This is a genomic window from Micromonospora radicis, from assembly GCF_003583405.1.
Lineage (GTDB): Bacteria > Actinomycetota > Actinomycetes > Mycobacteriales > Micromonosporaceae > Micromonospora > Micromonospora radicis.
The window spans coordinates 57,046-150,376 of sequence record NZ_QXEC01000016.1 but is presented as its reverse complement, the minus strand read 5'-3'; the positions used below and the strand labels follow the sequence as shown (position 1 = coordinate 150,376).

The window sequence follows — 93,331 nt, the reverse complement described above, 5'->3', positions numbered from 1 at the left end:
CTTAGCTTGAGCCGGCCGTGCGCCGCTCTCACCCGGTCGAGCACCAGCTCCGGTGTCACCTCCATCACCGTCTCCCTACGATCCCACTCGCTGTGCGGGACGCGTTCATCCTGGCCAAATTGCCGTAGCGAATTCGCCTCCGGGCGCTCAGGCACGGGCATGGCCGAGTTCCTCGATGCACTCGTCGATTGACTAGCCAGAGCCGGTGGTGCGCTGGGCATCGTCACCAGCTGGCTGGGGCTGATGCTTGGAGGCTTCGTCCGCGCTCGCCGCGCGAGCAACGGCCGTCGGCGCCTGTGAGTTCCGATAGGCAAAACGGGGGTAGGGCAGACCGAACCACTCCGCGAACGGTGGACATTCGTCGACTGCCGTGCCCACCTCTGGGGCCGGTTCCGGGGCGTGCCAAGGCGCTGCGGTTCGCCCATCAGGCTCTAACCCATAGCGGCGCAATTGGTCCGCCTCGGTTCCTGTCAAGCTGAGTTGTAGATCGACGAGGTCGTCACCTGCAAGGCACGCGTCGCGAAGCGCCCGTTCGGCCTCCGTCCGGCGTCCGTCCATGTCGAGTACATCGGCCAGCGTCGACAACACTTCTGTCGTTGGTTGCGCCACGCCGCGCAGTAGTTGTTCCGCCTCAGCAGTGCGCCCGGTTTCGGCGAGCATGCCGGCCAGTACGACGAGTGCGTGCAGGTCGTCGGCGGCTGTCTGACGAAGGAGCGCTTCGGCCTGCTCGGGCTGCCCGGCTTGCTGCAGGACGTGCGCGAGTCGAACCGGCGCCTGGGGTTTGCCAGCGGCGGTCAACCGCCCAAGCACCTCGTTCGCCTCGTCGTGGTGCCCGAGGTGCATGAGTTCGTCGGCAACATCGAGAAGGACTTTCTGGTCGTCGGTGGCCGCCCGCTGTCGTAGGACATCCGCCGCATCCTCGGTCTTGCCCAAGCGGTCCAGCAGGTTAGGCAGCAGCAGATTGGCGTGCTCGTCGCCGGCGTTGGCGGCCTGCCGCAGCCAGCTTTCGCCTTCTTCGAAGAGCTCGGGGTCATCGTCGAGTTCGATGCCGTCTTCGATGAGCAGTCCGGCGAGCCGCTGCATGGCCCAGGCATGGCCCTCCTCGGCCGCGTGTCGCAACAATTCGTCGACTCCGCACCACTGGTCGGCCTCGATCAGTAGTTCGATGCAGTGCTGGAGGGCATCCGCGGGGATCCTCTCAACAATGGTCGAACGTAGTGTCTGACTCTCCTCTGCGCGGCCGACTTCATCCATGAGGCCGGCGAGCAGGATCGCGGCGATCGGGCTGCCCTTGGCGGTCTGCTGGTGCAGCAGGGGTTCTAGATCGCCTTGCTGGTCTTGGTCGTACAGCACGTTTGCCAGTACGACGAGCGCGGTGGGATTGCCTTGTTCTGCTCGTCCCGTCAACAAGCTGCGGGCCTCGTCGCTGCGTCCGCTGTCTGTGAGTAGGCACACGAGCCGAACAAGAGCATCGAGATCGTTAGGGTTTTCGACGAGCTGTCGCAGGTGCCGCTCGGCGTCGGCGGGGTCTTCGTGCACCTCCCGGCCCGAGGTCGCGTCCCACTCGTAGCGCTGTCCGAGCGATTGAATGGCGCCCTTATGGCCGAGGGCGGCGGCGCGCCTTACCCAGGGGTCGCTCTCGTCGTGCCGGCCGAGCCGGCTGAGGAGCACGCCGATGGCCATGGCCGCGCCGGGTAAGCCCTGATTGGCCGGCGACGCGCAGAGCGTGACCGCGTCGCGGTAGAGGTGGCGATCCTCGGCCTCCCTGGCCAGGCGTAGCTGATCCTCAAGCGGACCTGGATCCGCAAGCAGGACGGCCCACAACTGTGGAGGCAGCGGATACATATGTTGCTCAGGACGCAGGTGCTGAAGGAGATAGTCGGCGAGCACGTAGCCGTCGGGCTCGCCGAGATCGGGCTGAGACCGCACCGGGGTCAGCGGAGCGATAACGCCTTTGACCGTCCGGGTGACGTAGGTGATGGCCGCGGCGAACCAGGGCGCCGTGCGGGCTCGTTGCTGTTCGTCGAGATAACCGGCCGCGGCGCGTTCGAGCATGGCCGCCGACAGCGGGGCGGCGCGACCGGCGGCGCGGGCATCGGCTGCGGCGAGCATGAGCGCTCGGGCGTACGGATCGGCATCCCGGTAAGCGGCGATGAGGTCCGGGCCGGCTGCCAGTGCTTGGGTGATCCGGTTCGAGGATCCGGCGGTCGCGATGGCGTCGCGGAGGCGTGAATCGGAGCGCGACCGGGCCAGTTCGACATCGGCGGGTAAGAATGTCGGCGGTACGTCGATGCGGACGGCTCGGGCCAGCAGTGTTCGAACTTCATGGTGCGGATCGGCGTCGCCCGGGTTCGGCTGCCCGGTGAAGCGTTGCCAGTACTGCGGCCACAGGGTGCCGATCACGACCACAGGCGCGTTCGATCGCAGTATCTCCATCAGAGCGACGGCCGCCGCCTCGCCGTGCGGGGAGCTGAAATATCGCTGCGCCTCGTCGAGCCAGATGACTGAGGGTGGACTCGCTGGCCGATCCCGCAAGGCGAGCGCGGTAGTGGGGAACTCCAGCGCCCAGTCCGGCAGGCACGTCAGGACCGCCTCGTATGCGGTGCGCGTCTTCCCGGTCGACGAGCCACCGACGAGGACGACGATCACCCCGTTAATGGGCATGGGGTGCAGCAGGCGGCGAAGGTGTGCGTCATGGCTTCGACCGACGTAGTCCGGCAGCGTCGTCGCGACCTGCTCCGCCGAGCTGATCGAGCGGTGCACGCCCAGGTCGAAGGGCTCCCAGTCGACTACCTGGCGCTTCGGCGCTCCGGCCGCGCTCCGCCGCTCACGCAGGGCTTCGCTCCGCTGCTCGCGCAGGGCCTCGTTGAAATCATTTATGGTGTCCATGGCCTGAGCCAGGACATCACCGGGCGTGAGGAATTCCGCGAAACGTCGGCTGATCTCGGGATAGGCGTCCAGGTAGGCGGACAACTGATTGGCGTCCCACAAGGCCCAGCCCTTGAGGCCGAGGCGCTGCCCGTATGCGCTGAGTAGGTCGTTGACGCGGTCGATGCCGCCGCGCCCCGCGACGCTGGAAAGGCGGACGTTCGTGGCAACGATCAAGTACTGCGGGATCCGGCCGTCGGTGACGCGCCGGCGTCGTGGATCAAGCCACTGGTCCAGTTCGCTCGTGAGGGTCTGGCACAACCATTGAGCATCGGCGACACCGCCAGCGGTCCGGCGGCACTTCGCCTGGAGGACGCCGTAGCCGTTCCAACCAGGCCGAAGCGACACCTCGCCGTCGAAGGTGGCCTCGCGGCCACCGTCCGGTCCCGCGCCGAAAGCCTGGATCGCCGGGCCCAGCACCCGCACCGCGAGCGCCCTACATAACTCCTCGAATCGCCGCTCGTCGAGCCTGCTCAGTTCGTATGCCACAAGACCATGATGAACCTGAACTCTGGCGCGCTACGTCCCTGGTGGACAGTGAACAGGTCCGAGGCGGTAACACAAAAGGCGGCTCCAGTAGACGACCGCCTCTGACACCAGTGGTCCACACGCCTGCGGCTTCCCGTTCGGCCGCCCTCGACGGCCCCGGGGAACCTCCGGCCGTTCGGTAGTTGGCTCCATGTCGGACCCTGCTGGTTCACTGGCCGCAATGACCGACGAAAGAGGCGTGGAGTGACCAATCAGCCGGACAGACCCTCGTGGCGGCACTCGAGCCTGGTGCGGGTCGCGGCGTGGATCCCTGACATCGACGAGAACCTGGAGCGGTGGGAGGAACTTGAGCAGATTGCGGTGCAGTGGATCGAGGAGCAGGCTGCCGCCGACGGGGTGACCCCGGTGGTGTTCTACAACGCGGCGAAGGCGCACGGGGGCCCTGGCCCGGTCCACCGGCTGGCGAGCCGCTACCGGTTCAGCTACCCGCTCGACCGAAACCGGCCTCGTGGCGCTGTAGTGGCGTTCCACCCGGACGCCCGGTCGCTGCGCCAGGCGACTGACCTGGCGCGCGGATCGGCGCTGGTGGTCCTGGAGAGTGCGATGACCCCGCTGGCCGGATGGGCTGCCGGGACCCGGGCAGTGGACTTGTCCGGGGTGTATCCGCAGGTGCCGGCGCTGGATCCCGAGGCGCAGAAGGCCCTCGACCGGGCCGTGTTCTTCGGCGGGCACAACAACTGGACCGGAAGTCACGAGCGTGAGCACGCCCGCAAGGCATTGGACGCCGTGCTGCGCGGCGGGCTGATCGACGTCGACACTGCCGTGGGGTATGCCCTGGCGCACGCCGGGGTTTCGGAGGTGGGCGCGAAGAACCTCCGCGGCAGCCTGGAACGCAAGAGGCGGTAGTTCCACCCCGGGGAGACCGAGCAGATGAATGGTACCGAGCCGGCTTCACGTGCCGAGGCCGACGCGCAGCTGCGTGACGGGGCCGAGCGCCTCGTCCGGGCCCAGCTGATGACCCGGGAGGATCAGGACTTCGCGCGCAGCCAGAAGAGCATGATCGGCCAGACGATGCGGGAGTACGGCGGCCGTTTCCTGTTCGAGCTGATCCAGAACGGGTACGACGCGCAGCCGCCGGACGCCGGCAGCGGGCGCATCGCGGTGGTGCTGGCGCGCGGCGAGGGCACACACGGCACTCTCTACGTCGCCAACACTGGGCGCGGGTTCACCGCCAGCAACGCCCGGCGGATCCGCTCACTCGGGCTGAGCGACAAGCCGATCGGCGAGGGCATCGGCAACAAGGGGGTCGGCTTCAAGAGCGTGCTTCAGATATGCGCGACTCCGGAGGTCTACAGCACGCTGGACAGCGGAGATCCGGGGTTTTGCTTCCGGTTTGCTACCGAGGACGACGTGCCAGGGCTGGTCGGCGCAGATCCGGTGCTCACTCGGCAGATCATCGACGAGGTTTCGCTCTACAGCATCACGTTGCCGGCCGAGGGAACACCCGCTCGGGTGGCGGCGCTCTGGGCCGACGGCTATGCCACCGTGGTGCGGCTGCCGCTCGACGAGGGCGCCGTCGATGCGGTGGCCGAGCGCCTCGACGAGCTCGAAGCGTCAGAGGTGCCGCTCATGCTGTTCCTGAAGCGGCTGGAACGGGTCACTGTCCGGAGAGAGGACGGTTCCGCCAGCGAAGAGCGGGTGCTGACCCGGCTACGCAGCAGCGCGCCGGTGGCGGCCGATGACTTCGCCTGCGACCTTGTGACGCTGGACGAGGACGGCACTTATCTGGTGCTGTCTCGGCGGGTCGATCCGGCCGCCTACCGGCGTGCGGTGCAGGAGGCGATCGACCGGCGTCAGCTCGACCTCAGGTATGCCGAGTCGACGGCGGCGGTCGAAGTCTCGGTCGCGGTGCCGTACGGGGCTGCGGACGCGCACTTCGGCCGGTGTTACACCTTCCTGCCGATGGGTCGTAAGGCGCCGTCGCCGTTCGCGGGGCACCTCAACGCGCCGTTCTTCACCGACCTGTCCCGCACGGACATCGACGAGGCGAACCCGCTGAACCGGCTGCTGCTCACCTCGGCGGCGGGACTCTGCCTCGACGCGGCCGAGGCGCTCACCGGCTGGCCGGACGACGCCGCCCCTGCAACTGTGCTCGATCTTTTGTGCTGGGACGACGACCGTCTGGGGCTGCTCACCTCTCGCGCGGAGGAGCAGGGCCGACCGCTGGGTGAACGCCCGCTGTTGCCCGCGCAGGCGGCCGGCCGCTGGCTCACACCAGCTGCGGCATGGCGCTGGCCCGTACCCGACACAGGCATGCTGACCGCAGCGTTTGCGACAGCAGCCAGCGGCGCCGAGTTCCTGCGGGAATTGCCGATGCGCCGGCAGGCGCGGCTGAGGAGCCTGCTGTCGCGGCTCGGACTTGACGTGACGCCGGAGCCGGAGCGTCTGGCCGGCTGGGTCGAGCAGATGATGGCGGTGATGCAGCGCGACCGCCGCCCGATCAGCGACTGGGACCGGGCCTACGCGGACGTCGCGCGTCTCTTCGAGAAGGCGCCCGAGGCGTTGCGGGCGCGGCGCATTCTGCTGACCGACTCGGATGAGCTCGCGCCGTGTGCCGGCCGGCGGGCCGGCGAGACATCCGCGAGCCGGGAGGCCGCGCCGTTCTTCCCGCCGACGACCCAGCGGATCGCCGACGAGGACGACGTCGACCCCGGCGCCGACCTGTCGCTGCCGGCAAGCCTGTCCAGCCGGCTGTTCTATTTGCACGGCGATCTGACCTGGCACGTCAACCGGCAACAGACCCCGGCGCGCAAGTTCCTGCAGGACAACCGGCTTGTGCGCGGCTTCGAGACGCGGGGCATCCTCGAACACATCCGTGCCGTGCTCGCCGACAGCCGCGCGCAGCGGGTCGCCCGGGACGCGCTGACGTTCGTCTTCAACCTGAGCCGCAGCGGTGCCCGCATCAAGACCGACTTGGCAGCTTTGGGCCTGCGACTGCCGACCGCGAACGGCGTTTGGATGACCGCCGGGGACTGTCTGTTCTCGTCCGACTGGCCGGGTACCACCGGCAAGGAGTTGTCCGCGATCGCGGCCACTCCAGAGGACCGGTCGGCCGAGCTGTACGCGCTCGCAGGCCGGTTGCTGGCACCTCCGGCGCAGGTCATGCGAGCCGGCGACCATGTTGCCGACTGGGTTGCCTTCCTGCGGCGCATCGGCGTTGGCGAGGTGGTGCCGCTCAAGTCTGTATCCGACGGTCGCGGGATCTACGGCAGCAACCTGACCCGCGATCGGCTTTCGGCCGTGCCCGGGCTGCCCGATCCGGTCCGCAACCAGTGGGCGAAGGTCCTGCCGACGACGTCCGCTGCGTGGTATCCGTCCACCCCCTACGTGGTGAAAAGCCCGCTCTGGTGGATGCCGGGACAAGCCGACTGGGAACGGCTGACCGACCGGGTGCGCTCGCACCTGGCACGGCAGATCCTGCGCGGGCTCAAGGGCGCCTGGTCGGCCGACGCCTTTGCGACCGTCTGGGAACGCGACCGGCCCGGCGACAAAAACCCGCAACGGCGATGCACGCCGCTCGGCGCGTTCCTGCGTACGGTGGCCTGGTTGCCGACGCAACGACCCGGCCAGAGCGGCGGGGCTTTCGCGACGCCGGCCGAGTGCTGGACGTTTCCGGTTCGCAGTGACGACGTGCCGCCGCGGTTCGCGACGCTGCTCGCAAAGCCGATGCGGGATCTGCTCGACGACGACCCGGTGGCGCTGCGGCGGCTGACCGAGCTGGGTCTGGGCGTGTGGGGCCGGGACGCCGATGCCCCGCGTTTGGTGCGCCACCTGGGCGCGCTCTTTCACGCCGGCGCGGTTACCGAGATGCACGCGGCACAGTTCCATAACACGTACCGGGCGGCGTGGGCGGCCTGCACCGCCCGCGGCACCGAGGTGGAGCCGTTCCCGCCGGACACCCGGGGCTACCTCGTTGTCGACGTCGGCGGCTCGTCGACAGCCCTGCCGCTCGAGCCGGCCAGTGGCGACCAGGAGCCGCCCGACGTGGTAGTCGCGTCGCGGGACGACGAGCAGAGCCTGCTCCGACTGATGGCCGACTTCGGGTGGCGGGTCCTCGAAGTAGACGCGCATCCCGAGACGGTCACCGCCATCTTGCGTCGCCGCCTCGGCGAGGGGGTTTCACGTGCCAGCGGCGTCACGCCGGTCGTGCTGCTGGACGGACACGAGTTCGGCCCGCCAGCCGTCGCCAGCGCCCGACCGATCGTCGGCATCCTGCCGTGGCTGCCGCTGTTCGTGGCGACGCTGCTCGAACACCAACGCAACCAGTTCAGCCGCCTCGGCCAGCGGGCGTTCGACGACACGCTCGACGCGTTGCGGCGGGTGCGGGTCGCCTTCGCTGGCACGGTCGAGGTACGTCTCGGCGAGGAAACCCGGCGGCTTCCGGACCGGCTGCACGGGGTGCTGCCGATGCCGCACGCCGCGCATCCTTCCCTGATCGTCGAGGGCGCGGAGACGGAGCTGGACTGGGACATGCTGGAGGCGATGGCGGAGCCGCTGGCATACCTCATCGGCCGGCGGGACTACGCCCGCACCTTCCGGTGGGCCGCAGAGCGGACCCGGCGGGTCGGCGTCCCCGTCGCCCAGCTCGCCGACGACGACGTGGCCGAGATATGCGACGTCACGGCCGAGGACGTCCGGACGATGGCGCGGCGAATCCAGTCTTCCCTGCGACCCTTACTACATAGGCTCTATCCCGTCGTCGCGCATTACCTGGACGCCGAGTCGGCTGCGCCGTTCGACCCCGACTCACCGGCGGTGGAAAGCGAGCAGGAGGCCCGAGACCTGCTTACTGCGCTGGCCTACCGACTCGACCACGAGCCGGATGAGCTGTTTGCCGCCGCGCTCGACGCTCCGACGCTCGCGGCGCTCCAGCAGCAGCTGAAGATACCGGTACGCGAACTCAACGCCACCCTGTCCGGCATGGGCGGGCGCTATCCGCTCATCGACTACGGCGCGCAGCACTCCGAGGACTTCGCCGACTACGTACGCCACCATCGCGACTCCCTGCTTGACCGGCTGCGCTGGCACCGGTGGGACCGCTTCGCGGCCGGCGACCCCCAGCCGGACTGGCCCCAACTCCGGCGGGTTGAGCTGCTCGCCCCGGACCCGGAGTGGGGCACCACCGTCGACGTCCTCTCGACCGATCTCATGGCGGCGCGCGTCGAGGAGGAACTCACGGCGCGGCTGGGCGAACAGCCGCCGGAAAGCGGCCCCCCTCTGCCGCGCCGCAGCGACTGCGCCAAGGCCAACGCCGAGTTGGTCGACACCGCCGCCGGCAGGCTGGCCAAGCTCGTGCGCGCCTGGCTCGAACGGCACAGCCGCCCGGTCCCCGCGCCGTGGACAGACGAGGCGTCGGCAGGCCCGGCGCTGCGCGCAACGCTCGACTCGGCCGGCGCGCTCGACTTCGCCATGCTGACGCTTCCGGACGTGCTCCGCTGGCTGCAAACGCTCGGCGTCTGGCCGACGGACATGCCCGCGACCGATGACCTTGACGCGCTTGGTCTCACCCCCGACGATCTCGACCGCCAGAAAGCCGAGGAGCGGCAGCAACGCGCCGAACGGGAACGGCAGCGGCGGACCGTGAACATCGACGACAAACCATTCGACCTGGACGACGGCTTCACCTCGCTGCGCGCGGCTCTCGACAATTCGCTGGACCGAACACCCGCGTTCCTGGCCACTCCACGCAGGTTCACCGGCCTCAAGGAAACCGACGCCCGGTCCGGCCCCGGCGGCCGGATCGCGGGTGGCGGCTTCGGCGGCGGTGGGTTCGCGTCCGAGCTGTCAAGCCTGCAAAAGCTGGGGGTGGGTTTCGCTGGCGAGTGGTTCGCTTATCGATGGCTGGAGCGGCAGTACGGTGCCGACTTCAGCCCGGAATGCTGGGTGTCGGGATACCGTGAGCGGGTCTACCCCGGCACCGGTGACGACAGCCTGGGCTGGGACTTTGAAGTCCCCGGCCGGCGCGGCACCTGGTACTACGAGGTCAAGACCACCCTCGCCGAGGGCGGTCGACTCGAGCTGGGCGAGACTCAGGTCATCGCGGCGCAGGAGAACGCCCGGAACCGGCGGTGGCGGCTCCTAGTGATCACCAACGTCATGGATGAGAACCGCCAAATCCGTATGCTCCCGAACCCGTTCGACCCGGCGAGCCGCGGCCGGTATCGCTTCGTCGGCCAGGGTCTGCGTCTGGAGTACCGCTGGTTGTGACCGCCGGTACGGCAGCGGTGGTCACCAAGCTGGAGTGGCGAAATAGACGTTACAGGGTTCGTAGGTCGGCTTGCGGGCCACGCCAACGCCCGCTTATCCAGATCGGAGGGCGGCCACCGTCGCTGCCCGCTCAACGCGGGGACAACATCGCGGTCCATGCCGCGCGGGGGTGTTTACCACCAGCGGCGTCTGACCTTGATCTCGCGTACGGGTATCTCGGAGGGGTGTAGGGGGCGTTCGACGACGGGGCGCATCGTGTGGGGTGTGATGCGGTCGCGTTCGTGTTCCTCGGCGAAGCGGGCGGCCTGTTCGTGTTCGCCGAGGTTGTCAAGGGCCTTGATGAGGTCGGTTATCAGGATGTCGAGGCGGTGGGTTTCGGCTTCGGCGGCGAGGAACCGTTCGTGGTGGGTGACTGCTCGGTGGCCGCACCACTGGCGTAGTAGTTCGTGACGGGGTCGGTCGTGGCGGCGGTACCAGTCGTACTCCCATTCCGGTGTCGTCGACCGGCTGTCGCGGCCGACGCGGTGCTCATCGCCGAACTTGCATTTGCGGCGGGACTGGGCTTCCTGCTCGATGACAAGGTCGAGGACCTGGGTCGGATGGGCATGGCACGCGGCCTCGACCAGGTGGAGGGTGCCGGCCGGTGACAGGATGGTCCGGCCGTCGTGGTCGAACCATTCAGCCGAGGCGAGGATGTCGTCGACCGGGCCGTCGATGATCTCGCTCAGCCGGGCCCTGTCGTGGATGTCGGTGGCGCATGACACCGGGGACCAGAGCAGTTCGGCTACGTCTTCGCTGATCAGGAGGCCGAAGATCTCCTCGATGCAGGCTTCCTCTGTGTGATCGAGGCTCAGGTCGTCGATGCGTTGCCAGTTCGCCATCAGCGCATCGAAGGTCCCGACCTCGTTCCACGGCACCCGCAGCCGCGATCCGGGGACCTTCTCCACGCGTTCGTCGGTGTCGTCGAGGAATCTGATCTCGAGGCGGGCGCTGGTCTTCTTCGGCTCGACGGCCAGGATGCGGACGCGTTCGGACGGTGCGTGGTCCGACTGTCGGTACGCCCATTCGGCGCCGACGGTGAAGCGGGAGGGGTCGATTCTCATCCAGCTGTCCTTCGGGTGAGCGTCGCTTGTTGCGTGGTACCGGGTCGTGCTGGCGGTTCGCGCCGCGATGGCGGCAGGTCCCGCCGCGGGCTCGTGCGCATCCGGCCGGAGTGTGGTGGCGGTTGAGGGGTGGACGCACGTCAGGCGCCGTGGTCGAGCAGCCCGTGGTGCCACGATTCAGCCTGTCGGTGAATGCCGGCGTGGGCCTGCCGGTTGTGATCAGGGCGGTGCTCCTTGCGTGGCCCGTGGGGGCTCCAGTCACCGAGGAACGGGCGCAGGTCGTCGGGTCCGGGTTCGGGGTTGTAGTTGATGTCAGCTAGCACGCGGGGATTGCGGGTGGGGTCGATCCGGTCGGCGGCGGCCCTGCCCCACGCGACCCAGCTGGCGAGGTACCCACCGGCGCGGGTCCGCCCCTCGGCCGCTTGTTCAAGGGCGGTGCAGAACGCGCGGATGCCGGCTGCGGTGGTCCACGCCTGGTAGGCGTTGCGGAAGGTTTCCGCGCGGATCTTGTCCGCGGCCTGGACGCGGGCGTCGGCCATCGCGGCGTGCCATTGGGCGAGGGTGGCCTCCTCCTGCCGTCTGCGCTCGGCCGCGGCTTCCTCCTGCCGCCGCCGGTGCTCGGCCGTGGCCTTCTCCCGCGCGGCTTCGGCTGCCTGCCGTTGCTGTTCGTCGGCGGTGACGCCAGCCTCGAACCCTTGGATGATCTGCGCGACGCGCTGTTCCAGACGTACGCGTGGGGTGTCGGTCCAGGTGTCCCGGTTGTCGTGGCCGGCCCGGGTGATCTCCAAGCGGAGCCTGCCGGAGTCGACGACGTCGAAATTCGGGGGTTTCATCCACGGCCGCAGGCGCAGCATCTTCAGTTCCTCGGCGGTGGGTTCGTGCGGGACCTGGTCGCGTTCCTCGGTCAGGGTGACTGTGCGTCGGACCTGCCCGGACTGGAGGAACATCCGCGGGTGTTTCGCCTTGGTGTTGACCCCGAGCCGGTGCCCACGTCGGGCCGCCTCACCGGCGAGTTGCCGGATCAGCAGCAACGCCCGGGGCAGCACGTCCGGGCTGACGGCGAGGTTGGTCGGATCGGCTTCGAGGGCGCTGAACGCCAGATGCGCGTCGGTGGTGACACGTCGGGTGTTGAGCCGGATCCGGTTCCAGTCGGTCTCGTCCGGGCCGGCGTCGGTGTACAGGCGGATGACGATGTCGCCGGCGTCACGGCCAGTGTGGCGCAGATGGTGACCCGCTGGCACAAGTCCCTGCTGCTTGAACGCGTGAATGATCCGCCGGTACCGGGCACGCGTTCCACTGTCGGGACTCTCGATACGGACCATGCCGCCCTCGTGCTGTAGGCGGTCGAGCAGTACGCGAGCCGATCGCAGCAGGTCCGCCGACGAAGCGCCGCCGGCGATGCCGCCGGGTGCCGGCGCCTCGTCGGACCGCGGGAGGGAAGCACGGTGGTCGGGATGATCGGGATGGTGACCATGCTCAAGGTAGAAGCGACCGGCATCGGTCGAGCACGCCCTCCACACCCCTGCCTTGCGTGTCACCGTCACCAAGTTCCGGTCCTGCAGCGCACGCGCCGACCGGCGGTACACAACGCCGTCCGGGCCGCTGAGGTCATCACCGCCGTTGATCCGGCGAAGCAGGTCGAGCTGCCGCTCATTGAGCGAATCCCATCGCTGCACCACCCGACAGTAAGGGGCACCGCGTACTCGATGGAGCTGGACACGGCCATATATAAGCAGCACGGTCCGAAGAACGAACCGAACTGTCGGCTCCGCCTGAAACTGACCCGTGGTTTCGGAACCCCCCGAACGAAGGGGCCAAGGTTGAACCCGCCTTCACACCGAACAAGATCGGGGTGCCTGCGAACTACGAGCCTGTAGGCGGGTGGCCCCTCGACTCTTTTGGCCGGGAGAAGCGGGCGGGCTCGTCGTGCGCGATCAGGCTGTGCGGTGTGATGAGCGGGGCGACGCTGGTTGCGAGTGCGGCGCCGACTTCTGCCGTGGAGGTGGTCAAGCCTTCGTGAAAGTGCGCCACGGCACGGCCCGCCCCTGCTACGAGGTCGGCGAGTTGGATCGACGGATGATTCGATGAGTCACCCCGTGCCAGCCCTCGTGGCCTGACGCCAGTCCAGAGGTATCGGAAGTCTGGGTGACCCGCCGTCATGGCCTTCCACAAGATGTCGATGCGGTCGTCGGTCAGAACCTTGTGGGCGTCCATGAGTAGGCTGGCCGGCCCGATTTGCCGTGACCACTCGTTGAGCACGGCGGGCATCGTCGGGATCAACGGTTCCATGGCCAGAAGGAAGTCCGGTTCAAGCATCGTCTTCTGCAGTTCATCAGCCTGGGCGCGGCACCGTAGCAGCATGCCCAGGATGTCCGTGATCGCTCGGCGATGCGATCGGCGTTCGGCGGCATCGAGTACCCGGAACAACTCGGCTACCTCGACCAACGCCTGTCCTCGGTTGCGGATGCCGGCGAAGCGGACGAACATTCTGATCACTTCGTCGAACATGGGGGCCCCAAGCGCCCGCGGGCCCTCTTCGATCAGCTTCTGTGCATACCGCCGAGCCTGGTCGTCCGCGTGCAGGTCCACCCCGTTCTCGTGCGCATACTCCTCAAGCAGCAGGTCAATGATCTTGGCTGTGACGAAGAACCGCTTGTCGATCATGAAGATGCTCGCCCTGCTGGCAAGCATGCCGCCGGGTCGCAGCGCTCCGGCGAGCACCTCAAGTCGTCGCTGGTTACGGACCCGGGCGAAGTGGCCGAACTTGAGCTCAGCGGCCTGCTCGATCCCGGCGTCGCGGCGTAGCAGGGCCAGCACCGTGTCGGCGTCGCCGTCGTCGATGGCGACCGAACCGATGGTCATGTACGGCTCGGTGGGCTGAAAAAGGGCCTCGCCATCCCAGCCAGACTCGTCTGCGGCGATCCACCGGCCGTCCGACCCGCCGTCCGTCGTTGGAGCGCTGCGGGAGTACTTGACGTAGTCAGCATCAGAGAGGCAACCTCGCGTGCCAGGGACGGAGACCGTATGGACGGAAGGGCTGCCATCGGGGCCGGTCGCATCTGCCGCGCCGGGCGGAACTGCCACGCAGGCCATTCTCGGGCTTCGGCGCATCATTGAACATCCCCAAACGCGGAGCAACCCGGCCGAGGAGCAGCAGTCAAGCGGGGAACATCCGCCGGCCAGCACTGCTAGTGCGTCCCGGCCTGGCGACACTCATACAGGCCAACGCCGTCGATAGGGCTGGCGGTACACGTCCTCCTCGCAGTGGCAGCCTGGCGTCTTGCCTCGCGTACTGGACCACCACTCGTGCGGCCGGCGAGGATCGTGGTGCGTATGACCTCGCCGGGCATCGGCGCGCCGGAGCAACCGGGGCCGCTGCGAGACGTCACGATACGAGCCGGAATCCGCTCTGGAGCCTGCCCGAGTAGACAAGCTTCGCCTCTCGGCCGGGTTAGCTGCAGGGCGCTGGCCCGTCAGCGTCGGCTGGCCCGGACTTGTTTGCCAACCCCTGTTGTGTTGTAGCGGAATCGGGCCATCTCGATGCTGACTGCGAACCGGCTGGCGATCTCGTCGGGGCCCATTCCTTTCGCAGCGGCCCGAATCAGGAGGGGGCGCGGGAGCAGCAATGTTCCGCCCAAGGCAGTTGCTTGCTCCTCTTCGTCCGGGCGGCAGGTCCGGAACGGGACCCCGTCGAACTCACTGACTTCGGACAAATCATGTTCGAGCAGGATGTGAGACATTTCGTGTGCGAGGTCGCTGACGATGCGCGCTGGGGGCCGTAGTGGGTTCGTGACGATGAACGGACGTCCCTTGATCTCGAAGGTGACGGCGGAGAACGCGAATGCTTGGAGGCGCTCGAGTTCCTCGAGTCTCGCGACGTCCACAAGGGCGGCGGCGCTGACGATCTTCATCTCAAGGTGCTCAGCAACAGCCGCCATGTCGAGCGGGTCGGTGGGGGTAAGGCCGAGTTGGGCTCGCAGCTCGAGCGCGCGCCGCTCGGCGGCGGCCTTGAATCCGCGGGGCAGTGTCACAGTTCCCCTGCCTCCACCTGTCGTTCAAGTTCATCGCGCATGTCGGTCAGGAGGGACGCCAGGCGGTGCGGTACTCCTGGTCTCATTACCGATGCTGCACGCAGATGGCAGGCGATTGCCGTTCGTGGTTGTGGCAGGTCCCGGGCGAGTGTGTTGTACATGTCAGTGAGCACGGACGTGAGCGTCGATGCCGCTTCGGGCGTCAGCCGCGGGTCGGTCCGGAGGTGAGTGACGGCCTCGTCGAGGGGTGTCATCCGTCGCTCGGTCACCGGGTTGAAAAACCTCGCCGCTGGCACCCGTAGCCATGAACAGAGACGTGTGAACGTCGCGAGGTCAGGGTGCGCACCAGCTTCAACCCGCGAGAACGTGCTGAAGCTCACACCAGCATCGACGGCTGCCTGCCGAATGGACAGCGTCCCGCGGCGTTCCCGCAGCATCCGCCCGAACTCGGCGAGGTCGAGCCGCTCAGTTTCCTGGAGCGGCGGCTCGGCCATCATCGCGTCCTCAAGGTTTGCATACCCCAACTTTAGTGCGGCATTGCCGCTTCCCTGCAACAACCTCTGCTAGGGTGCCACCGAAGTGGTACTGAAGCTTTGATGATGCACGTGGAGGGGTAGTGGCCATCCAGATCACCGCGGTCCGGCTCGAGGGTGGGTCGGACCACGAACACATCACCCACCTGTGGTGGTTGTCCGACTCCACGAACCAGGAGGACAGCAGCACGCGCGAGCAGCTCGTCTCGTGGATCGAGAACCAGGGCGGCAAGGCGTACACCGACGACGGCCGGGGCAACCGCGCGCACGTGGCCGTGGTGACCCCGTCGCGCGGGGCGAAGTACCTGCGCACGCACGCCGACGGCGTCTGGACTAACAACCTCCTGTCCCTCCCTCGCCGCTGACCGTCCGGGCGGTCGCTCGACACCGAACGACACAAGTGCCGTGACGAGCGAGCCGGCCGGCCGGCAGAACCACATCGAAAAACAGACATCAAGGAGCACAGCGATGACAGCGCCATCCACGCACGCCTCAGCGGAACAGGCCAAGCCTGCGAAGACCATCACCTTCAAGGTCGATGACGAACCGGTCACGACCGCCGAGAAGGACCTGACGCCGAACCAGATCCTCAGCCTGGCCGGGGTCGACCCGGCCTCGGCGTACCTCGTCGAGGTCAAGGGACGGCACCAGGAGTCGTACGAGGGGCGCGGCGACACCCCGATCCGGGTACACGCGGGGGACACGTTCGTATCGGTGTCGACCGGCCCGACTCCGACCTCATGACCACGGTGCAGCAGCCGACGGTGGGCGCGGCGGGCTTCCTCGCCGCGCTCGCCGCCACCGGACACGACGATGTAACCCAACAGGGTGAGCTGGCCGTCTTTACCTACCGCGTCGAAGTAGGCAGACACGCTGGGGAGGAGATCAAGCTGGCACTCGCCATCCCACCCGACTGGCCGGTGTCACCGCCGCCGGGTCCTCACGTCAGCCCGCGGCTGGGGCACCCAGACGGCGCGGTTCACGCATCCCCCCTCGGGGCTGAGTGGGAGTACTGGAGCCGCCCAGCCCAGAACTGGGTGACCGACCGGAGCATGCGCGCCTACCTAAGGCACCTGCGCACGCTCTTCGCCCGGTCGTGACCAGCGGCCCGAGTTCGGCCCGACGGCGCCTGTCGGTGGCCATGACCACCACCGTCGCGACCCGGCTTGCCGAACACCTCAGCCGCTCCGACGGCCAAGAGGACCTGTGCTTCTTGACTTGGCGCCCGAGCACCGGTGCAACCCGCACCAGCGCCGTCATCGGGGAGGTGATCTGGCCCGAGCGCGGCGAGCGTCTCCTCCACGGCAACGTCTCGTTCACCTCGGGCTACTTCCTGCGGGCAGCCGCGCACGCCGCCGAGACCGGCGCCGGGCTGGCACTCGTGCACAGTCACCCGAAGGGCCGTGGTTGGCAGGACCTCAGCGATGACGACCACGCCGCCGAGTCGGGCCACGCGGCCCAAGCAGTCGCCCTCACCGGTCTGCCATTGCTCGGCCTGACCTACGCCGTGGGCGACCAAACCTATAGCGCCCGCATGTGGCACCGAGTCGCCGCCCGCCGCTACACGCCCCAGTGGGCGGAGAATGTCCGATGCGTCGGCGATCGCATCACAGTCTCGTGGAACAACTCCCTGCGTCCAATCCCCGACCTCCGAGAGCAGCTCACCCGCACCGTCTCCGCGTGGGGACCCGACCTGCAGGCCAGCCTCACCCGGCTGCACGTCGGCATCATCGGTGCGGGCAGCGTGGGCGCCCTCGTCGCCGAAACCCTCGCCCGCACCGGCGTCGAGCGCATCACCCTGCTGGACTTTGACGCCGTCGAGGCAGTCAACCTCGACCGACTCCTACACGCGACCACGCGCGACGTCGAGCTCGCTCGGTCCAAGGTCGAGACCCTCGCCCGGGCGCTACGCCGGTCAGGCACCGCCGGCAACCCGGACATCACCGCACTGGAACTGTCTGTCGTGGAACCCGACGGACTGGCACACGCGCTGGACTGTGACGTGCTGTTCAGCTGCGTCGACCGGCCCTGGCCACGAGCCGTACTCAACCTCGCCGCCTACGCCCACCTCATACCAGTCGTCGACGGCGGCATCCTCATCCGCAGCGACGGCCAGAGGATGCGCGGGGCCGAATGGCGCGCACACATGGCAGCGCCTGGCCGCGCCTGCCTTGAATGCCTGGGACAATACGATCCGGCCGATGTCTCCCTCGAACGCACCGGCCAACTCGACAACCCGTCCTACATTGCCGGCCTCAACCGCGACCATCCGCTACGCCACAACGAAAACGTCTTTGCCTTCTCCATGGCCGCCGCCGCCAACGAGGCACTTCAACTGCTCACCGCAGTCATTGCTCCCAACGGCATCGGTGACGTGGGCGCCCACCTGCATCACTTCGCTACCGGGACCCTCGACCGCGATGAAGCAGACTGCAACCCGGGGTGCCTCTACAGCGGTGCACTCCTCGGAAGCGCTGATAGTCACGGACTCGTCGTCACCGGCCGGCACTCGATCGCCGAGGCATCCCGGCTCGCTCGCCGACGGGCGGGGCGACGGCTCTCAAGGCGGATTGCACGTCGCATCGACGACATGCTGTGGAGCAGCGTCTAATCGCACGCCGAACGGGCCTGCCAGCCTCATAGTCGACGGAAAGTTAGCACCGCCTCAAACGACGGCGGGGGTAGTGCCACCATCCCCTACCCTTCGCTGTCCCGAACCCGCCTGTCCGGCAACTGCGCAACTACAGCCAAGGGCGGAGCAAGCGATGACTTTGCAACTCACTCTTCCTCGGCGAACGGGTCTCTGCCGAGGGCCCTCACCATGACCGCACGAAGATCAACTTTCGCATCGGTCGCGCCCGCTCGCTCTCGTTCTTCAGCGGCGGCCAACATCTCCCTGGCTACCGCGCGCGCCTGCGCAATGTCCCCAACGAACGGGGTAGACGAGCCGTCTGGGCGGTTAAGCACCATAGACACCAGCCCCGCCTCGCGGTTGGCTGACAACTGAAGGCTCCCGAGTCCGAGATCGTTCCTCGCGGTCGCCACTTTCATTACGAGCCGATTGGGCACGCCGATGACCGGCTTGAATCCGTAGTGTTGATAGAAGTCAACTGCCGATTCGATAGCGTCGACGACAATAAGGCGGCCGCCAAATCCGTCAGCAGCGCGTACGATTTTCTCCAGGGCATCCAGCAGGAGTTCACCACCAAGCTTCTGTCCATGCAGCGCCCTGTGCAGGGCTAGCTTGCACAGAAGGTAGCCAGGAACGTCACCCGACCCGCCAGCTTGCTTCTTGGTCAACTCGCCCCGGACGACCACGGTAGGGGTGATCGCGTAGTAGGCCATCACGGCGTTCGCATTAGAAGCTGTCCATACGTACGTCCTGGCAGTGCCGCTAGCCGCAGCACTGCGGGCGTGCCCAATGAGCCAGGTGTTGAGGGATTCGACGCCACAGTCGAATCCCTCAACTTCATGCTCTGACTCTAGAGGCCCGGACAGCCATTCGGTCATTTGCGGCGAAACCTCCGCGGCTTAGAGGCCAGTTCAGCAAGCTTGGTCGGCTGATCCGGCTTGTCCAAGGCGGCCATCATCTCATCGAACTGCTCCGCTGACATGATGGTGCGATCCGCCCGCGCTAGCACTCGGTCCGCTTCAGTACGAGCGGCCTTCAGGACGAACGACGAGACAGACTCGTCACATGTTCGGGCCGCGCGGGTGAGCAGGTCGCTCGTTTCAAGGTCGGTCCGCATCTCGATGCGCTCGGTCTTGGGTGCCATCTCTCATCACCTCTGACAACAGCGTACGGCAGTTGTACGGAAGTTTCCAGGCGGATGCCTCCGGTTGCCTCGTTGCGTCCGCCACTCGTGGTTCCCTGACAGGCCCATCGTCATCTCAGGTCAGCAGCCTCCAAGCTGCGCAGGCGCCCCTGCCTTCTTCGCCCCCTCTGACACTCCTTGCGCGGAGCGTACGGTCGCCTTGATATAGGTGTGGTTTGGCTGGAAGCGCGTCGCCTGGGGGATTGCCTGTCTTCGCCCCCTGCGCCCCACCCGGTGCGGTTAGGCGCGGCAGCGCAATGATCGTCACTCTAAGTGCGCCGGGGCTGGGCGCTGCTCTCTTGGCTGTGATCCCCCGGAGCGCCGCATGCACGCCACTGGTCTGCGCTGCTGGAGCGCAAAAGACGATCACGGCAGCTTCCCAGTCGTCGTCGACGCGGACGCTCGCCCACCAGCTTGTCTGGCCGGCGAGTCACACGTCGGCTCGCCGCTAACCTCATCGTCCAGGCCCACCGAACGATCGCCCTGCCCACACTCAGCTACCCCGGCAGCGCCGAAGGTCGGTCGGCGATGAATGGGCCGGAGGCCAACTTTCCCCCGCCCTGGAATTCCTGACGGAAGCATGAGTGATCAACTCGATCCGCCGAGGCATCGATCAGCCCGGCCCCAGCTCCGAAGATCCTGCCTTGGGTTACCGGCATGTAGCCCGGTCAGACTGAGGGCGGTGGCGATGACGACGGCGGCGAGGCGAACCTGCGATACCACCGGCGGTGACGCTGGCCGACACCGTAGATCGGGGGCAACCACCAGCAAAAGGATGAACAAGCCGACACGTTGGGCCGCCAGGAGAATGTGTGTTCTGGGGCCGTAGATTGGGCACGTGGTCACTGGCTCCCGAGCAGGTGTTGGCGCTCGCCCCGCAGAAGTAAAGGCGCCCGTGCGCTGCTCGCACCTACGTCTGGACCCCCGTGGGTACCCGATCATCGCGGTCATTCCGCAGGAACCGGGCGAGGAGGACTACGGGGCCTTGTCCGAGCAGCGCAAGCTTGTTCTTGCCGCCTACGACCTGTGCGCGGTGTGCGCCATGCCGTTTCGCGACGAGTTGCGCTGGCAAGTCACGTTCGACGACCAGTTGCAACACATGGGCGAGACCCCCACGTTCAACGAGGCGCCGGAACACGAGGTGTGCGCGCTCTACGCCGCGCAGGTGTGCCCGTTCGTCTCGTCGCCCCACGCCCGGCTGGGCGACGCACAGCGCAAGGGTCAGCGACGCGCCGAAACGCTCGTGCTGGCCGGCTTCGACAGCACCGCCGCCGTGTACGGCCACGACAGCGAACTTCAGGTTGGCAAGAGCATCCTGATGTTCGACATGGCCGGGCTGCGTCGCACGCACCGCCTCACCGGTGCCGACGACGCCCGCCAGGTGTACGAGGCCGCCCTCCTCGACGAGGTCCCTATCCAGCTCGACGACGCCGAGCAGCGCATCGTTGACCTCCTCTGCGCGCCAACGCCGGAGGAGGGCGAGGACCCAGGCGCGGTCATGGCCGGCGCCACATGGTTCATCGGCGCGGCGTTCTGCCCACGGATCCGCCAAGTGCAGGCGATGAATAAGTTCGCCGAGGCCAAGGACGACCTCTACTTCCAACTCGCGGCGAACTTCCTCTTCGAGCCCGACAAGATGGCCGAGTGGGAAGACGCGAGCGACCCCTCTACCGCAGCAGCTGTGTCGTGGTTCCGTACCCGCGAAAGCCTGCCCACCGTCCTGCAGCAGTGGCGAGTCGCTGGCGCACGCCGAGTCCGCGACAGCAGAGGCCGCCGCCCCCGCCTCTCGGACGCGGCCATTGTTTCTCAGCGCGACGAGGCTGCCATCCGTCGACGCCAGGAAGCCGAGTCAGCCCTACGGAAGGGGCGCCGCAAGAAGCGATAAGCTTGCACACGCAGGATCCACAACGCTCCAGCTGATCTTCAGCAAGCGATCACAGCAGGGCCGCACAGCGACCGGCACGCAATGGCAGGAAACGAGGAAGCGCAGGTCATCACGCTGGGGCCACAGGCGGAGCGTCGGGTTAGGAAACCGATGCTCTATCCCCTGAGCTACGAGGGCGCGAGGGCCCAGTCTAGCGACCTGCGGGTTGCCCCGGGGTGGCAGGGAGTGGCCCAAGTTCACCTGGGTTGTCCCGGCTGGCCAGGACGGCGGATGACCACCGCCGATCACACGCTCCGCGCCTGCGGGCCGATGAGTTCGCATCGCCGGTCATGGGCGTCGTCGTAGGTAATTTTGCCTGCGCCCTGCGCTTCGGAGGTGGCCAAGAGCGTGTGAGCCCTGCTGCACACAGCGGTCGTTGGCCGCACTCCGGCAACGGTCGCCGGGCGGCAAAACCGCGCGTCAGGTGTCGAGGCCTGCGAGGTTGAGGCGTTCGAGCAGGCTGGGCTTGCGGGCGTGCACCGCCCGTAGCTCGGCCAGCCGGTGTCGGAACGATGAGCTGTCTCCGTCGCGTTCGCCGAGGTCGCGCAGGTCGACGAGGAGTTGAACTGCGCTGTCGTACTCGCGGGGTTTCTTTGTGGCGATGAGTTCGTCGACCCGCTGCCAGGCGGCGGGTTGGTCGACTGCGAGGGTGTCGAGGTGCCGTTGCCGGGCGGCTACGGCGGAGCGTTCCCGGCGGACCCGGTCGCTTTCGCGCTGCTCGGCGTCCCGTCGTTCCCGTTCGGCGCGCAGGTCCGCGGCGATGGCGAGTAGTTGCCCGGCAGTACGGACGGCCGTCGGGGTGAACGCGTCGGTGGGATGCGCGACGCGGTAGCGGCGCAGCAGTCGGTTGCGCAGGTGGCTGTCGCCGCCGGTGATCAGGTCGGTCAGGATGGCGTCCTTGTGCCGGGCGTGTAGCTCGACGACCCACTTCCGTAGTTGTGCGGCGGTCGGTTCGCCGGAGGCGGCCGGCGCCGACCCGGCCGCTGCCGCCGCGATCAGGTCGGGGTCGATGCGTAGGAACTCGGCGACGGCGGTGAGGGGCGCGTCGAGGGTTCCCATGCCGGCGGGGACGGGTGGTTCGCGCTCGTCGTCGGCGATCTCCTCGGACTGTGCGCAGCGGAGCCAGGCCAGGTAGAGCAGGCGCAGGTCTCCGGCGGCGAGGCGGGCCCGGACCGGGATGATCGAGGTGAGCAGGCCGTGGCCGTCGAGGTCCCACGCGTCGGTGCCGTCCTCGTCCTCGTCGTGGAGGTCGATGATGACGTGCGTGCCGGTGGTCCACGCGGATGCGCTGTCGCCCTGGCAGTACTGGGCGACGGTGGCGGGGTCGAGCACGTGTTTCGGTAGCCGAAGCATGAGCTGGCGGGTGCCCCAGTTCGCCAGGTACAGGTGCGCGTCGAAGTACCGTTCCATCAGCGTACGCGGGTCGCCCTTGAAGTCGCCCCACTCGTAGGTGTTCACGAAGCTGGTGGCGGTGATGTCGGCCCGGGTGGACAGCGACCGCAGCTCGGCCCGCTCCCGGCCGCTGAGGGGCCGGTCGACGGCGGTGAATTCGTAGTACTGGTACTCACTCACGAGGGCCTACCTTCCGGCCCAGTGCCGGTAGGCGTCGATCCACGCGGCGCCGTCGGGCGCGGGGGAGGGTAGCGGCAGGTCGAGTAGGTCGATCCTCTGCCGGTGGCGACCTCGGGCGCAGACCGCGACGATGGCGTCCGCGGTCACGTCGACCTTGCGCACGGTGACCTCGACGCCGAGGACGGTGGTGGTGAACGGCACCGCCAGATGCTCCTCGATCATGGTGAACAGGCCGGCGAGCTGTTCGTCGTCGCCGTACGCGTCGATGGTGGCTTTCTCGATCATCGCCTCCAGCGGGGCGCTGCCCTTCGATGCCATCGACGGAGGATAGCGGACCGGCGTCAGGGTGTTCGGAGTCCGATGCGCGAGGATGGTCGGCATGGGTTCGGTGGCCGAGTTCGTCGATCTTCGGCGGGAGGTGGAGCGGTTACGGGCGGAGAACGCCCGACTGGCCCGTCTGCTGGAGCTGCGTGGCCAGGACACGACTGCGGCGCCGGAGCAGTTGTCCGCGCCGGTTGAGCCGCCAGGGCTGGTCACCATGGCTTCGCCCACACAGGACAAGCTGGCGTTGTTCGCCGACCGGTTCCGGGCCCGGGCCGACGTGTACGCCGTGCGGTGGGAGAACGCCCGTACCGGCGCTGGCGGGTGGATGCCTGCGGTCGCCGGTGGCTGGCGTAAGGGTATGGACCGGCGGGGTGCCGCCTACCTGCCCCGCACGACGGAGGTCGTCGCGGCGCATCTGGTCGGCGAGTTGTTCATGGGACTGTACCCGCTGATGCCCGGCAACACCTGCCACTTTGTCGTGGCCGACTTCGACGGGCCGACGGCGATGCTCGACGCCCTCGCGTACGTGAAGGCGGCACGGGCCAGCGCGGTGCCGGCCGCGTTGGAGATCTCCCAGTCAGGTCGAGGCGCCCACGTGTGGGTCTTCTTCACCGGCGCTGTTGCCGCGGCCACCGCGCGGGCCGTCGGCACCGTTCTGCTGCGTGAGGCGATGGTGCTGCGCGGGTCGATGGACCTGCGGTCGTACGACCGGTTGTTCCCCAACCAGGACGTGCTGCCCGAGGGTGGCTTCGGCAACCTCATCGCCGCACCGCTACAGGGCCGCCGCCGCAAGGACGGGCTGACCAATTTTCTCGACCTCGGCACGCTCGAACCGTACGCCGACCAGTGGGCGTTCTTGTCGACGCTGGACCGGCTCAGTCCCCGCGATGCCGAACACGTCGCCCGGCAGGCCAAGCAAGCCGTCACCGGTGCCGACGTCGCCACGATGAGCCGGTCCCCCGCGACCCAGGTCCATCCTCCGCTCCCTCCGGTGGTCCACGCGGAGGTAGGTGCCGGGCTGAGCATCGACGCCACCCAGCTCACCCCCGCCGCGTTGGCGACGTTCAAGCACGCTGCCGCCATGGCCAACCCGAAGTTCTACGAGCTGCAGCGGCTACGCAAGTCCACCTGGGACACCCCACGCTTCATCCAGGGCTACGACCTCACCCTCGACGATCGCCTGGTGCTCCCGCGGGGCCTGCGGCACACCATCGCCGCCATCGTCGAGCGCGCCGGATCGCGGCTGGTCGTCACGGACGCACGGAACTCCGGGACCGAGATCGACACCCCGTTCACCGCCGAACTCACCAGCAGGCAGGCCGACGCGGTCGGCGCGCTTCTCGCCCACGACGACGGGATCCTGGTCGCCCCACCCGGCTCCGGCAAGACCGTCATGGCCTGCGCCGTGATCGCCGAACGCAACACCTCCACCCTCGTCCTCGTCGACCGCAAAGCCCTCGCCGACCAGTGGCGCACCCGCATCCAACAGTTCCTCGACATCAAGCCCGGGCAACTCGGTGGCGGCCGACGCAAGCTCACCGGCACCGTGGACATCGCGCTGCTGCCCTCCCTCGCGCGGCGCGACGACGTCGCCACCCTGACCCAGGGGTACGGGCACGTCATCGTCGACGAATGCCACCACCTCGGCGCCGCAGCCTACGAGCACTCGGTGAAACGGATCGCCGCGCAGTTCTGGCTCGGCCTCACCGCCACCCCCACCCGACGCGACGGCCTCGGCCAACTCGTCACCTGGCAACTCGGACCCGTCCGCCACACCCTCACCGACGAGGAACAAGGCACCCTCGCAGCCGCGATGCACGCCGACGCCGGACCTCGTCGAGCGCTGTTCATCCACGAGACCACATTCCAGCCCGGCGACATCGACCTGGACGCGCCCGGCGCGCTCGCCGAGGTGCACCGGCGACTGGCCCTCGACGAGCCCCGCAACACCCAGATCGCCGCCGATGTCGCCGTTGCCCTGACCCGCGGTCGAAACTGTCTCGTGCTGACCCGACGGGTCGCCCAGGTCGGGGCACTCACAGCTCTGCTCGCCGCACGCGGACATCAGGCGCTCGTGCTCCAGGGCGCGATGAGCACACGCGAAAGGCGGACCATCGTTGACCGGCTCGACGGCGCCAAGGCCGGCGACGGCCTGCTCGTCATCGGCACCACACCGTTCATCGGCGAAGGCTTCGACGCCCCAGCTCTGGACACCCTCTTCCTCGCCGGCCCGATCTCGTACGACGGCCTACTCGTCCAATGCGCCGGCCGCGTCATCCGCGCCGCGCCCGGCAAGGACCTCGCCGAAGTCCACGACTACCACGACCCGGCCACTCCCATCCTCGTCGCCTCACTCCCACGCCGCATGCCCGGATACCGGGCACTCGGCTTCACCAGAACATGAGTGCATCCCATCGCGATCACCACGACTGGTCCCGCCCGGTATGGGGTGTGACCAGACGAGCAACCAACCTCAGCCAGCGCAGGACGTCACCCCAGCCGCCGGCGGACTACCGGCCCTACGGCGACCGGCGGCCCTACGTGGTGGCCGAAACCCTTGCCGAACTGCACGGCCCGACCGGAGGCACGGTGATGCTTCCGCGTCATCTCGACTGGTCCGGGCACGCCGAGTACGACCTTGACCGGCCCGCACGGCTGGCCAGCATGTACAAGGTGGTACTCACCGAAGCCAGCACCGTCGAGGACCTGAACAAAAGGCTCGACGCCGACCTCCTCCGACGGCTCTGGCCCACCCTCTGGCTGCCATCCCAGCTCCGCCAGCGCTGGGAGAGCAAATTTCCCGAAATCACCATCACCCGCAACAACGTGACATAGCGGTAGACCCGCGCAAGAACGCCCCAGAGATTCCGCAAATCGAACACCGAGGTCGCCGCGATTCGAACGCGGTTTCGCCGCAAATCGAATGCGAAGGTTCTCGCAGATCGAAACCGTGCTGGCTATCATGACGTCGTGCCGACACCGCATCTGATTCCCCGTCGGGCCGCCGCGCAGGTCGACGCCGCGTTGGCCGACACCCGCGTCGTGCTGATCAGCGGGGCACGCCAGGCAGGCAAGAGCACGCTGGTCCGCATCGTCGCCGGCGATCGTCTCGCCGAGCGCCGTGATCTCGACCGGGCGCAGGACCGGGCGGCGGCGATCGCCGACCCGGTCGGCTTCGTGGACTCCTCCGAGCTCCTGGTCGTCGACGAGATCCAGCGCGCCCCGGAGCTCCTACTGGCCATCAAGGCAGCCGTCGACGAGGACCCGCGCCCTGGCCGGTACCTGCTCACCGGCTCGTCCCGCCTCTTCGGCATGGTTGCCGCCCCGGACGCCCTGCCCGGCCGGATGGAAACCGTCGAACTCTGGCCGCTGTCTCAAGGCGAGCTCGACAAAGCGCCGGACGGATTCGTCGATGCCATCTTCGCGCTCGGCCCGGACCTGCGACACGAGTCGGACGTGACCCGCGCCGACTACGCAGCCAGAATCGTGCGCGGCGGCCTACCCGAGGCCACCACCCGCACCGACCAGCGCCGCCGCCAACGTTTCCTCGACGCCTACGTCCAAGCGCTCATCGACCGCGACGTCCGGCAACTGTCCGACATCCAGCACAAGGGCGAACTCCGCAAACTGGTACGCCTACTCGCGGCCAGATCCGCGACCATCATCGCCGCCAACTCCCTCGAATCCGCACTCGGACTGAGCCGGCCGACGATCGCCCGCTACCTCCAAGCCCTGGAGGAGATCTTCCTGATCAAGCGGATCCCCGGCTGGTCCCGCAACCTGGGCACCCGCGCCACCGCCGCACCGAAACTGATCTTCGTCGACTCGGGTATCGCCGCCAACGAGACCGCGACCGACGCCCGGGCGCTGCTCCGGCCAGGCGCACCATTCGGCCCATTACTCGAATCATTCGTCCTGTCCGAACTCTCCCGCCAGCTCACCTGGTCCGAGCAGCCCGTCGAACTGTCCCACTACCGCGACCAGAGCAGGTACGAAGTCGACGCGGTGCTCGAGAACAGAACCGGCCAGGTGGTCGGGATCGAAGTCAAAGCAGCCACCACCGTCGGACCCGACGACTTCCGCGGGCTACGCCGACTCGCCGACCGCCTCGGCGACGACTTCATCACCGGCATCGTCCTCTACACCGGCACCTCCACGCTGCCGTTCGGCGACAGACTCCGCGCCCTGCCAGTCAGTGCCTTATGGCAGATTCCCGCCCCGCCAGTAGACTGACCTCGCCCCCTTCGCAGATCGCTCCCAGTTGGTGAGGGCCCACCAATGACCGAACGACCTGGTCTGCTGATCTTCAGCAAGCGAGCACAGCAATCCGCCACTGCGGCCCGGCGGACAAAAGGGGAAGCGAGAAGGCCGCAGGCAAAAACGCCTGCATCGGCAGATAGAGCGTCGTCTTAGGAAACCGATGCTCTATCCCCTGAGCTACGAGGGCGCGAGTGGTCAGTGTAACGACCTGCGGGTCGACCCGCGTTGGCAGGGAGTGACCCACGTTGACCTGCGTTGACCCAGCCAGCCGCCCCGACCGACGACCACACGCCGACCACACCAGACAGGCGTAGCCACCATGATCGTTGACCCCGATTGACCCGAAGTAGCACGGATTGGCACGCGGTTACCTCCGCTGGAGAGTCTCCATCAGCGGTCAACCGGATCTACAGACGAACGAAGCAGCGGGTGACATCTCCTACCGTCAGCCAACGTTCTCGGCGAAACCTGTGCGGCCATGCCCACCGCTTCCTGGGCGGTAGCTTTCTACCGGCCTGCGGGCTCGTCGCGTTCACCGGTGCATGGGACTGGGCGGGAAGCGGTTGGCACATCGTTCGTCAGCCACATTCTCGGCGGACCACACCGAGCCATCACCGCTCCCCACCGGCCTACCTGCGCACCTACACGTGTGCTCGTCAGATGCCCGGTTGAGTTCGCGCGAACTGTTCGCAGATAACAACACTCCATCAAACCCCGGGCTTGACACATTCATTGTTGAATGACCCGATTCAGTCCGGGTTCGGGATGCCCACCTGACGGGTATGTTGGGCGACCTGCAAGGACCCCCAAATCAGCAGGAGAACAATTCCGACTCCGGCGGCTAAGCCCTTCTCTGCGAGATTGTAGATCAGGTTGTATTCCCAGGGAACGAGGCCAGGAGTACTGAAGGCAGCAACCAGGCTCATGGCAACCATCGAAGCGACCATAGTGGTCGTGACGGCATGGACGACAAGCATGGCGGAGAGTACGAGAAGCCAAGTGGAGAAGTATGAGTTCCGATCAACCGCCTGACTTAGGGTGAACGATGTCGCCCAAGGGACGATAGTTGCGGCACCAACTATGGCGAGCAACCAGAGGCACTGGGCCACGAGCAACACGCGCGAACGAACGGCCTCCAGTTCGGGGACGCGGCTCGCAGTGCTGTTCGCCAAGGCTGCCGCCGGCAGCAGCATGAAGACAACCGCGACGGTGTCCAGCGAAGAACTGCCCGGGGGGGCGAAGTACAGGCCTAGTGCGGACATGCTGAACCGAGACACCCCGCCGATGAGCGCCCAGACGGCGACGTATGCCAACACAGCCCGCAGCGTGACCCCGCGGGCTCCGGCAAAGGCACGCGTAAGCAAGAGGGGGGTTCGGAGTTCTATCGACGTTCTCACGCGGGTGGAAGCGCTCGGCACTTCGAGACCCTGTCCTGGTTCATCTTGATCCACATGGCTTGGTCCGTCGTTGAAAGGCTGGAGAAATGATCTAATGCCGCAGCCGTGACAGGGTCCCCCGCCGTCACGGAGCGGACGTCCAACTCTCCTGGGTAGTTGCTGCCATCGAGCGGCATGTTCTTGGTGGTTAGCCACCAGCCGTACAGTGTCACTGCCATACGTATCTGGTCCGTCATTCCGGTCTCGCCGCTCGCCGCGGCCTCCTGTTGACATGGCTTCAGGAACATGGCAGCACCAAAAGCCGCGTCGAGGGCAGCCGGATCGATCTGGTGCGCGGGAGAGGTGTTATGCTTAATGATCGGTACGAAGAGCACCTGGCTGGCCGGCGATTCAGCGCTCTGCTGCAGCTGGGATTGCCAATTTGGGTCCTCGTGGGGAACCACAGTGGTCGCGGCGAGGTCCATTCCCGGAATAGCGGCTGCACCTGTCCTGATCCTGCGGACGTACTCGTCGGCGACGTGCTCGTGGGCTCGATCGACACAGATGGTGGGCCTGCCGGAAAAACAAATTGCCCTATACTCAGCCGCATCTTCGAGACGGACGCCCGCAGTGAGTAGAACAGCAGATAGGCCGAAGCTTGCGACCAGTACGGCGATGAACGCGACACGGCCAGCAAGCATGGCACAGCAGAGCAATGAAACACCCACAGCTGCCCAGAACACCGCCCGGCCGAGCAGCAACTCCGCGGGCATGCGTAGATAAGTGCGATCTACTTGATCAGACAGCGATATATCGGAAAAAAGGATACTTCCACCATAAGCATCGCCGTAAACGAGAAGCATGTAGAGAACGTAAGGGACGACAGCCGCTGAGATTGGCGCGATCCGTGCCGGAATCACACGGCCGACAGCGCTGCCAAGGCCGATCGCCAGGAGCACGGAGGCAGCAGTGGTCGCCACCTCAAGCAGGTTGAGATGGCCGTGTGTTGCTTGTGGCCTGGTGGTTGACACCATATATGCGAGCACTACGGTGTACCCGCTCAGGCTGCCGAGTGCGACAGCAAGCAACGAGGCCCGGTAAACCCGAAAGCGGGATCGCGACGACGTTTGAATGAGGTCTTCATAGTGGTGTCGCCGGGCGGAGGCCACGAGCCAGGCAGCCGCTGCGGACACGATGCAGCAGCCCCACACCGTCGTCCAGTTCAGAGCTGCGCTGGTGCTGGCCCAGTGTCCGGCCCATCGCTCCGACTTGCCTGCCACAACGATGATGCCCTGTAGTGCGGTGAAGGCGGCAACTGCAGTTCCGAGGAGAAGGTCCGCCGAGTTCGACCTGCCAGGAGCAACACTCCTCATGATTCCTGACCGATCAGCGCCTGAAAACCAGCGCGCAATGCGCCGAGGCCGACCTCACCGTCGGCTTGTCGCACCAATTCTGCCGGAGTTCCCGTCCAGCGAACCGCACCTTGATCGATGACTACAAGGTGCTCCGCCAATGCATCGACGTCTTCAAGCAGATGCGTCGCCACCACTACGACCTTTTCCTGGCGGACGTGCCGTACGAGCTCATGGAAGTTGTCGCGTTGCTCCGGGTCTAACCCGGCGGTGGGTTCATCCAAGATCAGTAGTTCTGGGTCGGCCACCATCGCCGCCGCCAGGCCGGCCCGTCGCAACTGGCCACCAGAAAGGGACTTAAGCGGCTCGCGAGATCGCTCGGTGAGGTCAACCAACTCGAGCACTACGCGGCTGCGCTCCGCAACGCGGCTGGACGGCACCTCCTTGAGCCAGGCCGCATACGCGATGAACTCATCCACCCTCATCCGAGGTGGAAAACCGAACGTCTGGGGAAGCCAGCCAACCCGACGCAGCACCCGCCGGGTCGACCCAGAGCCCCACTGGAACGGCTCGCCATCCAGGCGTACCTCGCCCGAGTCAGGCCGATTTGCACCAGCTAGAACGCGCATGAGCGTGGTCTTGCCAGCACCGTTTCTTCCAAGGAAAAGGTTCGCGCCGTAAGCCAGATCGAGGGACACATCAGCGAGAACCACCTTCCTCCCATAGCTGAACTTAATGTTCTTCACTTCCAGCACATCAACCCCGGAGCTAACTAAATCACTATGGCGAAAATCTTGCCGAAGGACCCGGCGGTTCAATTCTGTCGACACACCAGCCAATGGCAACGTTATCATATATCTCAGATTGCTATCTGACCTCTGCGCGCCGGCCGCGAAGTTTAATGCCACAAAACACGGACATCGGCGGCGCGGAAACTCGGCAACTTACTGCAGCCCTAAGCTAAGCTCATCACCAAGCCTCGCGCCACCGATCTACTCGACGGTGCCCTCAAGCCTCAAATCAGGGCCTAATCGTGGCAGACCACGAGCCACAGACATCGGGAAGATTGTTTACGTCTTTACATACCCGAGCCTTGACGCCCTCGAAGCTGCACGGCCACCCGCCGGTGATGGCGGAGATCGTTCCACCCCTGCTCGAACGCCTCAAACAACGCGTTCGTCGCCGGCCACCAGCCTGCGGTGAGCAGGTGTCCCTGCCCTTGCCGCCAGTTGAGTCCGAAGGCGAAGACCAGCCAGATGGCGGCCAGGCCCAGCAGCATCGGCCGGATCAGCGACCGCGAGGGCCAGGCACGCACCGACAGCTCCGCGTACTGGGCGGTCCACCAGGTCACGCACACGGACAGGAACATCAGCAGCAGGCCCGCCGGCTGCGCGGGCAGCAACCACCCGCTGCCCGCCGTTCGCGGCGTCAGCAGTTCACCGACGACCAGGCCGATCCCCAGCCACAGCCCGGGTACCAGCCCGGAGGAGACGGGCTGAGCGATGGTCACGGCGTACGCAACGGCCCGCCGGATGAGGACACCGGCGACCGTCACGATCAGGCCGGCGACGATCGCCGCCGGAGCGCTGCGTCCGGTGCTGGTCTCGGCCACCCCGGGCAGCTCGGCGGCGGCCAACATCGCCGTCGCACCGGTCAGGAAAAACGGGAGCCCGGGCAGGCTGAACAGTTGACGCGGGTCGGTCGCCGACTCCGATCGCTGCTGCCAGGTCGGATGGGTGTGCAGCAGCCGGGCGGACCGCCGCCAGCTGTTCCCGGGTCAGCGGCGGCAGTTTCCGGACCGTCAACTGCCCTCGGATCCACAGATCACCCCACGTCAGCACGGCCGGCGTCGGCCGATGCGTCGCCCGACGATGTCGACGCAGGCCAGGATCCGGTGCCCCGTCGACTCGTCGTGGCAGCCGACATGGGCCTTCACCGCCGGGCCCCGCCGGTCAGGTCGTCCTCGCACCGGATACCCCACTGGGGTATATGGTGGCAGGGGACGGGGAGAGGGACGGGGGGTGATGGAGGCCGGTATGGACCGTCATGGGGAGCCGGGAGCGGCGGCAGGCGAGCGACCCGACTCCGAACCCGGCCGGCGGCGGGAGCACGCCAGGCACACCGACATCGACCACCGGCAGCACGGGGAACGCGCACCGCACAGCGAACACGCACCGCACGGGGGGCACGACAAGCATGCGGGGCACGATCCGGAGGTGTTCCGGCGCAAGTTCTGGCTGAGCCTGATCCTGACCGTACCCATCGTGGTCACCAGTCACATGGTGATGGCCTGGTTCGGCTACCGGCTGGACTTCCCGGGGATCGACCTGGTGGGGCCGGTACTCGGCACGGTGGTCTTCGGGTACGGCGGGTGGCCGTTCCTCCAGGGCGCGGTACGCGAGGTCGCCGACCGCGCTCCCGGCATGATGTTGCTGATCGCGATGGCGATCACGGTGGCCTACCTGGCGTCGCTGGCCACCGCGTTCGGCGCGTTCGACCTGGACTTCTGGTGGGAACTCGCCGCCCTGGTGACCATCATGCTGCTCGGCCACTGGCAGGAGATGAAGGCGATCGGCCAGGCCCGTGGGGCCCTGTCGGCGCTGGCGGCGCTGTTGCCCGACGACGCGGAACGGTTGGCTGCCGACGGCCGACCGGAGCGGGTCTCCGTGGCGGAGTTGGCCGTCGGTGACACGGTCCTGGTACGCCCGGGTGGGCGGGTGCCGGCGGACGGGCAGATCGTCGACGGCCAGGCCGAGTTGGACGAGTCGATGATCACGGGCGAGTCGAGGCCGGTGCCGCGTACGACCGGCGACCGGGTAGTGGCCGGCACGGTGGCCACCGATGCGGCGCTGCGGGTCCGGATCGACGCGGTCGGCGACGACACCGCGCTGGCCGGGATCCAGCGCCTGGTGGCACAGGCGCAGCGGTCCAGCGGTCGGGCGCAGGTGCTGGCCGACCGGTTCGCCGCCGGGCTGTTCTACATCGCCACCGCCACCGCCGTGGTCACGCTCGTGGTGTGGACGGTGCTCGGCAACCTCGGCGAGGCGGTGGTCCGGACCGTGACGGTGTTGGTCATCGCCTGCCCGCACGCCCTCGGTCTCGCCATCCCACTGGTGATCGCGCTGTCCACGGCGGTGGCCGCCAAGGGCGGCATCCTGGTCAAGGACCGGCTGGCGCTGGAGCGGATGCGCACCGTCGACACGGTGCTGTTCGACAAGACGGGGACACTGACCCGGGGCGAACACGTCGTGACCGACGTCGCCGCAGCCTCGCCTGACGGGGCCGGGTCGACGGCGCCCGACCTTGGCGGCGAGGGCACGGGCAGTGTGGGCGGCCCGACGGTGGCCGCCAGCGCGGTGCTGGCCGTCGCGGCGGCGGTGGAGGCCGACAGCGAGCATCCGCTGGCCCGGGCGATCGTGGCCGCCGCCGAACGGGGGGACCGGCGGACTGCGACGGGGTTCCAGTCGTTGACCGGCCGTGGCGTCCGGGCCGAGGTCGACGGGGTCAGCTACGCCGTGGGTGGTCCGGCGCTGCTGCGCCAGTTCGACGTCACCGTTCCCGACGATCTCGCGCGACGGCAGGACGACTGGACCCGTCGGGGCGCCGCAGTGCTGCACCTGCTGCGGTTGCACGGCGACCGGGGCGAGGTGGTCGGAGCGCTCGCGCTGGAGGACGAGGTACGGCCGGAGGCCCGGCAGGCCATCGCCGAACTGCGCCGGCAGGGCATCCGCAAGATCGTGATGATCACCGGTGACGCCCGTCCGGTCGCCGAGGCGGTCGCCGCGGACCTGGGCTTCCGGCCGGGTGAGGACGAGGTGTTCGCGGAGGTGCTGCCGGCGGACAAGGACGACACGGTGGCGCAGCTGCAACGCCGGGGACTACGAGTGGCGATGGTGGGCGACGGGGTCAACGACGCCCCGGCGTTGGCCCGCGCGAACGTCGGCATCGCCATCGGTGCCGGCACCGACGTGGCGATCGAATCTGCCGGGGTGGTGCTCGCCTCATCCGATCCGCGGGGCGTGACCGGGGTGATCCGGCTGTCCCGGGCGGCGTACCGGAAGATGCTGCAGAACCTGGCCTGGGCGGCGGGCTACAACGTGGTCGCGCTGCCGCTGGCGGCCGGGGTGCTGGCCTGGGCCGGGGTGACGCTGAGCCCGGCGGTCGGCGCAGTGCTGATGTCGGCCTCGACGATCGTGGTGGCGCTCAACGCGCAGCTGCTGCGCCGGGTCCGGCTGCGGCCGTGACACCCGCCGATCGCCGGGCAGCGAGCTGCCGGAACGTGTCCGTGCCGGTCGGCGCCGGGCAGCGAGCTACCGGAACGTGTCCGTGCCGGCCGGCGCCGGGCAGCGAGCTACCGGAACGTGTCCGTGCCGGCCGGCGCCGGGCAGCGAGCTGCCGGAACGTGTTCGTGCCGGTCCGCGGGCGGCGTCCGGACGATGGTCCGGTATCAGCCGGGTGCGGCCGGGTAGGCGCGGGTCTCGGCGGCCTTGACCGCCGCCCACACCGGCTGGCCGGGGGCCAGTCTCAGCTGGGTGGCGGCGGCCGGGGTGACGTCGGCGGCCACCTCGATCGGGCCGACGAGTTGGATCCGCAGGTTGTCGCCGTGCTGCTGGATGCCGGTGATGGTGGCCGGCCAGGTGTTGCGCGGGCTGCCGTCGGGGCGGCGCGGGTGCAGCGCGACGGCCGACGGCGGGAAGGCCACGAAGACCTCCCCCTCGTGGTGGTCGCCGGTGGTCAGCTCGAACCCGTCGCCGAGCCGGACCCGGTGCCCGTCGGCGTACCCCCGGTAGAGGTTGAGCCCGACCAGCCGGGCGACGTAGTCGGTGCGGGGTCGGGCGGTGATGGTGGCGGCGTCGCCCTCCTGGACCACCCGGCCGTGTTCGATGACGACCAGCCGGTCGGCGAGCACCAGGGCGTCGAGCGGGTCGTGGGTGACCAGCAGGGCGGCCCCGGCGTGGGCGGCGAGGTGCCGCTGGAGTTGGGCACGGGTGTCGAGGCGGGTGCGGGCGTCCAGGGCGGCCAGTGGTTCGTCGAGCAGCAGCAGGGCCGGTTCGACGGCCAGGGCACGGGCGAGGGCGACCCGCTGGGCCTGCCCGCCGGAGAGCTCCCGGGGCTTGCGGCGGGCGTGTTCGGCCAGCCCCATCCGGGTCAGCCAGTCGGCGGCCAGGTCTCGGGCCTGACGCCGGTCGAGGCCGTGCCGGCGGGGGCCGAAGGCGACGTTGTCGAGGGCGCTGAGATGCGGGAAGAGCAGGTAGTCCTGGAACACCACGCCGATCGGGCGGCGCTCGGGCGGGGTCCAGGTGCGGCGGACGGGGTGGTCGAGATCGCGGCCGGCCAGGGTGAGGTGCCCGGCGGAGAGTGGCAGCAGCCCGGCGAGGGTACGCAGGGCGGTGGTCTTGCCGGCTCCGTTGGGCCCGAGCAGCGCGACGACCTCACCGGGGGCGATGGTCAACGGCAGGTCGAGCCGGAAGCTGTCCCGGTCCACCACCAGGTGGGCGTCGAGCAGGCGCGGACCGGCAGCCGGTACGGACTGCCCGAGGGATGCGGGTCGCCCGGTGGTCATGGTGCGCTGGCCCAGCGGTCGCGGAGGCCAGCCAGGATCACGACGGAGACGGTGAGCAGGATGAGACTGAGCACGATCGCGGCTTCCAGGTCGGTTTCCAGGGCGAGGTAGACGGCCACCGGCATGGTCTGGGTCCGGCCGGGATAGTTGCCGGCGAAGGTGATGGTGGCGCCGAACTCGCCGAGGGCGCGGGCCCAACCGAGCACCGCCCCGGCGGCGATGCCGGGTGCCACCAGGGGCAGTGTGACGTGGGTGAAGGTGGTCCACCGGCCGGCACCGAGGGTGGCGGCAGCCTCCTCGTAGCGGGTGTCGGCACCGCGCAGTGCCCCCTCCACCGCGATGATCAGGAACGGCATGGCGACGAACGCCTGGGCCAGCACGACGGCGGTGGTGGTGAACGGCACGGTGACGCCGAACGTGCTGTCGAGCCAGGAGCCGACCAGCCCCCGGCGCCCGAAGACCAGCAGCAGGGCCAATCCGCCGACCACCGGTGGCAGCACCAGCGGGACCGTGACCAGGGCACGGACCAGCTGCCGGCCGGGGAACTGGACGCGGGCCAGCAGCCAGGCCAGGGGTACGCCGAGCAGCAGGCAGAGCAGGGTGGCGAGGGTGGCGGTCTGCACCGACAGCCGCAACGCGGTGAGTACGCCGGGCTCGGTGAGCCGCTGCGGCAGGGTCGCCCAGGGGGTACGGACGAGCAGCCCGGCCAGCGGCAGCACCAGGAAGAGCAGGCCGAGTATGGCCGGGACCAGCAACGCGACCGGTGTCCGGCCGGTCCGTCTGGTGCCGCGCGGCGCGACGGTCGGGGTCGGCCGCGCTCGCGCGGTGCCGCCGGCCACGGGCTACGGCACCTGGAAGCCGGCCGCGGTGAGCACGGCGCGGCCGGTGTCGGAGTTGACGTGGTCGACGAAGGCGCGGGCGGCGGCTGGGTGGTCGGCGTCCTTCAGTACCACGATCGGGTAGTCGTTGACCGCGCCGGTCGATTCGGGGAACTCGATGCCGTCCACGTCGTCGGCGGCGGCCCGGACGTCGGTGCGGTAGACCAGCGCGGCATCCACCTCGCCGAGCCGCACCTTGTTCAGCGCCGCCCGCACGTCCTGCTCCAGGGTGACCGGAGTGAGGGCGACACCGGCGGCGTCCAGAGCCTTGCGCGCCGCCGCCCCGCAGGGCACCTGCTCCGCGCAGACGGCGACCTTCGCGTCGGGCTTGGTGAGGTCGCTCAGCGCGGTCACCCCGTCCGGGTTGCCCCTGGGCACGGCGATGACGAGTTGGTTGCGGGCGAAGGTGACCGGCTCGCCGTCGCTGTTGCCGGCGTCCACGACGGTGGCCATGTTCGCCGGTGCGGCGGCGGCGAACACGTCGGCGGGTGCCCCCTGGTTGATCTGGGCCGCCAGGGCGGAACTACCCGCGAAGTTGAATGTCACCCGCACCCCCTGGGCGGCCTCGAAGTCCTGGCCGAGGCGGGTGAACGACTCCCGCAGCGAGGCGGCGGCGAACACGGTCAGCTCGCCGCCGTTCCCGGCGCCGGTGGCCGCCGGGTCGGCCCGGTCGTCGGCGCAGCCCGTCACGACCAGCAGGGCGAGCGCGGTCAGCGCGGTACGCAGCCGGGTTCTCGTCACGGGGTGGCCCTCCCTCGACTTCCGGCGGTCACGGCGGGGCGTTCCACCACGACCGTGGTCGACTTGATCACCGCTACCGCTACCGTTCCGACTTCCAGGCCGAGCTGGTCGACCGCCTCCCGGCTCATCAGCGACACCAGCCGGAACGGGCCGGCCTGGATGTCCACCTGAGCCATCACGGCGTCCTTGACCACGGCGGTCACGATGCCGCGCAGCCGGTTGCGGGCCGAGGACTCCTCCGCCCGGCCGTCCGGGTCGGCCGCCTGCGCCCGGACGAAGGCAGCGAGGTCGACGCCGTCGATCAACCGGTGTCCCTGCTCGTCACGGGTCGCGGCGAGCCGGCCGCCGTCCACCCAGCGCCGCATCGTGTCCACGCTGACGCCGAGCAACTCGGCGGCCTCGCCCATCCGGAACATCGCCACAGCGACCATCGTAGATCGCCGCGGCCGCGAGGGGAACACGGTCAGGAGAACCGCATCTGCGGTCGATGAAACCTTCTGATGACCGCATCTGCCGATTCCGACGGCAGGCCGGGCACGGGTGACGGGAGTTACCGGGGTCGGCGGAACTCACGGATGGGTGCGGGCGACCAATCTGGTGATGTCGAACGTCGAGAGGAAACCCATGTCCAGCAGTTCACCCCGCCGGCTCGTGCGCCCGGCCGTCCTGATCACCGGGGTTCTCCTCGCCGGCCTGGTCAGCGGCTGCGGTTCTACCGACGACGGCTCGACCGCCGCGCCCACCCCGTCGGTCACCGCCACCCCGTCGACCCCGACCGGGGTCGAGGACGGCGTGCTGACCGTCCAGGACCCGTGGGTCAAGGCGGCCGACGAGGGGATGACCGGGGCGTTCGCCACGCTGGTGAACAACACCGACGCCGACGTCACCATCACCGCCGTCACCTCGGCCGTCTCCCCGATGGAACTGCACGAGATGGCCATGCAGGACGGGAAGATGGTCATGCGGGCCAAGGAGGGCGGCGTGGTGATCAAGGCCCGCGGCGAGCACCGGCTGGAGCCCGGCGGCGACCACCTGATGCTGATGAACCTCGCCCAGCCGGTACGCGCCGGTGACGAGCTGAGCTTCACCCTCACCTTCGCCGACGGCCGTACCCAGACGTTCACCGCCGTGGCCAAGCCGTTCACCGGCGCCCAGGAGAGCTACGCCCCGGGGCACGGCGAGCCGATGCCCGGCATGTCGACCAGCCCGAGCCCGGCGTCGTGACCTCGTCCGACCGGCCGGTCAGCCGGCGCCGGCTGCTCACCGGCGGCGCGCTGGCCGCCGGCGGCACGGTGGTCGGCGCCGCCGCCGTCGCCGCCAGCACCCGCGACGCCGCCCGGCCGGCGCCCGCGCCGGAGCAGGTGCCGGTGGCCGCGACCGTCGGCGCGGCGACCGAGCCGTTCCACGGCGTACGCCAGTCCGGGATCGTCACCGAGCCGCAGGCGCACGCGGCGTTCGTCGCGTTCACCCTGCGCCCGGGTACCGACCGGGCCGCGCTCGGCCGGATGCTGCGCCTGCTCTCCGACGACGCCGCCCGGCTTACCCAGGGCCGCCCCGCGCTGGCCGACACCGAACCGGAACTGGGTCTGCTGCCGGCCCGGCTGACCGTCACCTTCGGCTTCGGCCCTGGTCTGTTCACCGCCGCCGGCCTCGACGAACGCCGCCCGCCGTCGGTGGCCGAGCTGCCCGCGTTCCCGATCGACCGGCTGCAACCTCGATGGTCCGGCGGGGATCTGCTGGTGCAGATCTGCGCCGACGACCCGATCACGGTCGCCCACACCCAGCGGGTCCTGGTCAAGGACAGTCGTCCGTTCGCCACCGTCCGCTGGGTGCAGCAGGGCTTCCGGCGGGCCGCCGGTGCCGAACCGGGCCGGACCCAGCGCAACCTCTTCGGCCAGCTCGACGGCACCGCCAACCCGAAGCCGGGCGCACCGGTGGAGACCGCGGTGTGGATCCCGGACGGGCCGGACTGGCTCCGCCACGGCAGCACCCTGGTGGTCCGGCGGATCAGCATGGACCTGGAGACCTGGGATCTGCTCGGTCGCACCGACCGCGAGTTCAGCGTCGGACGACGGCTGGACAGCGGCGCCCCGCTGACCGGCACCGCGGAGCACGACGAGCCCGACTTCGCCGCCCTCGGCCCCGACGGGTTGACCGTGATCCCGGACTTCTCCCACCTCACCCGGGCCCACGTCAGCGACGACCGGTTCCGGATCCTGCGCCGCCCCTACAACTACGACGGGGTGCCGGCCGCCGACGGTACCGCCGACAGTGGGCTGATCTTCGCCGCCTACCAGGCGGACGTCGAGAAACAGTTCCTGCCCATCCAGCGGCGCCTCGCCGAACGGGACCTGCTCAACGAGTGGACCACCCCGATCGGCTCCGCCGTCTTCGCCATCCCGCCCGGCTGCCCCGAAGACGGCTGGGTCGGCCAGCAGTTGCTCGACTGAGGAGGAGAATCGACCTCATGCGTACCCGACTTCGACACCTGTCCGCCCTCGGCCTGGTCACCGCCCTGCTGGCCGCCACGGCCCTGCTCGTCGGGCCGGTCTCCCCCGCGTACGCGCACAACGTGCTGCGCAAGGCCACCCCCGCCCAGGACGCCGAGCTGACCAAGGCACCCACCAAGGTGACCCTGGACTTCCTGCAGAAGCTGAACCCCAACTTCACCACCGTCACCGTCAGCGACGCCGCCAAGGAGCCGGTGGCCACCAGCGAGCCGGAGGTGGACGGCACCAAGGCCAGCGTCACCGTCGACTCGACGCTGCCGAACGGCGTGTACACGGTCGCGTACCGGGTGGTCTCCCAGGACGGGCACCCGGTGCAGGGGTCGTACGAGTTCACCGTCGCCGACCCGACCGCCACCGCCGAACCCAGCCCGAGCCCGAGTCCGGAGGCGAGCGAGCCGGCGCAGAGCCCGTCGCCGACCGCCGAGCAGACCTCCACGGCGGCGACCGCGAGTCCCGCCGCGAGCGGCTCGTCCGGTGGCGGCGGTGGCATGGTCGCGCTGCTGGTCGGCGCCGTGGTGCTGGCCGCCCTGGTGGTCGGCGCGGTGGTGGTCCTGCTGCGGCGACGCCAGGCCGGCGGCAACGCCGCATCGTGACCGACGGCGGGGGCCGGTGCCGACCGTGCGGCGCGCCCGGTCGGCGCCGGCCCCCGCCGTGCCCCAGCCGGTGCCGGCCGCGCGCCAGGCCCGGGCTCAGCGCAGCAGGACCGGCCCGGCGTCGATCCGGATCCGGAACAGGGCGTACGGCTTACGACGCAGGTCCTTGCCGCCGTGGTACCCGGCCTGCCGGTGCAGCTGGTTGGCGGTGACGTAGAGGTACCCGTCGACCGCCACCGACATGGTGTCGGGCCAGAGCAGCCGGGGGTCGTGGGCCACCGTCTCGTACCCGCCGTCCGGGTGGCGCCGTAGCACCGCGTTCTGTTCGTACGCGGTGAGGTAGATCCGGCCCGCGTCGTCGCTCTCCAGCCCGTCGGACCCGCTGCCCTTGTCGCCCTCGTGGACCACCGTCGCGGCCACCTCGTCGTCACCGACCGACAGGTCGACCAGGGCGTCGGTGGCGACGCTGTACCACTGGCGGGAGGCCAGTGCGCAGTAGTACAGCCGGGCGCCGTCGGCGGAGATGGCGATGCCGTCGGAGCCGACCGTCACCGGCCGCGGCGCCGCGTCGGGCAGGTGTTGCCGGAACGGCCTCCCCTCCACCAGCGGCCGGAAGGTGGACAGCGGCTCCGCCTTGGTGGACGGGTGGTCGTGCAGCCGGCGCCAGGACGCTCCGGTGGCCAGGTCGATCACCACGATCCCGTTCGGTCCGGCGACCGCCGAGTCGGTCACGTACGCGATCCCGGCCTCCCCGCGTCGCAGGTCGAACCGCACGTCGTTGAGGTACGTGGTGGGCAGCGCCACGTCCGGCGGAAAGGTGATCACCTGCGCCACCGTGTCGGTGGCCAGGTCGATTCGGACGAGTTTGGGGCCACCGGGGCTGGTCGGCTGGAAGCTCGGGCTGCCGGTGTCGAGTGCCCAGAGCCGGTCGGCCGGATCGACCACCACGCTCTGCACCGAGACGAACGCCTCCGGGTCGTCGTCGCTGCCCTGCTGGTTCCACCGCTCGTCCGGGAACGGCACCTCCCGGCCGTCCCGCAGCTCCGCGACGGTGGCCGGCACCTCGTCGCCCCACCGGGGATAGTTGACGAAGATCCGGCCGGTGTGCGAGACGCTCACCCCGGTCGGCATCGATCCGGTGAACGCGTGGACGAGTTCCAGCTCGCCGACGGGCTCGTCCGACACCGGTTCACTCATGCGCGACTCCTGCCTCTCGGGTGCGGGTTGCCGTTCCCGAGCGGCAGCGGGACAAACACCACGGTTTGGCCCCCCGCCGCCGCTCGGGACCGCCCACCCGGTGCGCGCCGTATGCGGCAGGTGACGGCGCTATCCTCGGCACCGGTGAGGAGGTGACCGTGCGGCCCGACCGCCCGCCCGTCGATCCGGACGTCGATCTCCACGTTCCGCGTCAGCGCGCCGAGCTGCGTACCGGCACCGCCAGCCTGCTCGCCGCGGTCGCCGCCGGTGGAGTCGTCGGCGGGCTGGCCCGGCACGGGCTCACCGCGGCCTGGCCGTCCCCGCCCCGGGGCTTCCCGTGGGCCACCTTCGTCGTGAACGTCTCCGGTTGCCTGTTGATCGGCGTACTGATGGTGCTGGTCACCGAGGTGTGGACGGCGCACCGGCTGGTCCGCCCCTTCCTCGGTACCGGCGTGCTCGGCGGCTACACCACGTTCTCCACGTACGCCGTCCAGGTGCAGCAGGCGGTCGACGCCGGTGCGGTCCGGACCGGCCTGCTCTACCTCGCCGGCACCCTGGTCGCGGCGCTGGCCGCGGTCGGGGCCGGGATGGCGGTGACCCGGTGGCTCACCGCCGGTCGCCGGTCACCGGTCGGCGGCAGCGGATGACCCTGCTGCTGGTCGCGCTCGGTGCCGCCGTCGGCGCGCCACTGCGTTACCTGGTCGACCGGGCCGTGCAGAACCGCCACGAAGGCGACTTGCCGTGGGGCACGCTGGTGGTCAACGTCACCGGCTGCCTGCTGCTCGGCTTCCTGGTCGGCGGTGCCGCCGAGGGGGCGCTGTCGGGTTCGCTGGTCGCCCTGCTCGGCACCGGCCTGTGCGGCGCGCTGACCACCTACTCGACCTTCGGCTACGAGACCGTCCGCCTCTTCACCACCGGCCTGCGGCTCGGTGCCCTGCTCAACGTGACGGCCAGCGTCGCCGCCGGGCTGGGCGCCGGGTACGCCGGGGTGGCGGTGGCACAGGCACTCTGGGGCTGAGGGCCGGAGTAGCCGGGCCGCCCACCGGGTAGTAGTGGATCTTCGGAACGGCCGACGTCCCCGGGAGGTGATCGGATGACCGCGGCGTTGCAGCAGCTCGTCGAGCGCAACGACCTCGACCTGATCCGCCGGTGGTTGGACGACCAACCGGCGCACGAGATCGCCGACGCGCTGGCCCGGCTCGACGGGGTGACCGCCGGAGTGCCGTTCCGGCTGCTCGACAAGGACCGCGCCCTCGCCGTCTTCGAGGAGCTGGACCCGATCGACCAGCAGAGCATGCTGGTGGGGCTGCGCGACCAGGCGTTCCACGAGCTGGTCGAGGAGCTGGACCCGGACGATCGGGCCCGGATGATCACCGAGGCGCCGGCCAAGGTGGCCCGGCGCGTGCTGGCCGGGTTGTCGCCGCACGAACGGCAGATGACCGCCGAACTGCTGGGCTACCCGCCGGGATCGGTGGGGCAGATCATGACGCCGGAGGTGGTCGCGCTACCCCGGCAGGTCACCGCCGCACAGGCCCTCGATCTGGTCCGGCGTGAGGGCGCCGACGCCGAGACGGTGTACGTGCTGCCGGTGGTCGACGCCGGCCGCTGCCTGGTCGGCGTGGTGGAACTGCGGGATCTGGTGCTGAGTCGCGCCGAGGCGCCACTGGCCGAACTGGTCGACACCGGCGTACCCCGGGTTCGGGCGACCGACCCGGCGGAGGACGCCGCCCGGCTGATGCGGGAGACCAACACCCTCGCGCTGCCCGTCGTCGACAGCGAGGACCGCCTCGTGGGTCTGCTCACCATCGACGACGCCGTGGAGATCATCGAGGCGGCGGACACCGAGGACGTGGCCCGCCAGGCCGGCACCGCGCCGTGGCCGGGTCACTACATGGCCGTCAGCGTCTGGCGACTGGCCCGCTCCCGCGCCCCCTGGCTGCTGCTGCTCATCGTCGCCTCGGTGCTCACCGTGAACGTGCTGCAGGTCTTCGAGGCCACCCTGACGCAGGTGACCGCGCTGGCGCTGTTCATCCCGTTGCTGGTGGGCACCGGCGGCAACGCCGGTGCGCAGGCCACCACCTCGGCCGTCCGCGCCCTCGCGCTCGGCGAACTGCGCGGCTCGGACCTGCCGGCGGTGATCTGGCGGGAGTCCCGGGTCGGCCTGCTGCTCGGCGGGCTGCTGGCGCTGGTCGGCCTGGTCGTCGGCGCGGTGGTGGTCGGCGGCCAGGTCGCCCTGGTCGTCGGGGTGTCCCTGGTGATGATCTGCGCCTGGGCCGCCACCGTCGGCGCCACCATGCCCCTGCTGGCGAAGCGGCTACGCATCGACCCGGCCGTGGTGTCGGCGCCGATGGTGACCACCCTGGTCGACGCCACCGGGCTGATCATCTACTTCGCCGTCGCGCACGTGGTGCTGTCCCTCTGATCCGAGCCGATCACCCCGCCGGCACCCGGTCATCGGCCCGCCGCGGCCCGGCGGACCAGCCGGCGGGCCTCGTCACCGGGCACCCCGGTGGCGCGCAGCATGTCGTTGGCGATGGTCCGCAGCTGGGACACCACGATGGTGCCGGAGAAGCCGATCTGCTGCCGGCACGCCTCACCCGCCTCCCGGACGGCCCGCAGCACCCGTTCCCGGGCCCGCTGCGGATCCCGCATCGCCAGGAACTCCTGGTGCAGCAGGCGCACCCCCTGGCCGAAGTGTTCGACCGCGGCGGGCAGGTCGGCGGGGACCGGCTCGTGGTCGCGCAGCGCGGTGGCGGCCCGCCGGACCAGCGTACGGCTGTTGCGGAAGGCCCGGTCCAGGTGCACCGCCCCGGCCCGGTACGCGGCCAGCGCCCGGCGCCGACGCCAGCGCAGCGGCGAGAACCGGACCACCTCCTCGGCCGCGGTCACCACCTCCCGGATCTGCCGCAGCTCGGACTCGGAGTCGCGCATGTCGGCGAGTACCTGCTCCACCTGACGGGCGTCACCACGGGCCAGTCCCTCCGCCGCCGAGGTCATCTGCCGGGCGAACGTGTCCAACGCCGGACCGGCGACCCGGCGCACGCTACGGGTCGGGTTCATCGGGGCGAGCAGCAGCACCACCACCAGGCCGGTCACGCCGCCGACCAGGGCGTTGACCGTCCGGGGCAGGTTGATGTCCGGGGTGTTCGGGGTGAGGGTGGCGATCAGCACCGCCGTACCGCCGGCCTGGCTCACCAACGCACCGGTGCCGCGTACGGCCACCGCCACCAGCAGCGCCCCGAACACGATCACGAACGTCTGCCAGGGGCCGGTGCCGATCGTCTCCACCAGCAGGTCGGCGACCAGGATGCCGAGCACCACCCCGATGACCAGCTCGACGGTACGGTGCGCGCGGCGACCGATCGCCGCGGCGATCACACCGACGGCGGCGGCCGGGGCGAAGGTCGGCTCCGGGTTGCCGAGCACCTGGTTGGCGAGCAGCCAGGCCAGCGTGGCGGCCAGCCCGCCCTGCACGGCCAGCAGCAGGTACTGCTGCAATCGGCGGTAGGTGCGCCAACCGGCGTTGCGGGCGTGGCCGCGCAGCCTGTCCACCGAGATCCGCATGGCGCGGGGTACCCGGTGGGTCGGGTGCTACTCGGCGGGGTAGGCCATCGCACCGGCGAGCGCCACCATGCCCGGCCGCCGGGTGTCCTGGCGCAGGAACTGCACCACCACCGGCACCGGGGAGCGCAGCACGCAGCCGTACGGGCGGTCGAGGCGGACCGCCTCCGGGTCGATCAGGTCGTTGACCCGTACGTGCCGGATCCGTCGGGCACCGACCACGAGGCGGTACGGCCCGACCGGGTCGCTGTCCTCGTAGTAGAAGTCCACCGTCAGGTCGGCCGCGGCGTCCGTGGCGTTGAGCACGCACAGCTGGTCGAAGCTGGTGTACTCCGGTTCCGGGCTGGCCGCGCCGAACGGGATGCGCCCGCCCGGCACCACCCACACCCGTGCCCCCAACTGCGTCATCACGCCTCCCCCAACAGCCGGGCCAGGTCGGGGGTGAGGAACACCCCGTCCGGGTCGAGGCGACGCCGGGCGGCCTGGAAGTCGTCCCAGCGGGGCAGCAGCGGCCGCAGTTCGCGGGCCGTCAACCAGTGCTTCTTGCCCCAGTGCGGCCGGCCGCCGTAGTGCCGGAAGACCGACTCCATGTCGCGGAAGTACTCCTCGTACGGCAGGGAGGTGTTCTGCAGGCAGGCGATGGTGGTGGTGGGCCGGCCGTACGCGTTGCTCAGCCAGATGTCGTCCCCGGCGATGGTACGGACCAGCACCCGCCAGCCCACCGTACGGCGGTGCCGGTTCAGGATCCGTCGCCGCACCTCGGCGAAGCAGGCCGGGAACGCCTCCGAGGGAAGCATGTACTCGATCTCCTCGAAGCGCAGTTCCCGGTTCTGCGGGATGGTCCGGTGGGTCGGCCCGACCTCGATCTCCCGAAGCTCACCCGACGGGCTGGACTCCAGCATCTGCCGGGTCGCCCACATCTGGCCCTGCTGCTCCGCGTCCGCCCGGTTCATGGTCCGGACCTGGGTCAGGTCGCTGCGCGGATACCAGTAGAAGTCCATGTTGCGGTTGTTGTGCTGCAGCTCGGCCAGGTGGTCCAGGGTCCAGTCGACCGGCGCGCACCAGGAGCGGCGGCGTAGCTCGTAGCGGGGCTGCACGTCGAGGGTGAGCTGGGTGACCACCCCCAGTACGCCGAGCGAGAGCCGGGCGGCGGGCAGCAGTTCGGCGTTGCGCTCGGCCGAGATCTCCAGCGTCTCGCCGGTGCCGGTGACCAGCCGTACCCCGGCCACCTGCGTGGACAGGTTGCCGAAGCCGAGGCCGGTGCCGTGCGTACCGGTCGCGGTGGCCCCGGCGATCGACTGGTAGTCGACGTCGCCGAGGTTGTCCATCGCCAGGCCGGCGTCGTAGAGCCCCTCACCGAGCGCCTTGAGTCGGGTACCGCCCCAGACGGTGGCCAGCTCACCGGCCCGGTCGATCACTCCGGCCATCCGGTCCAGGCTGACCAGCGTGTCGTCGGTACGTACCAGCGGGCTCGACGAGTGCCCGGAACCGACCGGGCGCAGGGTGCCGCCGGACTCGCGGGCCCGCAGGATCAACTGCCGCACCTCGTCCTCGTCGGCGGGCTCGGCGAACCCGGCCGGGGTGAAGGAGACGCTGCCGGACCAGTTCACGAACGGACGGGACATCCGGCCCCCTCCTCTCCCCGACACGCGAGGCCGGCGCTTACCCCCGGTCCGACCGGGTACACGTTTCTCGACCGGTTGTGCGGGTACCTGTCCGATCTGGCGGTAGGCGCAAGGATCGCCCGGCCGGACCGCCACCAGCGCAGCCGACGACGGGAGACCCACGGTGCCGGCGTACGGCTTCCACGCCTCGCACGAACAGTTCCGCCCGAGTGAACTGCTGCGGTTGGCGGTGGCGGCGGAGCAGGCCGGCTTCGACCGAGCCATGTGCTCGGACCACTTCGCCCCGTTCGGCCCCGAGCAGGGCGAGTCGGGTTTCGCCTGGTCCTGGTTGGGCGCCGCGCTGGCCCGTACCGATCTGCCGTTCGGGGTGGTGAACGCGCCCGGACAGCGGTACCACCCGGCGCTCGTCGCGCAGGCCGCCGCGACCCTGGCGGAGATGTTCCCCGGCCGATTCTGGCTGGCCGTGGGGAGCGGGCAGGCGCTCAACGAACACGTCACCGGGGAACGCTGGCCGAGCAAACCGGAGCGCAACACCCGGCTCCGCGAATGCGTCGAGGTGATCCGGGCGCTCTTCGCCGGTGAGTGCGTCAGCCACCGTGGGCTGGTCACCGTCGACCGGGCCGTGCTGTGGACCCGCCCGGTCGAGCCACCACCGGTGTACGCGGCAGCCGTCACCCCGGCCACCGCAGGCTGGGCGGCCTCCTGGGCCGACGGCCTGATCACCGTCAACCAGCCCGTGCCGAAGGTCCGGGAGGTGATCGAGGCGTACCGGGGCGCGGGCGGCGGTGGCCCGGTGCTGTTGCAGGTACACGTGTCCTGGGCAGCCGACGAACCGGCCGCGCTGCGGCAGGCACACGAGCAGTGGCGTACCGCGATCCTGGGCAGCGACGCCGGTTGGGATCTCGCCCTGCCGGACGACCTGGCCGTGGCCACCGCCCACGTACGCCCCGAGGACATGCGCGAACACGTCCTGATCTCCAGCGATCCGGGCCGGCACGCCCAGTGGCTGCACGAGTACGCCGAACTGGGCGTGGACGAGTGCTACCTGCACCAGGTCGGCCGGGACCAGGACGCCTTCCTCGACACCTTCAGTACCCACGTCCTACCGGAGCTGCGATGAACTATCCCCCGATCGACTCGTACGCCTTCCTCTCCGACACCCACACGGCCGCGCTGGTCGCCGACGACGGCGCGGTCGAGTGGTTCTGCGTGCCGCACTTCGCCGGCGACGCGGTCTTCGCCCGCCTGCTGGATCGTCGCGTCGGCGGGTTCCTCGAACTGTCCGTCGCGGGTGGTGGCCGACCGGCCCGCCGGTACCTGCCGGACACCCTGGTCCTGGAGAGCCGGTGGGTGACCCCGGGCGGCACGGCGGTCGTCCACGACTTCCTGGCGGTGGCGCCCGGCGACGAGGCCCAGCCGTTGCGCGCGGACAAGATCCTGGTCCGCCGGGTGACGGTCGAACAGGGCACGATCCGGCTGTCCGCCCGGGTGGTGCCCCGGGTCGGGTACGGCGCCCGGGAGGTCGCCTGGGAGCAGGCGGGCGGGCGGTGGCGGGCCACCGGCACCGACCTGTGGATCGGCTCCGACCTGCCCGGTGAGATGACCGGCGCACAGCTGCGCTTCGAGGCCGAGCTGGCCGCCGGTACGACGGTGGCACTGCTGGTCGGCTACGACGACGACGCCGACGCCGTCGACCCGGACGAGTTGCTGGCGCGTACCTGCCGGACCTGGCAGGAGTGGTCGGCGCGCAGCGACTACACCGGCTTCGGCGCCGACGCTGTCCGGCACAGCGCGCTGGTGCTGCGCGGGCTCGCCTTCGACGAGACCGGCGCGTTGATCGCCGCGCCCACCACCAGCCTGCCGGAGGAGATCGGCGGGGTCCGCAACTGGGACTACCGGTACGCCTGGCACCGCGACGCGGCGCTGCTGCTGCTCGCCCTGTTCCGGCTCGGTCACGCCGAGGAGGGCCGGCGGTACCTGCACTTCCTGCTCTCCGTCTGCACCGGTGACCTGCTCACCCCACTTGTCGACATCCTCGGCGGCACCGCCGACGAGGAGGAGCTGGACCACCTGGAGGGGTACGCCGGTTCCCGGCCGGTACGGATCGGCAACGAGGCCGCCGAACAGGTGCAGTTCGACACGTACGGGCACGTGCTGGACGCCGCGCTGGTGTACCAGGAACTCACCGGCGACCTGACCGACGACCAGTGGGCGTTGCTGCGCAAGCACGTGGACGTGATGGCCGACCGGTGGCACGAGCCGGACCACGGCATCTGGGAGATCCGCGGACCACGCCAGCACTATGTCAACGCGAAGGTGATGACCTGGGTCTGTCTGGACCGGGGGGTCCGGCTGGCGGAGCTGCTCGACGACCGGACGGCCGAGGTCGAGCGGTGGCGCACGGCCCGCGACGCGGTGCACGCCGAGGTCCTGGAACGCGGCTTCGACCCGCAGGTCGGCAGCTTCGTGATGACGTACGGGTCGACCGAGCTGGACGCCTCGCTGCTGCGCATCCCGTTGGTCGGTTTCCTGCCCGGCGACGACCCACGGATGCTCGCCACCATCGACCGGCTGCGCCAGGAACTGGAGATCGGCCCCGGCCTGCTGCAGCGGTACCGGGCCGACGACGGGCTACCCGGCAAGGAGGGTGCCTTCCTGCTCTGCTCGTTCGAGCTGGTGTCGGCGCTGGTGCTGGGCGGCCGGCGGGACGAGGCCCGGAAGGTCTTCGACCAGCTCGTCGGGTACGCCGGACCGCTCGGCCTGTACGCCGAACAGCTCGCCGCCTACGGCACCGCGCTGGGCAACTATCCGCAGGCCTTCACCCACCTCGCGCTGATCGAGGCGGCACTGAACCTGGACGACGCGGGCGATCGGGAGGCCCTCCACGCCTGGGCCGCCCGCGGCGGCCTCTAGCCCGGCTGGCCCGGCGGGGTGCCGGTCACGGGCGCGGGGTGTGTCGGTCACGGGCGCGGGGTGTCGGTCACAGGCGCGGGGTGTCGGTCACCGCACGGGGGTGTCGGTCACCGCACGGGGTGTCGGTCACCTGCCGGGAACCAGGTTGGGCTGGGAAGCGACTATCGGTACATGGGGTGCGAGCGGTGGCGGGAGATTCTTTCGGCCCAGTTGGATGGCGAGGCGACGCCGGACGAGGAACGGTCGGTCGGTCGTCATCTGGATGCCTGCGCGGGCTGCCGCGGCTGGCTGGACTCGGCGGCGACGGTGACCCGGCGATCCCGTACCCAGGTGGTGACCGGGCTGCCCGACCTGACCGATGCCATCCTCGCCGCGGCCCCGCCACCCCGCCGCCGACGTCGGCTCGCGTCGCTGCCCCAGCGGATCACCGCGGTCACCGGGCTGCGCTCCGCGCTCGGCCTGCTCGGCGCGGTGCAGTTGGTACTCGGCCTGGCCCAGATCGGGCGGGCCGAGGTGGCCCAGCACCTGCATGATTCCGGCCAGCACCTGTGGCACGAGTCGGCCGCCTGGAACGTCGCGGTCGGGGCCGGTTTCCTCTTCGTCGCACTGCGCCGCACCCGCCCCTCCGGGTTGCTGCCGATGCTCAGTGCCTTCGTGGCGACCCTCGTCCTACTGTCGGTCAACGACCTCGTCGCCTCCCAGGTAGCCGTGGAACGCCTGGTCAGCCACGGTTTCCTGGTGGTCGGCTACTTGATCACCCTGCTGCTGGCCCGTAGCCTGCGGCAGCCCGACGACCCGATCGACCGGCACCGCCCGGAACGGTCCCGGTGGCGGCTACGGCTCGACGAGACCGACGAGCCCGCGACCCTACGCCTGCTGCCGCCCTACTCGGCCCAGGCCCGCGAAGCCACCACCAGCCGCGCCGCCTGAGCACCCGTCCACCGCCCTGCTCACCCCTGCCCGCACTGCCCACACCCCTGCCCGCTCTGCCGCTCTGCCCACTCTGCGGCTCTGCCTCCCCCTACTCGGCGCTTGCGCGGCTGCCGGAGCCACCCGACCGCGCGCCCTGTACCGAAGTGGGCCGGAGGGTCGGCCAGGCCGGGAAGCGGAGTCAGCCGGGAAGCGGAGTCAGCCGGCAAGCGGAGTCAGCCGGCTGCGCCGGGGCGACCGCCGCGACGGTCGGTGAGCGACGGTCGCATCGCCGCGACCAGGTCCTCCCGGGCCCGGGCGACCCGGGACCTGATGGTGCCGACCGGGACGTCGCACACCTGGGCGGCTTCGGCGTACGACAGGCCGAGTAGTTGGGTGCTCACGAACGCCTCCCGACGGTCCGGGGCGAGGCCGTCGAGCAGCCCGAGCAACGCCACCTCCTCGTCGACTCCGGCGCGTACCCCGGCGGGGGTGGCCTCGGCGGCGGTCTGCCAGTCGGCGAGGTTCGCGGTGCGGGGTCGGACGGTGGCGGCCCGCACCTGGTCGACGGCGACCCGGCGGGCGATGGAGAGCAGCCAGGTGCGGGCGGTGGACCGGCCGGCGAACGACGGCAACGAGCGCCAGGCCCGCAGGTATGTCTCCTGGACCAGGTCGTCGACCTCACGCACACCGGGCAGGTGGGCCAGGAACCGCCGTACGTCGTGCTGGGTCGCGCGGACGAACGCCGCGGCGGCAGCCTGATCTCCCCGGCCCGCGTCGAACGCGTACCGGGTGATGTCGTCGGTCACCGCTGTCATCGACGTATTGGTCGGCCGCCGACCCGGATTGGTTCCCGCGTCGTTCCGACATCGACGTCGCCACGTTCCCGGGCGGCCCGGGGCAGCGCCGTAGACTGCGACGATGAGGCGCACAACGTGAGCGACCGGCCCGGACCGTACGGGCATGTGTGCCGGGCGTACGACGACCCCGCCGGTTTCGCGGCCGGCGCGGAGGAGTTCCTGCGCGCGGGTCTGGCCGCCGGTGAGCGGGTCTGGTACGTCGTCGCCGGCCCGGCCGAGCCGGTCCGGGAGCGGCTGCGCGGTGTCGACCTCTTCGCCCAGGCACTGCTGTCCGGTGCCGCCGAGGTCCGTGCCCTCGACGCGGCGTACACCACCGGCACGGTGATCGATCCCGCCGGCCAGGTGGCGGTGTACCGGGCGGCCACGCGCCGGGCCCTCGCCGCCGGCTACAGCGGACTACGGGTCGCCGCCAGCTGCACCGATCTGGTCCGCACGGCACCGCAGCGGGACGCGTTCGCCCGCTACGAGCAGCGGATCAACCGGATGATGCGCAGCGAGGCATTCCGGGCCATGTGCGGATACCACCGGCCGGCACTGGGTGACCAGGCGGTCGCCGAGCTGGCCTGCCTGCATCCGGGACACAACGTCGCCGGCCTGCGGTTCGGGTTGTACGCGACGGCCGCCGACGCCGGTCACGCCACGCTCGTCGGTGAACTCGACCCCGCCAACCACGAACTGTTCCGCATCGCCCTGGACCGGACGGAGCTACAGCCCGTCGACGGCGAGTTGGTGCTGGACGCGAGCGACCTACGCTTTCTCGACCACCGTACGCTGATCCACCTGAGTGAACACGCCCAGCAGCGCGACGCGCGGCTGGTGCTGCGGGGCTGCCGCGCCGGCACCGCCCGGCTCGCCGCCCTGCTGGACCTGCCCGCCCTGAACGTGGAGGTGACCCGGTGAGAACGGGTCCGGCCGCCGGACGATCCGGCTACTTCCACGAGGCCCTCTGCTACGCCTCCGACGACGAGTTGCTCGCCGTCACCGTGCCGTTCCTGCTCGGCGGGGTGGCGGCGGGTGAACCGACCTTCGTGGCGTTCGGCGAACGTACCGCCGGCCTGGTCCGCTCCGCGTTGCCGGCCGGGCACGGTATCGAGTTCCTGACCGGCGGTGACGTCTACGCCCGGCCGACCGCCGCCGTACGGATGTACCGCCAGCTCCTCGCCGACCTGGTGGCGGGCGGGGCGACCCAGATCCGGATCATCGGGGAGGTACCCCGGGTCGGGCTCGGGTCGACCTGGGACTGGTGGGCACGGTACGAGGCGGCGATCAACCGCGCGTACGACGACTGGCCGTTGTGGAGCATGTGCGCGTACGACACCCGGATCACGCCGGCCGCGGCGCTGGCGGACGTCGGCGCCACCCATCCGTGCTTCGCCCGGCCCGACGGACGGCACGTGCCCAGTCGCGGTTACCTCGGCCCGGAGTCCTTCCTGCGCCGGAATCCCCCGATGCCGGCCGACCCGATCCAGGCGGACCCACCGCTGGTCGAGCTGACCGACCCGACCGCCGCCCAGGCGCGGGCGGCGGTGCACCGGGTGGGCCAGGGAGGTCGGCTGTCGGAGGACGACCTCGACGACTTCGTGGTCGCGGTCAGCGAGACCGTGACCAACGCGCTACGGCACGGCTGCCCACCGGTGCGGCTGCGGCTGTGGGCGGCGCCGGAGCGCGTCGTGGCCACCGTCCGCGACGGGGGGCGTGGGCCGGCGGATCCGTACGCCGGTCTACTGCTGGCGGCTGACGGCAAACCCGGCGGGCTGGGTCTGTGGATCACCCACCAGTCCTGCAACCACGTCACCCAGCGCCGCGACGCCGAGGGCTTCACCCTGCGGCTCACCGCCGGCCGGCCGCCGGGCTGAACACGGACGAACCGCCGGGCGGCGAGGGCCGGCCCGGCGGTTCGAGTGCTGCGGAGGTCAGCTCCGGAACGCGTCCTTGATCTTCTCACCGGCCTGCTTGAAGTTGGCGCGGGTCTGGTCGGCGCGGCCCTCGGCCTCCAACCGTTCGTTGTCGGTAGCGCGGCCGACGCCCTCCTTGACCTTGCCGGTGGTGTTCTCGGTGCTGTTATTGAACTTGTCCTCGACACCCATGTCAGCCTCCCGGGGTTCGTTACGCGGGTACGTCGATTAGGTACCCAGCCGCGCACGGGCAAACCATTCCGGGTTCAGGAAACCGGGCGGAACCGGCGGAGTCGGAGACTGTTGGCCACCACGAAGACCGAGGAGAAGGCCATCGCCGCGCCGGCGATCATCGGGTTGAGTAGCCCGGCCGCGGCCAGTGGCAGCGCCGCCACGTTGTACGCGAACGCCCAGAACAGGTTGCCCTTGATCGTGCCGAGGGTGCGGCGGGCGAGCCGGATGGCGTCCACGGCGGCCAGCAGGTCGTCCCGGACCAGGGTCAGGTCGGACGCCTCGATCGCCACGTCCGTGCCGGTGCCCATGGCCAGTCCGAGGTCGGCCTGGGCGAGCGCGGCGGCGTCGTTCACCCCGTCGCCGACCATCGCCACCGCCCGCCCGTCGGCCTGTAGCCGGGAGACGACCTCGACCTTCTCCGCCGGCAGCACCTCCGCGATCACCTCGTCGATGCCCACCTCGGCGGCCACCGCCGCGGCGACGGTGGCGTTGTCGCCGGTGAGCAGGACCGGGGTCAGGCCCAGCGCGCGGAGCCGGCGTACCGCCTCCCGGCTGGTCGGCTTGACCTGGTCGGCCACCGCGAGCATGCCCCGGGCCCGGCCGTCCCAGCCGACCAGCACGGCCGTGCGACCCGCGGCCTCCGCGTCGGTCGCCGCCCGCGCCAGGTCGTCCGGTACGACGAGTCCCCGGTCGCGCAGCAGCCGGGGGCGGCCGAGCAGTACCTCGTGGCCGTCCACCGTGCCGGTCACGCCCAGCCCAGCGGCGTTGCCGAAGCCGGTGACCGGTGGCAGCTCGCCCAGTTCGGCGGCGGCGGCCACCACCGCCCGGGCGACCGGGTGCTCGGAGCCGGCCTCCAGCGCGGCGGCCCGCCGCAGCACCTCGGCACGCTGCTCGCCCGCGCCGGGTTGGACGTCGAGCAGGGTCATCCGGCCGGTGGTGACGGTGCCGGTCTTGTCCAGCACGACGGTGTCCACCCGTCGGGTGGACTCCAGGGCCTCGGGCCCCTTGATCAGGACGCCGAGTTGGGCGCCGCGCCCGGTGCCGACCAGCAACGCGGTCGGGGTGGCCAGGCCGAGGGCGCACGGGCAGGCGATGATCAGTACGGCCACCGCGGCGGTGAAGGCGGCGGTCGGTCCGGCGCCGGAGCCGAGCCACCAGCCGAGCGTGCCGACGGCCAGCGCGATGACGATCGGTACGAAGACCCCCGAGATGCGGTCGGCGAGCCGCTGGGCGGCGGCCTTGCCGGTCTGCGCCTGCTCGACCAGCCGGGCCATCTGGGCCAGTTGGGTGTCGGCGCCGACCCGGGTGGCGGTGACCACCAGCCGACCGCCGACGTTGACGCAGCCGCCGATGACGGCGTCGCCCGCACCCACCTCGACCGGCACCGACTCACCGGTGACCAGGCTGGCGTCCACCGCCGAGGAACCCTCGTGCACCGTCCCGTCGGTGGCGATCTTCTCGCCGGGCCGGACCACGAACCGGTCCCCCACCGCGAGCTGCTCCACCGGGATCCGGATCTCCACCCCGGCGCGGAGCACCGCGACGTCCTTGGCGCCCAGCTCGAGCAGGGCTCGCAGGGCGGCTCCGGCGGTGCGCTTCGCACGGGCCTCGAAGTACCGCCCGGCGAGGATGAACGCGGTCACCCCGGCCGCCGCTTCGAGGTAGATGTTGCCGGCCCCGTCGGTGCGGCTGATGTCGATGCTGAACGGGTGGGTCATCCCCGGCGCACCGGCGGTGCCGAGGAAGAGTGCCCAGATCGACCAGCCGAAGGCGGCCAGGGTGCCCACCGAGACCAGGGTGTCCATGGTCGCGGCGCCGTGGCGCAGGTTGACCAGGGCGGCCCGGTGGAACGGCAGCCCGCCGTAGACCACCACCGGGGCGGCCAGCGTCAGCGACAGCCACTGCCAGTAGGTGAACTGCCAGGCCGGCACCATGGCCAGCCCGATCACCGGCACGGCCAGCAGCACCGAGACCCAGAGCCGGGTACGCAGGCTGCGCAGTTCGTCGACGGGTTCGGCGGGGGCGGCCGGCTCGGTGGGCGGCGGCGGCAGCGTCGCCCGGTAGCCGGTCTTCTCCACCGTGGCGATCAGGTCGTCCGGGGTGACCGACGCGTCGTACGACACGGTGGCCTTCTCGGTGGCGTAGTTCACGGTGGCCTGCACGCCGTCCATCCGGTTGAGTTTCTTCTCGATCCGGGCGGCGCAGGAGGCGCAGGTCATGCCGCCGATCGACAGCTCGATCAGGTTCGTCGCGGTGGGCAACGGTCGGCTCGTGGTCATCGCTGGTCCCGTCAGTCGTGCCCGTGTCCGGGCGTGCCGTGCCCGTCGTCGGGCCCGGCGGCTTCCGGCGCGGGGATGCTGCCCGGGTCGCCGAGGTGCACGGTGAACTCGGCGGTGCGCACCTTCCCACCGTGGCTGAAGTCGAGGTAGAGCCGGTATGCCCCGGCGGAGGGGAACTCGGTGGTGAAGCTCACCCGGGGGCCGGCAGCGGTCCGCCCGTCGCCCGGTACCCCCTCGGGGTGCACGTGCAGGTACCCGAGGTCGCCCCGACGCAACGCCACCAGGTGCCCGTACGCGCCGAGGTAGGGATCGAGGTCGGTGACCGGTACGCCGTCGCGGCGGACGGTCAGCGTCAGCGTCGAGGCCCGGCCGGGTTGCGGCGTACCCGCGAGTTCGACGGTGTAGCCGTCGACCGTGCTGCTGCTCGCCGGGGCGGGCAGCGGTCGTTCGGTCAGCTGGCCGGGGACGGTGACGTCGACGCCGAGGGTCAGCGGCTCGGCACCGGTGGGGGTGAAGTCGGCGAACGCCCGCCACACGCCGGGCGAGTCCAGCGGTGACGCGACCCGCCAGGTGCCGTCGGCGGCCAGTTCCGGGTGCACGTGCCGGAATCCGGAGAGGTCGCGGCGGGCGACGATCAGGTGCATCCGCTTGTCGTGGCTGACGTCGTACCCGGTGACCGATTGCCCGTCGGGCCCGGTGATCCGGAAGGCGAACTCGCCCGGCGGCGCGTCGACCGGCACCAGGGTGTAGCCGCGGTCGGCGACCAGCAGGCCGCCGGGCTGCCGTCCGGCCGGGTCCGGCGCGTCGGTCCCGGGGTCGTCCGGGTGGTGTCCGGAGCCGTCCGCTTCCGGTCCGGGCACCGCGGGGGCGTGGCCGACGGTCCCCGGATGTTCGTCGGCGACGACGGTGGTGACGGGGCCGGTCACCTGGCCCACCCCGTACGCCGCGCCGAACACCGCCGCGAGGCCGAGGGCGAAGCCGCCGAGCTTCGTCGCTGTGTTCATCGTCGCCCTCCGGGCTCGCGGTTCATCGTCGCCCTCCGGGTCGCGCCGCCGGTCGCCTCAGGCACCGACCAGCTCGTAGCCGGCCTCGTCCACGGCCGCGCGTACCGCGTTCGCGTCGAGCGGCTGCACGCTGGTGACGGTCACCTGGCCGGCAGCCAGGTCGACCTGGACGTCGTCGACGCCCGGGAGCGCACCGACCTCGGCGCTGACCGAGTTGACGCAGTGCCCGCACGTCATGCCCTGCACCTGGTACGTCGTGGTGACCATGGAAGCTCTCCTCTCCGGGCGGCCCGGGGCGGGCCGGCACGTCGGCAATACCCGCAGGGGGTATCTCCGCCGACCGTAGCATACCCCCCAGGGGTAGGCTATCCTCGTGGCCATGACCACGCCTGCGCCGATCCGCGGCTACACCGCCAGCAAGGACCAACTGCTCGCCCGGTTGCGTCGGGTCGAGGGCCAGGTGCGGGGCGTCGAGAAGATGGTCGACGCCGACCGGTACTGCATCGACGTGCTCACCCAGATCTCCGCCATCCAGGCGGCCCTGGACAAGGTCGCCCTCGGGTTGCTCGACGGACACGCCCGGCACTGCATGCACGAAGGCGCCGCCGAGGGCCGCGCCGACGAGATGGCCACCGAGATGATGGCCGCCGTCGGCCGCCTGATGAAGCGGGGCTGAGCCAGCCCGCCCCGAGCACCCGGGGCCGGACGCCCCGGCCGGGTGCCGCCCCCGCGAACCGCCGACGAGCCCCCGCGACCTGCGTTCCGAGGCCGGGCTGGCTACCATTCGCACACGATGGCCTGCCGACATACGCGCCAACCGGCCCGCGCCCGCCGACGGGTGCCCACCGCCGCCGCTTCCCGGCGCCCGGCCGGAGTCGACCCAGCCCTCACCGTACGCGGCCGATCCGGCACTTTCCGGCCACCCCGGCCGCCCACCGCAACGGTCGTACGACGGCACTGAACCGACTCGCTCGCGGGCACGTACTCCGGTCTGGAAATCGTTGGGAGACTATTGGATGGGCGCCGACCACACCCGTTCCGCTCCGCCCACCCCGCCCCGGGTGCGGCGGATCCTCATCGTGACGGTGCTCCCCCTCTTCCTCGCCACGCTGGTGGCCGCCCTGGTGCTGTGGCCCCGGGACGCACCGCGCCCGGAGGCGGCCGACGACACACCCCGATACCACGGCACGGTCACCCGGGTGGTGACCGAACCCTGCCCGCCCAACCCGCTGGTCCCGGAGGGCACCCCGACGACCGCGGCGGGTCCGTGCGGTGTCGTCTCCGTGCGCGTACAGGACGGACCGGACGCCGGCCAGGAGGTCGCCACCCCGATCCCGGCCGGGCCGGGCGCACCCCGGGTCAGCGTGGACGACGAGGTGGTCCTGGTTTCGCTGACCGATCCCGAGGATCCGTCGATCAGCGCGTACAACATCGCCGAACACCAACGCGGCAAGCCGCTGATCTGGCTCGCGGTGCTCTTCGCCGCGGCCATCGTCGCCTTCGGACGACTCCGCGGCCTGGCCGCGCTGGCCGGCCTGGCGGCCAGCTTCGCCATCCTGCTGACCTTCGTGCTGCCCGGGATCAGCGCCGGACAGCCGCCGCTGGTCGTCGCCATCGTCGGCGCCGCGTTGATCATGTTCGTGGTGCTGTACCTGACGCACGGCATCTCCGCACAGACCTCGGTCGCCGTCCTCGGCACCCTCGGCGCCCTGGTACTCACCGGGCTGCTCGGCCTGGCCGCGACCAGTGCCACCCACCTGACCGGGTTCGGCAGCGAGGACGCCACCACCCTGTCCATGTTCCGGGCCGACGTGGACCTGCACGGCCTGCTGCTGGCCGGCATCATCATCGGCTCCCTGGGCGTACTCGACGACGTCACGGTCACCCAGGCCGCGGCGGTCACCGAACTGGCCCACGCCAACCGGAACTTCTCCCGCCTGGAGCTGTACCGCTCGGCGACCCGGGTGGGACGCGCACACATCGCCTCGGTGGTGAACACCATCGTGCTCGCGTACGCCGGCGCGTCGCTGCCCCTGCTGCTCCTGCTCACCGCCGACTCCCGCGCGCTGGGTCAGATCGTGACCAGCGAGTTCCTGGCCCAGGAGATCGTCCGCAGCGTGGTCGCCACGCTCGGGCTGATCGCCGCCGTACCGCTGACCACCGCCCTGGCCACGCTGGTCACCACCGCCGGTCGACGCCGCGGCGCCGAGGGCGAACCGGCCGACCGGCCCGACCCCACCGGCCCGGACAGCGCCGGCCCCAGTTCCCCCCGGCCGGCGACGGACCGGGCCGAGGCGCTCCAGGCCCTCAGCACACCGCGCACCCGCGACACGTCCCCCGCCACCTCCTCGGGGTGGCCCGACCCGGACAGGAGCACGGACACCAGATGGTGACACTCCTCAACGTGACCGCCGCCGTGACAATGGCCGGCAGAGGTGGCGTCGGTCACCCACCGCGATTACTAAATGACACATCTAGTCGGGTTCGGGACGTAGATGCCCGGATGGACTGTCGGGTAACCTCACAGCCGGTCACCGCCGAAGGCGCGCAGCGGCGCCTGCGGTGCCACCGCCCAATCGCCGTCAGGCGAGCCGGGGAACCAGGTACCTGGGGTGAATCCGCAACCGCGGTAGGGGCCACTTCCGTCCCGAACCCGTCAGCTAACCCGGTCGGCGGTCGATGGAAGGGAAGACAGTGACGGCACCCCTACGCCGCTGGTTGACACCCGTGGTGGCCGTGTTCGCCGCGTTCGCAGTGTTCGCCGGACCTCTGGCGGCACCCGCCACGGCCGCGCCGAAACCACCCAAGCCGGCGGATCACGACGACCCGCCGATTCTCGGCGACCTGATCGAGGCGACCGCCCGGGACTTCAGCAAGGCCAAGGCGAACCTGGAGAAGTCCAAGAAGAAGCAGCTCGCCCTCGCGTTGGAGGTCCGCCGCGCCCAGGCCGACCTGGACGCGCTCGCGCCGCAGGTCGCCGAGATCGCGACGCAGTCGTACCGGACCGGTCGGGTGGGCGCGATCGCGATGCTGTTGCAGAGCAACGCCCCTGACTCGTTCATCGACCGGGCGGCCGCGCTGGACGAGTTGAACCTGGTCAACGGCAAGAAGCTGGGCGAGGTCAACGCGGTCAAGCTGCGCGCCGAAACGGCCAAGCTCGCGCTCGACGCCGAGGTACGCGAGCAGCAGAAGCTGACCAACGACATGGCCCGCAAGAAGAGCGAGGCGGAGAAGTCGCTCCGGCTGGTCGGCGGCACCGCCCTGACCGGTGGTCTGGTGGCCGCGACCTCTCCGGTCGCCCGGGTCGCCCCCAACCGGGCGGCCGACGGCAGTTGGAAGCCCGAGTCGTGCAGCCAGAACGACCCGACCACGTCGGGCTGCATCACGCCCCGGACGCTGCACATGTACAAGGAGGTCAAGCGGGCCGGCTTCAACCGGTTCGTCGGCTGCTTCCGCCCCGGCGACAAGTTCGAACACCCCAAGGGCCGGGCGTGTGACTGGTCGTTGCAGAACAGCGGCTTCGCCCCGTGGCACAACGACGACACCCGGAAGTACGGCAACGACCTGGCGGCCTTCCTGGTCCGCAACGCCGACCGGCTGGGCGTCTACTACGTGATCTGGAACCGGCAGATCTGGTTCCTGACCAGCAACGAGTGGCGTTCCTACAGTGGCCCGTCGAACCACACGGACCACGTACACGTATCGCTGTTCTGAGCACCTGCGGCGCAGACTCCGAGGGCCGTTCCGCCGGTGGCGGAACGGCCCTCGCCGTTCGGGTGCGACCCGCCTGGGCCGACGGCCCCGCCCGCCGCCGGGTCAGGCCGCGGGCGCGACCGTCGAGGTCAGCTCGGCCGGTTCCGCGGCGACCGCCCGCACCTCACCGGCGGCCAGCCGGTACGACATGCCGACCACCGCGCAGCGGCCGGCGGTGACCTCGGCGGCGAGCGTCGCGGAGGAGGCGAGCATCGTCTCCACCGTCTGCGCGATGTGGATGTCGACGATCTGGTCCAACTCGTCCACCCCGGCAGCTTCCGCTCGGCGCAGGCTGGGCACCACGGCGTCGACCACCGCGCGCAGGTGACCCGACGGCGAGGTGCCGGTGGCCAACGCGGCCCGGGCCGCCTGTACGGCGCCGCACGAGTCGTGCCCCAGCACCACCACCAGCGGCGTACGCAGCACCGCGACCGCGTACTCCACGCTGCCCAGCACCTCGGGGCCGACGGTGTGTCCAGCGGTGCGGACCACGAAGAGGTCGCCCAGTCCACGGTCGAAGATGATCTCGGCCGCCAACCGCGAGTCGGAGCAGCCCACGATCACCGCGAACGGATGCTGCTCGGCGGCGACGGCGGCGCGGCGGCCGGCGTTCTGGTTGGGATGCCGAAGGGTGTCGCTGACGAACCGCTGGTTGCCGGCCGTCAGCTCGGCCAGCGCCAACTGCGGGGCACCCGGCAGGTCCGCAGTGAGCAGTTCCCGATCCGGCCCCGGCTGCCTGCCGATCGATCCAGGTCGACTCATCCGGCGTCACCTCGTTTCTCGGCGTAATGCCTGGTCACCCCGGCCGACGCTGGTCCCGGGTCGACATCACGGTCACACGCAGTACAAGCCACGTCAAGCAATGCGTGATATGCATTTCATGTATCCGAGGACGCTTGCGTTGCCGGACAGTGCACGTCCACGACCGGACGGCGCAGACCGGTGAACCCGAGGGCAGGTCATACGATGGCGGGCATGGCAACGACAGGCGGGCGGGAGAGCACCCGGAGCTGGACTTTCCTCACGAACCACGCACACGTGCTGCTCGCCATCGCCCGTAACCCCACCGCTCGGCTACGCGAGGTCGCCGACGAGGTGGGGGTGACCGAGCGGGCCGCCCAGGCCATCGTCGCGGACCTGGAGGCGGGCGGGTACCTGCACCGCACCCGGGTCGGACGACGCAACGAGTACACCCTCAACCCCGCCGGTCGGTTCCGCCACCCCGCCGAGGCCGACCGCCAGGTCGGTGACCTGCTGGCGCTGTTCACAGAGGATCCGGCGACCGGCCCGACCCCGTAGACCTGCGCCGAGATCCCCGGCCGAGCCAGAGCACGGCGTGGCGCGCTTCACCATCGCGGTGCCCCCGTGGCGCTGCGATCCGGCGCCGGGGCCGATAGGTTTGGTACGTGCCGTCCCTCGCGTTCGCCCGTCCACTGTGGCCGGCAACGCTGTGCGCGCTGCGGGATCTGACCCGTCTGGCGCTGGCGGCTCTCGTACTGGCGGTCGGTCTCGGCGGTGTCGCCGCGACCGGTCAGCCGGCCCGACCCGACGTCACCGCGCTGCCGGCCCGGCCGGTCGCCAACCTGGTCACGGCTCGACCGGTCGATTCCGTCCGGACGGCGGAGCAGTCGCCGACCCAGCCGGCAAGGGCGCTCGCCCCCACGCCGGAACCGGACCGAGCCGAGCGCCTCGCCGCCGTGCCCCCGGTCGTCGCGGTCGCCGCCCGACCCGACCGCGTACGTCCTGCCGCCGCCGAGGGTGGGGCGACCCGGCGCGGTCCGCCCACCGGCTGACCGAGGCGGGCTTCCCGACCCACCGGCGGCCATGACCGGCCAGCGCCGCGCACCCTCGCGGTGATCGACGCCGGGATCGCGCCCTCGCACCGGACGACCCGCGTCGCCACCGTGAATCCCGGCCCGCCGCGCGCACCGGTCCACCCGCACGCCGGACCAGATCCGCCTCACCGACCAGCACATTCGACGACCCTCATCCGACCACGAGGTGCTGATGATGCGAACCGCTCTCTCCGCTGTCCTGCTCGACGTGCCCCGGGCCGCCGCGATCTGGTTGAGCCTGCTGGGCGTCGTGACGCTCGCCGTCACCGGTCTCCTGCTGCACCCCCGCCGGTTCCGCTTCGACGCCGGTGCCCGGATCCGCGAAGCCGCCATGCCGAGTCGACCGGAACAGGCCGACCAGCAGCGGGACCAGGACCGCTGGGCCGAGGAGGTGACGGTGGCCGCCGACCGGGCCGAGGCGACATCGCACCGCCGACGCGAGGAATGGCTCGCCGCGCAGGACGAGGCCGAGCAGGCCTGGCAGGCATACGAGGCGGCGGAGGCGGACGTCCGCCGGTTGTCCGGCGCCGCCGGCATGCCACTGCCGCAGACCCCACGCACCCCGGCCGAGTACGCCGACCGGGAACGCTGGCTGCACCGGGCGGCACTGGACGCGTACTGGCGGCGGGAGCTGTCGGTGGAGCAACTCAGCGACGTCTTCGCCCACCGTGGGTGGGATCCCCGGCTGCATCCGGTCGAGCAGGAGTTGGTGTTGCGCCGAGCGGTACGCGACCACCTCTTCGCGCGGCAGCGGGCGGCCCGGCAGCGGGAGCAGGAAGCCTGGCAGGCCGCCGAGGTGGCTGCCGCCGCAGCCCGCAGCCTGCGGGAGGAGACGATCTCCGCACTGCTGCCCGCCGCCGAGCAGCACGATTCGATACTTCCGCTGACCGCGCTCGGTGCGGTCGAGCAGACCGGCGTCGAACAGACCCGAGAGATCGCGACTCCGGCGGTCGGTCGGGCCCCGGTCGCCGCGTACTGACCGCACCCGGCGCACCGCCGGACCCGGCCAAACCTGCCCACCCTCGGTGTCGGACCGACGGCGGGCGGGTACGACCACGCCGGACACGAGGAGGACCGACGTGGTCGCAGGCGGTGGCGGGCGTACGCCCGAGAAGGCGGTCCGGGCAGCCGGACCGCGACAGACCTGGGCGGCCCTGCCCTGGCTGGTCCGCTCCGCCGTGGTGTGGAGTGCCTGCCTGGTGGTGATCGCCGCCGGGCTCTACCTGCTGGCGCGGGTCACCCTGCTGGTCACGCCGCTGGCCATCGCACTGGCCGCCACCTTCTTCCTCGCCGCGCTGCTCGACCCGGTGCAGCTGGCGCTGCGGCGGCTACGGCTGCCCGCCGCACTGGCCGCCCTGCTCACCGTGCTGCTGCTGCTCGGCGTGCTGGGCGGCGTCGGGGTGCTGGTGTGGAACCTGACCGCCAACCAGTTCAGCGAGCTGGGCGACGAGCTGCAACAGGGTCTGGGGCGTACCCGCGATCTCATCACCGCCACCCTGCCCGTCACCGACGAACAGCTCGACGGTCTGCTCGCCCAGCTGCGCCAAGCGGTCACCGACCAGGAGGTCGACCCGGTCGCCAGCGCCCGGACCGTCGCCGAGGTCCTCGGCTCCGCCCTGCTCGCCCTGGTGTTGCTGTTCTTCCTGCTGAAGGACGGCCGGGGGATGTGGCACTGGACGCTGGACCGGATGGCCGGACCGAACCGGGAGGTCGCCGCCGAGGCGGGCCGGGTCGGCTGGCGCACCCTCGGCTCGTACAGTCGGGGCACCATGCTGATCGCGGGCATCGACGCGGTCGGCATCGGCCTGGCGCTGGTCCTGCTCGGCGTACCGCTGGCGTTCCCGCTGGCGTTGATCACGTTCATCGGCGGATTCGTGCCGATCGTCGGTGCCACCGTAGCCGGTGCGGTCGCGGTGCTGGTCGCGCTGGCCGCCGACGGCCCCACCACGGCGCTGCTCACCCTGGCCGCCGTGATCGCCGTCCAGCAGATCGAAGGGAACCTGCTGGAGCCGCTGGTGATGAAGCGCCAGGTACGGCTGCATCCGGTGGTGATCCTGCTCGCGGTGACCGCCGGTACCCTCATCGCCGGGATCGCCGGCGCCTTCGTCGCGGTCCCGATCGCCGCCGTCGCCTGGCGGATCATCGACAGCGTGCACCGCCAGCGCCAGGCCGCCGACCCGCCGACCGACCCACCGGCACCCTCGCCGGACCCACCGCCCGCGTCGGACCACCCCCCTCACCGACCGTCCGGACCACACCCCGAACCAGCCTGACCGCCACATTCCGCACGGACTCCGCCCGGACTCCGCGCGCCGAGGCCCACGGACCCACTCCCTACCCGGGCGACCCGACAGCGGGCGGCCGAGCCACGACCGAGCCGAAGGCGGGCGGCCGAGCCACGACCGCGCACGGCCGGGGCGGCACCGACCGGGCCGGTGCCGGCAGGTCAGGCTGGGGCGGGTTGGGGGTGCAGGTGGTCGTGGAACCAGGCGGCCGCCGCCGCGGCGACCTGGTCGAGGGTGCCGGGCTCCTCGAAGAGGTGGCTCGCGCCGGGGATCACCCGCAGGTCGGCCGGGGCCGACAGCTGGTCCAGCGCATGCTGGTTGAGGGAGATGACCTGCTCGTCGAGGCCGCCGACCAACAGCAGGGTGGGTGCGCGGACCTGCCCCAGGGCGGTACCGGCCAGGTCGGGGCGGCCACCCCGAGAGACCACTGCGGACACCTGGTCCGGCCGTTGCGCGGCGGCGACCAGTGCGGCGGCGGCACCCGTACTGGCGCCGAAGAGACCGAGCCGGGCGGTGCCGAAGGGTCGCTCGGCGGCCAGCCAGTCCACGATTCCGGCCAGTCGACCGGCCAGCAGGCCGATGTCGAAACGCAGCTCCGCGGTGACCGCGTCCACCTCGTCCTCGGCCGGGGTGAGCAGGTCGACCAGGACGCAGCCGAGGCCGCCGTCGGTGAGCGTTCGGGCCACCGCCGTGTTACGTGGGCTGTGCCGGGAACTGCCGCTGCCGTGGGCGAACAGCACCACGCCCGCCGGTTCGGTCGGCACCAGCAGGTCCGCCGACAGGTTGGCCGAACCCGCGGGGATCGTCACCTCACTGCCCTGAACGTCCATCTCGTCCTCCCGGTCACGACCGGCCGGTCCGGCGTCTGCGGTGGACCGGCCGCACGCCTGCGGTTACCCGGTCGAGCCGACCCCACGCCGCGTTTGCCGTCGGTGGCGTCGGGTAGCCGTCGGGGGACCGCAGACGCCACCGGCGCCATCGGCGTCGGCGACCAGATCGCGAGGACCGTGATGCCGCATCACCACCGTGAGCCCGTAGACCAGGCCGCCGAGCGCGAGCAGCGGAAGCAGGACACCCGGCAGGGCCGGGACTGGGCGGACGAGGCGGCCCAGGCGCGTTCGGCCGACGACCCTCGGGCCCGTACCCCCCACGACGCCACCGGCCGCCCCTCGCAGGGCGAGCCGATCTGACACCGGCGGGTGCCCTGCGCCGGTCGGGTCAGGGCAGGTGCTCGGGCAGGCGCAGCAGCGGGGCGCGCCCGGGTGCCTGTTCCGGCGGGGGCAGGCCCTCGGGCATCGGCGGATTCGGTACGCGCACCGGTTCGGCCGGGGTGACCCGTACCGGCTCGCCGAAGTGCCGTACCTCCATCGACGCGTCGGGGGCCGCGTGGTGCAGGCCGTACGTCGTCTCGTGCGGTCGTACGTCCACCCGCAGCCGCATCCCGCACCACTGGATCGAGAAGGCCAGCCGACCGATCCGACTCGCCAGCCGCGGCGCGAACGACGGCACCCCGTCGTGGTCGCGTAGTCCACCGAACCCGGCCACCAGGGCGATCCAGGCGCCGGCCAGCGACGCCATGTGCACGCCGTCGCGGGTGTTCTCGTTCAGGTCGTGCAGATCCATCAGCGCCGCCTCGCGCAGATAACTGTGCGCCAGCTCGTGGTAGCCCACCTCGGCCGCCAGCACCGCCTGCGTGCACGCCGACAGCGACGAGTCCCGGACGGTACGCCGCTCGTAGTAGAGGAAGTTGCGCAGCTTCTCCTCGGGCGTGAACGCGTCACCCCGCCAGTGCATCGCCAGCACCAGGTCCGCCTGCTTGACCACCTGCTTGCGGTACAGGTCGAAGTACGGGTAGTGCAGCAGCAGCGGGTACTTGTCCTGCGGGGTGTGCGCGAAGTCCCACTCCTGCAAGCGGGTGAAGCCCTCCACCTGCTGGTGTACGTCGATCTCCTCGTCGTACGGCAGGTGCATGGCCAGGGCGGCGTCCCGCCAGGCGGCCGCCTCCTCGTCGGTGACGCCGAGGTGGAACGCCTCGTTGCGGTACCGGTTCACCACGTCCGCACCGGCGAGCAGGTTCCGCTGCGCCATCAGGTTGGTGTACACGTTGTCGTTCTTGACCGCGGTGTACTCGTCGGGACCGGTGACTCCGTCGATGTGGAACTGGCCGTTGCGGTCGTGGTGGCCGAGCGAACGCCACAGGCGGGCGGTCTCCACCAGCAGCGGCAGGCCGATCTCCTGCTCCAACTGCCGGTCGCCGCTGACCAGCACGTAGCGCCGCAGCGCGTCGGCGATGCCGGCGGCGACGTGGAACGCCGCGGTGCCCGCAGGCCAGTAACCCGACGACTCGGGCCCCTCGATGGTCCGCCACGGGAAGGCGGCACCGGCCAGGTTCAGCGTCCGGGCCCGCTCCTGCGCCTGGTCGAGGGTGGAGAACCGCCAGTACAGGGCGTCGCGTACGGCCGCCGGGTGGGTGTACGTCAGCACCGGCAGCACGAACATCTCGGTGTCCCAGAAGGCGTGCCCGTCGTACCCCGGGCCGGTCAGCCCCTTCGCGGAGATCGGTCGGCGTTCGGCGCGGGCGCCGGCCTGCAGCACGTGGAACAGTCCGAACCGGACCGCCTGCTGCACCTCCGGGTCGCCGTCGACCTCCACGTCGGCGGCGTCCCAGAACTCGTCCAGGTACTCCCGCTGTTCGCGGACCAGCCCGTCCCACCCGTCGAGTCGGGCCGCGGCCAGGGCGGCCCCGACCTGGTCGCGCAGCGCGGGCAGCGAACGGCGACTGGACCAGCCGTACGTCAGGTACTTCACCACCCGCAGCTTCTGGCCCGGTTCCAGCACACAGCCGACGGTGGTGCGCACCCAGTCCTCGTAGCCCTCGGACTCGATGCTGGTCCGGGCCGCCGACTCGACCTCGTGTTCCATCGCCGCGGCCACCCGCAGCCCGGAGACCTTGGTGCGGTGGATCAGCAGCCCACCGTTGTCGGTGGTCAACTCCTCCTCCGCCTGTAGCGGCGATTCCAGCACGGCGGCGACCCGGGGGTCACGGCTCTGCGGCGGCAGCGTCTCGTTCGCCACCAGCTCCGACTGGATGATCAGGCGCAGCGGCTTGCCGTCGGCCACCTCCACCTCGTACTGGATGGCGGCCACCGAACGTTGCCGGAACGACACCAGCCGGGTGCTGTTCATCCGGACCTCACGGCCGGCCGGTGAGCGCCAGTGCAGGGACCGGTGCAGGGTGCCGGCACGCAGGTCGAGCACCCGTTCGTGGGCGATCACGTCGCCGTAGCGCACGTCGAGCGGTTCGTCGTCGACGAGTAGCCGGATCAGCTTGCCGTTGGTCACGTTGACGATGGTCTGGCCGGACTCGGGGAAGCCGAAGCCGGCCTCCGCGTACGGCAGGGGACGCAGTTCGTAGAACGAGTTGAGGTAGGTGCCGGGCAGACCGTGCGGCTCGCCCTCGTCCAGGTTGCCGCGCAGGCCGACGTGCCCGTTGGAGAGGGCGAAGACCGATTCGGACTGGGCGAGCACGTCCATGTCGAGGCGGGTCTCCCGGACGTGCCACGGCTCGACCGGGTACGCCCGTTCCCGGATCACTCGGGCCGTCCCTCGTCGAGCAGGTCGGCCAGATCGGTGACCACCAGGTCGGCGCCGTTGGCGCGCAACTCGTCGGCCTGGCCGGCCCGGTCCACCCCGATCACGTACCCGAATCCGCCGGCCCGGCCGGCGGCCACCCCGGCCAGCGCGTCCTCGAAGACGGCCGCCTGTTTCGGCTCGACGCCGAGCAGTTTCGCCCCGGCGAGGAAGGTGTCCGGGTGTGGCTTGCCCCGCAACCCCTCGGCGCGCGCGGTCAGCCCGTCGACCCGCGCCTCCAGCAACGGTTCCAGACCGGCGGCGGCGATCACCTCCCGGCCGTTGGCGCTGGCCGTGACGACCGCGCGACGCAGGCCCGCCTCGGCCACCGCCTTCAGGTACGCCACCGAGCCGGGGTACACGTCCACGCCGATGCTGCGGATGCGCTCCAGCACCAGGGAGTTCTTCTGGTTGCCGAGGCCGTGCACGGTCTGCGCGCCCGGCGGATCGTCCGGTGTGCCCTCGGGCAGGCTGATGCCCCGCGAGGCGAGGAAGTTGCGGACGCCGTCGAGCCGGGGCCGCCCGTCGACGTAGCGGTGGTAGTCCGGCCCCGGATCGAACGGCCGGTACGGCTCACCGGCGGCGTCGGCGTGCCGGCGCAGAAAGTCGTCGAAGGTTTCGGTCCAGGCGGCGTTGTGCACCCGGGCGGTCTGCGTCAGCACACCGTCGAGGTCGAAGAGACATGCGGTCACATGATCAGGCAGGCCGAGCACCGTACCAATCTATCCACCGCCACGCACCGGCAAACACACTTCGGCCGACCCGGCGCGGCGCTCAGTTGGGGCGCAGGGTCCAGACGACGGTCAGCTCCGAGGTCGGCTTGCCCGCCTCGGTGGCGATCTCCACGTGGACCGGAAACTCCGGTCGCTGGCCGGCGTCCAGCTCCGCGACCACGTCGGTGGCCGGGCGGCCGAGGCGCGCCGTGGCCAGGACCGGCCCGATGGCGAGCTTGCGGTACGCGATCTCCGCCCGCACCGCCAGTGGGGTGGCCCGGTCGAGCAGGTTACCGAAGGCGGCGAGCACCACCGCGCCGGAGGCGGTCTCACCGAGGGTGAACATCGCGCCGGCGTGTGGACCGCCGACATGGTTGTGGGTGGCCGGCGAGTCGGGCAACCGGACCACCGCCCGGACCCCGCCCTCCGCCTCGGGCGCCACCTCGACGAACTCGATGCCGAGCGTACGGGCGAAGGGCACCGCCGCCAGCATGCCGGCCGCCACCTGCCGTGAGTCAACGGTCATGACCAGCAATGTTACCTATGGGTAACTTCCCCGGCAAGGCCACCGCCGGACCCGGTGCCCGGCCGGCCGGCTACCGGCGGGTCACCGTCACGGTGCGTGCTAGCGTGCGTCAATGGTTGCGCCATCCAGAGCGGGTGCGGAGCACGTCACCCACGTCGCCGACTACTACGACTCGAACACCCGGCGGTTCCTGCTCGTGGCGGAGAGCCCGACCAGTGACGCGATCCATCGCGGCGTATGGCTGCCGGGCACGCCGGACGTGGCGGCGGCCGCGGATGCGGTCAACCGCCTGGTGATCGAGCGCCTGCGGGGCCACGTGCCGCCGGGTGGCCGGGTGCTCGATCTCGGCTGCGGCGTCGGCGGCACCATGACCCGGCTGGCGCAGGAGATGCCCGTTGCCGTGTCGGGCGTGACGATCAGTCAGGTGCAGGCCGACATCGCGACGAAGCGGTTCGCGAAGGCCGGACTGAGCGAGCGCTGCCAGGTGCTCTGCGCCGACTTCGGCCAACTGCCGGCGGAGCCGCGCTACGACGCCATGGTCGCCATCGAGTCCATGGTGCACTCGCCGTCCCTGGCGACCCTGATCCCGTCCCTGGCCGAGCGCCTGAAGCCGGGCGGCCGGCTACTCATGATCGACGACTGGATGACCGACGAGGACCTCGGGCTCGCTGCCCGCGAACGCTGCCTGGAGCGGTTCCGGGCCGGGTGGCGGATCGGCGGCCTGCACACCGTGCCCGGGTTGACCGGCATCGCCGAGGGTGCCGGGCTGCGCCTGGTGGAGAGCATGGACCTCACCCCGTACCTGCACCTGGGACGGCCACGCGACCGCCTGATCAAGGTCGCGGTCGGCGCCACCGGGCTGCTGCGTATCCGGGATCGCCTGGTCGAGCGGCCCTTCTGGGCCAACATGATCGGCGGCTCGGCGTTGCAGACCGCCCTGGCGCACCGGTGGCTGGAGTACCGCCTGATCCTCCTGGAGAAGCCCGAGCGGCATTGACAGGGGGCCTTCCCTGCACCTCAGCGCCAGCCGACGTCGATCCGGTCGCCGCGGTCGTCGAAGAAGTGCAGCGCGTCCATGCGTACCCGGACGGCGAGCGGGTGACCGGCGGAGACCGCCGGGTACGGCGCCAGCCGGACCGCGAGTTCCGCCGGGCGGCGGTGGTGCCGGCCCGGGTCGGGCAGCACGCTGGTCCGCCCGGTCGTCCCGTTCTCGACCGTCTCCGCTTCGCCGGTCGGTCGGCCGGCGAAGCGCTGCATCACCTGGCTGAAGCGGCGCAGGCCGCGCTGGCCGAGCGGGGCGTCCGCGTCCGGCGGCGCGCCGGCCTCGTCCACCATGATCGCGGTGGCACCGATGTCGAGGAAGGCCAGCGACTCGTGGCCGTGGTGCTCCAGATACCGGATCCGACCGTGCAGTACGTCACCCGGCGTGTCGGGAGCGACCGGGGTGAGCGCCTCGGCCCGCATCCCCACCACGATCCGTTCGCCGTGGTAGTGCGCCACCGCCCGACTGCGGATGTCGTCCCAGGGCAGGTAGAGGGCCTGCTCGCCAAGGGTCAGGGTGACGTACCGGTCGAGGTGGACGTAGACCGACGCCTCCAGCAGGTTCATCCGGGGGCTGCCCAGGAACGCGGCGACGTAGAGGGTGGCCGGGCGGCCGTACACCTGGGTGGGGGTGCCCACGTCCTGTAGGACACCCTTGCGCATGATGGCGACTCGGTCGGCCATGGTCAGCGCCTCGGCCTGGTCGTGGGTGACGTAGATGGTGGTGACGCCCAGTTCGCGGGTCAACCCGGAGATCTCCGCCCGCAGCTCGGCCCGCAGCCCGCTGTCCAGATTGGACAGCGGCTCGTCCATCAGGAACAGACCGGGCCGGCGGACGATCGCGCGGCCCATCGCGACCCGCTGCCGCTGCCCACCGGAGAGCTGGCTGGGCCGGCGGGCGAGCACGTCGCCGATGCCGAGGGCGCTGGCCACGTCGGTGACCCGCTCCCCGCGTGGGGCCGGTTCCACACCGGCGAGCTTGAGCGGGAAGGCGATGTTGTCGCCGACGCTCATGTGCGGGTAGAGAGCGAAGTCCTGGAAGACCATCGCGATCTTCCGCTCCCGGGGTGGCAGGTCGTTGGCCAGTTCCCCGTCGAGCAGCACCGCCCCCGAGGTGGGCTCCTCCAGCCCGGCGACCATGCGCAGCACCGTCGACTTGCCACAGCCGGACGGCCCGAGCAGCACCATGAACTCGCCGTCGTTGACGTCGAGATTGATGCTGTCCACCGCGACCGTGCCGTCTCGGAAGACCTTCGTGACATCCTTGAGCGCGACGGTGGTCACCCGTCTCCTCCCCCACCTCGTCGGCCGAACCCGGCAATGACTGTGACCAGGATCATCCGGGGAGCACATCGGGTAAACGTGCCATGTTCGAATCGTGACAGAACTATTACGTTCCATCGAGCGATGACTATCGCCGGATATCTACCGCTTCAGCCGGATCCTTCCCCCAGGAAGACCCGCCGGACCACCCGCTCGGCGGCGTGCCCGTCCTCCAACGCACAGAACCGCTCCCGGAACCGGGCCCGCTCCGCATCGGCAGCGGTCGACCCGACCCGCCCGGTGCCGAACAGCTCCAGCAGTTCGGCGAAGGTTCGGGCCACCGGGCCGGGCGGCTCGGCGGTGATGTCGAAGTAGACCCCCCGGGTCAACCGGTACGCGTCCCAGTCCGGCGCGTAGACCACGATCGGCCGGTCCAGGACCGCGTAGTCGAACATCGCCGACGAGTAGTCGGTGACCAGCACGTCGGCCGCGAGGTACAGCTCCTCCACCCGGGGATGGTCGCTCACGTCCAGGATCCGGCCCCGGCCGTCCGGCGGCCACGCCCGCCGCTGCCGGTCGTGGAAGTAGTGACTGCGCATCAGCAGCAGCCCGGACGGGCCGAGCGCGTCGAGGAAGCGCTGCGGGTCGAACGGTGGGCGGTACCCGGGCAGGTGCTCCCGGTGCGTCGGCGCGTACAGCACCACCTGCTCGCCGAGACCGGCGCCGAGTTCCGCCCGCAGCCGCAGCACCTCCTCGGCCGTCGCGGTGACCAGCCGGTCGTTGCGCGGGTAACCCACCTCCAACGCGGTGTACCCGGCCGGATAGGCGCGTTCCCACATCTGGGTGGAGAAGCTGTTCGCGGTGACGCTGTAGTCCCAGCGGTCCACCCGGCGCAGCAGTCCGGCGAAGTCCATCCCGACCGCGCCCAACGGATAGCGCTGCTGGTCCAGCCCCATCACCTTCACCGGCGTGCCGTGATGGGTCTGCACGTGCACCGAGCCGGGCCGCTTGCGTACCGAGTCCGGGAAGTTCACGTTGTTGACCAGCCACTTCGCCCGGGCCAGCACCCGGTGGTACGCGGGCGACCCGGCCACCACGTACTCGACCCCCTCGGGCAGGGTGTGCACCCGGTCCCGGCGCACGATCCACACGCCGCGCAGCTGCGGCGCCAATCGCCGGGCCGCCTCGTAGACCGCCGCCGGATTGCAGGCGTAGCCGCGGTACCAGTAGGCCGCGTACACCGCGAGGTGCTCGTCCAACGGTCGACGCAGCTCCGCGCGGTGGTATCCGCGCAGTACGCCGTCCCGGGCCGCCCGCAGCGTGGACCGCACCGGCGGCACCACCCGGCGTCGGACCTGCCCGGCGGTGACCCGGACGCGCTCGCCCGTCCGACCGGTGGCCCGCAGCATCCGGTACGTGCGCCACTGCCCGGCCGCCGCCAGCCGGTGCTTGAGCCCCTCGACCCCGGCGGGGATCCGGTGGCCGCCCGGCGGATGGAACCGGGCGTGCGCGATGGCCACCCGGGCGAAGAAGGTCGGCCGCAGCTCCGGGTCGATCCGATCGTCGTTGCCGAGCACCGTCAGGTAGTGCCACATCATCCGGTCGAAGACCGCCGAGCGCAGCTCCTCGGCGCCGAGCCGATCCAGCTCCCGGAACACCCGGTTCCACTGCCCGAACACCTCGAAGTGCCGCTCACCCCGGGTCCTGGTGATCGCTCCCGCCCGGCGCTGCCGGTAGTTGACGCAGACCACGTCGAGTACCCCGACCCGGTCCGCGGCCAGCAGCACCGGATAACTGAACGACACGTCCTCGTACCAGCCGGGAGCGAAACGGAGCCCGACCTCGGCCAGGAACTGCCGACGCAACAGCCGGTTCCAGGCGGTGTGCAGCAGTTCCAGGGTCTGCGGCCGGTCCCGTAGCCGGAAGGTGACCGCCCCGGGCGGCTGCGGGAACACCTCCGCCATCGCGCTGCGGGTGACGGTGCCGTCCCAGTGCGCCCGGACATGGTCGACCAGCAGTACGTCGGGCCGGGTGGTGCGCAGCCGCTCGGCCACCTCGACCAGACAGTCCGCCACCAGCCAGTCGTCCCCGTCGACGAACCAGACGTACTCTCCGGTGGCCTGGTCGAGGCCGGCGTTGCGGGCCGGGCCGAGGCCGACGTTGCGGTCCAGCCGGATCACCCGTACCCGGTCGTCGCGGTCCGCGTACTCGGCGAGGATGTCGCCGCTGGCGTCGGGCGAACAGTCGTCGACCCCGACCACCTCGATGTCGGTGACCGGCTGGGCGAGGATCGAGTCCAGGCATTCCCGCAGGTAGCCCTGCACGCGGAAGGCCGGGACGACGAAGCTGATCAGCGTCATCGTCCCGGCCCCCGTCAGATTGTCGCGCTCCCCCCGGCACCCGCCGGCACCCGCGCGGGCCGGGCCGGCCGGACGAACCAGGCCAGCACCACACTCGCCACGAAGAGCACCAACAGGTAGACACCGAGTGTAGCCAGACCAATACTCACGATTCCGGCAATCGCCGCCACCGCCAGCAACACCGACCGCCCCTCCCAGCCCAGGGTCGCCGCGTGCAGCGGTGGTGCCGGCTGCCGCTTCTCCAGCCGGGCCACCAGGTCGTAGTGGTGCAGGGTGAGCACGAAGACGTACCCGAAGATCAGCCAGGCGGGCGCACCGCCGACCACCCCGACCGTGATGGCGAACAGGTACTCACCGCCCCGCAACGCGGCCGGCACCAACCAGTCCAGTGGCCCGTTGTGCGCCGCTCCGGCGCCACCGGCCGCGAGCAGCAGCCCCACCAACCCGAGCAGCACGGTCCACCTCGGGTACGCCTCGCCGTAGCGCCAGGTGGCCAGCAGCACGAGGACCGTCGGCAACACGGCCAGCAGCGCCAGCACCAACGGTCCGGGCCGGCGGGCCACCGGGAACCGGGCGGCGATCGGACCGTCGTCGCGGTGCAGGGTGGCGTCGACCGTGTCCAGCACCGGCACCCACATCCAGCGGGCCCGCAGCGTACGCAGCGCACCGGTGTACCCGAACGCCAGCACACCCCAGGTCAGTACGGCCAGCAGCGCGACCCGCTGGTCGAACAGCGCGGCGGCCAACGCGATCAACGCCCACCGCTCGCCGATCGGGAAGACCACGGTGCGCTTCAGCCAGTACGACACCGAGCCGGTGTCGGCCTGCACCTTCGTGGACGCGGCGTTCAGCCGGTCACCGATACCGCCGCCGCCCGTACCCGCGGACTTCGGCCGTCGGGCCGCCTCGTCGTGCAGTACGCCGTACCACGCGTCGGTCATGTGCCGCACGGTCTGCAATGTCATCGCGGCGATCGCCAGGGCCCAGCCGTACCGGACCCCGGCGGCCGTGGCACCCCAGCCCAGACCGGCGTACACCAGGTACTCCTTGGCCCGGTCGGCCATGGTGTCCAGCCAGCCGCCCCAGGCGCTGAAGTTGCGGGTGTAGCGGGCGAGCTGACCGTCCACACAGTCCAGCACGAACCCGAGGTAGAGCAGCACCCCACCGGCCACCAGGGCGAGTCGGCCGCCACCGGCGAACAGCGCCGCGGCGGCCACCGCGAACGCCACCGACAGCATCGTCACGCCGGTCGGGCTCCAGCCCAACCGGGCCGCCGCCTTGGTCACGTGCGGGGACCAGGTGCTGACGAAGTACGTGGTGAAGAAGTCGTCCCGCTCCTTCACCGACAGCCGCAGCTCGGCCCGGTCCTCGTCCACGGCGGCCACGCTCGCCGCCGCGGCGGCGAGCCCGTCCGCGTCGTCCACCCGGTGCGCGACCAGCAGACGTACCCGGTGGGCGAAGACCAGCACCCCCTGTGCGGCGAGCCCGGCGAAGACCTGGTCCACCGCCGGTCCGGGCGGCACGGAGCGCCCGGCACCGCCGTCGGCGTGGCCCGACGCCACCTCGGCCAGCCGACCGGTCGCGGCGGCCCGGGCGGCGGCGACCAGCGTCGGGACGTCGTCCCGGCCGACCCGCAGCGCGCCACCGAAGATGCCGGTCGCCGGACCGTCCAGGCGCTCGGCCGGACCGGCCTCGACCACCTGGCCCCGCTCCTCGCGGACCACCGTGCGGCCACCGGTGGGCGCGTCGGTGAGCACCAGCGCCACCGTCGGGCCGACCGGGCTGGTCACCAGATGTCGCAGTACGGCGGTGTGCGCGACCAGGTCGGCCGCGCTGACCACCACCGGGCCGTCGGCCGCACCGGCCAGGTCGGCCAGTTCGTCCAGGTCGGCGGCGAACCGTACGTCGGCGACACCGGCCGCCCGCCACTGCGCGGTCAGCCGGTCGACAAGCGTCGCACCGCCACCCGCCGATGTCCCGCCATCCGACGGCGCGGACGAGTCGGAGCCCGTCGGCAGGCTCGCGGCCGGTGAACCGGCGGCGAGCACGATCGCGAGCGTCACCGGGGAACCGCGTCGTGGTACGCGGCCAGCGCCTCGGCGATCGTGCCGTCGACGCTCAGCCGGCCCGCGTCGAGGAACAGTCCTCGACGGCAGAACCGGGTCAGATCCTTCTCGTTGTGTGACACCAGCACCAGTGTGCGCCCCTCCCCGAGCAGACGGTCGATGGTCGTGTAGCACTTCGCGCGGAACTCGGCGTCCCCCACCGCCGTCACCTCGTCCATCAGCAGGATCGGGTGCGGCAGGTGGGAGATGATGGCGAAGCCGAGCCGGACCTTCATCCCCGACGAGTAGTGCCGTACCGAGGTGTCGATGGCCCGCTCCACCTGTTCACCGGCGAACGAGACGATCTCCTCGAAGTGCCGCTTCAGGTAACCCGACGAGAGCCCGTGCAGCCCGCCCACCAGGTACAGGTTCTCCCGACCGGTGAGGTCGTTGGAGAAGCCGGCGGAGAGTTCCAGCAGCGGCGCGACGTCGCCGCGAACCCGGATCCGCCCCTCGTCGGGAATCAGCACCCCGGCGATCAGCCGCAGCAGGGTGCTCTTGCCGGTGCCGTTGCGGCCGACCACGCCGACGGTGTCGCCCGCCGCGACGGTGAAGGTCAGGTCGCGCAGCGGCCAGAACTGGCCGTCGGCGCCGCCGCGCCGGCCGCGATGGATGAACAGCTCCCGCAGCCGCAGCTGCCGCCGTCGGTTGCGGACGAACCGGATGCCCAGGCCCTCCGCCTCGATTATCGCCCCACCCATCACAGCTCCTTGAGCACGGCGGGCTCGAGCCGGCGGAACGACCACCAGCCGGCGACCAGCAGCAGCAGGCTGATGCCGACGGTGGTGGCCAGCATCCGGGCCGCCGGGAACTCGTCCGGGTACCACACCGCGTGGTGCAGCTGGAAGATGCCGACCAGCGGGTTGAGTTCGTAGCCCCACTTGAGCCAGCCCGGCAGGCCGGAGTCGCGGACCAGGCTCAGCGGGTAGATGATCGGCGTGGCGTAGAACAGCACCCGGATGACCAGGCGCATGAACCGCTCCACGTCCCGCATCAGCACGTTGCAGGCGGACAGCAGCAGCGCCAGCCCGATCAACAGGGTGCCCTGCACCAGCACCGCCAGCGGCAGGGCCAGCAGCGACCAGCCCGGTTCGATCTTCCCCTGGCTGGTGTACCAGATCGCGATGCCGGCCAGGATCGGCAGGCCGGCGGCGTACTCCGCGAACCGGCCGACCACCCGGCCGATCGGGAACACCTGTCGGGGCACGTTCATCGTGGTGATCAGGCGGGACTGTCCGGTCAGCGCGTTGGTCGCCTCGCTCAACGCCGAACTGGTCCACATCCAGGCGAAGATCCCGGTGATCAGGAACAGCGGGTACGAGCCGGCGGCCTCGCCCAGATGCCGGTTGGTGTCCCGGGAGTAGAGCACGCCGAAGACGAACCAGTAGATCGCGCCCATGCCCAACGGCTCGATCAACGACCAGAGGTAGCCGAGCGCCGACTGCTGGTACTTGACCGCGAGGTCACGCCGGACCAGGATGCGCAGCGAGTTGCGGTGCGACCACAACGCCCCCACGCCAGAGGTCACCGCCGTCTCCCGCCTACTGAACGGACGACAGGTTAGCAGCCGGTGAACGCGTTCCGGCGAGCCGTACGCTCAGCACTCGATCACGTTGACGGCCAGACCGCCGCGCGCCGTCTCCTTGTACTTGACCTTCATGTCGGCGCCGGTCTCCCGCATGGTCTTGATGACCTTGTCGAGCGAAACGGCGTGCACCCCGTCACCCCGCAGCGCCAGCCGCGCGGCAGTGATCGCCTTGATGCTAGCCACCGCGTTGCGTTCGATGCAGGGGATCTGCACCAGGCCGCCCACCGGGTCGCAGGTGAGCCCGAGGTTGTGCTCCATGCCGATCTCCGCGGCGTTCTCCACCTGCTCCGGCGTACCACCCAACGCCTCGGCCAGCCCGGCGGCGGCCATCGAGCAGGCCGAACCGACCTCGCCCTGGCAGCCCACCTCGGCTCCGGAGATCGACGCGTTCTCCTTGAACAACACTCCGATCGCGCCGGCCGCGAGCAGGAAGCGCACCACCCCGTCGTCGGAGGCGCCGGGGACGAACCGCGTGTAGTAGTGCAGCACCGCGGGGATGATCCCGGCCGCGCCGTTGGTCGGCGCGGTCACCACCCGCCCGCCGGCCGCGTTCTCCTCGTTGACGGCCAGGGCGAACAGGGTCACCCAGTCCATCACGTGCAACGGATCCCCGGCGACACCAACCCGCGCGGCGGCACCGGACCCGACAGCGACAGCGCCGGGCCCGACAGCGACAGCGCCCCGCGCGACAGCGGCAGCGGCAGCGGCCGGCCCGACGGCGGCGTCGGCTTCCAGGCTGCGGCGCAGTTCGGCGGCGCGGCGGCGTACCTTCAGCCCGCCCGGCAGCGTCCCGTCGCGGGTGCAGCCACGCTCGACGCACTCCTGCATCACCCGCCAGATGTCCAGCAGGCCGGCCCGGACGTCCGCCTCCGCCCGCCAGGACAGTTCGTTGGCGAGCATCACCTCACTGATCGACAGCCCGGTCGACGCGGTCACGTCGAGCAGTTGCGCCCCGGTGAGGAAGGGGTGCCGCACCCGGGTGCTGTCCGGCTTGATCCGGTCCGCACCGGCCGCCGCCTCGTCGACCACGAACCCGCCGCCGACCGAGTAGTACGAACGCGTCCTGACCTCGACCCCACTCCCGTCGTACGCCGAGAAGGTCATCCCGTTCGGGTGGTACGGCAGGGACCGGCGCCGGTGCAGCAACAGATCCCGGTCCGGGTCGAAGTCGATCTCGTGCGTGCCGAACAGCGCCAGCCGTCGCTGCGCGCGGACCTCGGCCACCCGCCCGTCGACGCTGTCGGTGTCGACCGTCTCCGGCACCTCACCGGCCAGCCCGAGCAGCACGGCCCGGTCGCTGCCGTGCCCGTGCCCGGTAGCGCCCAGAGAACCGAACAACTCCGCGTGTACCCGACCCACGTCGCTGAGCAGCCCGTCGGCCTTCAACCCGGCGACGAAGGTACGCGCCGCCCGCATCGGCCCGACGGTGTGCGAGCTGGACGGCCCGATACCCACGCTGAACAGGTCGAACACACTGATCATGACTGCACCTTCTCGCCCTGCACCGGGGTCACCGGTCAGCGGTCGATCCGATCCTGGCCGCCCCTGGTGTGGTGGCTGGCCTGGCACGCCCAGGTAGGGGCGCCCCAACCCGCCGAGCCTACCCCCGCCCCCACCCACGCCGCCCCGCCCCGCCCGGCCCAGGTACCAAGATCCACCAGACAGCGCGGCCCGCCGCACTCCACCTCGCGGATCTTGCAGTTGTGGTCGCCGATCAACCCCTGTACGCGCCCCTTATGCCCCGACCGAAACTCCGTGATCGACGAAACCAGGCACTGCGCGAGGGGCGCGCGAGAGGCGCGCGAGGGTGGGGGTGGGGTGGGTGGGGCGCGGGTAAGTACCTACGGGTGGGCGGAACGCGGATCGTTCTCGGGACCGAGGGCGGGGGCAGGTCCGGTGCCTAGCGTTGGACGCAGTAGCGGCGGGTCGCCGCGGAGGGGAAGTAGCACGATGAGTCGCAAGCTTGTCCGGCCCCGACAGGGGCGCATGTTCGCCGGCGTCTGCGCCGGCCTGGCCCAGCGTTTCGGCATGTCGGCGGGGCTCGTCCGACTGCTGTTCCTGCTGTCGTTGCTGCTGCCCGGCACTCAGGTGATCATCTACCTGGCGCTGTGGATCATCATGCCGAACGAGGACCGTTACCTGGTCGCCGGCCGCTGACCACGTCCGCGGGAACGGCCCGGTGGACCCGTCGGGCGGTACGTCGCCGGCACCGCCCGAACCTGCTGGTCGGGCGGTGCCGGCAACCGGCGGAATCAGGGTGCCACGTAGGTGACGGTCACCTGTTCGAAGCCGAGGGAGGCGAGCAGCCCCGCCAGCATCTTGCGGGTGTTCTCCTCCGCTCGCGCGGTCAGCCCGCTGTCCCGGGCGGCGGCAGTGATCCGGTCCTCGGCGAGCCGGTAGACCTGCTGCTGCCGGTTCGGGTCACCGTCGACCAGGTCGCCGATCCGGTTGAGCAGGCCACGCTCCTCCGCGAAGACGTAACTCTTGTCCAGGTCGAGGTTGGTCTCGGCGAGCTGCGGCGCGGGCAGCTTGATCTCGACGGACTTGCCGTCGGCGGACTGCACGATCGCCCCCTCGGTGAGGGTGCCGAAGTCGACGTACGCCTCCACGCTGCCCGCCCCGACGAAGAGGGTGCGCTGGTTGAGCAGCCAGTCGGGCACGTGGCGGCGGTCGTTCTGCAGGTCGACGACGACCTGGAAGTTGCCTTCGGCGGCCACGTAGCGGCTGAGGTCCTGCATCGACTCCAGCAGCGCCGGCTGGCTGCGGTCGGTCTGCTCCTTGGCGAACGGGTTGCGGAACTCGGGTAGCAGCCCGGTGGTCTGCACGCCGAGCAGCACCACCACGGCCAGCGCCGCGGCGCCCAGCACCCAGAGCAGGGCCCGCACCGCGCCGCTGCTCTGTGGTGGTGGCGGTGTGAGGTCGGGGTCGTCCGTGCGCAGGTCAGTGTCGGGAAACCTGCTGGTGGGCTCGTTGATGTCGCCGTCGCGTGCCATCGCCCTCACCGTCCTCGTCAGACGCGTTGTCTGTGATGACGGTAAGCCCCCGGTACGACAGCCGCTCGTCGAGTCGCACAACCGCGAGTTTCCCCAGTTCAAGACTCAGGTGAAGGCGGATATCCCGGTGAGTTGCTGCCCGATCACCAACTGGTGGATCTCCGAGGTGCCCTCGTAGGTCAGCACGCTCTCCAGGTTGTTGGCGTGCCGCATGACGGGGTAGTCGCCGGAGACACCGTTGGCACCGAGGATCGTGCGGCACTGCCGGGCGATGGCCAGCGCCTCGCGTACGTTGTTGAGTTTGCCCACGCTGACCTGCGCGGGCCGCAGCCGGCCGGCGTCGGCCAGCCGGCCGAGCTGCACGGCGAGCAGGTAGCCCTTGTTCCACTCGACGGCCAGGTCGGCGAGCTTGGCCTGGGTGAGCTGGAAACCAGCCAGCGGCCGGCCGAACTGGGTGCGGGTGGTGGCGTACGCCAGGGCGGTCTCCAGGCAGTCGCGGGCCGCACCGAGCGCACCCCAGACGATGCCGTGCCGGGCCTCGGTCAGGCAGCTCAGCGGCGCCTTCAGCCCGATCGCGCCGGGCAGCAGGGCATCGGCCGGCAGCCGGACGTCGTCGAGCGCGATCTCCCCGGTCACCGAGGCGCGCAGGGACATCTTGCGGCCGATCTCCCGCGCCGTCACCCCGGACGTGTCCATCGGTACGACGAAACCCCGCACCCCGTCGTCGGTACGCGCCCAGACCACCCCGACCTCGGCGATCGGCGCGTTGGTGATCCACATCTTGCTGCCGGTGAGCACCCAGTCGTCGCCGTCACGGCGGGCCCGGGTGGCCATCGACGCCGGGTCGGAGCCGTGGTCCGGCTCGGTCAGCCCGAAGCAGCCGATCGCCTCGCCGGCGGCCATCGCCGGCAGCCAGTGCTGCTTCTGTTCTTCGCTGCCGTAGCGCCACACGGCGTACATGGCCAGCGAGCCCTGCACCGAGACCAGCGACCGGACGCCGGAGTCACCGGCCTCCAGTTCCAGGCAGGCCAGCCCGTACGCGACGGCCGACGAGCCGGCGCAGCCGTACCCGGTCAGGTGCATGCCGAGCAGCCCGAGCTTGCCGAACTCGCGGGCCAGTTCCCGCGCCGGCACCTGACCCGACTCGTACCACCCGGCGACGTACGGGCGTACCCGGTCGTCGACCACCTGGCGCACGACGGCGCGGATCTGCCGCTCCTCCTCGGACAGCGACGAATCCAGGTCGAGCAGGTCCACCGGGCTCACGCCCACCACCTTAACGAAGCCTCAGCGGGCGGTGGTCAGTCGACCGGGCCGGTGAACACGAACACCCGGGCGTGGATCTGGTTGCGCTGTTGCAGCGCGGCGCGCAACGCGCGGTGCAGGCCGTCCTCCAGGTAGAGGCCACCGTTCCACTGCACCACGTGCGGGAAGAGGTCGCCGTAGAAGGTGGAGTCCTCGGCGAGGAGCTTGTCCAGCGCCAGTTCCCGCTTGGTGGTGATGAGCTGGTCGAGGCGCAGCGGACGGGGTGGAATCTCCGCCCACTGCTTGAGTGTCAGGTTGTGTTCCGGATAGGGACGCCCGTCCCGGACCGCTCTGAAGATCACGACGGCACGCTCCCCTCCCCCTGGCCGGGACGAACCGCGACTCCGGCACGGATCGCGGCATGGCGCCGCCACCCACGGCACCGATGTTCGTGCCAGCGTAGCCGCACCCCGCACCCCACGTTCTGCTCCCTGATGCCAGTTTCACCACCGGTCGTCCGATTCTCAACCGGACGAAACCACCGGTTCGGGTCAGCTCCACCGCCCGCGCCGGACCACCTCGTCCACCGGACGCCGCCCCCGACGCAGCGACGGTGACCGGTGGTCGGGGGCTCGGTAACCGATGGTGATGGCACCGATCGGGTGATACGCCTCCGGCACGCCGAACGCCTCCCGATAGGAGTCCAGCCGCTGCGCCGGGATGCCGAAGAAGCACGACCCGAGCCCCTCGTCGACCGCGGTCAACATCATCAGCAGGGCCGCGAACCCGGTGTCGACATACCAGTACGGCACCGGCCAGCGATCTGTCGAGCGGTCCGCCCAGCCCTTGTCCGGCTCGGCGTAACGTTCCAGGTACACCGCACGGTTGGCGTGCGGCACCACGATCAGCGGAGCCCGCCGCATCCCGGTCAGCCAGCGTCCCGCGCCGCCGCCCTCGGGGGTGCTGGCCGCCCAGAAGCGTTCCCGGTCCGCCGGCTCCTCCAGCACCAGGAATCCCCAGCCCTGGGAGAAGCCGGCCGACGGAGCCCGTACCGCGTGCTCCAGCAGCCGCTCCACCAGCTCCGGCGGGACCGGACGGTCCGGGTCGTAGTTGCGTACCATCCGGCGCCGCCGTACGACCTCCGCGAACTCCACCTGACTGTCCTCCGCGTCCGCTCAGGCCCCGGGTCGGATGCCCCAGCCGCCGCGCCAGGTCTCGCCCGGCGCCAGCGTCAGCACGTCCCGACCGGAGCGGAACGCGTCCGGCGGGCAGGTCATCGGCTCGATCGCCACCGACCGCCGGAACCGCTCGCCGGTCAGCGTGTCGCCGGTGTAGACCTGCCACCAACCGAACTGGGCGTCGGCCCAGACCCGCAGCGCCGTCGCCGGGTCCGGCCCCCGCAGCGTCACCGCGGAGCCGCCGTCGGCGTCCCGGATCACCTGCCCGAAGGCCGTGTCCAGCACCGCGCCGCCGATCCGCCGCGGCTCGGTGTAGTCGTACTCGGTGCCGGCCACCGGGGACGCGCCGACCGGCAACAGCCGGGCGTCCACCATCACCCGGGTCTGCCCGGGCACCCGCAACTCGACGTCCTCCACCGGCACGCCCGGCAGGCGCAGGTACGGGTGCACGGAGAAGCCGAACGGCGCCGGCTCGACGCCGATGTTGCTGACCTCGTGCTCGCCCCGCAGCCCGTCCGCGCTCACGCTCCACCGGGTACGCAGCCGCAACGGCCACGGGTACCCCGGCTGCGGCGGCAGGTCGAAACCGATCGTGACCTCGTCCGGCCGCTGGTCGAGCAGCTGCCACCGCGCCCAGTTCACCAGACCGTGCAGCGCGGTGTTCCGCTCCGGCTCGGTGATGTGCAGCTGAAGCGACCGTCCGCCGAAGGAGTACGCGCCGTCGCGGATCCGGTTGGGCCAGGGCGCGAGCACCTGACCGGCCGAACCGGGGCACAACTCGTCCGGGGCGTACCCGTCGAGGAGGTCGACGCCGTCCTGGCGGTAGGTGCGCAGCCCGCCGCCCACCTCGACGACGACCGCCTCGTGCCCGGCGGCGGAAATGGTCCACTGTGCCCCCGACAGGGGACGCGGCTCGCTGCTGTCCATGTCGCCAGACCCTAGCCCTCGGACCCGCTGCCCGCGCGCTGCGGTCGGCGGTCTCCCGGATCGGCCTCGGGACTCGACCCGATCGGCGGCCGGTAGCGGGTCAACGCCGGGAAGGCCACCGCCAGCAGCACCGCCAGCACCGCCGCCGCGAGGCCACCACCGACCCAGGCCACCCCGCTGCCGAAGCCGGCCGCCATCGTGCCGGCCCGCAGGTCACCCAGGCGGGGTCCGCCCGCCACCACCACGGTGTTGACGCCCTGGAGCCGGCCCCGCATCCGGTCCGGCGCATAGATGATCAACATGGACTGGCGTACCACCGAGCTGACCAGGTCGGCCGCCCCGGCCAGCACCAGCAGCGCGACGACCAGCCAGAGTTGCCGCGCCAGCCCGGCCAGGGCCACCGCCAGCCCCCACCCCACCACGGCGAGCACCAGCACCAGCCCCTGCCGGCGGACCCGGCCGATCCAGCCGGAGACCAACCCGGCCAGCAGTGAGCCGATGGCGATCGAGCTGTACAGCCAGCCGACCGCCGCGCCACCGCCGAACCGCTCGGCCGCCACCTCGGGAAAGAGCGCCCGGGGGAAGGCGAACACCATCGCGATCAGGTCGATGCCGAAGGAGAGCAGCAACACCGGGCTGCCGGCCAGGTAACGGAAACCGTCGACGACGCTGCGCAGCCCGGCCTGCCGGGGCCCGCCGTCCGGGTCCGGGTCGGGTGGCATCGCGGGCAGCCGCAGCGCCGCCCAGACCAGCGCGGCCAGCAGCGTCGCGTCGACGGCGTACGCGACGGGCAACGCCACGTCGAGGCGCCACACGGCGAGGATCAGGCCGGCGGCCAACGGCCCGAGGACCGAGGTGGCCATCGCGGTGGTGAAGTTCAGCGTGGTGGCCGCCGGCACCAGCTCGGCCGGGACCAGCCGCCCGACCAGCGCGGCCCGGGCCGGACCGGCGATCGCGAACGACACCGAACTCAACGCCACCAGGCTCAACAGCAGCACCGGACTGCCGATGTCCAGCACGGCCTGTGCCAGCAGGCCCAACACGGAGAGCCAGAGCAGCAGCGCGCCGCCCAGCAGTACCCGTCGCCGGTCGAGGGCGTCGGCCACCGCGCCGCCCCACAACCCGAAGACCAGCAGCGGCACGAACGCCGCCACGCCGAGCAGCCCCACCCAGAACGAGTCCCCCGTCAGCGCGTACATCTCCACCGGTACGGCGACGGCGGTGAACTGGAACCCGAACATCGCGATGGCGTTGCCGATCCAGAGCCGCCGGTACGCCACCACGCGCAGCGGACGCAGGTCGATCGCCCAGCGGCGCTGCTCGCGCGGCCGGGAGTCGGCTTCCCTGGTCACGGCGCCAGCCGCTGCACGATCCAGCCGGTCTCGGTGCGGCGGAACCGCAGCCGGTCGTGCAGCCGGCTGGTCCGGCCCTGCCAGAACTCCACCGCGTCGGGGCACACCCGCAGCCCACCCCAGCCCGGTGGGGCGGGGATCTGTCCCACCTCGGCGAACCGCTGGGCCGCCGCCCGGTAGGAGTCGTCCAGCGCGGCCCGGTCCGGCAGCACCGTCGACTGGGTGCTGGCCCACGCGCCCAGCTGGGAGCCGCGCGGCCGGCTGGCGAAGTACGCCTCGGTCTCGGCCCGGTCGACCCGCTGCACCGCCCCGGTGACGATCACCTGCCGGTGCATCGGGAACCAGGGGAAGACCAGGCTGGCGTACGGGTTGACGGCCGCCTCGGTGCCCTTGCGGGAGTGGTAGTTGGTGAAGAAGACGAAGCCGTCCGGGTCGTACCCCTTGAGCAGCACCGTCCGGGCGCTCGGCCGACCGGCGGCGTCGGCGGTGCCGACCACCATCGCGTTCGGCTCGGGCAGCCCGGCGGCCACCGCCTCGCCGAACCAGCGATCGAACTGGGTGTGCCAGTCGCCCGCCAGCTCGGCCTCGGTCAGCCCGGAACCGGCGTACTCGTGGCGCATCCCGGCCGGCGGCGGTGTGTCCCCCGTCACGTACCCCTCCCCTGTCCGTCGGGCCGATCCCCGCCCGACCTGCCTGTACGGACCAGTCTGGCCGACCGGACACCGACCGGTGCGTCCGGGGATGTCGTGTGCAGCACATCGACAGCGGGTCGCGCACCCGGTTACCAGCAGGCAAGATGTCACGAACACATCCGGAGAGGGTCGCCGAGGGCGCTCACCCGGCCGGGGCCGGGACACCGAGCCCGGGCGGGCGCACCGACCACACACCAGGAGTAGTGAGATGGCCGATTTCAAACCCGGACTTGAGGGCGTCGTAGCGTTCGAAACCCAGATCGCCGAGCCGGACCGCGAGGGCGGCGCGCTGCGCTACCGCGGGGTCGACATCGAGGATCTGATCGGCCAGGTCTCCTTCGGCAACGTCTGGGCCCTGCTGGTCGACGGCCGCTTCGGCCCCGGCCTGCCGCCGGCCGAGCCGTTCCCGGTGCCCGTGCACTCCGGTGACATCCGGGTGGACGTGCAGTCCGCCGTCGCGATGCTGGCCCCGTACTGGGGCCTGCATCAACTGCTGGACATCTCCGACGAGCAGGCCCGGGAGGATCTGGCCCGGGTGTCGGTCACCGCGCTGTCCTTCGTCGCCCAGTCCGCCCGTGGTCTCGGCCTGCCGGCGGTGCCGCAGAAGGAGATCGACAAGGCCTCGACGGTGGTCGAGCGCTTCATGAAGCGGTGGCGTGGTGAGCCCGACCCCCGGCACGTCAAGGCCGTCGACGCGTACTTCATCTCGGCCGCCGAGCACGGCCTGAACGCCTCCACCTTCACCGCCCGGATCGTCGCCTCCACCGGCGCGGACGCCGCCGCCTGCATCTCCTCCGGCATCGGCGCCCTCTCCGGCCCGCTGCACGGCGGTGCGCCGTCGCGGGTGCTCAGCATGCTGGAGTCCGTCGAGCGCAGCGGCGACGCCGAGGGTTACGTCAAGGGTGTACTCGACCGAGGCGAGCGGCTGATGGGCTTCGGCCACCGGGTGTACCGGGCCGAAGACCCGCGCGCCCGGGTGCTCCGCCGTACCGCCAAGGAGCTGGGCGCCCCCCGGTTCGAGGTCGCCGAGGCGCTGGAGAAGGCCGCGCTGACCGAGCTGCAGGCCCGCCGACCGGACCGGGTGCTGGCCACCAACGTGGAGTTCTGGTCCGCCGTCGTGCTCGACTTCGCCGAGGTGCCGGCGCACATGTTCACCTCCATGTTCACCTGTGCCCGGATGGGTGGTTGGAGTGCGCACATCCTGGAGCAGAAGAAGCTCCAGCGCCTCGTGCGGCCCTCCGCCCGCTACGTCGGCCCGAGCCCGCGCAAGCCGCACGAGGTCGACGGCTGGGACGCCGTACCGCACGACGTCTGAGATGTGCCGAAGGGCCCCGCGCTACCGTCTCCGGTAGGGCGGGGCCTCTTTCTCGGCGCCCGGAGCGCGGGGCGCCGCCGCCCGGACGGGGGCGGTGTGTGCGACGCCACGGGCTGTGGCGGACGACTCACCGCTGGGGCTGGTACCAGCGCCCGGCGGGACGTCGACGGGTGCGAGGATGAAGGCCGGCAGCGCCGCCGGAAGGGCTTCGACCCCGGCGGTACGTGCGCCCGCACGCGCCGTCGGTCCGGCCCCCTCTGCTCACCCGGGCCTCGACCCACGCGGAAGGATCTAGAACACCGTGGCTGACGCACCGACCATCCGGATTCCCGACGAGATCAAGCCCGCTGACGGCCGGTTCGGCTGCGGGCCGTCCAAGGTCCGTCCGGCGGCGGTCTCCGCGCTCGCCGAGATGGCGACCAGCTACCTGGGCACCTCGCACCGGCAGAAGACCGTCCGCGACCAGGTGGCCCGGCTGCGCTCCGGCATCGCGGAGTTCTTCTCACTGCCCGAGGGCTACGAGGTGATCATCGGGAACGGCGGCACCACCGCGTTCTGGGAGGTCGCCACGTTCGGCCTGATCCGCGACCGGGCCCAGTTCGCCAGCTTCGGCGAGTTCGGCGCCAAGTTCGCCAAGTCCGTGAAGGACGCGCCGTTCCTCGGCGAGCCGACGATCCGCAAGTCGGACGCGGGCAGCGCGCCGACCCTGGCCGCGGAGGCCGGCGTCGACGTCTACGCCACCCCGCAGAACGAGACCTCGACCGGTGTGGCGGTGCCGATCAGCCGGGTGGCCGGGGCCGACGCGGGCTCGCTGCTGCTGGTCGACGCCACCTCCGGCGCCGGCGGGCTGGACGTCAACGTCGGCGAGACCGACGTCTACTACTTCGCCCCGCAGAAGTGCTTCGGCTCCGACGGTGGGCTGTGGCTGGCCCTGATGTCGCCGGCCGCGTTGGAGCGGGCCGCCGAGATCAAGGCCTCGGGTCGGTACATCCCGGCCTTCCTGGACCTGGTCACCGCGATCGACAACTCGCGGTTGGAGCAGACCTACAACACCCCGGCGCTGGCCACCATCTTCCTGGCCGCCGAGCAGACCGACTGGATGAACGCCCAGGGCGGCCTGGCCTGGGCGGCCAAGCGCACCGCCGAGAGCGCGGCGACGGTGTACGGCTGGGCCGAGCGCTCGGCCGTGGCCACCCCGTTCGTCACCGACCCGGCGCTACGGTCCAACGTGGTCGCCACCATCGACTTCGCCGACGGCGTCGACGCCACGGCGATCGCCAAGGCGCTGCGCGCCAACGGCATCGTGGACACCGAGCCGTACCGCAAGCTGGGCCGTAACCAGCTGCGGGTGGCGCTCTTCCCGGCGGTCGAGCCGGCCGACGTGGAGGCGCTGACCGCGTCCATCGACTACGTGGTCGAGCGGCTCTGAGCCGTAGCTGAGGCAGCGGGCTCGGCGACCCTCCCCGGTCGACCGGGCCCGTCGCTTTCCCGGATCACTGCGATCAACTTCACTGTCCATCCTCAGCGGCTGACCGGCCGCACAGCGCTCACCAGCGCCGGATCGGGCCGCCCGGCCCGACTTGCCCGGGCGTGGCGTCTCCCACCTGGGGCCGGATGGGCGTACCGTGGTCTTCAACGCCCGGGTGGCCGGCTCGTGGCGTACGGCCAGCGAAGCGGGACGGAGGCAACGCGATGCGCCCAGTACGCTTCGTCGCCCTCTCCGAGGACGGCCAGGCCCTGGTGCTCGCCGACGAGGTCGGGCGCCTGCTCGCCCTACCCATCGACGAGCGCGTCGCCGGAGTGCTGCACGCCGAGCCGGGTGCACCGACGCTCGCGGTGGCCCCGCCCGCCGCCGACCCGGTGCCGTCCCTGTCCCCGCGGGACATCCAGGCCCGGATCCGTTCCGGCGAGTCCGCCGAGGACGTGGCCCGCATCGCCGGGGTACCGGTCGACCGGGTGCTGCGCTACGCCGGCCCGGTGCTTCAGGAGCGGGCGATGCTCGCCCAGCACGCCCGGCGTACCCGACTCAAGGGTGCAGAGAAGCCGACCCCACTGGCCGAGGTGGTCAACGGTCGGCTCGCCCAGCACGGGATCGACACCGAGAAGATCTCCTGGGATGCCTGGCGACGCGACGACGGCACCTGGCGGATCGTCGCGACCTGGCCCTCCGGCAAGGCCACCGCGCAGGCGGTCTGGGATCTGGACAAGACCCGCCAGTCCGTCGCCCCGCACGACGACATGGCGCAGTACCTCTGCGCCGAACGGCCGACGCCGATCCTCGGTCAGGAGCCGGCGCCGGAGCGAGGTGGCCACGCGCTGCCCGGTCCGTCGCGCGGCGAGCCCAGCCGGGGCGGTCACGGGCTGCCGGCACCGGTCGACCCGAGCCGGTCGGGTCGGGATCCGATCCGGGCCGGCCGGGACGCCCTGCTCGCCTCGCTCGACCGGCCGCTCGGCTCGACGTCGGGCCGCGGGCTCGAGTCCCGTTCTCCGGCCGCGCTGGCCGGCGGGGCGGAGTCGCCCCGCCAACGGGCGGTCGCCGGCGGCGCGGCGGCGTTGCTCGGTGGCGGTCAGGGCTCGGCCTTCGACGACGACGCGGATGCGCCGAAGGAGGTTCCGGCCGTGCCGTCGCTGGCGGTGCTGCGGCCCCGGCGCAACAACACGCCGGCCACCAGCGCCACCGAGTCGACCGAGGCCACCGGCAAGCCGCGCAAGCGCCTGCCCAGCTGGGACGACGTGCTCTTCGGCACCGGCCCCGCCGCCCGCGAGTCCTCCTAACCCCCACCCCCCTCCGCCACCCCAAGCCTCCGCGATCTTGTACTTTCCGTCGCGACAAAGGCCGCAGTATGCGACGTTCCGGCGACCGTAACTGCAAGATCGCGGGGTGCGGGGAGGGTCAGAGGGCCCAGGTGGCGAGGCGGCGGTAGCCGGGAGTCGGTCTGCTCTGCACCAGCACCAGTTCGTTGGCCGGCCAGGGCGGGCCGAGGTAGTCGTCCAGGGCGGTGAGGTCCGACTCGATGTCGGCGTGCGACATCCGGTCGCCGGGCCGGGCGATGGTCAGGTGCGGCCGGAACGGCTTCTCGTCAGTCGGCACGCCGATCGCGTCCAGCCCGGCCCGGACCGCGCCGGCCAGCGCGGCCAGGCAGGCGACGTCACCGCGTACGTCGACCCAGAGCACGGTGCCACGGCCCCAACCGAACCGGCCGCCACCGCCCAGTCGCAGCACGGACGACACGGGGTCGGCCCGGACGGTGTCGGCGACGCTTTCGAGGGCCCGTTGCACGGCAGCCAACCGTACGGGTTCGACCTCGCCGAGAAAGGCGAGCGTGAGGTGGGCCCGGGTCGGATCCACCAGCCGTACGTTCGTGCCGGTGGCGGAGGCCGCGCCGAGGCGCAGCCCGGCCACCCGGGCGTACAGATGCTCGATCGCCTCGGCCGGCGGGTAGACCGCGGTGAAGAGTCGCACCCGACCCAGGATGGCAGCTAGTGACGGCGTTCGCGTTGACCGGGCCGGGTGGCCGGCAGGCGCAGGCCGGCGGCGTCCAGTTCGCCCTCGATCCGCACCCGTTCCAGCTGCCGGTCGATGCCGGTCAGCTCGGTCAGGTGTTCGGTGATGCCCAGCGCCCGGCAGGCCAGCCGGAGCCGCTCGTCGTACGCGTCGAGCACGCTGCTGTGCCACACCACGGCCGGGCCGGTCCCGCCGACCCGTTCTCGGCGCAGGCAGCGCAGGTCCGCGGCGAGTTGCTCCAGCGGGCGCCGGTCGGGCCGGTCGAGCGCCTCGAGGTCACCGGGCTTGGCCAGCCCGTCGGCGACCACCGACCGGTTCAACCGGGCGATCAGGCGACGCTCCCGCCGCCGCGCCCGCCACTCGGCGTATCCGCAGGTGAAGCGGTCGAGGACCTCGTCGGCGCAGACCACGAGCGCGATCAGCACCGGGAGGGAGACCACGGCGGCCAGCGCCAGGGCCAGCAGCAGCAGGCGTAAGATCTCCACCCAACGAAGTTAATCCGTTGCGCAGCGTCATGTTGGCGATTTTCCAGCATCCGGTGGTCAGACCTCGGTGACGTAGAACCGCGGCATCGGCAGGATCCGGAACCGCAGCCGGACGCTGTCGTGACGCAGTTGCCAGGCCAACGCGAGCAGGGCGGTGACCAGGGAGAGCAGCCCACCGGCCCAGATGCTGACACCGGCACCGAAGGTCTCCGCGATCCAGCCGATCACCGGTGCGCCGACCGGGTTCGTACCCAGGAACACCAGTACCCACAGCGCCATCACCCGGCCCCGGAAGGCGGCGTCGGTGCCGAGTTGGACCCGCTGGTTGGCGGCCTGGGCGAAGTAGACCATGAAGAAGCCGGTCGGCGGGAGCAGCGCCACCACCATCCAGTACGTGGGGGCCAGCCCGACCAGTGTGCCGAAGACGGCGCAGACGATCGCGGCACCGAGCACCAGCCAGACCGACGGGCGACTGCGCCGACCGGTGCCCGCCAGCGCGCCGGCCAGCGCACCGACCGCGAGGGTGGTGCTGAACAGACCGAACGAGGCCGCACCGGTGTTGAACACGGTCTTGGCCAGCGCCGCCAGGGTGAGCTGGAAGTTGAACAGCGACATCCCGATCACCGACATCACCACCATGGGCAGCAGCAGGTCGGGGCGACGACCGACGTACCGCAGCCCGTCCAACACGGTGGCGGCGGCCCGCTCGTCGCGCGACGGCAGCGGTGCCCGGTACAGCTCGGCCGGACGCATCTGGATCACCGTGATCAGGGGCGCGATCGAGCTGAGCGCGGTGACCAGGAAGACCGGTCCGACGTCGAAGAGCGCGATGGCGAGGCCGGCGACGGCCGGGCCGACGATCCGGGCCGAGTTGAAGACGGCCGCGTTGAGCGAGAGCGCGTTGGGCAACAGCCGGGTGCCGACCAGTTCGGAGACGAAGGCCTGCCGGACCGGGGTCTCCACCGCGTTGGCCACGCCGAGCAGGGCGGCGAAGACGAAGACGTGCCAGAGCTGGACCAGGTCGGTGAGGACGAGCACGCTCATCGCCAGCGACAACACGGCCCAGAAGGCGTTGGCGACGAAGAGGAGCATCCGCTTGTCGTACCGGTCGGCGAGCCGGCCGGAGAGCAACGTGAGCAGCAGTACCGGGGTGAACTGCAGGGCGACGACCACGCCGAGCGCGGTGGCCGAGTCGCCGGAAAGCTCGAGGACCAGCCAGTCCTGGGCGATGAACATCATCCAGACACCGATCAGTTTGACCAGTTGCCCGAACGCGAATAGCCGGTAGTTGCGGACCTGTAGGGACTGGAACATCGTGCTCAGCCGTGCCTGCACTCTCGGTGCGCCTCCTCGCGGTCGTACGCGTCGTCAACGACGGACGGCGCGGCGCGGCGCACACCGGGTGTGCGGCGTCAGGCGCGGGAGAGTCGCTGGAGGATCTCCGCGGCGTGGTGCAGGGTCTCCCGGTCGGCGTCGTTCAACTCGGCCAGCCGGTGGGCCAACCACTCGTCCCGGACCCGCTCGAACTGGTCGAGCACGGCCCGGCCTCCCTCGGTCACCGCCAGGATCACCTGTCGGCCGTCGGTCGGGTGGGGGCTGCGCCGCACGAGGCCGCGTTCCTCCAGCTTCGCGACGATCTTGGTCATCGTCGGTGGCTGCACCCGTTCGACGTCGGCGAGTTCTCGGGGCGTGAGCGCGCCGGCCAGCCGGATGCTGGTGAGCGCGGACAACTGGGTGACCGTCAGGTCACCGACCGGTCGGGCCTGGCGGACCCGCCGGTTGAGCCGAGTGATCGCATCACGCA

84 protein-coding genes and 1 riboswitch (1 of these 85 cut by a window edge) are annotated in these 93,331 nt (G+C 70.8%); of the genes, 35 read left to right on the top strand and 49 right to left on the bottom strand.

Annotated features, from left to right (window positions below; translation table 11 throughout):
- Window positions 1-192: 192 nt before the first annotated feature.
- Window positions 193-3,417, bottom strand: coding sequence for a tetratricopeptide repeat protein (locus D2L64_RS17815; protein WP_119577995.1), 3,225 nt, complete (start codon window positions 3,415-3,417; stop codon window positions 193-195).
- 243 nt (window positions 3,418-3,660) lie between these two features.
- Here D2L64_RS17815 and D2L64_RS17810 point away from each other — a divergent pair, with 243 nt between their 5' ends.
- The gene (locus tag D2L64_RS17810) at window positions 3,661-4,323 is read left to right on the top strand and encodes a hypothetical protein (RefSeq protein WP_119577993.1); all 663 of its coding nucleotides are present in this window, start codon (window positions 3,661-3,663) and stop codon (window positions 4,321-4,323) included.
- A gap of 24 nt (window positions 4,324-4,347) precedes the next feature.
- Complete coding sequence (locus D2L64_RS17805; RefSeq protein WP_119577991.1) at window positions 4,348-9,684, top strand: ATP-binding protein; 5,337 nt, start codon at window positions 4,348-4,350, stop codon at window positions 9,682-9,684.
- 173 nt (window positions 9,685-9,857) lie between these two features.
- Here the strand turns inward: D2L64_RS17805 and D2L64_RS17800 are convergent, their stop codons facing one another.
- The 5 genes from D2L64_RS17800 to D2L64_RS17780 all read right to left on the bottom strand — a co-directional run bounded on the left by D2L64_RS17800 (window position 9,858) and on the right by D2L64_RS17780 (window position 15,375).
- Entirely contained in the window at window positions 9,858-10,787 is a 930-nt protein-coding gene (locus D2L64_RS17800; protein WP_119577989.1) for a hypothetical protein, read from the bottom strand.
- Window positions 10,788-10,927: 140 nt separating this feature from the next.
- Window positions 10,928-12,463 (bottom strand): cell envelope integrity protein TolA, encoded by a 1,536-nt coding sequence (locus D2L64_RS17795; protein ID WP_147376259.1) that lies wholly within the window; start codon window positions 12,461-12,463, stop codon window positions 10,928-10,930.
- 187 nt (window positions 12,464-12,650) lie between these two features.
- Window positions 12,651-13,871 carry a hypothetical protein gene (locus D2L64_RS17790; RefSeq protein WP_147376258.1) on the bottom strand — a complete coding sequence of 407 codons (1,221 nt, stop codon included), beginning with the start codon at window positions 13,869-13,871 and terminating at the stop codon, window positions 12,651-12,653.
- Between the two features lie 389 nt (window positions 13,872-14,260).
- Window positions 14,261-14,818, bottom strand: a complete 558-nt coding sequence (locus D2L64_RS17785) for an ImmA/IrrE family metallo-endopeptidase (protein WP_119577983.1) — start codon at window positions 14,816-14,818, stop codon at window positions 14,261-14,263.
- Window positions 14,815-15,375, bottom strand: a complete 561-nt coding sequence (locus tag D2L64_RS17780; protein ID WP_199714592.1) for a helix-turn-helix domain-containing protein — start codon at window positions 15,373-15,375, stop codon at window positions 14,815-14,817. The genes D2L64_RS17785 and D2L64_RS17780 overlap by 4 nt, the downstream gene beginning before the upstream one ends.
- Window positions 15,376-15,434: 59 nt before the next feature.
- On the opposite strand from D2L64_RS17780, the gene D2L64_RS17775 reads away from it, so the two are divergent.
- From D2L64_RS17775 to D2L64_RS17760, 4 genes are all read left to right on the top strand, one after another.
- Complete coding sequence (locus D2L64_RS17775) at window positions 15,435-15,716, top strand: DUF3892 domain-containing protein (RefSeq protein ID WP_119577979.1); 282 nt, start codon at window positions 15,435-15,437, stop codon at window positions 15,714-15,716.
- Between the two features lie 103 nt (window positions 15,717-15,819).
- Entirely contained in the window at window positions 15,820-16,095 is a 276-nt protein-coding gene (locus tag D2L64_RS17770; RefSeq protein ID WP_119577977.1) for a hypothetical protein, read from the top strand.
- On the top strand, window positions 16,092-16,451 hold the full coding sequence (locus D2L64_RS17765) for a hypothetical protein (protein ID WP_119577975.1): 360 nt from the start codon (window positions 16,092-16,094) through the stop codon (window positions 16,449-16,451). The genes D2L64_RS17770 and D2L64_RS17765 overlap by 4 nt, the downstream gene beginning before the upstream one ends.
- Before the next feature lie 41 nt (window positions 16,452-16,492).
- Window positions 16,493-17,962 carry a HesA/MoeB/ThiF family protein gene (locus D2L64_RS17760; protein WP_147376257.1) on the top strand — a complete coding sequence of 490 codons (1,470 nt, stop codon included), beginning with the start codon at window positions 16,493-16,495 and terminating at the stop codon, window positions 17,960-17,962.
- Window positions 17,963-18,129: 167 nt separating this feature from the next.
- Here D2L64_RS17760 and D2L64_RS17755 read toward each other — a convergent pair whose 3' ends face one another.
- Window positions 18,130-18,861, bottom strand: coding sequence for a GNAT family N-acetyltransferase (locus tag D2L64_RS17755; protein ID WP_119577971.1), 732 nt, complete (start codon window positions 18,859-18,861; stop codon window positions 18,130-18,132).
- Window positions 18,858-19,127 (bottom strand): type II toxin-antitoxin system TacA family antitoxin, encoded by a 270-nt coding sequence (locus D2L64_RS17750; protein WP_119577969.1) that lies wholly within the window; start codon window positions 19,125-19,127, stop codon window positions 18,858-18,860. Before D2L64_RS17750 ends, D2L64_RS17755 begins: the two co-directional genes overlap by 4 nt.
- Window positions 19,128-20,151: 1,024 nt before the next feature.
- On the opposite strand from D2L64_RS17750, the gene D2L64_RS17745 reads away from it, so the two are divergent.
- Window positions 20,152-21,051, top strand: a complete 900-nt coding sequence (locus D2L64_RS17745; protein WP_147376256.1) for a hypothetical protein — start codon at window positions 20,152-20,154, stop codon at window positions 21,049-21,051.
- A 459-nt stretch (window positions 21,052-21,510) separates the two neighbouring features.
- On the opposite strand, the gene D2L64_RS17740 is transcribed toward D2L64_RS17745, so the two are convergent.
- Window positions 21,511-22,662, bottom strand: a complete 1,152-nt coding sequence (locus D2L64_RS17740; RefSeq protein WP_119577965.1) for a hypothetical protein — start codon at window positions 22,660-22,662, stop codon at window positions 21,511-21,513.
- A gap of 6 nt (window positions 22,663-22,668) precedes the next feature.
- Window positions 22,669-22,980 carry a hypothetical protein gene (locus tag D2L64_RS17735; protein WP_119578023.1) on the bottom strand — a complete coding sequence of 104 codons (312 nt, stop codon included), beginning with the start codon at window positions 22,978-22,980 and terminating at the stop codon, window positions 22,669-22,671.
- A 61-nt stretch (window positions 22,981-23,041) separates the two neighbouring features.
- Between D2L64_RS17735 and D2L64_RS17730 the strand changes: the two genes are divergently transcribed.
- The 3 genes from D2L64_RS17730 (at window position 23,042) to D2L64_RS17720 (ending at window position 27,219) form a co-directional block, all read left to right on the top strand.
- A complete protein-coding gene (locus D2L64_RS17730; protein WP_119577963.1) occupies window positions 23,042-25,390 on the top strand; it encodes a DEAD/DEAH box helicase in 2,349 nt (782 codons plus the stop codon).
- A 47-nt stretch (window positions 25,391-25,437) separates the two neighbouring features.
- Entirely contained in the window at window positions 25,438-25,821 is a 384-nt protein-coding gene (locus D2L64_RS17725; protein ID WP_119577961.1) for a hypothetical protein, read from the top strand.
- 135 nt (window positions 25,822-25,956) lie between these two features.
- A complete protein-coding gene (locus D2L64_RS17720; RefSeq protein ID WP_119577959.1) occupies window positions 25,957-27,219 on the top strand; it encodes an ATP-binding protein in 1,263 nt (420 codons plus the stop codon).
- A gap of 776 nt (window positions 27,220-27,995) precedes the next feature.
- Here the strand turns inward: D2L64_RS17720 and D2L64_RS17715 are convergent.
- The 4 genes from D2L64_RS17715 to D2L64_RS17700 all read right to left on the bottom strand — a co-directional run bounded on the left by D2L64_RS17715 (window position 27,996) and on the right by D2L64_RS17700 (window position 31,613).
- Entirely contained in the window at window positions 27,996-28,562 is a 567-nt protein-coding gene (locus tag D2L64_RS17715) for a hypothetical protein (RefSeq protein WP_147376255.1), read from the bottom strand.
- Between the two features lie 77 nt (window positions 28,563-28,639).
- The gene (locus D2L64_RS27095) at window positions 28,640-29,902 is read right to left on the bottom strand and encodes a hypothetical protein (protein WP_233559005.1); all 1,263 of its coding nucleotides are present in this window, start codon (window positions 29,900-29,902) and stop codon (window positions 28,640-28,642) included.
- A gap of 89 nt (window positions 29,903-29,991) precedes the next feature.
- Entirely contained in the window at window positions 29,992-30,804 is an 813-nt protein-coding gene (locus tag D2L64_RS17705; protein WP_233559007.1) for an ATP-binding cassette domain-containing protein, read from the bottom strand.
- Window positions 30,805-31,052: 248 nt separating this feature from the next.
- Window positions 31,053-31,613: a hypothetical protein gene (locus tag D2L64_RS17700; RefSeq protein WP_119577951.1), complete on the bottom strand. Its 561-nt coding sequence runs from the start codon at window positions 31,611-31,613 to the stop codon at window positions 31,053-31,055.
- A 397-nt stretch (window positions 31,614-32,010) separates the two neighbouring features.
- Between D2L64_RS17700 and D2L64_RS17695 the strand changes: the two genes are divergently transcribed.
- Window positions 32,011-34,218 (top strand): heavy metal translocating P-type ATPase, encoded by a 2,208-nt coding sequence (locus tag D2L64_RS17695; RefSeq protein ID WP_119577949.1) that lies wholly within the window; start codon window positions 32,011-32,013, stop codon window positions 34,216-34,218.
- Between the two features lie 203 nt (window positions 34,219-34,421).
- Here D2L64_RS17695 and D2L64_RS17690 read toward each other — a convergent pair whose 3' ends face one another.
- Genes D2L64_RS17690 through D2L64_RS17675 form a run of 4 tightly spaced genes read right to left on the bottom strand, consistent with a single transcriptional unit; the run spans window position 34,422 to window position 37,578 of the window.
- Complete coding sequence (locus D2L64_RS17690; RefSeq protein WP_119577947.1) at window positions 34,422-35,537, bottom strand: ABC transporter ATP-binding protein; 1,116 nt, start codon at window positions 35,535-35,537, stop codon at window positions 34,422-34,424.
- Window positions 35,534-36,376, bottom strand: coding sequence for an ABC transporter permease (locus D2L64_RS17685; protein WP_119577945.1), 843 nt, complete (start codon window positions 36,374-36,376; stop codon window positions 35,534-35,536). The genes D2L64_RS17690 and D2L64_RS17685 overlap by 4 nt, the downstream gene beginning before the upstream one ends.
- 3 nt (window positions 36,377-36,379) lie before the next feature.
- On the bottom strand, window positions 36,380-37,156 hold the full coding sequence (gene modA, locus D2L64_RS17680; RefSeq protein WP_119577943.1) for a molybdate ABC transporter substrate-binding protein: 777 nt from the start codon (window positions 37,154-37,156) through the stop codon (window positions 36,380-36,382).
- Complete coding sequence (locus D2L64_RS17675) at window positions 37,153-37,578, bottom strand: TOBE domain-containing protein (protein ID WP_119577941.1); 426 nt, start codon at window positions 37,576-37,578, stop codon at window positions 37,153-37,155. The genes modA and D2L64_RS17675 overlap by 4 nt, the downstream gene beginning before the upstream one ends.
- Before the next feature lie 202 nt (window positions 37,579-37,780).
- Here D2L64_RS17675 and D2L64_RS17670 point away from each other — a divergent pair, with 202 nt between their 5' ends.
- The 3 genes from D2L64_RS17670 to D2L64_RS17660 are packed head-to-tail and all read left to right on the top strand — an operon-like array spanning window position 37,781 to window position 40,259.
- Window positions 37,781-38,380: a copper chaperone PCu(A)C gene (locus D2L64_RS17670; protein ID WP_119577939.1), complete on the top strand. Its 600-nt coding sequence runs from the start codon at window positions 37,781-37,783 to the stop codon at window positions 38,378-38,380.
- The gene (locus D2L64_RS17665) at window positions 38,377-39,606 is read left to right on the top strand and encodes a Dyp-type peroxidase (protein WP_119577937.1); all 1,230 of its coding nucleotides are present in this window, start codon (window positions 38,377-38,379) and stop codon (window positions 39,604-39,606) included. Before D2L64_RS17670 ends, D2L64_RS17665 begins: the two co-directional genes overlap by 4 nt.
- A gap of 17 nt (window positions 39,607-39,623) precedes the next feature.
- Complete coding sequence (locus D2L64_RS17660; protein ID WP_119577935.1) at window positions 39,624-40,259, top strand: copper resistance CopC family protein; 636 nt, start codon at window positions 39,624-39,626, stop codon at window positions 40,257-40,259.
- A gap of 96 nt (window positions 40,260-40,355) precedes the next feature.
- Here D2L64_RS17660 and D2L64_RS17655 read toward each other — a convergent pair whose 3' ends face one another.
- The gene (locus D2L64_RS17655) at window positions 40,356-41,456 is read right to left on the bottom strand and encodes an L-dopachrome tautomerase-related protein (RefSeq protein ID WP_119577933.1); all 1,101 of its coding nucleotides are present in this window, start codon (window positions 41,454-41,456) and stop codon (window positions 40,356-40,358) included.
- 152 nt (window positions 41,457-41,608) lie between these two features.
- On the opposite strand from D2L64_RS17655, the gene D2L64_RS17650 reads away from it, so the two are divergent.
- From D2L64_RS17650 to mgtE, 3 genes are all read left to right on the top strand, one after another.
- A complete protein-coding gene (locus D2L64_RS17650; protein ID WP_119577930.1) occupies window positions 41,609-42,103 on the top strand; it encodes a fluoride efflux transporter FluC in 495 nt (164 codons plus the stop codon).
- Window positions 42,100-42,474, top strand: coding sequence for a fluoride efflux transporter CrcB (crcB, locus tag D2L64_RS17645; protein WP_119578021.1), 375 nt, complete (start codon window positions 42,100-42,102; stop codon window positions 42,472-42,474). The genes D2L64_RS17650 and crcB overlap by 4 nt, the downstream gene beginning before the upstream one ends.
- A 75-nt stretch (window positions 42,475-42,549) precedes the next feature.
- Complete coding sequence (gene mgtE, locus D2L64_RS17640; protein ID WP_119577928.1) at window positions 42,550-43,878, top strand: magnesium transporter; 1,329 nt, start codon at window positions 42,550-42,552, stop codon at window positions 43,876-43,878.
- Window positions 43,879-43,907: 29 nt separating this feature from the next.
- On the opposite strand, the gene D2L64_RS17635 is transcribed toward mgtE, so the two are convergent.
- The 3 genes from D2L64_RS17635 to D2L64_RS17625 are packed head-to-tail and all read right to left on the bottom strand — an operon-like array spanning window position 43,908 to window position 46,642.
- Entirely contained in the window at window positions 43,908-45,020 is a 1,113-nt protein-coding gene (locus tag D2L64_RS17635) for an FUSC family protein (RefSeq protein WP_119577926.1), read from the bottom strand.
- A 27-nt stretch (window positions 45,021-45,047) separates the two neighbouring features.
- Complete coding sequence (locus D2L64_RS17630; RefSeq protein ID WP_199714590.1) at window positions 45,048-45,425, bottom strand: sensory rhodopsin transducer; 378 nt, start codon at window positions 45,423-45,425, stop codon at window positions 45,048-45,050.
- Window positions 45,425-46,642 (bottom strand): D-arabinono-1,4-lactone oxidase, encoded by a 1,218-nt coding sequence (locus D2L64_RS17625; protein ID WP_119577923.1) that lies wholly within the window; start codon window positions 46,640-46,642, stop codon window positions 45,425-45,427. Before D2L64_RS17625 ends, D2L64_RS17630 begins: the two co-directional genes overlap by 1 nt.
- 163 nt (window positions 46,643-46,805) lie before the next feature.
- Between D2L64_RS17625 and D2L64_RS17620 the strand changes: the two genes are divergently transcribed.
- The 3 genes from D2L64_RS17620 (at window position 46,806) to D2L64_RS17610 (ending at window position 50,485) form a co-directional block, all read left to right on the top strand.
- Window positions 46,806-47,762 (top strand): TIGR03885 family FMN-dependent LLM class oxidoreductase, encoded by a 957-nt coding sequence (locus tag D2L64_RS17620; protein ID WP_119577921.1) that lies wholly within the window; start codon window positions 46,806-46,808, stop codon window positions 47,760-47,762.
- Window positions 47,759-49,555 carry a glycoside hydrolase family 15 protein gene (locus tag D2L64_RS17615; RefSeq protein WP_119577920.1) on the top strand — a complete coding sequence of 599 codons (1,797 nt, stop codon included), beginning with the start codon at window positions 47,759-47,761 and terminating at the stop codon, window positions 49,553-49,555. Before D2L64_RS17620 ends, D2L64_RS17615 begins: the two co-directional genes overlap by 4 nt.
- Window positions 49,556-49,726: 171 nt before the next feature.
- Complete coding sequence (locus D2L64_RS17610; RefSeq protein ID WP_119577918.1) at window positions 49,727-50,485, top strand: zf-HC2 domain-containing protein; 759 nt, start codon at window positions 49,727-49,729, stop codon at window positions 50,483-50,485.
- Between the two features lie 215 nt (window positions 50,486-50,700).
- Here the strand turns inward: D2L64_RS17610 and D2L64_RS17605 are convergent, their stop codons facing one another.
- A complete protein-coding gene (locus D2L64_RS17605; protein ID WP_119577916.1) occupies window positions 50,701-51,273 on the bottom strand; it encodes a sigma-70 family RNA polymerase sigma factor in 573 nt (190 codons plus the stop codon).
- 126 nt (window positions 51,274-51,399) lie between these two features.
- Between D2L64_RS17605 and D2L64_RS17600 the strand changes: the two genes are divergently transcribed.
- A complete protein-coding gene (locus tag D2L64_RS17600) occupies window positions 51,400-52,224 on the top strand; it encodes an MEDS domain-containing protein (protein ID WP_119577914.1) in 825 nt (274 codons plus the stop codon).
- Window positions 52,221-53,180, top strand: a complete 960-nt coding sequence (locus tag D2L64_RS17595) for a sensor histidine kinase (RefSeq protein WP_119577913.1) — start codon at window positions 52,221-52,223, stop codon at window positions 53,178-53,180. Before D2L64_RS17600 ends, D2L64_RS17595 begins: the two co-directional genes overlap by 4 nt.
- Before the next feature lie 57 nt (window positions 53,181-53,237).
- On the opposite strand, the gene D2L64_RS17590 is transcribed toward D2L64_RS17595, so the two are convergent.
- From D2L64_RS17590 to D2L64_RS17575, 4 genes are all read right to left on the bottom strand, one after another.
- The gene (locus D2L64_RS17590; RefSeq protein ID WP_119577911.1) at window positions 53,238-53,411 is read right to left on the bottom strand and encodes a CsbD family protein; all 174 of its coding nucleotides are present in this window, start codon (window positions 53,409-53,411) and stop codon (window positions 53,238-53,240) included.
- 74 nt (window positions 53,412-53,485) lie between these two features.
- Window positions 53,486-55,732 (bottom strand): heavy metal translocating P-type ATPase, encoded by a 2,247-nt coding sequence (locus D2L64_RS17585; protein ID WP_119577909.1) that lies wholly within the window; start codon window positions 55,730-55,732, stop codon window positions 53,486-53,488.
- A gap of 11 nt (window positions 55,733-55,743) precedes the next feature.
- Entirely contained in the window at window positions 55,744-56,736 is a 993-nt protein-coding gene (locus D2L64_RS17580; RefSeq protein WP_119577907.1) for a hypothetical protein, read from the bottom strand.
- Window positions 56,737-56,793: 57 nt separating this feature from the next.
- Window positions 56,794-57,003, bottom strand: a complete 210-nt coding sequence (locus tag D2L64_RS17575; protein WP_119577905.1) for a heavy-metal-associated domain-containing protein — start codon at window positions 57,001-57,003, stop codon at window positions 56,794-56,796.
- A 112-nt stretch (window positions 57,004-57,115) separates the two neighbouring features.
- Between D2L64_RS17575 and D2L64_RS17570 the strand changes: the two genes are divergently transcribed.
- The 3 genes from D2L64_RS17570 (at window position 57,116) to D2L64_RS17560 (ending at window position 60,450) form a co-directional block, all read left to right on the top strand.
- Window positions 57,116-57,412: a metal-sensitive transcriptional regulator gene (locus tag D2L64_RS17570; protein WP_119578019.1), complete on the top strand. Its 297-nt coding sequence runs from the start codon at window positions 57,116-57,118 to the stop codon at window positions 57,410-57,412.
- A 340-nt stretch (window positions 57,413-57,752) separates the two neighbouring features.
- The gene (locus D2L64_RS17565) at window positions 57,753-59,129 is read left to right on the top strand and encodes a YibE/F family protein (RefSeq protein ID WP_119577903.1); all 1,377 of its coding nucleotides are present in this window, start codon (window positions 57,753-57,755) and stop codon (window positions 59,127-59,129) included.
- A gap of 166 nt (window positions 59,130-59,295) precedes the next feature.
- A riboswitch (cyclic di-AMP (ydaO/yuaA leader) is annotated at window positions 59,296-59,426 on the top strand.
- Between the two features lie 4 nt (window positions 59,427-59,430).
- Window positions 59,431-60,450: a coiled-coil domain-containing protein gene (locus D2L64_RS17560; protein WP_119577901.1), complete on the top strand. Its 1,020-nt coding sequence runs from the start codon at window positions 59,431-59,433 to the stop codon at window positions 60,448-60,450.
- A 102-nt stretch (window positions 60,451-60,552) separates the two neighbouring features.
- Here the strand turns inward: D2L64_RS17560 and D2L64_RS17555 are convergent, their stop codons facing one another.
- Window positions 60,553-61,251, bottom strand: a complete 699-nt coding sequence (locus D2L64_RS17555; RefSeq protein WP_119577899.1) for a carbonic anhydrase — start codon at window positions 61,249-61,251, stop codon at window positions 60,553-60,555.
- Window positions 61,252-61,455: 204 nt separating this feature from the next.
- Between D2L64_RS17555 and D2L64_RS17550 the strand changes: the two genes are divergently transcribed.
- From D2L64_RS17550 to D2L64_RS17535, 4 genes are all read left to right on the top strand, one after another.
- Window positions 61,456-61,788 carry a helix-turn-helix transcriptional regulator gene (locus D2L64_RS17550; RefSeq protein ID WP_119577897.1) on the top strand — a complete coding sequence of 111 codons (333 nt, stop codon included), beginning with the start codon at window positions 61,456-61,458 and terminating at the stop codon, window positions 61,786-61,788.
- 107 nt (window positions 61,789-61,895) lie between these two features.
- On the top strand, window positions 61,896-62,282 hold the full coding sequence (locus tag D2L64_RS17545) for a hypothetical protein (protein ID WP_119577895.1): 387 nt from the start codon (window positions 61,896-61,898) through the stop codon (window positions 62,280-62,282).
- A 217-nt stretch (window positions 62,283-62,499) separates the two neighbouring features.
- Entirely contained in the window at window positions 62,500-63,303 is an 804-nt protein-coding gene (locus tag D2L64_RS17540; RefSeq protein ID WP_233559004.1) for a hypothetical protein, read from the top strand.
- Window positions 63,304-63,403: 100 nt separating this feature from the next.
- Window positions 63,404-64,597, top strand: coding sequence for an AI-2E family transporter (locus tag D2L64_RS17535; protein WP_119577891.1), 1,194 nt, complete (start codon window positions 63,404-63,406; stop codon window positions 64,595-64,597).
- 173 nt (window positions 64,598-64,770) lie between these two features.
- Here the strand turns inward: D2L64_RS17535 and D2L64_RS17530 are convergent, their stop codons facing one another.
- The gene (locus D2L64_RS17530) at window positions 64,771-65,439 is read right to left on the bottom strand and encodes a dienelactone hydrolase family protein (RefSeq protein ID WP_119577889.1); all 669 of its coding nucleotides are present in this window, start codon (window positions 65,437-65,439) and stop codon (window positions 64,771-64,773) included.
- 180 nt (window positions 65,440-65,619) lie between these two features.
- On the opposite strand from D2L64_RS17530, the gene D2L64_RS17525 reads away from it, so the two are divergent.
- Window positions 65,620-65,799, top strand: a complete 180-nt coding sequence (locus D2L64_RS17525) for a hypothetical protein (protein WP_119578017.1) — start codon at window positions 65,620-65,622, stop codon at window positions 65,797-65,799.
- 28 nt (window positions 65,800-65,827) lie between these two features.
- Here D2L64_RS17525 and D2L64_RS17520 read toward each other — a convergent pair whose 3' ends face one another.
- From D2L64_RS17520 to D2L64_RS17510, 3 genes are all read right to left on the bottom strand, one after another.
- Window positions 65,828-68,203: a glycoside hydrolase family 65 protein gene (locus D2L64_RS17520; RefSeq protein WP_119577887.1), complete on the bottom strand. Its 2,376-nt coding sequence runs from the start codon at window positions 68,201-68,203 to the stop codon at window positions 65,828-65,830.
- Complete coding sequence (locus D2L64_RS17515) at window positions 68,200-68,952, bottom strand: beta-phosphoglucomutase family hydrolase (protein ID WP_119577885.1); 753 nt, start codon at window positions 68,950-68,952, stop codon at window positions 68,200-68,202. Before D2L64_RS17515 ends, D2L64_RS17520 begins: the two co-directional genes overlap by 4 nt.
- A gap of 61 nt (window positions 68,953-69,013) precedes the next feature.
- Window positions 69,014-69,478 carry a DUF4442 domain-containing protein gene (locus D2L64_RS17510; protein WP_119577883.1) on the bottom strand — a complete coding sequence of 155 codons (465 nt, stop codon included), beginning with the start codon at window positions 69,476-69,478 and terminating at the stop codon, window positions 69,014-69,016.
- Between the two features lie 112 nt (window positions 69,479-69,590).
- Between D2L64_RS17510 and D2L64_RS17505 the strand changes: the two genes are divergently transcribed.
- A complete protein-coding gene (locus D2L64_RS17505) occupies window positions 69,591-70,475 on the top strand; it encodes an SAM-dependent methyltransferase (RefSeq protein WP_119577881.1) in 885 nt (294 codons plus the stop codon).
- 20 nt (window positions 70,476-70,495) lie between these two features.
- Here the strand turns inward: D2L64_RS17505 and D2L64_RS17500 are convergent, their stop codons facing one another.
- From D2L64_RS17500 to D2L64_RS17475, 6 genes are all read right to left on the bottom strand, one after another.
- Window positions 70,496-71,803: an ABC transporter ATP-binding protein gene (locus D2L64_RS17500; RefSeq protein ID WP_119577879.1), complete on the bottom strand. Its 1,308-nt coding sequence runs from the start codon at window positions 71,801-71,803 to the stop codon at window positions 70,496-70,498.
- 149 nt (window positions 71,804-71,952) lie between these two features.
- Window positions 71,953-74,142: a bifunctional glycosyltransferase/CDP-glycerol:glycerophosphate glycerophosphotransferase gene (locus D2L64_RS17495; RefSeq protein WP_119577877.1), complete on the bottom strand. Its 2,190-nt coding sequence runs from the start codon at window positions 74,140-74,142 to the stop codon at window positions 71,953-71,955.
- A 14-nt stretch (window positions 74,143-74,156) separates the two neighbouring features.
- Window positions 74,157-76,160 (bottom strand): DUF5941 domain-containing protein, encoded by a 2,004-nt coding sequence (locus D2L64_RS17490; protein ID WP_407663126.1) that lies wholly within the window; start codon window positions 76,158-76,160, stop codon window positions 74,157-74,159.
- Between the two features lie 41 nt (window positions 76,161-76,201).
- Window positions 76,202-76,948, bottom strand: coding sequence for an ABC transporter ATP-binding protein (locus D2L64_RS17485; RefSeq protein WP_119577875.1), 747 nt, complete (start codon window positions 76,946-76,948; stop codon window positions 76,202-76,204).
- Window positions 76,948-77,775 carry an ABC transporter permease gene (locus D2L64_RS17480; RefSeq protein ID WP_119577873.1) on the bottom strand — a complete coding sequence of 276 codons (828 nt, stop codon included), beginning with the start codon at window positions 77,773-77,775 and terminating at the stop codon, window positions 76,948-76,950. Before D2L64_RS17480 ends, D2L64_RS17485 begins: the two co-directional genes overlap by 1 nt.
- A gap of 69 nt (window positions 77,776-77,844) precedes the next feature.
- Entirely contained in the window at window positions 77,845-79,317 is a 1,473-nt protein-coding gene (locus tag D2L64_RS17475; protein WP_119577871.1) for an L-serine ammonia-lyase, read from the bottom strand.
- Between the two features lie 468 nt (window positions 79,318-79,785).
- Here D2L64_RS17475 and D2L64_RS17470 point away from each other — a divergent pair, with 468 nt between their 5' ends.
- Window positions 79,786-79,992, top strand: a complete 207-nt coding sequence (locus D2L64_RS17470; protein WP_119577868.1) for a PspC domain-containing protein — start codon at window positions 79,786-79,788, stop codon at window positions 79,990-79,992.
- Window positions 79,993-80,087: 95 nt separating this feature from the next.
- Here D2L64_RS17470 and D2L64_RS17465 read toward each other — a convergent pair whose 3' ends face one another.
- The 7 genes from D2L64_RS17465 to pdxH all read right to left on the bottom strand — a co-directional run bounded on the left by D2L64_RS17465 (window position 80,088) and on the right by pdxH (window position 86,150).
- Window positions 80,088-80,828: a DUF4230 domain-containing protein gene (locus D2L64_RS17465; protein WP_119577866.1), complete on the bottom strand. Its 741-nt coding sequence runs from the start codon at window positions 80,826-80,828 to the stop codon at window positions 80,088-80,090.
- Between the two features lie 105 nt (window positions 80,829-80,933).
- On the bottom strand, window positions 80,934-82,094 hold the full coding sequence (locus D2L64_RS17460; protein WP_119578013.1) for an acyl-CoA dehydrogenase family protein: 1,161 nt from the start codon (window positions 82,092-82,094) through the stop codon (window positions 80,934-80,936).
- Between the two features lie 35 nt (window positions 82,095-82,129).
- Entirely contained in the window at window positions 82,130-82,435 is a 306-nt protein-coding gene (locus D2L64_RS17455) for a type II toxin-antitoxin system VapB family antitoxin (protein ID WP_119577864.1), read from the bottom strand.
- A gap of 189 nt (window positions 82,436-82,624) precedes the next feature.
- Window positions 82,625-83,227: a nitroreductase family protein gene (locus tag D2L64_RS17450; protein WP_119577862.1), complete on the bottom strand. Its 603-nt coding sequence runs from the start codon at window positions 83,225-83,227 to the stop codon at window positions 82,625-82,627.
- Between the two features lie 21 nt (window positions 83,228-83,248).
- Entirely contained in the window at window positions 83,249-84,178 is a 930-nt protein-coding gene (locus tag D2L64_RS17445) for an aldose 1-epimerase family protein (RefSeq protein ID WP_119577860.1), read from the bottom strand.
- Window positions 84,179-84,189: 11 nt separating this feature from the next.
- The gene (locus D2L64_RS17440; RefSeq protein ID WP_119577858.1) at window positions 84,190-85,530 is read right to left on the bottom strand and encodes an MFS transporter; all 1,341 of its coding nucleotides are present in this window, start codon (window positions 85,528-85,530) and stop codon (window positions 84,190-84,192) included.
- Window positions 85,527-86,150 (bottom strand): pyridoxamine 5'-phosphate oxidase, encoded by a 624-nt coding sequence (gene pdxH, locus D2L64_RS17435; RefSeq protein WP_119577856.1) that lies wholly within the window; start codon window positions 86,148-86,150, stop codon window positions 85,527-85,529. The genes D2L64_RS17440 and pdxH overlap by 4 nt, the downstream gene beginning before the upstream one ends.
- A gap of 280 nt (window positions 86,151-86,430) precedes the next feature.
- On the opposite strand from pdxH, the gene D2L64_RS17430 reads away from it, so the two are divergent.
- The 3 genes from D2L64_RS17430 (at window position 86,431) to sepH (ending at window position 90,312) form a co-directional block, all read left to right on the top strand.
- The gene (locus D2L64_RS17430; RefSeq protein ID WP_119577854.1) at window positions 86,431-87,537 is read left to right on the top strand and encodes a citrate synthase 2; all 1,107 of its coding nucleotides are present in this window, start codon (window positions 86,431-86,433) and stop codon (window positions 87,535-87,537) included.
- A gap of 301 nt (window positions 87,538-87,838) precedes the next feature.
- Complete coding sequence (gene serC / locus D2L64_RS17425; RefSeq protein ID WP_119577852.1) at window positions 87,839-88,966, top strand: phosphoserine transaminase; 1,128 nt, start codon at window positions 87,839-87,841, stop codon at window positions 88,964-88,966.
- A gap of 263 nt (window positions 88,967-89,229) precedes the next feature.
- Window positions 89,230-90,312 carry a septation protein SepH gene (sepH, locus tag D2L64_RS17420; RefSeq protein WP_119577850.1) on the top strand — a complete coding sequence of 361 codons (1,083 nt, stop codon included), beginning with the start codon at window positions 89,230-89,232 and terminating at the stop codon, window positions 90,310-90,312.
- 118 nt (window positions 90,313-90,430) lie between these two features.
- On the opposite strand, the gene thpR is transcribed toward sepH, so the two are convergent.
- The 4 genes from thpR to D2L64_RS17400 form a co-directional block, all read right to left on the bottom strand.
- Window positions 90,431-91,000 carry an RNA 2',3'-cyclic phosphodiesterase gene (gene thpR / locus D2L64_RS17415; RefSeq protein WP_119577848.1) on the bottom strand — a complete coding sequence of 190 codons (570 nt, stop codon included), beginning with the start codon at window positions 90,998-91,000 and terminating at the stop codon, window positions 90,431-90,433.
- 17 nt (window positions 91,001-91,017) lie between these two features.
- Entirely contained in the window at window positions 91,018-91,527 is a 510-nt protein-coding gene (locus D2L64_RS17410) for a hypothetical protein (RefSeq protein WP_119577846.1), read from the bottom strand.
- A 57-nt stretch (window positions 91,528-91,584) separates the two neighbouring features.
- Window positions 91,585-92,862: an MFS transporter gene (locus D2L64_RS17405; RefSeq protein ID WP_119577844.1), complete on the bottom strand. Its 1,278-nt coding sequence runs from the start codon at window positions 92,860-92,862 to the stop codon at window positions 91,585-91,587.
- A gap of 77 nt (window positions 92,863-92,939) precedes the next feature.
- A protein-coding gene (locus D2L64_RS17400) for a MarR family winged helix-turn-helix transcriptional regulator (protein ID WP_119577842.1) crosses the window boundary here: on the bottom strand, window positions 92,940-93,331 show its 3' portion. The gene runs 58 nt beyond the window's last position; only the last 392 of its 450 coding nucleotides appear in the window; the start codon falls outside the window, past its right edge; its stop codon occupies window positions 92,940-92,942.

Excerpts from the sequence above, each read along its gene's own strand:
- D2L64_RS17465 (WP_119577866.1), bottom strand. The coding sequence starts at position 80,828 with ATGGCACGCGACGGCGACATCAACGAGCCCACCAGCAGGTTTCCCGAC.
- D2L64_RS17805 (WP_119577991.1), top strand. The coding sequence starts at position 4,348 with ATGAATGGTACCGAGCCGGCTTCACGTGCCGAGGCCGACGCGCAGCTG.
- D2L64_RS17540 (WP_233559004.1), top strand. The coding sequence starts at position 62,500 with ATGCGAACCGCTCTCTCCGCTGTCCTGCTCGACGTGCCCCGGGCCGCC.
- D2L64_RS17690 (WP_119577947.1), bottom strand. The coding sequence starts at position 35,537 with ATGACCACCGGGCGACCCGCATCCCTCGGGCAGTCCGTACCGGCTGCC.
- D2L64_RS17555 (WP_119577899.1), bottom strand. The coding sequence starts at position 61,251 with ATGAGTCGACCTGGATCGATCGGCAGGCAGCCGGGGCCGGATCGGGAA.
- D2L64_RS17700 (WP_119577951.1), bottom strand. The coding sequence starts at position 31,613 with ATGTTGGCCGCCGCCGAGCTGCCCGGGGTGGCCGAGACCAGCACCGGA.
- D2L64_RS17485 (WP_119577875.1), bottom strand. The coding sequence starts at position 76,948 with ATGGGTGGGGCGATAATCGAGGCGGAGGGCCTGGGCATCCGGTTCGTC.
- D2L64_RS17525 (WP_119578017.1), top strand. The coding sequence starts at position 65,620 with ATGCCGCATCACCACCGTGAGCCCGTAGACCAGGCCGCCGAGCGCGAG.
- D2L64_RS17765 (WP_119577975.1), top strand. The coding sequence starts at position 16,092 with ATGACCACGGTGCAGCAGCCGACGGTGGGCGCGGCGGGCTTCCTCGCC.
- sepH (WP_119577850.1), top strand. The coding sequence starts at position 89,230 with ATGCGCCCAGTACGCTTCGTCGCCCTCTCCGAGGACGGCCAGGCCCTG.
- D2L64_RS17575 (WP_119577905.1), bottom strand. The coding sequence starts at position 57,003 with ATGGTCACCACGACGTACCAGGTGCAGGGCATGACGTGCGGGCACTGC.
- D2L64_RS17770 (WP_119577977.1), top strand. The coding sequence starts at position 15,820 with ATGACAGCGCCATCCACGCACGCCTCAGCGGAACAGGCCAAGCCTGCG.
- D2L64_RS17730 (WP_119577963.1), top strand. The coding sequence starts at position 23,042 with ATGGGTTCGGTGGCCGAGTTCGTCGATCTTCGGCGGGAGGTGGAGCGG.
- D2L64_RS17530 (WP_119577889.1), bottom strand. The coding sequence starts at position 65,439 with ATGGACGTTCAGGGCAGTGAGGTGACGATCCCCGCGGGTTCGGCCAAC.
- D2L64_RS17570 (WP_119578019.1), top strand. The coding sequence starts at position 57,116 with ATGACCACGCCTGCGCCGATCCGCGGCTACACCGCCAGCAAGGACCAA.
- D2L64_RS17475 (WP_119577871.1), bottom strand. The coding sequence starts at position 79,317 with ATGATCAGTGTGTTCGACCTGTTCAGCGTGGGTATCGGGCCGTCCAGC.
- D2L64_RS17630 (WP_199714590.1), bottom strand. The coding sequence starts at position 45,425 with ATGACGCAGTTGGGGGCACGGGTGTGGGTGGTGCCGGGCGGGCGCATC.
- D2L64_RS17505 (WP_119577881.1), top strand. The coding sequence starts at position 69,591 with ATGGTTGCGCCATCCAGAGCGGGTGCGGAGCACGTCACCCACGTCGCC.
- D2L64_RS17755 (WP_119577971.1), bottom strand. The coding sequence starts at position 18,861 with ATGACCGAATGGCTGTCCGGGCCTCTAGAGTCAGAGCATGAAGTTGAG.
- D2L64_RS17615 (WP_119577920.1), top strand. The coding sequence starts at position 47,759 with ATGAACTATCCCCCGATCGACTCGTACGCCTTCCTCTCCGACACCCAC.
- D2L64_RS17445 (WP_119577860.1), bottom strand. The coding sequence starts at position 84,178 with ATGGACAGCAGCGAGCCGCGTCCCCTGTCGGGGGCACAGTGGACCATT.
- D2L64_RS17655 (WP_119577933.1), bottom strand. The coding sequence starts at position 41,456 with ATGAGTGAACCGGTGTCGGACGAGCCCGTCGGCGAGCTGGAACTCGTC.
- D2L64_RS17635 (WP_119577926.1), bottom strand. The coding sequence starts at position 45,020 with ATGCGGATCTCGGTGGACAGGCTGCGCGGCCACGCCCGCAACGCCGGT.
- D2L64_RS17660 (WP_119577935.1), top strand. The coding sequence starts at position 39,624 with ATGCGTACCCGACTTCGACACCTGTCCGCCCTCGGCCTGGTCACCGCC.
- D2L64_RS17470 (WP_119577868.1), top strand. The coding sequence starts at position 79,786 with ATGAGTCGCAAGCTTGTCCGGCCCCGACAGGGGCGCATGTTCGCCGGC.
- D2L64_RS17430 (WP_119577854.1), top strand. The coding sequence starts at position 86,431 with ATGGCCGATTTCAAACCCGGACTTGAGGGCGTCGTAGCGTTCGAAACC.
- D2L64_RS17760 (WP_147376257.1), top strand. The coding sequence starts at position 16,493 with ATGACCACCACCGTCGCGACCCGGCTTGCCGAACACCTCAGCCGCTCC.
- D2L64_RS17580 (WP_119577907.1), bottom strand. The coding sequence starts at position 56,736 with ATGAACACAGCGACGAAGCTCGGCGGCTTCGCCCTCGGCCTCGCGGCG.
- D2L64_RS17695 (WP_119577949.1), top strand. The coding sequence starts at position 32,011 with ATGGACCGTCATGGGGAGCCGGGAGCGGCGGCAGGCGAGCGACCCGAC.
- D2L64_RS17510 (WP_119577883.1), bottom strand. The coding sequence starts at position 69,478 with ATGACCGTTGACTCACGGCAGGTGGCGGCCGGCATGCTGGCGGCGGTG.
- pdxH (WP_119577856.1), bottom strand. The coding sequence starts at position 86,150 with ATGCGCCACGAGTACGCCGGTTCCGGGCTGACCGAGGCCGAGCTGGCG.
- D2L64_RS17625 (WP_119577923.1), bottom strand. The coding sequence starts at position 46,642 with ATGTCCCGTCCGTTCGTGAACTGGTCCGGCAGCGTCTCCTTCACCCCG.
- D2L64_RS17800 (WP_119577989.1), bottom strand. The coding sequence starts at position 10,787 with ATGAGAATCGACCCCTCCCGCTTCACCGTCGGCGCCGAATGGGCGTAC.
- D2L64_RS17610 (WP_119577918.1), top strand. The coding sequence starts at position 49,727 with ATGGGGTGCGAGCGGTGGCGGGAGATTCTTTCGGCCCAGTTGGATGGC.
- D2L64_RS17585 (WP_119577909.1), bottom strand. The coding sequence starts at position 55,732 with ATGACCACGAGCCGACCGTTGCCCACCGCGACGAACCTGATCGAGCTG.
- crcB (WP_119578021.1), top strand. The coding sequence starts at position 42,100 with ATGACCCTGCTGCTGGTCGCGCTCGGTGCCGCCGTCGGCGCGCCACTG.
- D2L64_RS17670 (WP_119577939.1), top strand. The coding sequence starts at position 37,781 with ATGTCCAGCAGTTCACCCCGCCGGCTCGTGCGCCCGGCCGTCCTGATC.
- D2L64_RS17735 (WP_119578023.1), bottom strand. The coding sequence starts at position 22,980 with ATGGCATCGAAGGGCAGCGCCCCGCTGGAGGCGATGATCGAGAAAGCC.
- D2L64_RS17495 (WP_119577877.1), bottom strand. The coding sequence starts at position 74,142 with ATGACGCTGATCAGCTTCGTCGTCCCGGCCTTCCGCGTGCAGGGCTAC.
- D2L64_RS17550 (WP_119577897.1), top strand. The coding sequence starts at position 61,456 with ATGGCGGGCATGGCAACGACAGGCGGGCGGGAGAGCACCCGGAGCTGG.
- D2L64_RS17750 (WP_119577969.1), bottom strand. The coding sequence starts at position 19,127 with ATGGCACCCAAGACCGAGCGCATCGAGATGCGGACCGACCTTGAAACG.
- D2L64_RS17590 (WP_119577911.1), bottom strand. The coding sequence starts at position 53,411 with ATGGGTGTCGAGGACAAGTTCAATAACAGCACCGAGAACACCACCGGC.
- D2L64_RS17565 (WP_119577903.1), top strand. The coding sequence starts at position 57,753 with ATGGGCGCCGACCACACCCGTTCCGCTCCGCCCACCCCGCCCCGGGTG.
- mgtE (WP_119577928.1), top strand. The coding sequence starts at position 42,550 with ATGACCGCGGCGTTGCAGCAGCTCGTCGAGCGCAACGACCTCGACCTG.